Annotated in this window: 93 protein-coding genes, 5 tRNA genes and 1 pseudogene (1 of these 99 cut by a window edge); 53 read left to right on the top strand and 46 right to left on the bottom strand. The window is 32.0% G+C overall.

All coding sequences use genetic code 11. The features are described 5' to 3' along the window. Positions 1 to 16, top strand: the end of a protein-coding gene (gene accD, locus IUY40_RS12015) for an acetyl-CoA carboxylase, carboxyltransferase subunit beta (RefSeq protein ID WP_195737111.1). It extends 839 nt beyond the left edge of the window; 16 of the gene's 855 nt are visible here — the last part of the coding sequence; its start codon lies off the left edge, out of view; it ends in the stop codon at positions 14 to 16. A gap of 286 nt (positions 17 to 302) precedes the next feature. Here accD and IUY40_RS12020 read toward each other — a convergent pair whose 3' ends face one another. Continuing rightward, positions 303 to 1,553: an ABC transporter permease gene (locus IUY40_RS12020; RefSeq protein ID WP_195737112.1), complete on the bottom strand. Its 1,251-nt coding sequence runs from the start codon at positions 1,551 to 1,553 to the stop codon at positions 303 to 305. A gap of 164 nt (positions 1,554 to 1,717) precedes the next feature. Between IUY40_RS12020 and purH the strand changes: the two genes are divergently transcribed. From purH to rodA, 6 genes are all read left to right on the top strand, one after another. Continuing rightward, a complete protein-coding gene (gene purH, locus IUY40_RS12025) occupies positions 1,718 to 3,244 on the top strand; it encodes a bifunctional phosphoribosylaminoimidazolecarboxamide formyltransferase/IMP cyclohydrolase (protein ID WP_195737113.1) in 1,527 nt (508 codons plus the stop codon). Between the two features lie 54 nt (positions 3,245 to 3,298). After that, positions 3,299 to 4,327, top strand: coding sequence for a rod shape-determining protein (locus IUY40_RS12030; RefSeq protein WP_026983887.1), 1,029 nt, complete (start codon positions 3,299 to 3,301; stop codon positions 4,325 to 4,327). 107 nt (positions 4,328 to 4,434) lie between these two features. Then, a complete protein-coding gene (gene mreC, locus IUY40_RS12035; protein ID WP_195737114.1) occupies positions 4,435 to 5,259 on the top strand; it encodes a rod shape-determining protein MreC in 825 nt (274 codons plus the stop codon). Then, positions 5,252 to 5,758 (top strand): rod shape-determining protein MreD, encoded by a 507-nt coding sequence (locus tag IUY40_RS12040; RefSeq protein WP_195737115.1) that lies wholly within the window; start codon positions 5,252 to 5,254, stop codon positions 5,756 to 5,758. The genes mreC and IUY40_RS12040 overlap by 8 nt, the downstream gene beginning before the upstream one ends. Further along, positions 5,755 to 7,707 (top strand): penicillin-binding protein 2, encoded by a 1,953-nt coding sequence (mrdA, locus tag IUY40_RS12045; RefSeq protein ID WP_195737116.1) that lies wholly within the window; start codon positions 5,755 to 5,757, stop codon positions 7,705 to 7,707. Before IUY40_RS12040 ends, mrdA begins: the two co-directional genes overlap by 4 nt. An 18-nt stretch (positions 7,708 to 7,725) precedes the next feature. Then, positions 7,726 to 8,961, top strand: coding sequence for a rod shape-determining protein RodA (gene rodA / locus IUY40_RS12050; RefSeq protein WP_195737117.1), 1,236 nt, complete (start codon positions 7,726 to 7,728; stop codon positions 8,959 to 8,961). Between the two features lie 16 nt (positions 8,962 to 8,977). Here rodA and IUY40_RS12055 read toward each other — a convergent pair whose 3' ends face one another. Together IUY40_RS12055 and IUY40_RS12060 are read right to left on the bottom strand one after the other, a co-directional pair. Beyond that, the gene (locus IUY40_RS12055) at positions 8,978 to 9,793 is read right to left on the bottom strand and encodes a DNA/RNA non-specific endonuclease (protein WP_195737204.1); all 816 of its coding nucleotides are present in this window, start codon (positions 9,791 to 9,793) and stop codon (positions 8,978 to 8,980) included. Positions 9,794 to 9,964: 171 nt separating this feature from the next. Continuing rightward, the gene (locus IUY40_RS12060; protein ID WP_195737118.1) at positions 9,965 to 12,154 is read right to left on the bottom strand and encodes a carboxy terminal-processing peptidase; all 2,190 of its coding nucleotides are present in this window, start codon (positions 12,152 to 12,154) and stop codon (positions 9,965 to 9,967) included. 212 nt (positions 12,155 to 12,366) lie between these two features. On the opposite strand from IUY40_RS12060, the gene surE reads away from it, so the two are divergent. From surE to IUY40_RS12085, 5 genes are all read left to right on the top strand, one after another. Next, positions 12,367 to 13,146, top strand: coding sequence for a 5'/3'-nucleotidase SurE (surE, locus tag IUY40_RS12065; protein WP_195737119.1), 780 nt, complete (start codon positions 12,367 to 12,369; stop codon positions 13,144 to 13,146). Then, positions 13,139 to 13,432 (top strand): hypothetical protein, encoded by a 294-nt coding sequence (locus IUY40_RS12070; RefSeq protein WP_195737120.1) that lies wholly within the window; start codon positions 13,139 to 13,141, stop codon positions 13,430 to 13,432. Before surE ends, IUY40_RS12070 begins: the two co-directional genes overlap by 8 nt. Before the next feature lie 80 nt (positions 13,433 to 13,512). Further along, positions 13,513 to 14,628, top strand: a complete 1,116-nt coding sequence (gene lpxB, locus IUY40_RS12075) for a lipid-A-disaccharide synthase (protein ID WP_195737121.1) — start codon at positions 13,513 to 13,515, stop codon at positions 14,626 to 14,628. A 25-nt stretch (positions 14,629 to 14,653) separates the two neighbouring features. Then, on the top strand, positions 14,654 to 15,136 hold the full coding sequence (locus IUY40_RS12080) for a C40 family peptidase (RefSeq protein WP_195737122.1): 483 nt from the start codon (positions 14,654 to 14,656) through the stop codon (positions 15,134 to 15,136). Positions 15,137 to 15,523: 387 nt separating this feature from the next. Further along, on the top strand, positions 15,524 to 17,551 hold the full coding sequence (locus IUY40_RS12085) for a ComEC/Rec2 family competence protein (RefSeq protein WP_195737123.1): 2,028 nt from the start codon (positions 15,524 to 15,526) through the stop codon (positions 17,549 to 17,551). Between the two features lie 164 nt (positions 17,552 to 17,715). Here IUY40_RS12085 and IUY40_RS12090 read toward each other — a convergent pair whose 3' ends face one another. The 6 genes from IUY40_RS12090 to IUY40_RS12115 all read right to left on the bottom strand — a co-directional run bounded on the left by IUY40_RS12090 (position 17,716) and on the right by IUY40_RS12115 (position 26,078). Beyond that, positions 17,716 to 18,171 (bottom strand): thioredoxin family protein, encoded by a 456-nt coding sequence (locus tag IUY40_RS12090; protein ID WP_195737124.1) that lies wholly within the window; start codon positions 18,169 to 18,171, stop codon positions 17,716 to 17,718. A gap of 250 nt (positions 18,172 to 18,421) precedes the next feature. Beyond that, on the bottom strand, positions 18,422 to 18,889 hold the full coding sequence (locus IUY40_RS12095; RefSeq protein ID WP_195737125.1) for a thioredoxin family protein: 468 nt from the start codon (positions 18,887 to 18,889) through the stop codon (positions 18,422 to 18,424). Between the two features lie 57 nt (positions 18,890 to 18,946). After that, positions 18,947 to 20,431, bottom strand: a complete 1,485-nt coding sequence (locus tag IUY40_RS12100) for a peptide MFS transporter (RefSeq protein ID WP_195737126.1) — start codon at positions 20,429 to 20,431, stop codon at positions 18,947 to 18,949. A 13-nt stretch (positions 20,432 to 20,444) separates the two neighbouring features. After that, entirely contained in the window at positions 20,445 to 22,103 is a 1,659-nt protein-coding gene (locus tag IUY40_RS12105; protein ID WP_195737127.1) for a peptide MFS transporter, read from the bottom strand. Positions 22,104 to 22,180: 77 nt separating this feature from the next. Further along, positions 22,181 to 23,872 carry a peptide MFS transporter gene (locus tag IUY40_RS12110; protein ID WP_195737128.1) on the bottom strand — a complete coding sequence of 564 codons (1,692 nt, stop codon included), beginning with the start codon at positions 23,870 to 23,872 and terminating at the stop codon, positions 22,181 to 22,183. A gap of 37 nt (positions 23,873 to 23,909) precedes the next feature. Further along, positions 23,910 to 26,078: a S9 family peptidase gene (locus IUY40_RS12115; protein ID WP_195737129.1), complete on the bottom strand. Its 2,169-nt coding sequence runs from the start codon at positions 26,076 to 26,078 to the stop codon at positions 23,910 to 23,912. A gap of 181 nt (positions 26,079 to 26,259) precedes the next feature. Here IUY40_RS12115 and IUY40_RS12120 point away from each other — a divergent pair, with 181 nt between their 5' ends. Together IUY40_RS12120 and IUY40_RS12125 are read left to right on the top strand one after the other, a co-directional pair. Further along, a complete protein-coding gene (locus tag IUY40_RS12120; RefSeq protein WP_195737130.1) occupies positions 26,260 to 27,576 on the top strand; it encodes a hydroxymethylglutaryl-CoA reductase, degradative in 1,317 nt (438 codons plus the stop codon). 91 nt (positions 27,577 to 27,667) lie between these two features. Beyond that, positions 27,668 to 28,585: a GYDIA family GHMP kinase gene (locus IUY40_RS12125; protein WP_195737131.1), complete on the top strand. Its 918-nt coding sequence runs from the start codon at positions 27,668 to 27,670 to the stop codon at positions 28,583 to 28,585. A gap of 220 nt (positions 28,586 to 28,805) precedes the next feature. On the opposite strand, the gene IUY40_RS12130 is transcribed toward IUY40_RS12125, so the two are convergent. The 6 genes from IUY40_RS12130 to IUY40_RS12155 form a co-directional block, all read right to left on the bottom strand. Then, positions 28,806 to 30,905: a peptidylprolyl isomerase gene (locus tag IUY40_RS12130; protein WP_195737132.1), complete on the bottom strand. Its 2,100-nt coding sequence runs from the start codon at positions 30,903 to 30,905 to the stop codon at positions 28,806 to 28,808. 108 nt (positions 30,906 to 31,013) lie between these two features. After that, positions 31,014 to 32,273 (bottom strand): hemolysin family protein, encoded by a 1,260-nt coding sequence (locus IUY40_RS12135; protein WP_195737133.1) that lies wholly within the window; start codon positions 32,271 to 32,273, stop codon positions 31,014 to 31,016. Positions 32,274 to 32,275: 2 nt separating this feature from the next. After that, a complete protein-coding gene (locus IUY40_RS12140) occupies positions 32,276 to 32,470 on the bottom strand; it encodes a hypothetical protein (protein WP_195737134.1) in 195 nt (64 codons plus the stop codon). Positions 32,471 to 32,481: 11 nt separating this feature from the next. After that, the gene (lptC, locus tag IUY40_RS12145; protein ID WP_195737135.1) at positions 32,482 to 33,036 is read right to left on the bottom strand and encodes an LPS export ABC transporter periplasmic protein LptC; all 555 of its coding nucleotides are present in this window, start codon (positions 33,034 to 33,036) and stop codon (positions 32,482 to 32,484) included. 44 nt (positions 33,037 to 33,080) lie between these two features. Then, positions 33,081 to 34,334 (bottom strand): hypothetical protein, encoded by a 1,254-nt coding sequence (locus IUY40_RS12150; RefSeq protein ID WP_195737136.1) that lies wholly within the window; start codon positions 34,332 to 34,334, stop codon positions 33,081 to 33,083. Further along, a complete protein-coding gene (locus IUY40_RS12155) occupies positions 34,327 to 35,061 on the bottom strand; it encodes a type III pantothenate kinase (RefSeq protein WP_195737137.1) in 735 nt (244 codons plus the stop codon). The genes IUY40_RS12150 and IUY40_RS12155 overlap by 8 nt, the downstream gene beginning before the upstream one ends. A 99-nt stretch (positions 35,062 to 35,160) precedes the next feature. Between IUY40_RS12155 and IUY40_RS12160 the strand changes: the two genes are divergently transcribed. The 8 genes from IUY40_RS12160 (at position 35,161) to IUY40_RS12195 (ending at position 42,696) form a co-directional block, all read left to right on the top strand. Next, a tRNA-Phe gene (locus IUY40_RS12160) sits at positions 35,161 to 35,233 on the top strand. 114 nt (positions 35,234 to 35,347) lie between these two features. Continuing rightward, positions 35,348 to 35,420, top strand: a tRNA-Phe gene (locus tag IUY40_RS12165). 380 nt (positions 35,421 to 35,800) lie between these two features. Beyond that, complete coding sequence (locus IUY40_RS12170; protein ID WP_195737138.1) at positions 35,801 to 36,112, top strand: helix-turn-helix domain-containing protein; 312 nt, start codon at positions 35,801 to 35,803, stop codon at positions 36,110 to 36,112. A gap of 86 nt (positions 36,113 to 36,198) precedes the next feature. After that, positions 36,199 to 37,578 (top strand): porin, encoded by a 1,380-nt coding sequence (locus tag IUY40_RS12175; protein ID WP_195737139.1) that lies wholly within the window; start codon positions 36,199 to 36,201, stop codon positions 37,576 to 37,578. Between the two features lie 18 nt (positions 37,579 to 37,596). Next, positions 37,597 to 39,132: an MFS transporter gene (locus tag IUY40_RS12180; protein WP_195737140.1), complete on the top strand. Its 1,536-nt coding sequence runs from the start codon at positions 37,597 to 37,599 to the stop codon at positions 39,130 to 39,132. A gap of 14 nt (positions 39,133 to 39,146) precedes the next feature. Further along, on the top strand, positions 39,147 to 39,371 hold the full coding sequence (locus tag IUY40_RS12185; protein WP_195737141.1) for a DUF6814 family protein: 225 nt from the start codon (positions 39,147 to 39,149) through the stop codon (positions 39,369 to 39,371). A gap of 254 nt (positions 39,372 to 39,625) precedes the next feature. After that, positions 39,626 to 42,331 carry a sensor histidine kinase gene (locus IUY40_RS12190; RefSeq protein ID WP_195737142.1) on the top strand — a complete coding sequence of 902 codons (2,706 nt, stop codon included), beginning with the start codon at positions 39,626 to 39,628 and terminating at the stop codon, positions 42,329 to 42,331. Between the two features lie 2 nt (positions 42,332 to 42,333). Further along, a complete protein-coding gene (locus IUY40_RS12195; protein ID WP_195737143.1) occupies positions 42,334 to 42,696 on the top strand; it encodes a response regulator in 363 nt (120 codons plus the stop codon). A 126-nt stretch (positions 42,697 to 42,822) separates the two neighbouring features. On the opposite strand, the pseudogene IUY40_RS12200 reads toward IUY40_RS12195, so the two are convergent. The 4 genes and pseudogenes from IUY40_RS12200 to IUY40_RS12215 form a co-directional block, all read right to left on the bottom strand. Next, positions 42,823 to 42,933 (bottom strand): annotated as a pseudogene (locus IUY40_RS12200) (XRE family transcriptional regulator); the annotation flags it as partial. Between the two features lie 418 nt (positions 42,934 to 43,351). Further along, positions 43,352 to 44,449, bottom strand: a complete 1,098-nt coding sequence (locus IUY40_RS12205; protein ID WP_195737144.1) for a SusE domain-containing protein — start codon at positions 44,447 to 44,449, stop codon at positions 43,352 to 43,354. A 20-nt stretch (positions 44,450 to 44,469) separates the two neighbouring features. Further along, the gene (locus IUY40_RS19475) at positions 44,470 to 46,311 is read right to left on the bottom strand and encodes a RagB/SusD family nutrient uptake outer membrane protein (RefSeq protein ID WP_229335537.1); all 1,842 of its coding nucleotides are present in this window, start codon (positions 46,309 to 46,311) and stop codon (positions 44,470 to 44,472) included. 36 nt (positions 46,312 to 46,347) lie between these two features. After that, positions 46,348 to 49,323 carry a TonB-dependent receptor gene (locus IUY40_RS12215; protein ID WP_195737145.1) on the bottom strand — a complete coding sequence of 992 codons (2,976 nt, stop codon included), beginning with the start codon at positions 49,321 to 49,323 and terminating at the stop codon, positions 46,348 to 46,350. 237 nt (positions 49,324 to 49,560) lie between these two features. Between IUY40_RS12215 and IUY40_RS12220 the strand changes: the two genes are divergently transcribed. The 6 genes from IUY40_RS12220 (at position 49,561) to IUY40_RS12245 (ending at position 59,496) form a co-directional block, all read left to right on the top strand. Beyond that, positions 49,561 to 50,592: a LacI family DNA-binding transcriptional regulator gene (locus tag IUY40_RS12220; protein ID WP_195737146.1), complete on the top strand. Its 1,032-nt coding sequence runs from the start codon at positions 49,561 to 49,563 to the stop codon at positions 50,590 to 50,592. 176 nt (positions 50,593 to 50,768) lie between these two features. Further along, positions 50,769 to 52,118: an MFS transporter gene (locus tag IUY40_RS12225; protein ID WP_195737147.1), complete on the top strand. Its 1,350-nt coding sequence runs from the start codon at positions 50,769 to 50,771 to the stop codon at positions 52,116 to 52,118. A gap of 107 nt (positions 52,119 to 52,225) precedes the next feature. Next, complete coding sequence (gene pgmB, locus IUY40_RS12230; protein ID WP_195737148.1) at positions 52,226 to 52,879, top strand: beta-phosphoglucomutase; 654 nt, start codon at positions 52,226 to 52,228, stop codon at positions 52,877 to 52,879. Positions 52,880 to 53,074: 195 nt separating this feature from the next. Beyond that, the gene (locus tag IUY40_RS12235) at positions 53,075 to 55,375 is read left to right on the top strand and encodes a glycoside hydrolase family 65 protein (RefSeq protein WP_195737149.1); all 2,301 of its coding nucleotides are present in this window, start codon (positions 53,075 to 53,077) and stop codon (positions 55,373 to 55,375) included. 48 nt (positions 55,376 to 55,423) lie between these two features. Then, positions 55,424 to 57,538: a glycoside hydrolase family 97 protein gene (locus IUY40_RS12240; protein WP_195737150.1), complete on the top strand. Its 2,115-nt coding sequence runs from the start codon at positions 55,424 to 55,426 to the stop codon at positions 57,536 to 57,538. Between the two features lie 92 nt (positions 57,539 to 57,630). Then, positions 57,631 to 59,496 (top strand): glycoside hydrolase family 13 protein, encoded by a 1,866-nt coding sequence (locus IUY40_RS12245; RefSeq protein ID WP_195737151.1) that lies wholly within the window; start codon positions 57,631 to 57,633, stop codon positions 59,494 to 59,496. Between the two features lie 347 nt (positions 59,497 to 59,843). Here IUY40_RS12245 and IUY40_RS12250 read toward each other — a convergent pair whose 3' ends face one another. Beyond that, on the bottom strand, positions 59,844 to 59,981 hold the full coding sequence (locus IUY40_RS12250) for a hypothetical protein (RefSeq protein ID WP_195737152.1): 138 nt from the start codon (positions 59,979 to 59,981) through the stop codon (positions 59,844 to 59,846). A 3-nt stretch (positions 59,982 to 59,984) separates the two neighbouring features. Then, the gene (locus IUY40_RS12255; RefSeq protein ID WP_195737153.1) at positions 59,985 to 60,254 is read right to left on the bottom strand and encodes a type II toxin-antitoxin system Phd/YefM family antitoxin; all 270 of its coding nucleotides are present in this window, start codon (positions 60,252 to 60,254) and stop codon (positions 59,985 to 59,987) included. Between the two features lie 127 nt (positions 60,255 to 60,381). Between IUY40_RS12255 and IUY40_RS12260 the strand changes: the two genes are divergently transcribed. The 5 genes from IUY40_RS12260 to IUY40_RS12280 all read left to right on the top strand — a co-directional run bounded on the left by IUY40_RS12260 (position 60,382) and on the right by IUY40_RS12280 (position 66,137). Beyond that, on the top strand, positions 60,382 to 61,068 hold the full coding sequence (locus tag IUY40_RS12260; RefSeq protein WP_195737154.1) for a glycerophosphodiester phosphodiesterase family protein: 687 nt from the start codon (positions 60,382 to 60,384) through the stop codon (positions 61,066 to 61,068). 69 nt (positions 61,069 to 61,137) lie between these two features. Continuing rightward, a complete protein-coding gene (locus IUY40_RS12265; RefSeq protein WP_195737155.1) occupies positions 61,138 to 62,346 on the top strand; it encodes an NAD(P)/FAD-dependent oxidoreductase in 1,209 nt (402 codons plus the stop codon). A gap of 77 nt (positions 62,347 to 62,423) precedes the next feature. Continuing rightward, positions 62,424 to 63,530: a hypothetical protein gene (locus tag IUY40_RS12270; protein ID WP_195737156.1), complete on the top strand. Its 1,107-nt coding sequence runs from the start codon at positions 62,424 to 62,426 to the stop codon at positions 63,528 to 63,530. 202 nt (positions 63,531 to 63,732) lie between these two features. Then, on the top strand, positions 63,733 to 65,103 hold the full coding sequence (locus tag IUY40_RS12275) for a hypothetical protein (RefSeq protein WP_195737157.1): 1,371 nt from the start codon (positions 63,733 to 63,735) through the stop codon (positions 65,101 to 65,103). Between the two features lie 287 nt (positions 65,104 to 65,390). Then, positions 65,391 to 66,137, top strand: coding sequence for a hypothetical protein (locus tag IUY40_RS12280; RefSeq protein WP_195737158.1), 747 nt, complete (start codon positions 65,391 to 65,393; stop codon positions 66,135 to 66,137). 52 nt (positions 66,138 to 66,189) lie between these two features. Here the strand turns inward: IUY40_RS12280 and IUY40_RS12285 are convergent, their stop codons facing one another. Then, complete coding sequence (locus tag IUY40_RS12285; RefSeq protein WP_195737159.1) at positions 66,190 to 66,666, bottom strand: TspO/MBR family protein; 477 nt, start codon at positions 66,664 to 66,666, stop codon at positions 66,190 to 66,192. A 105-nt stretch (positions 66,667 to 66,771) separates the two neighbouring features. Here IUY40_RS12285 and IUY40_RS12290 point away from each other — a divergent pair, with 105 nt between their 5' ends. The 6 genes from IUY40_RS12290 (at position 66,772) to IUY40_RS12315 (ending at position 71,706) form a co-directional block, all read left to right on the top strand. Next, on the top strand, positions 66,772 to 67,875 hold the full coding sequence (locus tag IUY40_RS12290; RefSeq protein ID WP_195737160.1) for a diphosphomevalonate decarboxylase: 1,104 nt from the start codon (positions 66,772 to 66,774) through the stop codon (positions 67,873 to 67,875). 30 nt (positions 67,876 to 67,905) lie between these two features. Beyond that, on the top strand, positions 67,906 to 68,124 hold the full coding sequence (locus IUY40_RS12295; protein ID WP_195737161.1) for a hypothetical protein: 219 nt from the start codon (positions 67,906 to 67,908) through the stop codon (positions 68,122 to 68,124). Then, a complete protein-coding gene (locus IUY40_RS12300; protein ID WP_195737162.1) occupies positions 68,124 to 68,429 on the top strand; it encodes a type II toxin-antitoxin system RelE/ParE family toxin in 306 nt (101 codons plus the stop codon). Before IUY40_RS12295 ends, IUY40_RS12300 begins: the two co-directional genes overlap by 1 nt. A 4-nt stretch (positions 68,430 to 68,433) precedes the next feature. Further along, the gene (locus tag IUY40_RS12305) at positions 68,434 to 69,372 is read left to right on the top strand and encodes a mevalonate kinase (RefSeq protein WP_195737163.1); all 939 of its coding nucleotides are present in this window, start codon (positions 68,434 to 68,436) and stop codon (positions 69,370 to 69,372) included. A 330-nt stretch (positions 69,373 to 69,702) separates the two neighbouring features. After that, positions 69,703 to 70,659 carry a geranylgeranylglycerol-phosphate geranylgeranyltransferase gene (locus IUY40_RS12310; RefSeq protein ID WP_195737164.1) on the top strand — a complete coding sequence of 319 codons (957 nt, stop codon included), beginning with the start codon at positions 69,703 to 69,705 and terminating at the stop codon, positions 70,657 to 70,659. A 138-nt stretch (positions 70,660 to 70,797) separates the two neighbouring features. Further along, positions 70,798 to 71,706, top strand: coding sequence for a pseudouridine synthase (locus IUY40_RS12315; protein WP_195737165.1), 909 nt, complete (start codon positions 70,798 to 70,800; stop codon positions 71,704 to 71,706). Positions 71,707 to 71,796: 90 nt separating this feature from the next. Here the strand turns inward: IUY40_RS12315 and IUY40_RS12320 are convergent, their stop codons facing one another. Beyond that, positions 71,797 to 72,396, bottom strand: a complete 600-nt coding sequence (locus tag IUY40_RS12320; protein ID WP_195737166.1) for a DUF937 domain-containing protein — start codon at positions 72,394 to 72,396, stop codon at positions 71,797 to 71,799. 650 nt (positions 72,397 to 73,046) lie between these two features. On the opposite strand from IUY40_RS12320, the gene IUY40_RS12325 reads away from it, so the two are divergent. Beyond that, entirely contained in the window at positions 73,047 to 74,045 is a 999-nt protein-coding gene (locus tag IUY40_RS12325; RefSeq protein WP_195737167.1) for a TerC/Alx family metal homeostasis membrane protein, read from the top strand. 109 nt (positions 74,046 to 74,154) lie between these two features. Here IUY40_RS12325 and IUY40_RS12330 read toward each other — a convergent pair whose 3' ends face one another. Beyond that, positions 74,155 to 74,385, bottom strand: a complete 231-nt coding sequence (locus IUY40_RS12330; protein ID WP_195737168.1) for a helix-turn-helix transcriptional regulator — start codon at positions 74,383 to 74,385, stop codon at positions 74,155 to 74,157. Between the two features lie 133 nt (positions 74,386 to 74,518). On the opposite strand from IUY40_RS12330, the gene IUY40_RS12335 reads away from it, so the two are divergent. The 3 genes from IUY40_RS12335 (at position 74,519) to IUY40_RS12345 (ending at position 76,374) form a co-directional block, all read left to right on the top strand. Continuing rightward, positions 74,519 to 74,752 carry a hypothetical protein gene (locus tag IUY40_RS12335; protein WP_195737169.1) on the top strand — a complete coding sequence of 78 codons (234 nt, stop codon included), beginning with the start codon at positions 74,519 to 74,521 and terminating at the stop codon, positions 74,750 to 74,752. Positions 74,753 to 75,449: 697 nt separating this feature from the next. Next, on the top strand, positions 75,450 to 76,175 hold the full coding sequence (locus IUY40_RS12340; RefSeq protein WP_195737170.1) for a hypothetical protein: 726 nt from the start codon (positions 75,450 to 75,452) through the stop codon (positions 76,173 to 76,175). Positions 76,176 to 76,191: 16 nt separating this feature from the next. After that, a complete protein-coding gene (locus tag IUY40_RS12345; protein WP_195737171.1) occupies positions 76,192 to 76,374 on the top strand; it encodes a hypothetical protein in 183 nt (60 codons plus the stop codon). A 74-nt stretch (positions 76,375 to 76,448) separates the two neighbouring features. Here IUY40_RS12345 and IUY40_RS12350 read toward each other — a convergent pair. Continuing rightward, a tRNA-Leu gene (locus IUY40_RS12350) sits at positions 76,449 to 76,530 on the bottom strand. Positions 76,531 to 76,639: 109 nt separating this feature from the next. Here IUY40_RS12350 and IUY40_RS12355 point away from each other — a divergent pair. From IUY40_RS12355 to IUY40_RS12370, 4 genes are all read left to right on the top strand, one after another. Further along, positions 76,640 to 78,028: a dipeptidase gene (locus IUY40_RS12355; protein WP_195737172.1), complete on the top strand. Its 1,389-nt coding sequence runs from the start codon at positions 76,640 to 76,642 to the stop codon at positions 78,026 to 78,028. Between the two features lie 275 nt (positions 78,029 to 78,303). Further along, positions 78,304 to 78,726, top strand: coding sequence for a hypothetical protein (locus IUY40_RS12360; RefSeq protein ID WP_195737173.1), 423 nt, complete (start codon positions 78,304 to 78,306; stop codon positions 78,724 to 78,726). Between the two features lie 25 nt (positions 78,727 to 78,751). Beyond that, positions 78,752 to 79,123, top strand: coding sequence for a BlaI/MecI/CopY family transcriptional regulator (locus IUY40_RS12365; RefSeq protein WP_195737174.1), 372 nt, complete (start codon positions 78,752 to 78,754; stop codon positions 79,121 to 79,123). Then, positions 79,120 to 80,340 (top strand): M56 family metallopeptidase, encoded by a 1,221-nt coding sequence (locus IUY40_RS12370; RefSeq protein WP_195737175.1) that lies wholly within the window; start codon positions 79,120 to 79,122, stop codon positions 80,338 to 80,340. Before IUY40_RS12365 ends, IUY40_RS12370 begins: the two co-directional genes overlap by 4 nt. Before the next feature lie 62 nt (positions 80,341 to 80,402). Here the strand turns inward: IUY40_RS12370 and IUY40_RS12375 are convergent, their stop codons facing one another. Continuing rightward, a complete protein-coding gene (locus tag IUY40_RS12375) occupies positions 80,403 to 81,773 on the bottom strand; it encodes a saccharopine dehydrogenase C-terminal domain-containing protein (protein ID WP_195737176.1) in 1,371 nt (456 codons plus the stop codon). 207 nt (positions 81,774 to 81,980) lie between these two features. Between IUY40_RS12375 and IUY40_RS12380 the strand changes: the two genes are divergently transcribed. The 3 genes from IUY40_RS12380 to IUY40_RS12390 all read left to right on the top strand — a co-directional run bounded on the left by IUY40_RS12380 (position 81,981) and on the right by IUY40_RS12390 (position 85,580). After that, positions 81,981 to 82,367 (top strand): DUF423 domain-containing protein, encoded by a 387-nt coding sequence (locus tag IUY40_RS12380; RefSeq protein WP_195737177.1) that lies wholly within the window; start codon positions 81,981 to 81,983, stop codon positions 82,365 to 82,367. 80 nt (positions 82,368 to 82,447) lie between these two features. Then, positions 82,448 to 84,049 carry a phosphoenolpyruvate carboxykinase (ATP) gene (gene pckA / locus IUY40_RS12385; protein WP_195737178.1) on the top strand — a complete coding sequence of 534 codons (1,602 nt, stop codon included), beginning with the start codon at positions 82,448 to 82,450 and terminating at the stop codon, positions 84,047 to 84,049. 430 nt (positions 84,050 to 84,479) lie between these two features. Next, a complete protein-coding gene (locus IUY40_RS12390) occupies positions 84,480 to 85,580 on the top strand; it encodes a DUF4407 domain-containing protein (protein ID WP_195737179.1) in 1,101 nt (366 codons plus the stop codon). Between the two features lie 127 nt (positions 85,581 to 85,707). Here the strand turns inward: IUY40_RS12390 and IUY40_RS12395 are convergent, their stop codons facing one another. The 8 genes from IUY40_RS12395 to ruvC form a co-directional block, all read right to left on the bottom strand. After that, positions 85,708 to 86,412 (bottom strand): PH domain-containing protein, encoded by a 705-nt coding sequence (locus IUY40_RS12395; RefSeq protein WP_195737180.1) that lies wholly within the window; start codon positions 86,410 to 86,412, stop codon positions 85,708 to 85,710. A gap of 70 nt (positions 86,413 to 86,482) precedes the next feature. After that, on the bottom strand, positions 86,483 to 86,854 hold the full coding sequence (locus tag IUY40_RS12400; protein WP_195737181.1) for an MmcQ/YjbR family DNA-binding protein: 372 nt from the start codon (positions 86,852 to 86,854) through the stop codon (positions 86,483 to 86,485). 8 nt (positions 86,855 to 86,862) lie between these two features. Next, positions 86,863 to 87,297 carry a DUF4260 domain-containing protein gene (locus IUY40_RS12405; RefSeq protein WP_195737182.1) on the bottom strand — a complete coding sequence of 145 codons (435 nt, stop codon included), beginning with the start codon at positions 87,295 to 87,297 and terminating at the stop codon, positions 86,863 to 86,865. Beyond that, positions 87,294 to 87,695: a GNAT family N-acetyltransferase gene (locus tag IUY40_RS12410; RefSeq protein WP_195737183.1), complete on the bottom strand. Its 402-nt coding sequence runs from the start codon at positions 87,693 to 87,695 to the stop codon at positions 87,294 to 87,296. Before IUY40_RS12410 ends, IUY40_RS12405 begins: the two co-directional genes overlap by 4 nt. Continuing rightward, positions 87,692 to 88,447, bottom strand: a complete 756-nt coding sequence (locus IUY40_RS12415; RefSeq protein ID WP_195737184.1) for a cyclase family protein — start codon at positions 88,445 to 88,447, stop codon at positions 87,692 to 87,694. Before IUY40_RS12415 ends, IUY40_RS12410 begins: the two co-directional genes overlap by 4 nt. 108 nt (positions 88,448 to 88,555) lie before the next feature. Further along, a complete protein-coding gene (gene hemW, locus IUY40_RS12420; protein WP_195737185.1) occupies positions 88,556 to 89,710 on the bottom strand; it encodes a radical SAM family heme chaperone HemW in 1,155 nt (384 codons plus the stop codon). 24 nt (positions 89,711 to 89,734) lie between these two features. Then, entirely contained in the window at positions 89,735 to 91,909 is a 2,175-nt protein-coding gene (locus IUY40_RS12425; RefSeq protein ID WP_195737186.1) for a P-loop NTPase fold protein, read from the bottom strand. Between the two features lie 38 nt (positions 91,910 to 91,947). Next, positions 91,948 to 92,502 (bottom strand): crossover junction endodeoxyribonuclease RuvC, encoded by a 555-nt coding sequence (ruvC, locus tag IUY40_RS12430; protein WP_195737187.1) that lies wholly within the window; start codon positions 92,500 to 92,502, stop codon positions 91,948 to 91,950. Between the two features lie 151 nt (positions 92,503 to 92,653). Between ruvC and IUY40_RS12435 the strand changes: the two genes are divergently transcribed. Together IUY40_RS12435 and IUY40_RS12440 are read left to right on the top strand one after the other, a co-directional pair. Beyond that, positions 92,654 to 93,598, top strand: a complete 945-nt coding sequence (locus IUY40_RS12435; protein ID WP_195737188.1) for a lysylphosphatidylglycerol synthase domain-containing protein — start codon at positions 92,654 to 92,656, stop codon at positions 93,596 to 93,598. Then, positions 93,598 to 94,698, top strand: coding sequence for a glycosyltransferase (locus IUY40_RS12440; protein ID WP_229335539.1), 1,101 nt, complete (start codon positions 93,598 to 93,600; stop codon positions 94,696 to 94,698). The genes IUY40_RS12435 and IUY40_RS12440 overlap by 1 nt, the downstream gene beginning before the upstream one ends. Before the next feature lie 146 nt (positions 94,699 to 94,844). Here the strand turns inward: IUY40_RS12440 and IUY40_RS12445 are convergent, their stop codons facing one another. The 3 genes from IUY40_RS12445 to IUY40_RS12455 are packed head-to-tail and all read right to left on the bottom strand — an operon-like array spanning position 94,845 to position 96,462. Then, complete coding sequence (locus IUY40_RS12445; RefSeq protein ID WP_195737189.1) at positions 94,845 to 95,558, bottom strand: DUF4184 family protein; 714 nt, start codon at positions 95,556 to 95,558, stop codon at positions 94,845 to 94,847. 2 nt (positions 95,559 to 95,560) lie between these two features. Then, positions 95,561 to 96,037 carry a hypothetical protein gene (locus tag IUY40_RS12450; protein WP_195737190.1) on the bottom strand — a complete coding sequence of 159 codons (477 nt, stop codon included), beginning with the start codon at positions 96,035 to 96,037 and terminating at the stop codon, positions 95,561 to 95,563. A gap of 41 nt (positions 96,038 to 96,078) precedes the next feature. Continuing rightward, a complete protein-coding gene (locus IUY40_RS12455) occupies positions 96,079 to 96,462 on the bottom strand; it encodes a hypothetical protein (RefSeq protein ID WP_195737191.1) in 384 nt (127 codons plus the stop codon). A gap of 48 nt (positions 96,463 to 96,510) precedes the next feature. Here IUY40_RS12455 and IUY40_RS12460 point away from each other — a divergent pair, with 48 nt between their 5' ends. Then, positions 96,511 to 97,011, top strand: a complete 501-nt coding sequence (locus IUY40_RS12460) for a DUF456 domain-containing protein (protein WP_195737192.1) — start codon at positions 96,511 to 96,513, stop codon at positions 97,009 to 97,011. A 2-nt stretch (positions 97,012 to 97,013) separates the two neighbouring features. Here the strand turns inward: IUY40_RS12460 and IUY40_RS12465 are convergent, their stop codons facing one another. The 9 genes from IUY40_RS12465 to trxA all read right to left on the bottom strand — a co-directional run bounded on the left by IUY40_RS12465 (position 97,014) and on the right by trxA (position 107,001). After that, positions 97,014 to 98,603 carry an MFS transporter gene (locus tag IUY40_RS12465; RefSeq protein ID WP_195737193.1) on the bottom strand — a complete coding sequence of 530 codons (1,590 nt, stop codon included), beginning with the start codon at positions 98,601 to 98,603 and terminating at the stop codon, positions 97,014 to 97,016. 4 nt (positions 98,604 to 98,607) lie between these two features. Further along, positions 98,608 to 99,660 (bottom strand): HlyD family secretion protein, encoded by a 1,053-nt coding sequence (locus tag IUY40_RS12470; protein WP_195737194.1) that lies wholly within the window; start codon positions 99,658 to 99,660, stop codon positions 98,608 to 98,610. Positions 99,661 to 99,684: 24 nt separating this feature from the next. Then, complete coding sequence (locus IUY40_RS12475) at positions 99,685 to 100,974, bottom strand: TolC family protein (protein ID WP_229335541.1); 1,290 nt, start codon at positions 100,972 to 100,974, stop codon at positions 99,685 to 99,687. A gap of 452 nt (positions 100,975 to 101,426) precedes the next feature. Beyond that, the gene (locus IUY40_RS12480; protein WP_195737196.1) at positions 101,427 to 102,254 is read right to left on the bottom strand and encodes an AraC family transcriptional regulator; all 828 of its coding nucleotides are present in this window, start codon (positions 102,252 to 102,254) and stop codon (positions 101,427 to 101,429) included. Positions 102,255 to 102,374: 120 nt separating this feature from the next. Then, positions 102,375 to 102,448, bottom strand: a tRNA-Asp gene (locus IUY40_RS12485). A gap of 487 nt (positions 102,449 to 102,935) precedes the next feature. After that, positions 102,936 to 103,009: transfer RNA gene (locus tag IUY40_RS12490), tRNA-Asp, on the bottom strand. An 86-nt stretch (positions 103,010 to 103,095) separates the two neighbouring features. Further along, positions 103,096 to 104,022, bottom strand: a complete 927-nt coding sequence (locus IUY40_RS12495) for a DUF58 domain-containing protein (protein ID WP_195737197.1) — start codon at positions 104,020 to 104,022, stop codon at positions 103,096 to 103,098. Positions 104,023 to 104,027: 5 nt separating this feature from the next. Beyond that, positions 104,028 to 106,598: a M1 family aminopeptidase gene (locus IUY40_RS12500; protein WP_195737198.1), complete on the bottom strand. Its 2,571-nt coding sequence runs from the start codon at positions 106,596 to 106,598 to the stop codon at positions 104,028 to 104,030. 85 nt (positions 106,599 to 106,683) lie between these two features. Next, positions 106,684 to 107,001 carry a thioredoxin gene (trxA, locus tag IUY40_RS12505; protein WP_195737199.1) on the bottom strand — a complete coding sequence of 106 codons (318 nt, stop codon included), beginning with the start codon at positions 106,999 to 107,001 and terminating at the stop codon, positions 106,684 to 106,686. Positions 107,002 to 107,178: the final 177 nt, after the last annotated feature.

Below are 107,178 nucleotides of genomic sequence, written 5' to 3' on the forward strand. Positions count from 1 at the left end.
CAATACAATTAGATAGTTTTTCAAACTTCTAAAAAAACCAAAAATCCCAAGAAATTTTCTTGGGATTTTTGATATAATAGAGTTTTGCAAATTGATAAAATATGAATTAAAATCATTTGGCTAAAGCCTTTTCTTAATCAACATTTATATCTCCAGCTAAAGCTGGAGGCTATTAAATATAAAAAACATTTCAACGGAATTCTATAAAAGTAAAACTACTTTTCGAAATTTAGAAATAAGACAACCAATCTAAATAAAAAACATTGAACCTTTGTTCGTTTAAGTCTTTGAACCACAAAAAACTACATTCCAGTTCTAATTGCTTCAACAGGATCTAATTTGGAAGCAGAGATTGCAGGAAGAATTCCAGCTATTAATCCGATTAATGCTGCAAGTCCTGTTCCGAGAAGAATATTCCCCATTCCGAGAACAAACTCAAAATCGAGTGCTTTGGTAAGAATTACAGAAATTATCCAAACCAGAATTAATCCAATTGCTCCGCCAATTACTGAAAGAATTATTGCTTCGAACAAAAACTGAAACAAGATAAATTTATTTTTAGCTCCTAAAGATTTTTGAATTCCTATAAGACTGGTTCTTTCTTTTACAGAAACAAACATAATATTAGCGATTCCAAATCCGCCCACAAGAAGAGAAAATCCGCTTATTATCCAGCCCATCAAATTCATCTGTCCGATAATCCCATCTATAAAATCCGTAAATCCAGAAAACACATTAACAAAGAAATTATCAATTTGGCCTACTTTTAATCCACGAAAGGCTCTTAATTTTTGAGATACTTCAGCTTTATAGGCATCCATATCAATTCCTTTTTCGGGTTTTAAAACAATTACAGGAGTTATTCCATCATTATTATCTCCATACATACGGCGTAAAAAATTTGCTGGAAAAAATACCGATGTATCGTTACTATTTCCAAACAAACCTGCGCCTTGTTTTTTTATGACACCAATAACTACAAAACGCTGTCCATACAAACGAATATTTTTTCCGACAGGTTCTGAATCTCCAAATAGTCCTTCGGCAATATCATATCCCAAAACAATAACTGGCGTCCCAGAATTTGATTCTGGTTCATTATAAAAACGGCCTTTCTCAAAATCCAATCCTTCAATTTCAATAAATTCATACGAAACAGGAACTACATTTACATCACTCACAGTTTTTGAATCGTATTTTAAACTCTCTTTTTTTACAAAAAGTTGGTATGCGACTTGATTTGTATTTGTAAGTGAGTTTTTTAAATAGGTATATTCATCATATTTTACATTGGGAAATTGCTCTCTTTTCCATTGTGGAATATCCGACGGTCCGAATGGAAATTTCATCAAATAAATAGTGTTTTTATCTAAGCTACTTAAATCCTTAGTGATTTTTCTGTTCAAAGAATCTACTGCTGCAAGTACGGCAATAATCGAAAAAATACCAATTGTAACACCCAACAAGGACAACAGTGTTCTTAGTTTGTTACTTCGCAAAGCATTCATCGCAAAACCAAAACTTTCTTTTAATAATCGAAAATAAAGCAACATAGATTTTAAATTTACATTAAAGTAAAATTCAATAAATTTTAGTCAAAAACCTAATAAAAATTCACTTACTAATAGGTAGTTATTTTTAAGATAATGTTACATAAAATGTTGATTTTTATAATCAAAAAAAACTATTTTTGCACTTTTATAATCATAACTACACAATGAGCACAACAAAAACTATTCAATCAGCATTAATTTCAGTCTTTTCGAAAGAAGGTCTTGAACCTATTGTAAGAAAACTGCACGAGCAAAAAGTAACCCTTTACTCAACTGGAGGAACAGAAGATTTTATTAAAAACTTGGGAATTCCTGTAGTTCCTGTTGAAGACATAACTTCATTTCCTGAAATTCTTGGTGGAAGAGTTAAAACCTTACACCCGAAAATTTTTGGTGGGATTTTAAATCGCCAAGACAACGAAAGCGATGTGCAACAAATGAAGGAGTTTGACATTCCTCAAATTGATTTAGTAATTGTTGACTTATATCCGTTCGAAAAAACGGTTGCATCTGGCGCTAGCGAAACTGACATCATCGAGAAAATCGATATTGGTGGAATTTCATTAATTCGTGCTGCTGCAAAAAACTTTAAAGACACTGTTATTATTGCTTCGGTAAATGAATACAGTTTATTGTTAGATTTAATTACGGAGCAAAACGGAGCAACTACTCTTGAAAACAGAAGATTGCTTGCTACAAAGGCTTTTCACGTTTCATCTCATTACGATACTGCAATTTTTAATTATTTCAATACTGACGATACTATCTACAAAGAAAGTATTGCTGAAGGGCAAGTATTACGATATGGAGAAAACCCACATCAAAAAGGATTTTTCTTTGGAGAATTTGACGCAATGTTCAAAAAATTACACGGAAAAGAGCTATCTTACAATAACTTACTTGATGTTGATGCTGCTGTTAACTTAATTGCAGAATTTAAAACTGATGGCCCTACGTTTGCAATCTTAAAACACAATAATGCATGTGGCTTGGCTACAAGAAAAACAATCAGCGAGGCTTACTTAGCTGCTTTGGCTTGTGATCCGACTTCGGCATTTGGTGGAGTTTTAATTTCGAACACAAATATTGATTTAGCAACTGCTCAAGAAATAAATAAATTGTTTTGCGAAGTTGTAATCGCTCCAAGTTATGACAATGAAGCTATTGCAGTTCTAGAAGAAAAGAAAAACAGAATTATATTGGTTCAAAATGAAGTGGAATTACCTACAAGACAAGTTAGAACTTGCTTGAACGGACTTTTAGTTCAAGATAAAAATAGTATCACCGACAATAAAGCGCATTTAAAAACCGTTACAATTACAACTCCTACAGAACAAGAAGTAGAGGATTTACTATTTGCTTCAAAAATTTGTAAGAACACAAAATCGAATACAATCGTATTTGCAAAAAACGGAACTTTAATTTCATCTGGAACGGGACAAACCTCTCGAGTAGATGCTTTAGTTCAAGCAATTGACAAAGCAAAAGCATTTGGATTTGATTTAAATGGAGCTTCGATGGCAAGTGATGCATTTTTCCCTTTTCCGGATTGTGTTGAATTAGCCAAAAAAGCAGGAATTACCGCTGTAATTCAGCCAGGTGGATCAATAAAAGACGAATTAAGCATAAATTATTGCAATGAAAATAAAGTTGCAATGGTATTTACAGGAACACGTCATTTTAAACATTAATTTGTTTAACTTTGTACGTTACTAATTTATAACTTTTAAACCCCTAAAAAACTTATGGGATTTTTTGATTTCATGACCGAGGATATTGCGATAGACCTTGGTACCGCAAACACTTTAATCATACATAATGATAAAGTAGTTATTGACAGTCCTTCAATCGTGGCACGTGATAGAATATCAGGCAAAATTATTGCTGTTGGTAAGGAAGCCAATATGATGCAAGGTAAAACCCATGAAAACATAAAGACCATAAGGCCACTTAAAGACGGGGTTATTGCCGACTTTGATGCTTCCGAAAAAATGATCAATATGTTCATCAAGAGTATTCCTGCATTAAAAAAGAGAATGTTTACTCCTGCTTTGCGTATGGTAGTATGTATTCCTTCTGGAATTACCGAAGTTGAGATGCGTGCTGTAAAAGAATCGTGTGAAAGAGTAAACGGTAAAGAAGTTTATTTGATTCACGAACCTATGGCCGCTGCTATTGGTATTGGTATTGATATTATGCAACCTAAAGGTAACATGATTGTAGATATTGGTGGTGGAACAACTGAAATTGCAGTAATTGCATTAGGCGGAATTGTATGCGACAAATCAGTAAAAATTGCTGGTGACGTATTTACAAATGATATTGTTTATTATATGCGCACACAACACAACTTATTTGTTGGAGAAAGTACCGCAGAAAAAATAAAAATTCAAATTGGAGCAGCTATCGAAGATTTAGATGGACCTCCAGAAGACATGTCAGTTCAAGGTAGAGATTTACTTACTGGTAAACCAAAACAAGTAGATGTATCTTACCGAGAAATTGCCAAAGCATTAGACAAATCGATTCAACGAATTGAAGATGCTGTAATGGAAACATTATCTCAAACACCTCCTGAGTTAGCAGCTGATATATACAATACAGGTATTTATCTTGCAGGTGGAGGATCTATGTTAAGAGGTCTTGACAAAAGAATTTCACTAAAAACAGATTTACCTGTTTACATTGCTGAAGATCCATTAAGAGCAGTAGTTCGCGGTACTGGAATGGCACTAAAAAACATTGCAAAATTTAAGAGTATCTTAATCAAATAAGATACTTAATTACTATACATTTCTTCAGAGCTAAAACTTATAAAACTTAGTTCTGAAGAAATTTTGAAACTTAAAGCATATCCTGAAACAAAATAACCAAGCAAGAAATGCAGCAAATATTTAATTTTATAATAAAGAACAGTAATCGGTTGCTGTTTTTGCTGCTTTTAGGTATTTCGTTGGGTCTCTCTATTCAATCTCACTCTTTTCACAAAAGCAGAGTAATTAGTTCCGCTAATTTCTTGAGCGGTGGTGTTTATGAAAAAATAAACAACATAAATGAGTATTTGAATCTAAGAGAACAAAACGACGAATTGGTACTTGAAAACGCAAGACTAAAAAGTCTTTTATTCAATGCCGAAGACACCATAAAATTACCTCTTCCTGACAGCATCAAAGGTGTTAAACCTGCCGACATTATTGTTTCGAAAGTGATACATAACTCATATAATGTACATGAAAACTACATTACAATAAACTCAGGCTCTAATGATGGGGTTAAACCTGATATGGGAGTAATTAACAGCTTAGGAATTATTGGTATTGTAGATAAAACATCACCAAGATATGCAACTGTGGTTAGTATTCTTAATATAAAATCTCAAATTAATGCCAAAATAAAGAAATCCAATCACTTTGGTTCATTAATTTGGAATGGAAAAAGCACTGGCTTTGTTCAATTAATAGATGTTCCTAGATTGGCTTCTGTTCGTAAAGGAGATACAATTGTAACTGGTGGTCAGTCTGTAATTTTCCCAGAAAATATTGGAATTGGCACTGTTGAGAATATATACACCTCAAAAGAAACAAATTATTACACTATCAACGTCAAGTTATTTAATGATATGACGAATTTAGGACATGTATATATTATTAAAAGTAGAGATAGAGAAGAGCTTATTAAACTAGAAAAAAGAGAAAAAGATGAATAGCGCATTGTTAATCAATATTTCTCGATTTATCCTGCTATTGGCAATTCAAATTATCATTTTTAATAATATGAATTTCTTAGGCTATATAAGTCCGTTTCCTTATATATTATATATAATTCTATATCCCGTAAACGGAAACAAATCTGGGCTTTTAGCATCTAGTTTTTTACTTGGCCTTGTTATGGACATGTTTTGTAATTCGGGAGGAATACATGCCACGGCTTGTTTAATTCTTGCCTATTACAGGCCATATATATTCAAATTCTCATTTGGTTTAAGCTATGAATACCAAACTATAAAACTAAATGACTCTTTAACTCCTGAACGATTTTCATTTATATTAGTATCAGTATTAATACATCATATAATACTCTTTACACTTGAAGCTTTTCAATTTAGCTTCATTATAGACATTTTACTACGAACCTTATTCAGTACAATATTTACCATTATAACTTGTATCATAATAATATATCTTATTAAGCCAAACAGAAGATGAGAAAAGTTCTGCTGCCCTCTTTAATAATCATTGCAGCATCTTTGCTAGTAATTCGCTTATTCTATTTACAAATTATAGACGATTCTTTTAAACTAAAATCAGAGAATAACGCTATAAAAATAAAATACGACTATCCCGAAAGAGGCTACATATATGATAGATATGGTAAATTATTGGTTGCCAATCAAGCTTCCTACGATATCATGGTTATCCCTAGAGAGATAAAAAACATAGACACTTTAGAGTTTTGTCAGCTCCTAAATGTCACCAAAGAAGATTTTATTAAAAAAATTGAGAAGGCTAAAGTATATAGCCCTAGATTACCATCTGTATTTTTAGCACAGCTAAACAAAAGTGAATTTGCTGCTTTTCAAGAAAAGATTAGAAAATTTGAAGGCTTTTATTTCCAAAAAAGATCATTACGTGACTACGAAGTAGATTATGGTGCTAATATTTTTGGTTTCATTACTCAGGTAGACGAGAAATTAGTAGCCAAAAACCCGTATTACAATAGCGGAGATTTGATTGGAAAACAAGGTGTTGAACAAAGCTATGAAGATGTTTTACGCGGAATTAAAGGTGTGAAATATATTCAAAAAGACAAATACAACAGAGAAATAGGCTCGTATAAAGACGGAAAATATGATACAATTGCCGTACAAGGAGAAGACATCAACATAACAATTGATGCTGAGCTTCAAAAATACGGTGAAGAGTTAATGATTAACAAAAGAGGTGGAATTGTTGCATTGGAACCAAAAACTGGTGAAATTTTAGCACTAGTGACTGCTCCTTCTTACGACCCTGGAATATTAGTTGGAAGACAGCGTTCTAAAAACTATACTTTATTATATCATGACTCGATTGCAAAACCATTATATGACCGTGGATTACTTGCAGAATATCCCCCAGGTTCACCTTTCAAAATTTTAACAGGATTAATTGGTTTACAAGAACAAGTAATAGACGAGAACACAACGTTTTTTTGTCATCATGGGTTCAGTTATGGAAGAGGTCGTTTTATGAAATGTCATAACCACGCACCAAACCAACAGTTGCATAATGGTATTTACAATTCATGTAATACGTATTTCGCCCAAACTTACATGCTTACCATAAACAAATACAACAATCCTGCTTATGCAGTTGATGTTTGGAGCAATCACGTAAAAAGCTTTGGCTTAGGTCAGTTTATGGGATATGATCTACCAACAGGTAAAAGAGGAAACATACCAACCTCTAAAACATATAAGAAGATCTATCCTAACGGAGGTTGGAGAAGCACAACAATTGTATCCAACTCTATAGGACAAGGTGAAGTTTTAATGACACCAATTCAGTTAGCAAATATGATGGCTACAATAGCCAATCAAGGATATTATTTCACACCTCATATCATTAAAAAAATTGAAGGAGAAAAAATCGATCCTAAATTCACAACTAAACACGAAACAACCATAGATAAAAAGTATTTCCCTCCTATAATTAGCGGATTATTTGATGTTTACAACAAAGGAACTGCTAGTAGGCTACGTGTTGAAGGTATCGATATTTGTGGAAAAACAGGTACTGCAGAGAATTTTGCTAAAATTAATGGCAAAAGAACACAACTTAAAGACCACTCCATATTTGTGGCATTTGCACCTAAAGATAATCCGAAAATTGCTATAGCAGTAATGATTGAAAATGGTGGATTTGGAGCTACAATTGCTGGTCCTATTGCTAGTTTGATGATTGAGAAATACCTTCGTAAAAAAATCACCCGAAATGATTTAGAAATTCGTATTTTAAACACCAGCTTGAAAGATCAATATGCAAAATTAGGTGGAATGGCAGCAGCTAGTTTAATCGAAACCACTCCTAAAGATTCTGTTATGAAGGCTAAAATGAATAAACCTATACCTAAGGAGGTTAAAATAACAAAAGCAGACACAACTCAAGAAAATTAATAAAGAGATTCATTTCAAATGAAAAATCAAAGTGTAAAAAGTAATATTGACTGGATAAGTGTAATCATCTATATCGCATTAGTGGTAATGGGATGGTTAAACATATACTCTTCTTCCCTATCCTCTACAGATGGTACTTATGAGAAACAGTTAATTTTTATTTTACTAACGATTCCTTTAATTTTCATCGTTCTATTTGTCGATGGTAAATTCTATGAAAAATATGCCAGTATCATTTTTGGCGTTGCTTTATTATCACTCGTTGGATTATTCTTTTTCGGAAAAACTATCGCAGGACAACGTTGTTGGTATGCAATTGGAAGTTTTACATTACAACCTTCAGAGTTTACAAAATCGGCTACCGCATTAGCTTTAGCAAAATACCTAAGTGATACACAAGTAAGTCTTAAAGATGTAAATAGACAAGTACAGGCGCTTGCAATTGTATTTTTGCCTGTATTGTTAATTCTTCCACAACCAGACCCTGGAAGTGCCCTAATATACTGTATCTTTTTACTTGTTTTGTATCGTGAAGGACTCCCTTCTTGGTATATATGGACTGGCTTTATTGCAATAACACTATTTGTATTAACACTCGTTCTGGAACCAGAATACGTAATACTCATATCGCTATTGATACTAATAATTATGCATTTTAAAGGTAGAACTGTTGATAGAAATCTAATTCTAAGTACTATTTTATTAGCCATTATATCTGGATTCGTACTATCTGTAGATTATGTTTTTGACAACGTTTTTAAACAACATCACCGAGATCGCTTTAATATTTTACTAGGAAAAACAGTCGATATGAAAGGGATTGGATATAACACCAATCAATCTGAAATTGCTATTGGATCTGGTGGTTGGATAGGAAAAGGTTTTCTGGAAGGCACTCAAACTAAAGGAGGCTTTGTACCTGAGCAACATACCGATTATATCTTTACCACTGTAGGCGAAGAATGGGGATTTGCAGGTTCTGTTGTCGTTATTGGATTATTTGTTGGGCTATTCTTAAGGGTTATTTATTTAGCCGAAAGGCAAAAAACAAAGTTTAGCCGCGTATATGGATATTGTGTTGCTAGTATTTTGTTTATCCACTTTTTTGTGAATATTGCTATGGTAATTGGTATTTTCCCTACTATTGGAGTCCCTCTTCCTTTCTTCTCCTATGGAGGTTCTGGCTTATGGGGATTCACTATTTTGCTCTTTATTTTCCTGAAAATGGATGCTAATAAAGTAAATGAGTGGTAGTTTTAATCTCGCTAAACTAAAAAAACCAAGATTTATAATTTGTATTTTTCTCTAACTCCTCTTCGATTTTATCATCTAAATGAGGAAAGAAATCTATGCCTGTAAGTTTTTCGATACTATCTACTGAAACTACAAAGTCATACAAAGGTCTTTCACTTTTTTCATTCGGAATCAAAAAAGCAATCATTTTAAATTCTCCATTAGTCTCATCTAAGACTACTTTATAAAAATATTTAGGCACTAGCACTTTTTCTTTTCCAATAGTAACACTAGCATCCGTAAGTACTCCACCAGTTACAACATAAATCCCATCATACTCTACAGCCCAATAGCGTACTTTCTGCTCTAATCTATTCCAGATTCCATCATTAAATTCATGCACTTGGGGTGAAATATTCGAAGTCAAAAAAGTATCTTCATATGCTTTTTTATCAAACTCCATATCTCCAGCCGGGCAAAGATGTCCTTTATCATAGCCAGATTGTTTGTAATTTCGCCAATCTGCAGAACCAGTAGTTACTTTTGGGTCCTCATTAAAGTAAGGTCTCTTAAAATCATTATTCTTGATATAATTCTTCTTTAACTCATATGCTACCCATTCTGCCTGTTCAAACTTTTCATTATAAGAAAGTGTATAATAATCGTGTTTTACGATTTGATTAGTTGTAGAGGTAGGCAAGTAATCAAACTCAATATTATCATCTTCATACAAGGCTACTTGCCCCTTTAAACTATCTTTTGTATTAGAATCAGAACTATTACTAAAATCTCTTTTACAAGAAAAGAGAAACATAACAATAAAAATTACCAATAATCCTCTCTTTACAATCATCATAAAATTATTATTTTAAATCTAAATACTTTTACATTAAAATTAATTTCCTTGAAAACACATATTCAAAGTTAACTAAAAAGATACCAATAAAAAATGCTCCAAGAATCATCATGATTTTTGGAGCATTTAAATTATTGTTTAAAAAGTTTTACCTTTTTTTCTGACCTCTTATAATTTAGAAGCTAATTTATCTTTTTTTGATCTGGCAGGTACCGAATTTTGCCTAGCTGTACTTTGTGACTGCAAATCATCTAATACATTTAAAGCCTCTTCAACATATATGTCTTTAGATAATGCCTGATGCCAGCTTTCTCTTTTTTCTTTTAAAGAAGGATCTTTTACCATTTCTGCTATTTCATGCGGCAAAGATGTAAATTCTAGGTTATTTTTATAATCCGTAATTGGCTTATATTTTTTTACCTCAACTTCAACCTCAGTTTGAGCTTTTTTAAAATCAACAATATTTAAACTATAGCTATTCTCTTTACTCTTAGTATCAATCCATTTTGCATTATCCTCTATCAATTTAAACTGAGGGTTTTGAGCAATTCGAGCTTTACTATTTGCAATAGCTTGATTAAAATTTGAATTATTATTCCAAGTACTATACTCAGCTGGATCTATTTTATCCCATGGCATTGCATTATCAATGTCACGTTCACCCATCTTTAAATATGCATAACGATCTGGCGTAACAATATCGCTACGTACACCTTCTAATTGAGTAGATCCTCCATTGATTCTATAAAACTTTTGAGTTGTAATTTTTAAAGCCCCAAAGTCTCCTAAATCACTACTACGAACAAATTGATTTAGATCGATAACGTTTTGAACGGTACCTTTTCCATAAGTTTGCTTGCTACCAATTATGACACCTCTTTTATAATCTTGAATCGCAGCGGCAAGAATTTCTGAAGCCGAAGCTGAGAAACCATTTACCATGATTACTAAAGGACCATCCCATTCTATTTTTTTATCACGATCATAAAGAACTTCTTTTTTTCTTCCTGCAGATTTAATCTGTACAATTGGCCCTTGTTCTATAAATAATCCTGCAATATCAACCACTGTCGATAGAGAACCTCCCCCATCATCACGAACATCCAGGATAATACCGTTTACATTCTCTTTCTTAAGTCTTTCAACTTCTAGAGCAATATCTTTCCCCGCATCTCTACCGTCTTTGTTTTCAAAATCAATATAAAATTTAGGCAAATATATTACCCCATATTTCAATCCATTTTTATCTACAATACTAGACTTTGCATACGTTTCTTCTATCTCTACAATATCTCTAATAATAGAAATCACTTTAATTGTTCCATCAACTTTTTTAACTGTAAGACGAACTTCTGTTCCTTTACGCCCTTTGATTTTCTTAACAACATCATCAAGACGCATACCAACAACATCTACAGGCTCATCGCTTCCTTGTCCTACTTTAATAATTAAATCCCCTGCTTCTAATTCTTTACCTCTCCAAGCTGGCCCTCCTGAAATGAGTTCTGAAATTTCTGTAAAGTCATTTTTCTTTTGTAGTTTGGCTCCAATACCTTCAAGTTTACCACTGATATTAACATCAAAACGTTCTTTTTCTTCTGGTGCGAAATAACTTGTATGTGGATCAAAACGAGCCATGATAGAGTTTACATAAACCGAAAACCAATCGCGTCTTTGCAAATCTTTAATAAAGCCAAAGTGTTCATCTAACGATTTTAATGAATTATCTCTCGTCTCTTTCTCTAAAACTTCAAAAGTTTTTTCTTTATAAGCAGGATCTTTTTCTTTCTTTTCAGTTTCAATATTCTCTTTGGTAACTAGAGAAGATAATGTAGACAGCTTAATTTGCTTTCTCCATTTCTCATCCATTTCCTCAGAAGTTTTTGCATAAGGCGAATTTTCATAATCTGTACTAAAAGTCTCGTCTATTTTATAATTGAATGGATGAGCCAAAATGATTTTATATCTCTTTTTACCTTCTTCCATTCTTTTCATTAAACGAGCATAAGTAAGATTGAAAAACGTCAAATCTTTATTTACAAATTGATCATCTAATTGCAGTTCGTACTTTGAAAATTCATCAATATCCGATTGCAAGAAAAATCTTTTAGATGGATCTAATGCTCCAATATAATCTTTATAAACCCCTTTTGAGAATTCATCATTCAATGCTGGTGGTCCATAATGTCCTTTCTCAATTACAAAAGCAAGCAATTCCAAAAGCAACTTATCTTTATTCGGATCTGGGTCAATTCCTTTATCGCTATTAATTTTAAATGCAAACAGTGTAGCAGATAAACAAATAACGGCTAGGATAATTTTATAATTTCGTTTCATAAATTTAATAATAGCATTCATCAATTTTTTAATCTAATTTACGGTAAAAACTATGCCAACAAAATATGGCCCGCACAATTTTTTGTTAAAGATATAAATATAGTTTTTCTTTCAATTGAATAAAAGGTTCAAGTTCGTAAATTTAAGACATTTTGTTACTAATTTAAGAAATTCAGTCACTACATTTGCTAATAAAAACCTTACATCCGTATTTTCCATTATATTTTAAAAAAATGAATTCAAAAAAACCTTTGATCTTAGTAACTAATGACGATGGTGTTTCGGCACCTGGAATTAGAGCTTTAATTAGTGTAATGTCACAAATTGGTGAAGTAGTCGTTGTCGCACCAGACAAACCTCAGAGTGCAATGGGCCATGCCATTACCATAAACAGTACTTTATACCTTAACAAATTATCCAAAGATGGCGATTCGATAACAGAATATAGTTGTTCTGGAACTCCAGTTGACTGTGTAAAACTAGCTGTAAATGAGATTTTAAAACGCAAACCCGACTTATGTGTTTCGGGAGTAAACCATGGGTCAAATTCTTCTATAAATGTAATTTACTCAGGAACTATGAGTGCTGCTGTCGAGGCTGGCATTGAAGGGATTCCTGCAATAGGTTTCTCTTTATTAGATTATGATTGGAATGCTGATTTTGAGAGTATAAAATCTTTCATCAAAAAAATAACTCTTGAAACACTAGAAAATAAACTCCCTGAAGGTGTTGTTCTAAATGTGAACTTTCCGAAATTAAAAGAAAAAGAAATCAAGGGAATTAAAATCTGTCGACAGGCGAAAGCACAATGGATTGAGAAATTTGACAAAAGAAAAACACCATCTGGAAAAGATTACTATTGGCTTTCTGGAGAATTTGTGAACCAAGACAAAGGAGAAGACACTGATGAATGGGCTCTTGAAAACGGATATGTGTCTGTAGTACCCGTGCAATTTGACTTAACAGCACACCATACCATGCAACAACTTAATAACTGGAAGTGGAATGAATAATGTAAAAAACAGAAAAGATTTACTCATAGGTTTTGTTATTGGGTTGATGGCTTCAGCATTAGGTAGTTTTCTATTTCTTGCTTTATTTACTGATATTGATGTTTTAAACGGAATGGAAAGTATCCGAATTATAAAAAACTACGGATATCTTAGTAAAGTTATTACTCTTGGCTCAATTTTATCCTTAGTAGCATTTGGTGTATTTTTAAAGCAAAACAAAGAATTTAGGGCAAGAGGTGTTGTTTTGGCTGTTATTACATTAGCTCTTCTCACTTTATTAATTTAATTTATCTTTGCAATTGTAACGAAGTTCTCGTTCTTTATTTAGCAACAACTTAAATAACCTCCATTCTCAAAAACAAAAACATGAAATACTACATTATTGCTGGAGAAGCCTCAGGCGATTTACATGGTTCAAATTTGATGAAAGCCTTATATAAAGAAGATCCTAATGCAGAAATTCGTTTTTGGGGAGGAGATTTAATGCAAAAAACTGGCGGAACATTAGTAAAACATTACCGTGAACTTGCTTTTATGGGTTTTATTGAAGTTATCTTTAATTTAAAAACGATACTTAGTAATATTTCTTTTTGCAAAAAAGACATCTCACAATTTAAACCTGATGTTCTTATTTTTATAGATTATCCTGGTTTTAATATGCGCATTGCTAAATGGGCTAAAGCACTGAATTATAAAACTCATTATTATATTTCGCCACAAATCTGGGCTTGGAAAGAAAACCGTATTACAAGTATAAAACACGATATCGATAAGATGTTTGTAATCTTACCTTTCGAAAAAAGTTTTTACGAAGACAAGCACAATTTCCCTGTAGAATTTGTTGGTCATCCACTAATTGATGCCATTCACAACCAACCACCATTTGATGAAGTAACTTTCAGAAAAGAAAACAACTTAAGCGAAAAGCCTATTATTGCGATTTTGCCTGGAAGTCGTAAACAAGAAATTACAAAAATGCTTTCGGTAATGCTTAGTATTGTAAATGATTTTAAAGAGTATCAATTTGTTATTGCTGGTGCCCCTAGCCAGGATTATTCTTTTTATCAACATTTCGTAACCAATGATAATATAAAATTTGTTTCAAACAAAACATATGCTTTACTGCAATCCTCAACTGCTGCTTTAGTTACTTCCGGAACAGCAACACTAGAAACTGCACTTTTTAAAGTACCTGAAGTAGTTTGCTATAAAGGGAGTTGGGCCTCTTACCAAATAGCAAAACGCATTATTACTCTTAAATATATTTCGTTAGTAAATTTAATTATGGATAAAGAAGTAGTTACTGAACTTATCCAAGATGATTGCTCTCCTAAACGAATTAAAGAAGAATTGGCAAAATTATTAGAACCTAATTATCGTAAAGCTCTCTTACATAACTATGATATATTGGAAGAAAAGCTTGGTGGAATTGGTGCCAGTGAAAAAACAGCAAAACTAATCGTAGCCGATTTAGAAAAATAATTCATCAGCTTAAAAAAACATTGTCTTGAAAAACATATTATCAATACTAGCCTTATTACTATTATTAGCATCTTGTAAGTCAACATCTTCGGTAACAAACCATAAAAAAGAAGACAATTCAAAAACAATCGTAAAAGATTTGATTTATACTGCTTCTGAAAATATTGGTGTGCGTTATAAGGCTGGCGGAACTACTAATAAAGGCTATGACTGTTCTGGATTGGTATTTACTACATTCAACTCTGAAAATATTAAATTACCAAGAACCTCATTGGAACAATCAAAAATTGGAGAAGTCATCAACCGGAATAAAGCCAAGAAAGGCGATTTGATATTTTTTAAAACGAACAGAAGTTCTCAGATAAACCATGTTGGATTAATTGTAGAAATAAGTGATGAAGAGATTAAATTCATACATTCCTCCACATCAAAAGGAGTAATAATCTCTTCAACTAAAGAACCTTACTATCGTGACTCCTATGCACAGGTTAATCGCATTATTGAATAATTTCTAATTCCTTTTTTATTTATAAAACTTTATCAAAGTTCAAACTTTGACAAAAGTAGCCACTCATTAAATTTATATATTTTTCCTAAATACAAACCAACCAGTTTTTTTAACCTGTTGGATTTTCTTTACGCGACACCTTGTCAAAGTTTTAAAAAAATTAATTCTTATATTTTTTTTTAAATTCTATCTTATTTAATTCATAAGTCACCATTTAGACCATGTGAAATCAATCGTGATAATGCATTGCTCTCCAACTGCTGAAACTATTGGCAATGTTTAAATATTACCCATTAATTTGATTTACATTATTTTGAATTTCTTCAAATCAGAAGGGAAATCAAAAAAAAAGGTTATTTTCTTACAAAAAAATCGTACTTTAGTTATATGAAAGTACTGGAATTCCCTTTGACAAGAATAACAATTGGTTTTATGATAGGCATCTTACTTGCTTATTATCTAAACCTCTCAATAACTTACACCTTTACATCTCTTGTTGCTTCCATACTACTATTCTGTAGTTGCTATTATTATGCGATAAATAAAACGAAGAGAATTACTTACTTTGGGATGGCCACTTACTTATTGTCATGTTGTATAGGCATCACAACTCAATCTCTACATACCGAATCGTTTCAAAAAAGCAATTATACTAACTTCGAAAACATCTATGACAAACCCCACTTAATAGATTTTATAATTAGTGAAAAATTAAAAAGCAACAACTACAGCGACAGATACATTGCTACTATAAATCAGATTGATCAAAAACATGCTTCAGGCAAAGTGGCCCTAAGCATAAAAAAAGACAGTACTGAATTAAATCTCAAAATAGGAAATTGTATTCGTGTTAAGGGAGAATTATCAAAAAATAGCTCTCCAAAAAATCCTGATCAATTTGACTACGGTAAATATTTGAACAACAAAAATATTTATGCTCAATTATATATTAAAAAAAATGAAATAACAATTAGCTCCACAATTGAGAAAAGCATTTGGCATTATGCCGCACGAATACGAACAAAAATTATTCAGAATCTTGAAAAAAATGGCTTTAATAAAACTGAAATGAATGTAGCTCTTGCTCTAATTCTGGGTCAGCAACAAGATATATCGCCTGAAATAATCAAAGATTATCAATATGCAGGAGTAACTCATATTTTGTCTGTTTCAGGGCTCCATGTGGGCTATATATTGATTTTTATTACTTATACCCTAAAGCCTATTCCTAATACTAAAAGAGGCTCTTTAATAAAGCTCATTACAATAATAGTATCTTTATTTGCTTTTGCAGTAATTTCAGGGTTTTCTCCCTCAGTATTACGATCTGTAGTAATGTTTTCGTTTGTAGCAATAGGAATTCATTTAAGAAGAAGTACAAATATCTATCATACCCTATTAGTTTCAATATTGTTTTTACTTCTATTTGAACCTGCTTTTATATTCGATGTAGGATTTCAGTTAAGTTATTTAGCTTTATATTTTATCATTTGGTTTCAGCCAATATTAAAAAAATTATGGCACCCAAAACATAAATTTACAATTGCAATATGGAATGCATTAACAGTATCCTTTGCAGCACAAATTGGTACTTTACCAATATGCCTATATTACTTTCATCAATTTCCAGGACTGTTTTTTGTTGCCAATATAGTAATCATACCATTTTTAAGCGTTATTATGATTTTAGGTATTATAGTAATGATTTTGGCAGCATTTGATAGTACACCTCTACTTCTTGTTCAACTTCTAGAAAAAAGCATTTTCTATTTGAATAAAATAATAAACATTATTGCTTCATTCGAAAGTTTCATCATAAGAGACATCTCCTTTAACACTTTCTTGCTAATCTCCTCCTATCTATTAATAATATCAGGAATTATTTGGCTTAAAAAGCCAACTTTTACCAAGCTATCAATAACTCTTGGTTCAATAATACTACTACAAATTACATTTATTCTGAATAGAAAAGATACTGAAACCCAAAATGAATGGATCGTATACAATGTAACAAAGCATTCTCAAATTACTGAAAGAACAGGTAACTCTGTTACATTATTCACAACGGATACCACTTCTAACAACAATTACTCATTAACTTCTTATTTGGTTGGAAATTTTGGAAATTTAAAAAGGAAAGAAAGACTACAAAATATCGCTTATTTTAATGGTTATAAAATCTTAATTATAGATAGCACCGGAATATATCCTGAAAAAATAAATCCCGATATTGTAATGATTACGCAATCACCTAAAATAAATTTCGAAAGACTACTAAAAACTACACATCCAAAAATGGTTATTGCTGATGGCACTAACTACAAATCAGTACAACAATATTGGAAAGAGACCTGTATAAACGAAAAAATCCCTTTTCATTTTACTAATGAAAAAGGATTCTATAAATTGAATTAATAAAGCTAAATCATAATTTCTAATTAAAAAAAAGAATTCACAAACTTTATATATAAACTACTAAGTACTTAGTTTACACACATAAAAACATGAACTTACACAACTTAAATCGTTAATTTTTTTTAATGTATTTACAAAACAATCATTGCTTTTCTAAACAAAACTTAAAAGTCACTTGGATGCAAAAGTGCATTTGACTCAATAATCCAAGCCTTTACTCCTCCTGATTTGTAAGTCATTTTACCCAATGCCTGAAAAGTAGTTTTACTTTTTCTAACTATAGCATTTGCATAGCATATTTCTGGTAAATCTTGAACTCCAAAAGCATTTTTAAGCTTAATGTTCTGCTCTTTATCAGCATCCGAAGCTTGACTATCAGACAAGTCTAGTTTTACCAAAATAACGTTATCTCTTGACCAAAGCGCAAACTCTAAAGTTTTGATTATTTCACTTTGCAGGTTATCCGCTAAATTATTTGCTGTAAACAAAATTAACATTGGTTTTTTTAATTTATTACTTGCTTCAATACCATCAGTAATATTAGTTTTCCAAACTAAATTTTGCGATTGAACAGTAAAAATTCCTAAAAAAAATAGGGAGAGAAGTAGTTTTTTCATCATAATAAATTGGGGGTTGGTTAATTAAAACAAACGAAATTAACATTTAATTCCAATTATTCAAATTATTTTATAACTAAAAATATATTTTACGCTTCATTACAAACAATACCCTATTAATATTATAATAAAAACAACTTTTAAAGTCAAAACAGGAAATAGAATTACCGTGATAAACAACAAAAAGCTCTTTCCGTATCAAACGAAAAGAGCTTCTTTTATTCTTTAAGAGCTACTTAAGCTAGTACATTACTTACTTTTTGACTGGATTAACAATCCCGTCTGCTACTGCAAGCCAAGCTGATGCCCCACCTGCTACATAACCTGTAGTACCAAGTCCCTGAAAATTAACTTTCCCATCCTTGCTCTCAGCTTTAGTAAAATAAACTGTTGGAAATCCCTGAATTCCAAAAACTTGCTGCAACTCATTGTTTTGAGCTTTAACTTCAGGAGTTTGTGCAGTTCTTCTTGGAAAATCTAACTCCACCAAAATAACATTATCTTTTGCCCATTTGTTAAACTCTGCAGTTTTTAGAACTTCGCTTTGCAAACGAATACACCAACCACACCAATCGCTTCCTGTAAAAAACAATAACATCGGTTTTTTCTCCTTATTACTAACCGCTATAGCCTCTTTTACATCTGTATACCATTTTAGTTCTTGCGCCTGAACAGCAAACGAACCTAATACTAAAAACAATGCAATAAATATATTTTTCATTTTGATTCTTATTTTTATTTTCCAAATTTAAGGAAAAAATAAACTAGAAAATATTTTCTATTTTACTTCTTGCATTAATTTCTTAATCAATGGTGTACTTACTATTAAAATAATACCTGCTATAAGCGAATAAATTGCCAAATGGTAGTATCCGTCTGTATAAGCGATCAACTTAGACATAAGTGTAGTTCCTGTATTCGAATTCGACATTTCTGAACCCAATTTCCCTGCTGCAAATTGTCCAAAAGCACTCGATAAAAACCATAATCCCATCATCATTCCAAAAAGTCTTTTAGGAGACAATTTAGTAATAACAGACATTCCGATTGGTCCAATACATAATTCTCCAAGGGTATATACTAAATACCCTAAAGCAAATACATTAAGCGAACTCAATCCATTTACATCAACAAAGAAACGAGCGCTATAAAAGATAAAGAATCCTGCTGCGAGAAGAATAAATGAGAATCCGAATTTCACAACCGTATTTGGCTCAATTTTCCTTTTATAAAGGAATATCCATAATAATCCGATTAGAGGACTAAAAATAATTACGTATAAAGAGTTTATACTATTGTTTACCACATTAGGATCTATATTAAAGAACAATAACTGACTAGATAAGTTATCTTTTGCAAACAATGACAACGACCCACCAGATTGCTCAGAAATAGCCATAAACATAAAATACCCGAAGATGAAGACAAATGCCGCCAATAACTTATATTGTTGCTTACGATCTTTAATTCGCAACAATTCATACAAGAAATACAAAAGCGCAACGGCACCAATAGTGTACATGAAATATTCTGTAAAATCAGAATTTATCACCATGATATAAATAAGCGGAATTGCCAATAAAGATCCAACATAAACTCCAATCTCATACATATTTCGTTTTTTTGGAGTATGCTTTTCTAACGGTGAGTTACCAATAGGCGCTAAATGTTTCTTTGTTAAAAGAAACGTAATCACACCAATAATCATAACTATCGCAGCAGAAAGAAAACACAAGCTCCAAGAGTAATTCTTCCCTAAATAAATAGGAATAGCACCACCTAACATTCCACCGATGTTAATACCTGCATAAAACATCCCGTATCCTGCATCTCTACGTCCATCATTTTCATGATATAATTCTCCAACCATAGAAGAAACGTTTGGCTTAAAAAAACCAGTTCCAATAATAGACAGCGTAATACCGTAATAGAAAAAATCATGAGGAGAAGCTGCTATAATTAGGTTTCCTATAATCATAACGATTCCACCAAAAAGCAAAGATTTTTTAAATCCTAAAATTTTATCGGCAAAAATACCTCCAATAAAAGTAAAAGCATACACAAATGCCTGTATGGCTCCATATTGCAAATTTGCTTTTCCTTCTAATAATCCTAATTGGTCAACCATGAAGAATGCCAAAACACCTCTCATTCCGTAAAAGCAAAAACGCTCCCACATTTCGACTAAAAACAAATACCATAATTGCTTTGGGTACTTGCCTTTAAAATTTTGTATTTCGTCTAAAGTAATACTCTGTTCCATTTATTTATAATAATTAATTGATCCCGTGATCTTTCATCACTTTGTTTAAGTTTTTTACCAAAGCAAACATTAATACTGTTGCAAACATCAATAAACCAAAGTTCACCCAAAAAAAGTTTATTTTATCATCATATTGATCCCACATACTAGCCAAAACACCACTTAATTTGTTTCCGATTGACGTTGACAAAAACCAACCTCCCATCATTAATGCTGTAATATTTTTTGGAGATAATTTAGATACAATTGACAATCCCATGGGACTCAAAAACAACTCTCCAATAGTTATAATTCCATAATTAGCAACCAACCACCAAACAGAAACTTTTTCGGCTCCATTACCTCCTATATGAACTGCTGCAATCATTACTAAAACAGATAATGCTGAAATCAGTAATCCAAATGCAATTTTGGTTGGTGTACTTGGTTCTCTTTTTCTATTACGCAAAAAAGTAAAAAATGCCACAATCAAAGGTGTCAAAATAATTACCCAGCCAGGATTTATCGATTGACTTAAATTAGTCGCCCAGATAGAAACTGTTGCTCCTTCTGTTGGTTTTTTGTCCTCTGCAACATTTCTAAAATAAACTGGATAATCTACTGTTTTGACTACTTTTCCATTTTCTTTCTGAAGTCTAAAACTAGCATCATATAATTCTGTTGAGTCTTTCGTGAACTTAACCTCTTTAGCTAATTTTAAATTATTAAAAACAGTTTGTGTTGTTCCAGTAATTTCTCTGTCTGTATAACGATCTGCCCATGTAGTTAGTGCTGATCCGTTCAACTTAAAAACTGCCCAAAATAAAATAACCACGGCAAAAATAGAAAGCAATGCTCCTATTTGTCGTTTATCTTCTACTTTAGCTTTAAAATATAAACTTCCGTAAAAATAAATTACAGGAATGCATGCAAAAATAAATGCATCTGTACTGTCTGAACCAAAAATTGAACTATCTAAATTCATATCAGATTGTACTCCTTTTAGCAACCAACCTATAACTCCAAATACAATAGATGGAACAAGAATGTACAATACAATTTTTGAAAATGGCATGTCGCCTTCTTGAATTCCTTTTTTATCTGTTTTATTACCATAATGTTTTGTACCTAAAATAAAAACAATTACACCAATAAACATTCCTAATCCTGCGGCCATAAAAGCAAAATGCCATCCTAAAAGGATTTGTAAAGCTGCTCCAAAGAAATTACAAATGAAAGCTCCCACATTTATTCCCATATAGAAAATATTGTATCCTTCATCTTTCTTATCCTTATATTTATCTTCATCATAGAAATTTCCTAGAAGTGTAGAAATATTAGGTTTAAAAAAACCATTCCCTATAATAACCAGTGTCATCGCTACATATAGCATTGTTAAACTATGAATTCCCATCATAAAATAACCTACTCCCATCATTAATCCTCCAAGAATGATCGAATTTTTATATCCTAAATACCTATCTGCAACCAAACCACCAATAAAAGGAGTCAGAAACACAAGTGCTATAAAAGTTCCATACAAATCAGAAGCTTCTTTCTCGGTCATAGCAAACCCAGCCTCTACATCTTTTAGATATAGAGTAAAAATTCCAATCATTAAATAATAACCAAAACGTTCCCACATTTCAGATAAAAATAAAAAAGGCAATGCTTTTGGGTGATTTTTCCACATAATAAAATTGGTTCAAAATTAAAAAAATTACCTACCCAAATAAATCGGATAGGTAATAAGTATTAAGGTTTTAATTATTAACGAATGCCATGCATCATTTTCTTTAATAAAGGAGTTAACGCAAATAAAACAACTGCTGCAATCCCTGTTAAAATAACAAAGACCATGAAGAACTCAAAAAGATTATGAATTTCAAAACCAGCAAAAACCGGGTTTGTTGCACTTATTTGGTTTGCTTCTAGAATCTTTAATTGTTCTGGAGTAGCAACTACTGCTTTGTCTAAAATAGGTTGCAAGTCTATTCCTAAACCTTTTGCTTTTATAAATTTCTCACCTGTAGCAGGCATGATAGATCCTAATGTTCCTGATAAAGCATATCCTGCAGCATTAGACAAGAAAAACACTCCGAAAAGTAATGATGAAAAACGTTTTGGTGATAATTTCCCTACCAAAGACAATCCTATTGGTGACAAACATAACTCCGCAAAAGTTTGAATTAAATATAAAAGAATTAACCATTTTATAGCTAGAAGCCCACTGTTACCAAGGTCTTTTACATTGTAAGCTATTATAAAATAACTTAATGCAATCAATCCTAAACCTATCGCTTGTTTTACTGGAGATATTGGTTCTTTTCCTTTTTCTCTTAATTTATCCCATAATATACTAAAAGGTAAAGCGAAAGCAAAAACGAAGATACCATTAAAGACCTGAACCATTGAAGCAGGCATCTGCCATCCAAACATAAAAGTTCTATCTGTTTGGTTTGCAGCAATAAATGTCAATGATGATCCTGCTTGCTCAAAAGCTGCCCAGAAAAATATAATAAAAAATGCTACAATATAGATTACAAAAATTCTATCTCTCTCTATTTTTGTTAATGAGCTATCTGAAATAATCAATCCAGCCAATGTTAATCCACTAGCGTAAATGATTGGATAAATTAATGTTTTTATAAAGTTATCTCCATCTAAAAGGTAACGGAAAGCAAAAAACAAAATCACAAATGCTATAACTGCACCAACTAAAGCTTGTGTAGAGAAAACCGCTTTTTGAGCTTCTCCTTCTTCATAATCTGTCACATCATTCTTAGAAGGCAAACCTCCTAATGGCTTTCCTTCTGGAGTAACCACATATTTGTTTTTCAATACAAAGAAAACACCAGTTCCAATTAGCATAGCAATAGATGCTGCTAAAAACCCCCATTTAAAAGCATGTATATTCTGAACACCGTTTACTACTTCGTCACCTAAATAAGGACATATTGTTTGTCCTAAAAAAGCACCTAAATTGATTCCCATGTAGAAAATCGTAAAAGCTGTATCTAATTTTGTTTTTTCTTGTTTTGGATACAAGCTTCCCACCATGCTTGAAATATTTGGCTTAAAAAATCCATTTCCAAAAATAATAATTCCTAATGCAGACCACATTAAGATATTTGCTAAACTCATATTTGAACCAAAAACGCTCGCACTAACAAACAAGAAAAGCTGACCTATAGCCATCATCAATCCGCCTAGTAAAATACAATTTCTGTTCCCAAAAAAACGATCGGCAACAAATCCACCCAACATCGGTGTCAAATAACAAAGTCCCAAGAAGCCTCCATAAATCAATGCTGCATCTGATTCTTTCATCAATAACGAGTTTACCAAAAATAAGGTAAGAATTGCTCGCATTCCGTAAAAATTAAACCGCTCCCACATCTCTGTTCCAAACAATACCCAAAGTCCTTTTGGATGCGCGGTTTTCACTTTTGTTTCTTTCATATTATTTAATATTATATTTAGGTTAATTAGATTTTAATTAAAGATTTTCCTTGATAAAGTTAGTCATTTTAGTATAAAGCTGAACTCTTGTCTTTCCGCCATAAATACCGTGATCTTTATCTGGATAAATTTGTGAATCAAATTGTTTATTAGCTTGTATTAACGCCTCCATCATTTGCATAGTGTTTTGTACATGCACATTGTCATCTGCTGATCCATGAATTAAAAGAAACTTGCCTTTTAATTTATCAACATGATTAATAGGAGAGTTATTATCATAACCACTTGCGTTCTCCTGAGGAGTCTGCATATACCTTTCTGTATAAACTGAATCATAAAATCTCCAATTAGTAACTGGAGCAACAGCTATAGCCATTTTAAAAACGTCGTTTCCTTGGAAGATACAGTTCGAAGCCATAAATCCACCATAACTCCATCCGAAAATTCCAATTCTAGAAGCATCAACATAAGAATAATTACCGATAACTTTAGCTGCATCAATTTGATCTTCAACTTCGTATTTCCCTAATTGCAATTGTGTTACTTTTTTGAATTCAGCACCTTTAAATCCAGTTCCTCTACCGTCTACACAGGCAACTATATAACCTTGTTGCGTTAGCATTTCGAACCAGTAATCATTAGAGTTATTCCATTGATTTGCGACTTGTTGAGAACCTGGACCTGAATATTGAAACATAAAAACAGGATATTTTTTAGCAGGATCAAAATCTTTTGGCTTTAAGATCCATGCATTCAACTCATTTCCCTTAGCTGTTTTTAGGACTAAAAATTCTTTTGTAGCAAGATTATAGGCTTTTAAGCTAGAAGCAAGTGCTTCGTTATTCTCTATAACTTGTAATTCTTTTCCAGCTTTTGCCTCGTTAAGAGTAAAAGTTGTAGGCTGAGATGCACTTGAGAATGTATTAATGTAGTATTGAAAATTTGGGCTGAAGGTTGCCTTACTAGTACCTACGTTTTTAGATAAACGCACTTTGTTTTTTCCGTCAAGAGCAATTCGGTAAATATCACGATTGATTGACCCATTTTCTGTAGATTGATAGAAAACAGTTTTTGTTTTCTCATCAAATCCGTAATATGAAGTTACTTCCCAATTTCCTTTAGTAACTTGATTTTTAAGCTTTCCTGTTTTATCATATAAATAGATATGATTAAAACCATCTTTTTCACTAGTCCAGATAAAACTATTGTCTTTTAAGAAAGTTAAGTTATCTGTAACATCAATATAAGCTTTATCTTTTTCATTAAGAACCACTTTTGAAGCTCCTGAAGCACCATCAACAAACAATAAATCTAAATTATTCTGATGACGGTTTAACACCTGAGCCGACAATGTATTAGTATCATTTGTCCACTTGATCCTTGCAATATAAAAGTCGTTATAATTTCCTAACTTAACTTCTTTAGTATCATTTGCGGCTGCATCATATATATGTAACGAAACTACTGCATTTTTTTCTCCTGCTTTAGGATATTTAAAAGTCTCAATTGTAGGATACAAATCGGTTTTAAAAATCGACATTGAGAACTCAGGAACCATACTCTCATCAAAACGGATATAAGCTAGTTTCTTACTGTCTTTGCTCCAATCGAAAGCCCGGACAAAAGCAAACTCTTCTTCATAAACCCAATCCGTAATACCATTGATTATCGAATTTTTCTTCCCATCAGCTGTAATCTGAGTCGATTTTTTAGAAGCTAAATCATATACATATAAATTATTCTCTTTTGCGTAGGCTATTTTCTGTCCATCAGGTGAAAAAGTCGGCTCTTGAACCTGAAAATCAAAAAGCTTTGTTAACTCTTTTGTATCTATATTATATAAATAATAATCTGCTGTAAACGAATGGCGGAAGATTTTGGTAGAATTACAAGCCAGTAAAATCTTTTTTTCTGATACATCAAAAGTATAACTATTAATCATCGGTAACTCTCTATGATTTTTTGTATCAATTAGAGTTGTCACTTTTTTTAATGTAGCATAATCATATAAATCTATTTGCATGCTCCTACTCGGCCTATCAAAATTAAGTACAGTATACTGATTGGTATTTTGTAGTGATTGTAGTTTAAACATTTCTTTAGTTCGAAATATTCCACTAAAAACGTCATCTACAGTAATTTTTTGTTGACCAAAAACAGTAAAACAAATAAATAAAAATAATGCGGTAAATTTTCTGGTATTCATACAAATGAGTTAAATATAAAAAAGAGCCCAATTTTAGTGAAAAAAATACACATAATATACATTTCAAGTGTTAAATGTTAAGAAATTGGTTTTTTGTTTTATTCAATGTCCTCAATTACATTACAAACAAAACCGTTAAAATGGTATCTTTGCAGCAATACTACCTTTTAATCAATTGAGAATGAACAACGCCGTTGCTGGATTTTCTAAATTATCCAAAGAAGAAAAAATTAACTGGATTTCAAAAAAGTACTTTTCAACACCAGAAAAAGCAATTTTTTTACTTAAAAGTTACTGGAACACGGATCAAAAATTACAGAAACTACATGATGAATTCATCGAAAACACCATAACTAATTTTTATATTCCGCTTGGCATAGCTCCAAACTTCCTAATTAACGATAAATTTACCACAATACCAATGGCAATCGAAGAGAGTTCGGTTGTTGCAGCAGCTTCAAAAGCAGCCAAGTTTTGGTCAACTCGTGGTGGGTTTAAAGCTACAGTCATCAATACTGAAAAAATAGGTCAGGTACATTTTACCTTTAATGGTGATGTTTCAAAACTGAACTTGTTTTTTGCACAAACAAAAAGCAAATTCTTTAGCGATACCGAAAATATAACCAAAAACATGCAACAACGTGGTGGCGGAATTCTTGATATTGTTCTAAAAGACAAAACCAATTTATTACCAAATTACTTTCAGCTTCATGCAACCTTTGAAACTAAAGATAGCATGGGAGCCAATTTTATAAATTCATGTTTAGAACAATTTGCTAAAACGTTAAAAGATGCCTCGCAGGAATATGAGTTGTTTACAGAAGCTAATGAAGAAGTAAAAGTCATCATGAGCATCCTCTCCAACTATGTTCCAAACTGCATTGTAAGAGCTGAAGTTTCATGTACTGTAGATGAATTGGCCGAAAAACACATTCCAAATCCTCTGGAATTTGCCGAACGTTTTGTTCAAGCTGTACAAATTGCAGAAGTGGAACCATTCCGCGCCGTGACCCACAATAAAGGAATCATGAATGGTGCCGATGCCGTAATACTTGCCACAGGAAATGATTTCCGTGCTGTCGAAGCAGGAGTTCATGCCTATGCATCTAGAAACGGACAATATTCAAGCTTATCACATGCTAAAATCGAAGATGGAATTTTCACATTCTGGCTAGACATGCCTCTAGCTTTGGGAACTGTTGGCGGACTAACATCTTTACATCCTCTAGTAAAATTTTCATTACAAATGCTAGAAAATCCATCAGCTCCACAGTTAATGCAGATCGTTGCTGTTGCAGGATTAGCACAAAACTTTGCTGCATTACGCTCTCTAACCACTACTGGAATTCAAGAGGGACATATGAAGATGCACATCAATAACATCATCAATCAATTTGCTGCTGATGACAACGAACGTATTTTGATCAAAAATCATTTTAAAAACCACACCATATCACATAGTTCAGTAGTTGATTTTATTGAAAACTTAAGAAAATAATAAGGAGCCATTCCCGCTGTACGTTATATCTTTATGTTTTTAAAGACAAAACACAAAGGACACTACTGCCATCGGGGCTAAAAATAAATGCATGAAAACAACTTTTTACAGTAACGGAAAACTTTTAATAACCGGAGAATACTTAGTATTAGATGGCGCAAAAGCATTTGCTTTACCAACAAAATTTGGACAAAGTTTAATTGTTGCCAAAGGAGAGAACCAAGAAATACAGTGGAGAAGTTACGATGCAGATAATAGTATCTGGTTTGAAGACACTATAACTTTTAACGAGATAATAGACAATCCCGAACCAAAAACTGAAACGGTAAAAACTACATTAACAAACATTTTACACGAAGCTTATTTATTGAATCCAGAGTTTTTAACCCAATCACAAGGATATCAAATAAACACACAACTTACTTTTCCTAAAAACTGGGGCTTAGGCACATCATCGACATTATTAAACAATATTGCCCAATGGACCGAAATTGATGCTTTTACGCTTCTTAAAAACAGTTTTGGAGGCAGTGGATACGACATTGCCTGTGCACAAAACAACACTCCTATATTATATCATCTACAACAAGATTTACCAATTGTAGAAACGATAGACTTCAATCCTAAATTTAGTCAGAATTTGTATTTTGTGTATTTGAACAAAAAACAAAGTAGTAAAGCAGCAATAACAGCTTATTACAACAACAAAAACAGCCACCTCTCAAAGATAATTGCCAATAACGACAAAATAACACAAGCTGTTATACATGCCAAAACTGGAAAAGAATTTGCTAAAACATTAGCAGTTCATGAAGCTGAAATGAGCAATATTCTAAAAATGAAAACCATCAAAGAAAAACTCTTTCCCGATTTTGAAGGCGTAATAAAAAGTCTTGGTGCTTGGGGAGGCGATTTTGTAATGGCAATATCCAAAGACAATCCAACAGAATATTTTACCACCAAAGGATATAAAACAATAATTCCTTATAACGAAATGATACTGACTTAAGCCTTAACTAAAAATAATTTCATCAAAAAACACAAACCTTGCTAGAGTATAGCAAGGTTTGTGTTTTTTGATATTGTAGTTATCATAATCAACATGAAAGGCTTAACTAGTTTAAAAGCCATTAAGAATACTATTTGAAAAATGTCTAATCAAAAAAAATCTCGAAACACAAAGTATTTCGAGATTTTTAGATTTAATCTTTTATGTAAATTTTGATAAATTAGTAGCTAAAGTGAGCTCTGTTATCAACGATTTTAGCGTTATCTTTTAATGCAGGAAGAATTCTGTTTACATCCTGTGCACTTTGTGCTTTAACTTGAGCAACATAAGCCGCGTGGTCTTTTAAAGCAGGTGCTTTTATAGTGCTATTGTTTTTAACAACATAAACACCTGTATTACCTTCAATTGGAGCAGATAATTTACCCGCAGCCAAAGCAAATGCATTACCAACAACTTTTGGTTCTTGTCCAACTCCACCAGGTAAAATTGGGTTACTCATAGTTACATCTGTTGCTTGCTGTACAGCCACTCCGGCGCTTTTAGCAATTGCCTCGATAGTAGTACCATTCATTTTAGCTTTAAGGATTTCAGCTTTTTTCTTGTTTTTAAGAATTGGCTCAACATAAGGTCTTGCAACATCTACAGATACTAAACCTGTTTTATTAATATTCTTAAGTTGTGCAATAACGTGACCGATATTAGCTAACTCAAAACGTTTAACATCACCTTTACTTGTTCCTTTTTCAAAAGCCCATCTTACAATAGTTCTTTGATTTCCTAATTGTCCGAAATTTTCGTCCATACCTTTTACAGTAACTGCAGGAGAAACCGTTAATTTCATGTCTTTTGCAACTTTACTAAAGTCTTTACCAGCAGCGTCCATTTCAAATTTAGTTGCTTGAGTAAATACTCTATCAGAAGTTACTTCTGATGCTTCTATTTTTTGAGCTACTGTAGCTAAACGAATACCATCTTGTTTGTCAGTAATTTTGATAATATGAAAACCAAAAGGAGTTTCTACCAATCCTATTTTTCCAATCGGATTATTGAAAACAAAATCATTAAATGGTTTAACCATTTGGTTTTGCCCAAAATATCCTAAATCACCACCTTGTTGTGCAGATGAATCATCTGAAGCCGTAAAAGCTAACATTAAGAAACTATCTGGATTTGCATTTACTTGAGCCAAAACTTCTTCTGCTTTAGCTTTAGCTTGCTCTTTAGTTCTTCTTTCTTTTTGATTTGGAACCTGTGTTCCTTCATAACTAATTAAAATATGACTAGCTTTTGCATTAACTCCTGCTTTAAACCCTAAAGATTTAGAAATACAGTAGTAGTTACCAAAAATATAAGGACCATAAACTTCACCTGGAGCAAGAGTAAATAATTTATCTGCATCTACAGCTGGCAAATCTTTCTTAGCTACATAAGTTGAATCGTAAGGTACATCTGAATTTGAATTAACAAAGTCAGCAACATTCTTAGCTGATTTAAATCCTGGCAAAGTATCATTTTTACCTGTTTTTTGGTTGTAAACAATACTTCCAGATAATAATGCTGTTACTTTTGCTTTAATTTCTGCTTCATCTTCTTTAGATGCTTTATCTTCAATTAAAACATACTGAATCTCACGAGTTTCATCTGCTTTAAATTTCTTTTCGTCTTTTTTCATGAAATCAACGATTTCAGAATCAGATACTTTTACATCGCTATCTTTGATAGAAGAATACAATCCAGCTGCAAAAGCAAAGTTAACTTTGTTTGCTTCCATTTCATATTTCAACTTACCTTCTGCTACAGTTGTATAAAGTCCAGCTTTAATCAACGTATTGTATATTTGGTATTTTGCATTCAAATCCGCATCTTTCTCTCTATCTTTTAAATATTGAGCTTGCTCTGGATTTGCTCTAAAATATTCTTTAAATTTTGCTACGTCAAAAACCCCTGCTGCATTTAAGAACATTGGATTTTTTCCGATATTTTGGTCAGCTTTTAAAACTTCAAATAAATGCTTCTCACCTACTCTTAATCCTAATTTATCAAACTCTGATGATAATAGGGCAATAGAAACCTCTTGATCCCAAACTCTGTTTGCAGCTTCAGTGGAAGTTATTCCTTGCCCACTTTTTTCAACACTACTAACTTTGATTCTAAAATCTTCAAATGAAATATCTTTCCCATTGATGCTTCCTACGTCTTTTGAACTCTCACCAAAATTTCCACTACTGAAAAGGTCTTGAATGATAAATGCTAATAATGCAAGTGCAATAACGCCTATCAATAAAGCGGAACGTTGTCTAATTTTTGCTAAAACTGCCATTTTTATTGTTGTTAATTTTATATTCAGTTTGCGAAAATACAATTATCTAGCTAATAATAATACTAGTAGCAATTTATTTTCCAAGATTTTTTATTTTTCTAAAAAAAATCACTCTTTTATAGTCATTTTGACTAATTCTATTTTCTTATTTGTTGCCTCTTCTATCACAAAATGATAGTTTCCTATGGTGATTTCTTCTCCGATTTGTGGAATTTCTTTTGTATAATCTACAATAAACCCACCCAAGGTTCCATATGAATCACTTTCTGGAATATCCAATTTATATGTTTCATTTAAATACTCAACATCAAATCGGGTTGAGAAAATATATTTCCCTTCTCCCAATTCTTTTTCTATTAACTCCTCATTTGAATCATGTTCGTCTTCAATCTCTCCAAACAATTCCTCTACAATATCTTCAACGGTTATTATTCCAGAAGTCCCACCATATTCATCTAGCACTACGGCTACGCTTTTTCGTTTCTTGGTAAGCAAATTCAAGACATCTTTTATATAAACTGTTTCTGGAACAAACTCAACAGGAATCAATACCGACTTTATAGTTTCTGGCTTTTTAAACAAATCAAAAGAATGCACATATCCTAAAATATCATCTAATGAATTCTGATAAACAAGTATTTTTGAATACCCCGTTTCTACAAACAAATTTTTAAGTACATCTATAGTATCAAACAACTCAACCGCATCTAATTCAGTACGTGGCGTCATTATATCTCTTGCTTTTACCCCCGAAAACTCTAAAGCATTCTGAAATATTTGTATCTCTGAATCAACTTCTTCATCATCTTCTACAGTGCTCATTTGCTCTGAAATATAATTTCCAAGTTCAACTTTACTAAAGAAAAACTGAACCTGATCTCCCTCTGTCTTAAAAAATTTACGCAAGATAAAATCTGAAATCCATATAAAAAAAGTAGAGAGATAATAAAACAGCCAGTAGAAAAAATATGCTGGAATTGCAAAAAATTTAATTAAAGAATTCGCATAAATTTGAAAAAACACCTTTGGAAAAAACTCTGCAGTAATTAAAATAAAGAAAGTAGAAACCACAGTTTGAATTAGCAAACTAGCTGCATTCGAAAAATGATACCCAAACTCTAAAAGTGCTTTTAAAAGCAAATCTCCCATAAAAAAACTATAAACAACTATTGCAATATTGTTTCCAATTAACATAGCTGCTATAAATTTCGAAGGTTTTTCGGTAAGCTTAGTAAGAATCTTAGACAAGAAGTTTTCTTGTTTCTTCTCAATCTCCAGATAAATCTTATTCGAAGATATGAATGCAATTTCCATACCCGAAAAAAAGGCTGATAGTATTAAACATAGTATTATAATACTAATCTCCATTTTTACTGTTTTTTATTACGATTGTCAAGTTTATTGGCGAATTTTCTCCTAAAAAAGAACATAAAAACTCCCATTCCTGCAATCAAAAAACTTAACCACGGAGTAGCTTCACCTGCACTTATTTTCATTATTGCCTCATAAGTAAAAAGAATTGCAACTATTAGATAAGCATATTGCGTGTATTTTAAGTAACCCATAATTATTATTTTTATTCTTCGGTTTCTATCTCCCCGTTCATTCGTTGAGAGTTTATTATTTTAAAATCTTTACTAAAATCAATTCCCTGTCCATACGAAACTCCTTTAGCATCTGTAAATTTAAACTTTCTTTCGGTATAAAACCATTCGTTTTTCTGATCAAAATACAATTGCTCTGTCTCTAACATCTGACCATCCTCTGTAGTGATTTTTACTTTTCCTTGTAAATCGATAACAGAAGTTTGCTTATAAGAAATAGCATAATTTGCTTTTACATAAGTACGTTTGCGTTTTTTATCATACAAAGTAACATCTATCCCTTTTGGAAAATCAGTAAATGGAAAACTTACATTAGAGTAATCCAACATCTTGGGACTTATTAAAATTCCTGAAATAAGCCCAGAATCGGTATATTTTATATTGACATTATCAGCATCACTAGCAGGAACAAACTCTACAAAATTACTTCTTTGTACGTCTTTAAAATTACCTTCGCATCCTAGAAAAAACATCGCAATAAAAATTACGAACCCAGAAATAACACTATGTTTTTTAAGTAAATTCATTCACTAAATAAGGTATTAAACTCCTACAGAGTTTACAATCTGGATTAATTAAACTTGCTTCTTTCGAACCATTTATCGTTTAATGAGAAACCTAGGCTAAAATTAGCATAATTCTCTTGAATTAAACCTGCCGATGTAGTCCCTCTTTTTCCAAACTCCATTCCAAAATTGATATTAGAAAATGTCCCTGAAATTGGAAATCCTGCTCCAAGTGTAAGTCCGATATCATTTACTCTTTGTGAGTTAATTATCAAAGCTGTTCTTTCATATTTAAGACCTGCTCTATAAGTAACTCTATTAAAGTATCCTGAAAAAGAGCTATAATTAGGAACATAGTAACCTCCTAAACTTGCACTTGCAGCTTTTCCATATCCTACATTTGGCGCAGCATTGTATACACTTGATTGATCAACTGAGTTTTGATATGAAATTTTCCCTCCAATTAACCATTTTCTTGCCTCTCCCACACCTGCACTCAAGGCTAGTTTAAACGGCATATTTACATCAACCTTATTTTTTAAATCTTCTCCAGGATCTAAAACAGTGAAATTAAGTCCCGAACCAAGCATTCCTGTTGAAATGTTTCTTGTGTTTTCAGAATTCAATTTACTTTGTATAGTATATGTTGCACTACTAAAGAAAGATAATTTTTTATTTATCTTATACTGATACATAGCTCCTAAGTTAAAATTAAATCCTGACAAATAAGTTGTATTTAATTCTCTAGTTCCAACTGGAACATCAGGAATAAACTCTAAACTAGTAGTTTCAACCTTACCAAAATCATATTGAATGTCTGCTCCAATACTTAAATTCGGTTTAACTTTATATGCAAGTCCAAAATAAACTTTATTCAAACCACCCGAACCATCAAATCTTTTATTATTACCTCCATTATTTACTGCAAGCGATTCTATTTGATATCCTACAGATGAATATGGAATCAATCCAAAACCTACTCCAAACTTTTTCCCTAAAGGCAAACCTACTGCTATATAATCTAAGGTTGTTCTTTGCGCTTTTGCCGATTCTTTATCAGTTTTTAAAGTACTTGAATTAAATGTTCCCCCTACTGTAAAACTTGTTAGTTTTAAATTTGCATAACTCGCAGGGTTTTCCATATTAATATGAATACTATCTTGCTCTACTGCAATACCCGACATAGAACGACTTTCGACAGTTCCTTTAAACCTTACATCTCCAATTCCATAAAAAGAATAAGGAGAAGATGTTCCTTGTTGAGCAAAAGATACGAATGACAAAAGTAAGCAAGCGCTTATTATAATTTTTTTAATCATTGTTGATTTTATATTGAAATGTTTGGTTCAAACTTTCTAATAAGAAATTTGAATTGGCAAATATGGTATTTTTTAATCGTTTAGCCAAAAAAAGTGCATCACCACCCGTTAAAATTATTATAAAATTTAAGTAGTCTGCTTTGTATTGATCGATAAAACCGTCTATTTCGTAGACGAATCCATTGACAACGCCTGAATGTATTGATTCGGGAGTCGAATTTCCTATATATGATTTAGGTTCTTCAAATGTTAATAACGGAAGTTTTGCTGTATAATTATGGAGCGCTTCATATCTTAATCGCAACCCTGGAGATATAGCTCCTCCTAAATAATTATCATTTTCATCGACAAAATCATATGTAATACAAGTTCCAGCATCAATAACCAGTCTATTTTGCTTAGGATATTGTAATGTTGCTCCACTAGCAAGTACAACTCGATCTATTCCTAAAGTTTTTGGCGTAGCATATTTATTTGTAAAAGGAAAACAATCTTCATTAGTCAAAAAACAAACATTTACATCATTATTAAAAACTAAAAACGACTCTTTTCCGATATTTCCAACCGAAGCAACAACCAAATCTGTTATTTTTTCAAATTTATTTAAAATATCTTTAATTCTTTTTTCGAGTTGATTTTTATCAAAAACAAAAAACTCTAAAGCAGTATTATTCTCAAAAACAGCACCTTTAATACGTGTATTCCCAACATCAATTGTTAAAACCATAGCTTCTTATTTACTGCTGCGAAGATACAAATTGATTTTTTTTTAAAATTGTTTTGGAGAAACTAAAAAACATTCTATATTTGCACCCGCAACAAGCACGGTACCTTAGCTCAGATGGTAGAGCAATGGACTGAAAATCCATGTGTCCCTGGTTCGATCCCTGGAGGTACCACAAAACCCACTCAAACGAGTGGGTTTTTTGTTTTTTTATAATAAATCCATTCTTTCTTTAAATTTACCTTGGATAAACTAAAAAACATTCTATATTTGCACCCGCAATAAGTACGGTACCTTAGCTCAGATGGTAGAGCAATGGACTGAAAATCCATGTGTCCCTGGTTCGATCCCTGGAGGTACCACATTAAGCCCTTGAATCTTTAAAGATTTCAAGGGCTTTTTTATGCGTAGTACTAAAAAGAGATCAACACGAAATCCTAAAAAAACTTCCTTGTTCTCTCCTACAGACATTCGGCAATGACTTACCATATTTTATTAAAAGCAGGACTGTATCTATTAAATACGCATTAATTTGTGTATAAAAAAATGCGTTCCATAAATTTAAACAACTTTTATTATACAATTCTCCATATAATAATTGCTAAATTGATATATTTATGCAAAATAGATATACATGGAACTTTTATCTTGCCCAAAATGCCAAAGTGATCACATTATTAAAAGTGGTATTATCAATACTAAACAAAGGTATCTATGCAAAAAATGCAATTACTTTTTTACTGTGAACAAGATTGGCAAAAAAATTGACGAATACTATGTAACCAAAGCACTACAACTGTACCTCGAAGGATTGAGCTTTCGCGAGATTGAACGAATCATCGGAGTTTCGCATGTAACAATAAGCAATTGGATAAAGGCTTATAACATAAAAAAACCTTTACAAACCAACTACCATCCTACATATAAGATCTTTAACCACTCAGAACTTATTGAATACTTAAATAAAAAACAATTATTATCTGGTGCTGGCATGATTATAACAGAACTGGGAGACAAGTTTATGCTTATAAAATGGGAGCGTTTTAAGGATTAACTATACTAGTTTACACAAAAATATATCATAATTTTTTTCTACAATAAAATAACTCAATTTGGCACTTTATTAACCAAATAGTATTTATGAAAAAAATATTTTTTTTACTAACAATACTCTTATTGTCAGTAAAAGCCTTTTCACAAGGTTCTACCGACTATGGCAGCGGAATGAAGTTCAATTTGAACGAAGATGGTTCAAAATACATGCGTTTTATTCTCTGGAACCAAATATGGTTTCGCTCAAGCGAAATGAATCCAGGAACACAGATTGGCGAAGAACCAGCTTCAACAGGAACTGACATTGGCAACAGGCGTTTGCGTCTTTTAGCTTATTTTCAAATATCAAAAAGATACATGATTGTAACACACTTTGGCGTTAACAATCAGACATTTATTAACGGTGGTGCATCTGGAAGTTCTGGAACTGGCTCTTATGGATCTGGTAAAAAACCTGGAATGTTTTTTCATGATGCCTGGAATGAATACAGTTTAATCTTACCTGAAAAAGACAAAAAATTTAGCTTGACTCTTGGTGGCGGATTACATTACTACTTAGGTTTGTCTAGAGCAACAATGGCTTCTACACTAAATTTTCTAACAATTGATGCTCCAATTTTTAATTGGCCTTTAATCGAAAATTCCGATCAGTTTGCCAGACAAATGGGCTTATTTGCTAAGGGTAAATATGGCAAATTAGAATACCGTTTGAGTTACAACAAACCGTATGCAACCAACCTAGTTCCTGTTAATAAAACTATAGCTAGTGAGGCTGTAGCAGTTGATAATAGTGGAAATACACAATGGTCCAAAGCTGGTTATTTTGAATATCAATTTTTAGACGAAGAGTCCAACTTATTGCCCTATAAAACAGGAAGTTATTTAGGAACTAAAAAAGTATTTAATATTGGTGCTGGTTTTTATACTGCTCCTGATGCGACAAAATCATCTATTAATGGTACTATTAGCAAACATGACATCAAACTTTTTGCAACGGATGTTTTTCTTGATCTACCAATTGGAAAAAAGGAAAACAAAATGTCTCTTACTGGATATAGTGTTTTTTACAAATATGACTTTGGTCCAAACTACCTTCGCAACATTGGCATTATGAACATTGGTTCTGTCGATCCAAATTTCACAGGAAATAAAGCATTGGCTGGCCCTGGAAATGCACAAGCTACCATTGGATCAGGAAACATTTGGTACACTCAAGTGGGCGTTTTGTTGCCTAGCAAAACCGATAAACCAAAAGTTAGATTTCAGCCATTTGGTGCTTTTACATATAAAAACTTCGAAGCCCTAGACAGGTCAAGTAGCCAATTTGATCTTGGGACAAACTTTTTATTAGATGGGCAAAATGCAAAAATTACGGCTCAATACTCAACCAGACCCATTTACACCTCCCTCTCTAACATCTCGGAATTAAAATCAGAATTTATAATACAACTACAAATTTATCTATAACTAAAAAACCAATAATTTATGAGTGAAAAATCAACAAAAGGAATCTGGAAAGTTATCTCCGCATCCTCAATGGGTACAATGATTGAATGGTACGATTTTTATATCTTTGGAAGCTTGGCTGTTGTCATTTCAACCAAATTTTTCCCATCAGACAATCCTACCGCCGCCTTCTTATCTACACTCGCTACATTTGCAGCGGGGTTTGTTGTTCGTCCGTTTGGAGCCCTTTTCTTTGGAAGATTAGGAGATATAATTGGTCGTAAATATACCTTTATGGTTACTTTATTATTAATGGGAGGAGCCACATTCTTGATTGGATGTATTCCAAGTTATGAAACAATTGGTTTTATGGCACCTTTATTAGTACTAATTCTACGTTTACTTCAAGGGCTTGCTCTTGGCGGTGAATATGGAGGAGCCGCAACTTATGTGGCCGAACATGCTCCAGTAGGACAAAGAGGATATTGGACTTCTTGGATCCAGACCACCGCAACTGTCGGACTATTTATATCATTGATGGTTATTTTGGCTACACGAAACCTTCTTAGCCCTGAACAATTTGACGAATGGGGATGGAGAGTTCCATTTTGGGTTTCGATTATCATGGTATTTGTTTCCTATTTAATTAGAAAAAATATGGACGAGTCTCCTGTTTTTGCTAAAGCCAAATCAGAAGGAAAAACAAGCACTAATCCGTTAAAAGAAAGTTTTGGAAATCGTTACAATTTAAAATTTGTCTTATTGGCTTTATTTGGAGCAACAATGGGTCAAGGAGTTGTTTGGTACACGGGGCAATTTTATGCGATGAATTTCATGAAGACAGTAATGTCTATTGATTCTTCGCAAGTCGATACTTTATTAGGAATATCGCTAATTTTTGGAACACCATTTTTTATCCTTTTTGGTTGGTTAAGTGACAAAATAGGACGAAAATACATTATGATGGGCGGAATGTTACTAGCCATTTTATTATACAGACCTATTTACAAAAGCATGTACGAGACCACAGCTGTAAAAAACAAAACGGAGATGGTTGAAAAAACTAAAATTTTGGCTGAGCTAAAAGAAAGCAATGATAAAACCATGGATTCTATCTACACTACCAACAAAGTGTTTGCAGATGGAACCACTTTTACAGAAGTAAAAACAGTATCTCTAGAAAATGGTAAAGCTATGCTTGTAGATGGTAAAGCAAAAATAGAAACCAAAACAACGATAAGAATTAACACTTCCGATGAATGGTCTCTAATCTTTTTAGTTTTTGTACAAGTCTTATTCGTAACCATGGTTTATGGCCCAATTGCTGCCTTTTTAGTCGAAATGTTCCCAGTTAAAATTAGATATACCTCTATGTCATTACCTTATCATGTAGGAAATGGAATTTTCGGGGGCTTACTTCCTGCCATTTCTACTTATTTTGTAATAAATGCAAAAGAAACTGGCGATCCTGAATTTTACCTCGAAGGCCTTTGGTATCCAATAATAATCGCGGCAGTCTGTTTTCTCATTGGTATGATTTACATTAAAAATAAAGACAAAAAAGCTCACATCTAAAAAAATACATCATTATGAATCAAATAAAAAGAGTTTTAGGCTTATTTTGGATAGCATTAGCAATTGCTGCAGGCTATTTTTGTATCTTCATCTTTGGGATACCAAAATTAACATCAGGAAAACAAGAAGATTTAGTCTTCGGAATTATAATCCTTTGTATAATTACACCACTAATTGTTTTAGGATTAGGTACCTTTGGGTACTACGCTTTAATGGGAGATTACGATCAAAAAGAATAAATAATAAAATTAATTTCACAATAAGTAATCTCTATATTTATTCATAGAGATTACTTATTTTTTTTCAATGAAAAAAAGACACGAACAAAAATTGATTATCCTTTCAATGTTAATCCTATTAGCATTGAACATTCCGCTTTTACTATTATTTGACAGTTCAAAATCGGTTTTTGGTTTTCCCATAATATACATATACATTTTTTCAGTATGGCTATTCTCAATTGCTATTACATACATAATCACAAAAAAATATTATGAATAGTATTTGGCTATTATTAATCTTAGCACTATATGTGTCAATACTATTTTATATAGCCTATTGGTCTGAGAAAAAAAGAAATTCTAAATGGGCAAACAATCCTTATACCTATTCACTATCATTAGCCGTTTATTGTACTGCTTGGACTTACTATGGTAGCATTGGTTTAGCTGCAGAAACTGGATTAGACTATTTGACTATCTATTTGGGTCCCATAATTATTATCCCAACATGGATGATAATTCTAAAAAAAATCATTAGAATCTCAAGAATAAATAAAATTTCAAGCATCGCAGATTTTATTTCTTTACGATATGGGAATAGTAGATTTCTTGGAGCATTAGTAACTATGATTTGTATTTTTGGAATAGTCCCTTATATTTCTTTACAATTAAAATCAATTTCAGAAACGTTTCATATTGTTAGCAAAACGCAATCAAGTGATAATATTTTTACAGACACGACTACTTATGTTTGCATTGCCTTAGCGCTATTTGCTTCCTATTATGGTACACGTTATGTAGATGCTTCTGAAAAAAGACCAGGAATCATAACAGCTGTAGCAATGGAATCTATCTTAAAGTTAATTTTCTTTTCGATGATTGGCATTTACGTAACCTTTTTTGTTTTTGATGGTTTTGATGATATTTACCAAAAAGCCGTTTTACTTGAAAATTTCGACAAGAAAAATACAATCGGCAGCGTCACTAACGCAATTAACTGGTTTTTCCTTTGTATGTTGTCTATGTTTGCCATTTTTCTGTTACCTAGACAATTTCACACTGCCATTATAGAAAACAATAAAGAAAGCCACATTCGAACAGCAATTTGGCTTTTTCCGTTATATTTACTGCTTTTTAATATTTTTGTTTTTCCAATTGCTTGGGGTGGAAATATCCTTTTTGACGGGCTAGGCTACAATTCAGACACTTATTCTTTATTGATACCACAATATTTCAATAATAATGCAATAACTGTATTGGTATTTCTAGGTGGATTTTCAGCAACTATATCTATGATTATAGTTTCTTCTATTTCATTAGCAACTATGTTAAGTAACAACTTATTAATCCCCTATGGTTTTATAGGTTCACTACAGGATTCTTCACAAATAAGAAACAACAAACGAATCCTAATCAGCAGAAAGGTAGGTATTTTTTTACTAATCATTTTGTCGTATGCTATTTATAGAATTTTTACTTTGGATTACTCTTTAGTGTCTATCGGACTAATTTCTTTTGTCATAATTTCCCAACTGGCTCCCTCCTTTTTTGGAGCACTCTTTTGGAAAAGAGGTTCTAAAAACGGGGCTATAACTGGAATTATTCTGGGCTTTATGACTTGTCTTTACACGCTTTTAATTCCCTATGGCATTGGAATTACCGAATCGTCAAGTCTCTTTATTCAAGATGGTCCTTGGGGAATTAAACTCCTCAAACCTTTTCAGCTTTTTGGATTGGATTATTTAGAACCTACGCCACATGCTGCCTTTTGGAGTTTATTAGTTAATACCATGGCTTATATGGCTATCTCCTTAAGTTTTAATGGAAATTACAGGGAGCGTAATTATGCTGAAATGTTTGTTGATATTGACAAATATATCACCAACCACGAAAATGCTTTTATATGGAAAGGAACGGCTTATATTTCTGATATTCAAAAAGTATTACATCGCTTTTTAGGTGAAGATAGAACAAAACGTGCATTGACTATTTTTAATTTAAAATACAGCATTGATAAAAACATCACTACTGCCGATTCGCGTTTTATAAAGTTTGCAGAAAATCTATTAACAGGACATATCGGTACGGCTTCCGCCAAAATATTAATATCTAGTGTAATCAAAGAGGATAAAATAAGTCTGCCCGAAGTATTACAAATTCTAGAAGAATCAAAAGAGAATATCATTATCAATAAAAAGCTAATAGATACCTCTAATGAATTAAAAAAAATATCTGAACAATTAAAAAATGCTAATCTTAAATTAGTCGAAAAAGACATTCAAAAAGATAAATTTTTAGACACTGTTACTCATGAATTAAGAACACCAATTACTGCAATCCGTGCTGCGAGCGAGATTCTACATGACGATGATGATATTCCGGAAGAATTACGAAAAAAATTTTTACAAAATATTATTTCTGAATCAGATCGCTTAAATCGTCTGATTGATAAAATCCTAGATTTAGAGAAATTTGAAACAGGGAAACAAAAAATTTATCTCTCTAGAAATGATATTTCAAAAACGATAAAAAACACATTAGATTCTCTACAACAATTAATAAAAAACAAAGGAATTAAGGTTGAATTTAAGGATGCCGATAAAGAAATAAAAGCATTTTATGATGAAGAACGAATCATACAGGTTATTCATAACTTATTATCGAATGCCATAAAATTTTGTTCTGAAACGAATGGAGAAATAACGATTTCTGTTGATGTAAATCAAACAAATACTAAAGTTAAAATACACAATAATGGAAAAAAAGTTAAAACTGAAGATTTTGAAGCCATTTTTGATAAGTTCTATCAATCTAGAAATCAGAATGTAAAAAAACCTATAGGAAGCGGATTAGGTTTAGCTATTTGTAAACAGATTATTGAACATCACAAAGGCAGAATATGGGCTGAAGATAATATATCTGAAGGAGCTGCTTTTGTTTTTACCTTACCAAATTATAATACAATCAAAAATAGTTAGAAATGAAAAAAATCTTAATCGTAGATGATGAACCAAACATTGTAATGTCTTTAGAATATACTTTCAAAAAAAATAATTTTGAGGTTTTTATAGCCCGAGATGGTCAAGAAGCTTTAGATATTTTAAAAAACCATTTTCCAGATGTAATTATTTTGGATGTAATGATGCCTAGAGTAGATGGTTATGCAACTTTAGAACAAATAAAAAAAGACGAACGATTACAACACTGCAAAATTATATTTCTCTCAGCAAAAAATAAGGAACAAGATATTGAAAAAGGACTATCATTAGGCGCAGATTTATATATGATTAAACCCTTTTCATTAAAAAAATTAGTAGAACAGGTAAAAATTTTAATTGAATAATTTAAAACCGTCGGATTACGAAACAAATTAAAACAAAAAAGAGGCATATAAAAAAGAGGCTGCCTATTTTGAGATAACTTCATTCTGTTTTATATCCTAGACTATTAATGATTCTTTTTATTTCCGTTAGAGTAATTTTTCTAGCTTCGACATCATTTCTTCTTTATCTTTCAGCATACGCTCATAAAGAGCAATTTTTTCTTCGTAAAGAGCCACAATTTTATCAATCGGATTAAAAATCATGTAAGATGTAATTATTTTTAACATGTTTATTGTTTAAAATCACGTACTACACCAAAGGGTTCTTGCGGTTAATATCATAAAGTTAAGCTTTCTTGAGCCTATGACATATAATTTTTTTTGCGAAAAGTCGCGAAAACGCAAAAAAAAGCAACTGTAAACTTGTTAGCTTAGCTACTTTCTGAGAGATTTATTCGGCATAGTATTAATTATATTGCTCTTACGGTAGCTAGGGTCTGTATTTAGAGCATCTATTCTTATATATAAAGGATAAAATCAATTAATAAAAGTTTTTTCATAATCTAGATGGATGGTTCTATTATAAAAAAAGCTACCCATAGATTAGTCATGGTCGGAAGATTTTTCTTCCGACCAATCTTAAACTGTAGATAGCCTTTTTTTATTTCAAGAAAAATTACTCTTGATTTGGAATCATTAAGTAGCTTCCGTCTAAATCATTGAAGTAAACAACATATTTAGATTTTTCAACTGGTATATTATCCCCAGTACCCCCTCCAGAAAAAGGAGTTTTTCCTCCCCAAGAGACATCCCAACTATCATTTGCTCTAAATTTAAGTCCACCGTCATTCAATGCAGTTACACCTAAACTCCAAATGTGTTCGTTAAAAGTAGATTTCACCATTGGTGTAGAAGAATCCCAACTACCTGGTGTACTATCTCCAATAATACCAACTGTATCATAAATCTTAGCAGCAGAAGCATTATAAGCAACTAACTCATATGTTAACTTTTGCACATCCATTTTAAAGGTATAATAACCTGAAACAGGAATCACAAAACTAGCTGGATCTGGATCTGAATCTTTACCTCTGTAAGCTAAAGACCCATCTGATCCACCATACATTGGGGTCCAACTACCTAAACTACTAATAGTTTTAAATGCACCTGCTTTAAAAAATCCTGTAAAAGTATATTCATTAGAGTTTGTTCCACTTCTGAATAGAATTTGATTTCCTTTGTTATTATCCCAACCTGAAACAGTTGCATCACCCACTAAATACCAATCTGTAAAATCATAAACCACTCTTCCTGCATAAGGAGTCACACTTATTGTTATTAGTGTTTTTGATAGTTGAGGAACCCCTCCTGAAACACTTGATGCAATCTTTACATCAAACTCTGAAGCAACACCCGTAGGTCCTCCAAGATCAATCGCCGCCTGATTTAAATTTTTAACAAGCACTGAAGCTTCAGTAACCTGAGTAGTCGTTGCAAGAGTTAATGCTTTTGCAAAATCGCCTCCTTTTTTATCAATTAACAACGTATAATTTACAACTACAGCATTAGAATATTCCGCAGCTGACCAAGTAAATTTAGCAGCTACATCTGAGCCTTGCTCTTCTTCAAAAACAAACACCTTACCTGTTGCAGGAGCTGTTATTTCTGGTGCAGAAACAGCATCAATAATCAATCTATTATCCACTGCATCAGCATTACATGATATCGCCAATACACCAATAAATGCGATTAAAATTTTATATATATTTTTCATTTTACTATTTTATAAAGGTGTTAGTATCCTGGATTTTGCTTCAATGTTGGATTTGCCTGAATATTTGTTGACGGAATAGGCATTAAGTCTCTAAATGATTCCGTTCCAGCACCATTTTGCGTTCCACCTTTCCATTGCCAAGTTTTAGAACTACCTGTGAATTTTCCAAAACGGATCAAATCAGTTCTTCTATGACATTCCCAATACAATTCTCTTCCTCTTTCATCCAAAAGGAAATCAAGAGTTAATCCTGCAGTTGTAATAGGTGCCGCATTTGCTCTAGCTCTAATTTGGTTTACATAACCTAAAGCAGTTGCTATATTCCCTGTAGATGCACCCCTTACAGTTGCTTCAGCATACATTAAATAAGCGTCTGATAATCTAAACATAGGAAAATCAGTATCTGGGATATCGCTTCTTTGTGCTGCAGACCCATCAGAATTAACATTAACAAATTTTGTTATAGCATACCCTTCTTTAAAAACTCCTATATTATTAATATCCAAAGATTGACCTGGTGTGTAAGAAGAAATTCTTTTATCAGTCCATGTAACTTGTTTTCCTAATGAAACTGGTTTATTATTTCCAGTTGGAGCTGCAACTTGCACACCATTTAAAGTTATTGTACCGTCTGTTAAACTAAATAAATAAGTACTATTAGGGTTAAATCCGGCTTCTTTCTCATTTTTATCATTAGAATCAAAAATTAAACCGTCTTTGTTAACCAAAATTCCTGTTTTAGTAACATTGCTTTTGCTTTTACTTTGATAAAATTCAAATTGACCTGAAGGTGTACCAAAACTAGCGACAAACTCTTTTCGGGTTCTAGTACCTTCCCATCCACCTGTTAACCCTAGATAAGGAGCATCCATACTACCACCAATAGCAGCGTGAATAATAAAACTCATTCCTCCACCTGTAGCTCTAATAGCATTACCATCGCTTATAATTGGAAAAATAAATTCGCTTTGAGCACCATTTCTATCATTATCTGCAGAGAATAAATAACTGTAAGGAACATTACCTGCAAATGTATAATTAGAATTGATAACCTCACTACACAATGTTGCAGCTTCATTATTTCTTTCTACTCCTGTATATACTTTAGAATTCAAATAAATTTTTGCTAATAAAAACTTAGCAGCCGTTTTATCAACTCTACCATATTCATTTGCTTTCGAAGCAACCATGCTCTTGTCCAAATCTTTTAACTCCGATTCGATAAAAGCAAAAACCTCTGCTCTTGTTCTTTGTACTGGATAAAAAAGTCCAACTGGGTCTGCTTCGGTAGTAATTGGCACATTACCGAACAAATCCATTAAATTATAATATGAAAATGCTCTTAAGAAACGAGCTTCTGCTCTAAAAGCTGCAATCTCAGTTTTCAAGTTAGCATCAACACCTCTGGCAGTTAACTTTTCATCGGTAGTTTGTCTCAAGAACTCATTAGCAATACTAATTTCATAAAATGCTCTTGAAAATATTCCTGATAAAAATGCATTATTAGAAGACCAAGCCTGTGTGTTCAACGTTGGTAAAGCGCCATCAGCCCAACCGATGATTGCTTCATCTGTAGGAAGCTCTTGTGTAACAAAAAGCAATCGTAAGTAACTACTAAAATCTCCTCCTAGTCCACTAATATCCGGTTTACCATCTCCGTCATTTCCTCCTACATATAAGCCTGCGTATAATTTTGCTAATACTTGTTTGTACGATGTTGGATCTTTAAAAAAGTCCTCCGATAAAAATTCATTTTTATCACGCGGAGTCACATCAAGATCGCTCGTACATGAAGTAAGCGTCATATTTAATCCCAAAATGAATAGGAAGAAATAAGATATATGTTTAAATGATATTTTCATTTTGTTTATTTTAAAATTGTGTTTTTCAGTGTACTATTAGAAATTTGCATTTACTCCAAACAAGAAAGTTCTGGCTCTTGGATAAACATTATTATCGATTCCATTGAATTTCTCAGGATCTAAACCATCGTATTTCGTAAGAACAAAAACATTTTGAACTCCTAGTGTAAATCTTAAAGAAGCTGCTTTTAATAATGATTTATCGAAAGTATAACCAAGAGTAACATTATCTAATTTTATAAAAGAAGCATCTTTTATGTAATAATCAGACAAATAACGTTGTGTACCATTATCTTCATAAGTGAAACCAGTGTTAAGATAATCTGAACTTACATTAGACAAATCTGTTTGTCTTCTTAGACCAGCTTCTGAGTATCCTAAATTTGAATTTACATTATCAAAAATATAATTTCCTAAACTTGCTCTCCAGTTCATTGTAAAGTCAAACTTTTTATAGTTTAAAGTAGAGAAGAAACCAAAAGTGTAATCTGGTGCTGGTTTATGAGCTCTGTAACGATCTCCATCATCTATTTTCCCATCACCATTTCTATCTACGTAAGCTCCTGCAATTGGTCTCTTATTAGCATCATATAATTGCTCATACACTAAAAATGAATTTGGTGCATATCCTACCGAATTAATTTGGATTTTATTTTGTCCACCTCCAGCAATATTATCTCCTGCTAAATATCCTTCAAAACCATCAACAGTCATTCCTAGATTAGTGATTTTTTGATCTATATAAGTCGCATTAAAGGCAACATTCCAAGTTAGGTTATCATTTTTAATAATGTCTGATTGAATACTAAATTCAACCCCTTTAGTTCTAACACTACCAACATTATATATCCCTGAGTTTCTTATATTCGCCCCATCTGGAACCACAACTTCTGCCAATAAATCGCTTGATTTTTTATCAAAGTAGTTAATTGTTCCTGTAATTTTATCATTAAAGAAACCATAATCAATACCTAAATTCATCTCTGTCAATTCTTCCCACTTAATATTTTCATTATACCCTTCTGGTCTAGCTGTTTTATAAACAGTATTTCCAAAAAGATATTGAGAATTAATAGTACCAAGTGTTACTCTTCTTAAATAATCATATTGAGCTTGAATATCTTGCTGCCCAGTTGTACCATATCCGAATCTTAATTTTAAACCCGATAGTGTTTCATTCCCTTTCAAGAAAGATTCTTCGGCTACATTCCAAGCAAGTGCAGCTCCTCCAAAGTTACCCCATCTGTTTTCTTTAGAAAAACGTGAAGTACCATCTCTTCTATAATTCAATGTTACTAAATAGCGACTATCATAATTTAAGATCAAACGACCAAAATAAGATTGTAAGTTAACATCTGGATCAATAGTAGTTAATTCTACAGGATTTGGCTGTCTAGTCTCTCCCGATACATATTTTTCTTTTTGAAACATCTGATAGTTATAACCTGCAGTTGCATCAAGTTTAAATTTTCCTAAATCCTTGGTATAATTAAAATACGCATTTAAGTTTTTATTCTGTAGTGTATTGGTATAGCTATTATAGTTTCCAAAATTCGCATAACCTTGCTCAGTAAAAGCTTTAGGCTGGTATCCTAAAGCACTTTCTATACTTTGCTCATTATATCCGCTACTATCAAATCTATCAATACCCGCTTCTACAACAGCTCTCAAATCTTCAAGGAAATGAAATTTATAGTCTATTCTTACATTACCCCATTTTCTGGTAGAAGTCGCTCTTTTTTCTTCTTGATTTAATCTCGCCATAGGATTTCTTGCTGGCAATAATGGTAAATTCCCTGTAGGATCTAACCATTCGAAATATCCTCCATAACGAGAACCAGCCTGATAAACAGATTGTGTAGGGTCAAAACTAAGTGCTCCACCAATAACTGCTCCTTCATCTTGAAATCTATTTTTACCAAAGGATAAGTTTCCATTGATATCAATTTTTAAATGATTATCAAATAAAACTGGATTTAACGATATCGATGTCGTAGTTCTTTCAAAAGAAGTGTTTCTTAAGATTCCTGGATTATTAACGTTACCAACAGATAATCTTACTGGTAATTTATTAAATAATGAACCACTTGCAGATATATTATTATTAGCTGTTAAAGCTGTATGGAAGATTTCATCTTGCCAATTTGTATTCGCAGTTCCCAACAATGCTTTTTGCGCAGGAGTCCCTTTTGCATTTACCAAAGTTCTAAATTGATCTGCGCTCATTACATCAACTGTATTTGCTACTGTATTAACACCAACTTGAGAACTAAAATTAACTTTTACTCCACCTTTAGTTCCCTTTTTAGTAGTAATAACAATTACTCCATTTGCTGCTCTAGAACCGTAAATCGCAGCTGCAGAAGCATCTTTCAAGACTGTAAAAGACTCAATATCATTAGGATCTATTGTAGATAAAATACTAGTTGCTCCATCAGGAACGGCATTACTTAAAGGAAGTCCATCTAAAACGATTAATGGCTCATTAGAAGCTGTTAACGAAGACCCTCCACGAATTCTAATATCCGCTTTAGCTCCTGGCGCTCCCCCTCCTGTTACATTAACACCCGAAATACGACCGCTAATTAAACTCTCTGGAGTTACGTTAATTCCTTTATTAAATTCTTTCGCAGAAATTTGCGATACAGATCCAGTAGCATCTTTTTTCTTAACAGTACCGTAACCTACTTGTACTACAACTTCCCTAAGCTGATTTGCATCTTCGTCTAGCGAAATACTTATTGTTTTTTGACCACTAAAGCTTACAGTAGCACTAACATAACCAATGAAGGATGCGATAATTTTATCACCACTCTTCAAATTAGATAGCTTAAATTTCCCATCAAAATCTGTCGAAGTACCATTGGTACCACCTTGTACATTTACATTTACTCCTGGAATTGGTTGCCCTGTTGCTTTGTCTAAAACAACACCATCTAATGTGTTCTGAGCAAACACACTGAAAGGAAGGAGTAAGAATAAAAATAACAACTTTTTATAAATTGTTTTCATACTTTTTGTTTAAATTAAAATTGAGTTTCGGTTGATTAATTAACTTTTATTTTTACTTCGAATTTCAAAATTAAGGATTTATTAACGTGCCCGACACATACCGTTTTTTATTGGTTTACGAAAACGTGATAGTGTTGAAAACTTTCTATATTATATAAGTTTTTAGGCATAATACTATCATATTTAAAAATAAACCATATCTTTATTAACAAAACAATTATTTCCATATCGACAGCTATGAAACGCAAAATAACTCTTAAACAAATTGCAAAGGAGCTTGATGTATCTATTTCTACCGTCTCAAAATCACTACGTAACAGTCTAGAAATCGGAGAAGATACCCGATTAAAAGTTCAGGCTTTCGCTAAATTCTACAATTACAAACCCAACAATATAGCACTCAGTTTAAAGAATCGTAAAACCAAAACAATTGGTATTATTATTCCCGAAATTGTACATCATTTCTTCTCAACCGTTATTAATGGTGTAGAACAAGTAGCTAACGAAAACGGATATAGCGTTATCATATGTCTCTCTGACGATTCATTTGATAAAGAAGTACTTAACATGGAAATGCTTGCCAATGGAAGTATCGATGGTTTTATAATGTCTTTATCTAAAGAAACACAATTTAAAGGCGATTTTCATCATATAACCGAAGTCATAAATCAAGGAATGCCGGTTGTAATGTTTGATCGCGTTACAAATGATATTTTATGCGACAAAGTAATCATCGATGATAAAGCTGCAGCTTATGAAGCAGTTCAAAGTTTAATCGATAAAGGACGCAAAAAAATAGCCTTAGTTACTACTGTTGATTACGTTAGCGTTGGAAAACTTAGAACAGATGGATATACAAAAGCATTATTAGATAATGATATCCCTTTTAACGAAGACCTTATTATTAAGATTGAAGATGTAGATACTTGCGAAATAATCATTAGCCAATTATTAGAAGACCGAGCAATCGATGCTGTTTTTGCGGTTAATGAACTTTTTGCAGTTACTATAATAAAAACGGCCAATAAAATGGGACTTCGAGTTCCCCAAGATTTAGCTGTAATAGCCTTTACAGATGGAATTATATCTAAATATTCGACTCCAACCATTACAACAGTAAGCCAAAGTGGTAATAAAATGGGGAATAAAGCTGCTAAAATGCTAATAGACCGTTTAGAATTAGAAACTGAAGAAGGAGAAGAGGAAGAAGAGAACTATATAACAGAAGTCATTGAAACCCACCTAATAGAAAGAGAATCTACAGATTAATATTCTTACAATACAAAATAAAAAAAACCATTATTAATTTTAATGGGGTTTTTATTTGCTTGTTTAGAAAAATAATTTATAAATTTACGCCAGCTCAAAACTTTTACTTTTACTTCGAAAAATAAGTTAAGTTTTGATAAGCAAAGCGCTTATCGTACATTCATTAAATTACGATAATGGAAAAGCGTAAATTAAGTTTCTGGGAAATTTGGAACATGAGTTTTGGTTTCTTAGGAATACAAATGGGGTTTGCCTTACAAAATGCAAATGCCAGCAGAATTCTTCAAATTTTTGGTGCCGACGTACACGAACTCTCTTGGTTTTGGATAATTGCTCCTTTAATGGGTTTAATTGTTCAACCTATCATTGGGTATTATAGTGATAAAACCTGGGGGAAATTTGGACGAAGAAAACCGTTTTTCCTTGTAGGTGCCATCCTAGCTTCAGTTGGATTAATATTAATGCCACAAGCAAACATTTTCATTTCTGTATTACCCGCATTATGGGTTGGTGCCGGAATGCTTATGATTATGGATGCTTCTTTTAATATTGCCATGGAGCCATTTCGCGCTTTAGTTGGCGACAATTTAAGAACAGACCAACGTACAGCAGGATTTAGCATTCAAACAGCACTTATTGGTTTTGGAGCCGTGATTGGTTCAGCATTGCCATATGTATTAACGAAGTGGTTTGGAGTTTCTAATAGCAGCGTTCCAGGAAGCGTACCTTTAAATTTAACACTTTCTTTTATATTAGGAGCTGTTGTCTTAATTGGATCTATCCTAGTAACTTTATTTACAACCAAAGAATATTCTCCTGAAGAATTAGCCAATTTTGAAGATCCTCAAAGTGAAATTGACGTTCCTTCTGAAGAAAAATCAAGACTTACAGACATTTTTACGGATTTTGCAAAAATGCCAACTACTATGCGCCAACTTAGTTGGGTACAGTTTTTCTCTTGGTTTGGTCTTTTTGGCATGTGGGTATTTAGTACTCCTGCAATTGCACATCATATTTACGGATTACCATTAGACGACAATTCAAGTCAAACCTATCAAGATGCAGGAGATTGGGTCGGAATACTTTTTGGAGTTTACAATCTTGTCTCGGCAATAATAGCCTTATTTTTTCTCCCAATGATTGCAAAGAAAATTGGAAGAAAATCAACTCATGCTCTTTCTTTAGTTATTGGTGGAATAGGTTTAATCTCTATCTACTTTATGCCTGACGAAAATTGGGTTATTCTTTCGATGGTATTAATTGGTGTCGCTTGGGCTAGTATTTTAGCAATGCCGTATGCTATTCTAGCAGGGTCAATTGCTCCAAAAAAGATGGGAGTTTACATGGGAATTTTCAACTTCTTTATAGTGATTCCTCAAATAATAAACGCAATAATAGGAGGACCAATCGTAAAATACCTTTATAATGGTGATGCAATGTATGCCTTAATTACAAGTGGAGTTAGTTTTTTGATAGCCGCAGTTTTAGTTTACAAAGTGAAAGATGTAGATGATATTATAACCTAAAAACCACATCTAAAAAATTTCTCTTTCTGATGAGTTGAGAAGTAATTTTCTGACAATCAAAATTTAAATACTTTTTCAAAAGAAATAAAAAATAAGCATATTATTAGATGAATACAAAAGCGTTTATATTCGACCTAGACGGTGTAATTGTTGACACGGCTAAATATCATTATTTAGCTTGGAAAAAAATCGCAAAAGCATTAAACATTGACTTTACAAACGAACACAACGAACTTTTAAAAGGAGTAAGTCGTGTACGTTCCTTAGATATTATCTTAGAATTAGGAAACATTCAAGCTTCACAAGAAGATAAAGATAAATGGCTCATCCAAAAAAACGAAGATTATCTGACTTATTTAGTAGATATGGATGAAAGCGAAATCCTTCCAGGGGTTTTTCCAGTTTTACAATTTTTAAAAGAAAAAAAACAAGCCATTGCATTGGGTTCAGCAAGTAAAAATGCACGCCCGATTCTCGAAAAAACGGGAATCATATCCTATTTTGATGTTATCGTTGATGGCAATGACGTTACGAATGCGAAACCAGATCCAGAAGTTTTCTTAAAAGCCGCTCGATTATTAAATATAAATCCAGCAGATTCTATCGTTTTTGAAGATTCTGTTGCTGGAGTTCAAGCTGCCAATATCGGAAAAATGATAAGTATAGGGATTGGTTCCAAAGCAGTTTTGCATGAAGCAAAATACATCTTTGAAGACTTCTCCTTAGTAGATAAAACATTCATCGAAAAACTAATTGGTTAATATTCAAATTAGGAAATGAGATAATGACTAATGATCCAACTAAGATGAATACAATTATATAATTATAACAAAAAAGTAATACACCAAAAAGCAATTGCCTTTAAGTAGATTAAAATCATCCATTTTGAAAAACAATTTTCCAAATGACAAATTATCTTAATTATCCAATTGCCTAATTATCTAATTAAAGAAAAAATGAATCAAGATTATATAAAACCAGACAATTGGTCAATAATAGAAGAAGGCTTTGATATCGAGAGAGTCAAATCGTCTGAGAGTCTTTTTAGTATCGGAAACGGTGCAATGGGACAACGCGCCAACTTTGAAGAAAAATATTCAGGAAAAACTTTTCAGGGAAGTTATATAGCTGGGATTTATTATCCAGACAAAACCAAAGTAGGTTGGTGGAAAAATGGATATCCAAAATATTTTGCCAAAGTATTAAATGCTCCAAATTGGATTGGTATCGACATTGAAATTAATGAAGAGGCTTTTGATTTAAATTCTTGTACTGAAGTAAAAAACTTCCGCAGAGAATTAAACATGAAGGAGGGTTGGTATAATCGTTCATTTGAGGCAACATTAAAAAATGGAACAGAAATCGCCGTTAATGTACGTCGTTTTCTTTCTTTGAATCTGGATGAAGTTGGTATTATCAAATACGAAATTACCCCATTAAACAAAGACGCAAAAATTCTTTACAAACCGTATTTGGATGCTGGTGTTACCAATGAAGATGCCAACTGGGAAGAAAAATTCTGGGAGCCTCTTGAAGTAAAAAAAGCTACAAATGAAGCTTTCGTTACTGCTCAAACCTACAAAACACATTTTAAGGTTACAACTTTTATGCACAATAGTATTTTTGCTAATAACGAAAATATAAACATATCACCTTCTACAATAGATTCTTCATCAGATAAAGTAGAATATACTTATGGTGTAATCATTGCAAAAGGTCAAACCTCATCTATACAAAAAATTGGAGGATACACCGTTTCATTAAATCATACCAACACACTTACTGCTGCCGAAAAAGCAATTAAAGATGCATTAAGCAAAGGATATGATCAATTGTTGCAAGAACAAATTGATGCTTGGGCAAAAGTTTGGGAGATGTCAGATATTACTATTGAAGGTGATGTAAAAGCACAACAAGGAATTCGCTTCAATATTTTTCAGCTAAACCAAACCTATTCAGGAAAGGACAACCGATTAAATATTGGGCCAAAAGGATTTACTGGAGAAAAATACGGAGGATCAACCTATTGGGATACCGAAGCATATTGCATTCCGTTTTATATGGCTACCAAAGACCAGCAAGTAGCTAGAAATTTATTGACTTATCGTTACAATCAGCTTGACAAAGCAATTGAAAATGCTAAAAACAATTTAGGTTTTAAAGATGGGGCTGCTTTATACCCAATGGTAACTATGAATGGTGAAGAATGTCATAACGAATGGGAAATTACGCATGAAGAAATCCACAGAAATGGTGCGATCGCTTTTGCTATTTTTAATTACAACCGTTACACAGGAGATTACTCTTATATTCCAGAAAAAGGATTAGAAGTATTAATCGGAATTGCTCGATTCTGGCATCAAAGAGCCTCATTCTCTAAAGACAAAAATCAATATGTGATTTTAGGAGTTACAGGTCCTAACGAATATGAAAACAACATCAATAATAATTTCTACACCAACTATATTGCTAAATGGTGTATCAATTATGCCGTAGAACAAATTACAAAGGTTGCTGCCGAATATCCAGCTGACTACAGCAGAATTATTAAAAAAGTACAACTTACTGAAAACGAAATTCAAGAATGGAAAAAAGTAGCTGGCAATATGTACTTCCCTTTCTCTAAAGAACTTAATGTTTATTTACAACAAGACGGATTCTTAGATAAAGATTTAGTTCCCGTAAAAGATTTGGATCGCTCACAGCGCCCTATAAACCAAAAATGGTCTTGGGATCGTGTATTGCGTTCACCATACATCAAACAAGCCGATGTTCTACAATGCTTTTACTTCTTCGAAGAACATTTTTCGAAAGAAGAACTATTGCGTAATTTTGAGTTTTATGAGTCGTTTACTGTACATGAAAGCTCACTTTCTCCATGTGTACACTCCATTCAGGCAGCTGCTCTAGACAAAATGGATATGGCCTATACATTTTACCTAAGAACTTCTCGTTTAGACTTAGACGATTATAATAAAGAAGTTGAAGAAGGTTGCCATATTACGTCAATGGCAGGAACTTGGATGAGTATTGTAGAGGGTTTTGGAGGAATGCGTGTGAAAAATGACACCTTACATTTCTCTCCAAAAATTCCAAAAGAATGGACAGGATATTCATTTAAAATCAACTTTAGAAATCAAATTCTAACTGTATCAATAAACCATAACGAAACAACGTTTTCTGTAGATGGAGACCATGAATTAGCCATTGTCGTTAATGGCCAAACCGTAGTAGCTAATAAATATGTAACAGCATAAATACTAGTATCTATATCTATTTTTATAACATTTTTTTAATTTAACAACATGAAAAATTTCATTTTCACAGCCTTCATTCTGGTTGCATTTTGTAACATTACAAAAGCGCAACAACTAAAATCACCAGAAGGAAAATTTGTCATGGAGTTTTCGCTACAAAGCGATGGAACTCCAACTTACAATCTTAAATACAAAAACAAAGAGGTTGTAAAATCCAGTAAGTTGGGTCTTGAGCTTAAAGATGATAAAAAATCATTATTGAATGACTTTACAATTATTGATACCAAAACGGCAACTTTTGACGAAAACTGGAAACCAGTTTGGGGAGAAGTAGCTACGATTCGTAATCACTATAATGAATTAGCTGTTACATTAAGTCAAAAAGGAACAGATAGACAATTATTAATTCGTTTCCGTTTATTCGATGATGGACTAGGATTTCGTTATGAATTCCCAACACAAAAAAACCTAACGTATTTTGTAATCAAAGAAGAGAAAACACAGTTTGCAATGACAGGAGATCATACTGCATTTTGGATTCCTGGTGATTACGACACACAAGAATATGATTACACAAAATCAAAATTATCAGAAATTCGTGGATTAGCTGAAAAAGCATATACAGCAAACGTTTCACAAAAATCTTTTTCGCCAACAGGAGTACAAACTTCACTTATGCTAAAAACTGCTGAAGGATTATATATCAATCTTCACGAAGCAGCATTAATTGATTATTCATGTATGCATTTAAATTTGGATGATAAAAACATGATATTCGAATCATGGTTAACTCCAGATGCAAAAGGGGATAAAGGACATATGCAAGCGCCGAATCATTCTCCATGGAGAACAATTATTGTTAGCGATAATGCAACAGAAATTCTTGATTCAAAAATGACATTAAACTTAAACGACCCATGTAAAATTGAAGATACATCTTGGATAAAACCAGTTAAATACGTAGGTGTTTGGTGGGAAATGATTACAGGAAAAAGCTCTTGGTCATACACAAATGATTTTCCTACAGTACAACTTGGTGTTACAGATTTCTCAAAAGCAAAACCAAATGGTACACACGGAGCAACTAATGCTAACGTAAAAAAATACATTGACTTTGCAGCCTTAAATGGTTTTGATGCAGTTTTAGTTGAAGGTTGGAATGAAGGTTGGGAAGACTGGTTCGGACATTCAAAAGATTATGTTTTTGATTTCGTAACTCCTTACCCAGATTTTGATGTAAAAGGATTACACGCTTATGCAAAATCAAAAGGTGTAAAAATAATGATGCACCACGAAACTTCAGGTTCAGTTCGTAACTACGAGCGCCATATGGACAAAGCATACAAATTCATGAACGACAATGGATACGATGCGGTAAAAAGTGGTTACGTAGGAGACATTTTACCTAGAGGTGAAAATCATTATAGCCAATGGATTGTAAACCATTACCAATATGCATTAGAAAAAGCTGCTGAATATAAAATCATGGTTAATGCGCACGAAGCAGTTCGTCCAACAGGCATTAGTAGAACATATCCTAACTTAATCGGTAACGAATCTGCAAGAGGAACAGAATACCAAGCATTTGGTGGATCTAAAGCAAATCACGTAACGATTTTACCATTTACAAGATTAATTGGTGGGCCAATGGATTATACTCCTGGTATTTTTGAAATGGATATTAGCAAACTTAATCCAGACAACAAATCACACGTAAACAGCACAATTGCAAATCAATTAGCATTATACGTTACTATGTACAGCCCATTACAAATGGCTGCTGATCTTCCTGAACATTACAACAAATTTGCTGATGCTTTTCAATTCATCAAAGATGTTGCTATAGATTGGGATGAAAGTAAATACCTAGAAGCAGAACCAGGTGATTATATCACAGTAGCTCGTAAAGCAAAAGGTACCAACAACTGGTTTGTAGGTAACGTAAACGGAGATGTAAGCCGTACATCAAACATCAATTTCAACTTCCTTGAAAAAGGAAAGAAATACACAGCAACAATTTATGCTGATGCAAAAGATGCACATTACAAAACAAATCCACAAGCTTACACTATCAAGAAAATAGCTATAACGAATAAATCAAAACTATCACAGTTATCAGTTCCAGGTGGTGGTTATGCAATTAGCATAATCGAAACTAAATAAAACTTAAAAAGACAAGTGATTTTCTCCAAGATTACTTGTCTTTTTTTCATAACTCTCTTTTTGTCATATCGAGAATAATTACATTTAAAATTATGAATATCCAAAAAACACTCAACCATTCAATCTATAAAATAATCTTATTTGTTTTATTGTTTTCTGCTTCCGCGAAAGCGCAAATCCAAAAAACAGAACCCCCTTTTTGGTACGCTGGCATGAATAATCCAGAACTTCAGATTATGTTCTACGGAAAAAACATTGCACAATATGAACCTTCTGTTTCTAACAATGTAGTCATTAAAGACATTAAAAAAACCGAAAATCCTAACTACATTTTCGTAACAATCGACACTAAAAACATACCTGCATCAGAGTTCGTTTTTTCATTTAAAAACAAAAACAAAGTTGCATACACACAAAAATACTCCTTAAAGAAAAGAAGAGAAAATTCTGCTCAACGCAAAAGTTTCGACGCATCAGATATGATGTACTTAATCATGCCTGATCGTTTTGCCAATGGAAACCCTAAAAACGATAGCGATGCTTCATTAGTAGAGAAAGCAAATCGCTCAATTCCTGGCGGACGTCATGGTGGTGATATCGAAGGAATCATCCAGAACTTAGATTACATTTCTTCTCTAGGAGCAACAACAATCTGGAACACACCATTAAACGAAGACAACGACAAAGAACATTCGTATCATACGTATGCACAATCTGATGTTTACAAAATCGATCCTCGTTATGGAACAAATGAGGATTATGTTCGTTTATCTAATGAAATGCATAAAAGAGACATGAAATTAGTTATGGATTACGTCACCAATCACTGGGGAATTACACATTGGATGATGAAAGATTTACCAACAAAATCATGGATTAATCAATTTGAAAACTACACACAAACGCATCACCGTCGTGAAGTAATTACTGATATTCATGCTTCAAAATTAGATCAGGAAGTTTGTATTGATGGTTGGTTTGTACCATCAATGCCAGATTTAAATTTAAGAAATCCTTTGGTCGCAAAATACCTAACTCAAAACGCAATTTGGTGGATTGAATACGCAGATCTTGATGGATTTAGAGTAGATACTTACAACTATTCAGATCCAGCAGCAATGGCAAATTGGGCAAAATCGGTTACAGATGAATATCCAAACTTTAATATTGTTGGAGAAATCTGGATGCACAATCAAGCAAATTTAGCCTATTGGCAAAAAGACAGTAAAATTGGTGCAATCCAAAATTACAATTCAAATTTACCGAGTGTAATGGATTTTACATTACACAATCAAATCGGATCCGCTTTTAATGAAGACGAAGCAACTTGGGACAACGGAATGATAAAATTTTACAACAATTTCGCCTTAGATTATCTGTATCCAAATACAAATAACATTCTCATTTTTGCAGAAAATCACGATACAAGTAGAATTAATGATCTATACAAATATGACATTGCTAAATACAAATTGGTAATGACATTAATGGCAACTGTTCGTGGAATTCCTCAATTGTATTATGGTTCAGAAATTGGAATGGGCGGAGACAAAAGCCAAGGTGATGGAGGAATACGTCTAGATTTTCCTGGTGGATGGAAAGGTGATACAAACAATGCTTTTACTGCAGCAGGCAGAACAGCCAAACAATCAGAATATTTCGATTTTACATCAAAACTATTCAATTGGAGAAAATCAAATGAAGCGGTTCATTTTGGAAAAATGACACATTATATTCCAGAGAACAACACTTATGTTTACTTCAGATATACAGATGCTAAAACTGTAATGGTTGTTTTCAATAACAATGCAAAAGAGCAAACCATTCAAACAAATCGTTTTAAAGAAAACATCAAGAATTTTAAATCAGGAAAAGACATCCTTACAGGAAAAACATTCGATTTAACATCAGAAATTACTTTAGAACCAAAATCTGCAATAGTATTAGAACTGGAATAAAAGTTACGATTTAAACACATAATTTTAGCCACAGATTAAACCGATTACAATGATTTTTAAATCTTGTGAATTCGTTTAATCTCTGGCTATTTTTTTTAACTAAAACTTTGAGAACTTCACAGTAAAACTTAAATAAAAAGCTTTGCGTCCTTTCCGGTTATACCTCACACAAAAAACCTTTTGCTATTTATTATAACATAAGATTTTTAGGATTCTGATATGTATTCCAAAATCTTAAAAGTTCAATATCATTATTTTCTAGAACTTTATAAAACAGAATTATCTGTTTTGTTACTGGAACTTCAAATACATTTTTATATTTTGTTGGCTTAAAAACTAGATTTTGTTTAATTAATAACCTCAATTAAATCATTTGTTTTATCCATAAAACTATACACATTTGTCAAAGTCCAATCTCTTTCCAAATATTCAATATTTCCCCAATAATCAAGCTTGGCTCTTTCAGTCCAAATTATTTGTATCATGGATTATCTATTGAATAAGTGAGGGAAGCGCTTTTTAGTTTCTTCCATAACGTCTTGATGAGAATGTACTTTGTCATTAGCAACATCTTCTAAAGCTTCATCTATCGCTATTTTTTGTTTATCACTTAGCAAACACTCATCGTCTTCCTCTTCTAAAGGAATAACCACAAAAGAGCGACCTTTACTTCTATGTATAACTAACTTTTCAGATTCAGCAATATCAAGATACTTTTTAATGTTTCCTCTAAATTCGGTAACGCTAACTGTTTTCATAATTTGTATTTTAACAAATGTACGCAAAAACGTACGGATAGATAATTAATAAAGCCCACTAATAGATTAACGCGTCTTTATGGTTCACTTTTAAAATCGACATCATTTTGTTTACTTTTGTAAAACTATGAGTGAAATTCTTAAAATAGCACATCGTGGCGCAAGAGGTTACGAACCCGAAAACACCTTAAAAGCATTCCAGAAAGCATTAGACTTACATACTGATGGTATTGAACTAGATGTACACCTCAGTTCTGATGGTCATATTATCGTAATTCATGATGAAACAATTGACAGAACTACTAACGGAAAAGGTTTTGTAAATACATTATCTTTGCAGGAATTAAAAGAGTTCCGAATAGAAAACAAACTACAGATTCCAACATTACCAGAAGTCTTTGATTTAATAAATCAACAATGTTTTATTAATATAGAATTAAAAGGTATTGGAACTGCCGATGCCGTAGCTACTTTAATCGAATTATATGTTTCGGAGAAAAACTGGAATTACGATTCTTTTATTGTATCAAGTTTCGAATGGGATTTTTTACAACGAATTAATAATCTGAACCCGAAAATACCCATTAGTATTTTAACCGAAACTGATATTGACTTGGCTATTACTTTTGCAGAAAGCATAAAAGCAAAAGCAATTCATCCCGATTTTAATTTGCTAAACAAAGAGAACGCAATACAAATAAAAGAAAAAGGCTTTCAGATTTTCCCTTGGACAATCAATGAAAAGGAGGATATTGCAAGAATAAAAGCATACAACATAAACGGGATTATTAGTGATTTTCCTGACAGAATATAAAACCAATTCTTATAATCTTTGTCAAAATCTAGAACTTTGACAAAGATACTTAGAGGTTAAAATAAAAATATGACTCAAAATTTTGATATAATAATAGTAGGTGGCGGAGCAGCAGGATTTTTTACAGCAATTAATATTGTAGAGAGAAACTCAAAATTAAAAGTTGCTATTTTAGAACGAGGATCCGAAGTACTTACAAAAGTTCGTATTTCTGGTGGAGGTCGTTGTAATGTAACCCATGCTTGTTTTGAACCTAATGAATTAGTTAAATTTTATCCGCGTGGCGAGAAAGAACTACGAGGCCCTTTTCATCAATTTTGTTCAGGAGATACAATCGAATGGTTCGAAAAACACGGAGTAGAACTAAAAATCGAAGATGATGGGAGAATGTTCCCTGTATCTAATTCGTCTCAAACTATTATTGATTGCTTTTTAAAAGCTACTGCTAAATTAGGTATTGCCGTTCTTACAGGACAAAGCGTACAATCCATTTACAAGAAAGAAAACTTCTGGAAAATCGAAACACAAAACCAGAATTACATAGCCGATAAATTAGTTCTTGCAACTGGAAGTAATCCTAAAATATGGGAAATGCTACAAACATTTGGTCATGCCATTGTTAGCCCCGTCCCTTCCCTATTTACTTTTAATATAAAAGACCCAAGAATAAAAGAATTGCCAGGTGTTGCTGCACAAGTAACCGTGAAGGTAAAAGATACCAAACTAGAATCTACTGGCCCCTTATTAATTACCCATTGGGGAATGAGTGGTCCGGCAATATTAAAACTTTCGGCCTGGGGAGCACGCATTTTGCATGACAAAAACTATCAATTTACCATTTTTGTAAATTGGTTAAATGATGTTGATACCAAAGATGCCGAAAAAACACTAAAAGATTTAAAACAAGAGCACGCTAAGAAAGCAGTTTCAAAAAAATCACCTTTTGATTTCCCAAACCGATTATGGGAAAGTTTAGTTTTAGCATCTACTATCGAAGCCGAAACCAAATGGGCGGATTTATCTAAAATTCAACTTCAAAATTTAGCAAATCAATTAACAAATGGCACTTTTCAAGTAAATGGTAAAAGCACCTTCAAAGAAGAATTTGTAACCGCTGGCGGAATAGATTTAAAAGAAATCAATTTTAAAACCATGGAAAGTAAATTACATGAAAAATTATATTTTGCTGGAGAAATTGTAAATGTAGATGCAATTACAGGCGGATTTAACTTTCAGAATGCATGGACAAGCGGTTTTATTGTAGCGAATAGGATCTAATTAATATTTTTATATATTTGCGTTTTTAAAGTCAGATTATACTTTCAAACAATGCAAAAATCATTTATACAAACAAAATGAATAAAATTCTATACTTGGGAATCCTAATATTTACTCTTTTTGGCTGTACAAACGATTCAGATATTACAAATAATGAATTTAAGGAGCAAAAAAACATTTTGAAGACAAATGTTATTGATGCAGAATACTCAAAAAAAAGAGATCAATTAGTTTACATTTCATCAAATCCATCTCAAATTAATATTTTTAATTCTAATTCAGAAACAATAGAAAGCATTTTATTAACACATGAGCCAACTTGTATTTCCATTTCTCAAGATGGAGAAACCGCAGTAGTTGGTCATGATGGGTACATAACATATGTGAATCTTGAAACTAAATCAATAATTAATACTTATAATGTTTCCTGCTCAGTACTTGATATAGTATTAGGCAACAATAAATGGGCATATGCTTTTCCAAAAGAAGGTCAATGGACATATATCAGAAGTATTAACATGAATTTGCTATCTAATAATGAATCACCTATAAGTATTTACAATCAGATTCATGATGGAACAAAAGGAAGACTCCATCCTTCTGGAAAATATATTTATACACAAGCCCCTACATCGCATGCTATGATTAAAAAATTTAACATTCAGAATGGAGACATCAATGATAGTTATGAATCAAGGTATAACGAAGATGATTATGCTTTTAATCCAAACGTATGGTTTTCTGAGGATGGTATTAGAATTTTTTCTAATACCAGAACGGTATTAAAAACGTCTGGAATTCAGAATTTAGATATGGTGTACAACGGCAAAATTAACCCAGAAAAGGGCTCATATATTGAGTGGTTAGATTACTCATCTATAAAAAACAATTTATTTTTAATCTTTTCGAATGATGATTTTTGGTCACAAGTTAAGTCCCCTTATATCTATACATACAACGCTTCAAATCTTACCTTTATAAATAAATTAGAATTGGAAAAATATTACATAACTGATAATAAAGGTGGTGGAGCATTTCATGATGCAGAACCCTTTTTTGTATTTAGTAATTCTAATGGAAATAGTTTATTTGTTATTACAAAAGCTATTGAATCTAATTTAGCTAATGAATGGGGTATTCAAAAAATTAATAAATGGGGTATCCAAAAAATAGCTATTAATTGATATTGTATCTTGAAGAGTTTGAGAATAAAACAAAACTATGATTTCAGTTGTACTCAAACTAATCGATACATTTTTAAAAACACTGCAACTCAATTAAAAAAACATCACACTTGTTAATTGATAGATAAAAATTAACATCAAAAAAGTTGACTAATTAAATCTTCAAAAATTATTTATTAAAATCCGATTATACATTTTAGATATGAAAAAAATTATATGTTTCGTAATATTAATTATTACTTCTTTTGGTTGCGAAAAAGACTCCATAAATGAACCTCAAATAGATCAAGACACCCAATACTCTATCCCAGACTCTTTGAACTTTTCCATCTTAGATAACAACTTAAAGATTACTATTAAAAATGAAGGCAAAATAGCAATTCATTATAATGTAGAAAATTTAAATAAGCACATAAAACTTTCTTCTAGCGCAGGAGAGGTTGCAGTTGGTAATCAAAATGATATGATTGTCAGTGTTAATAGAGATGACTTGTCAAAGGGAAAGTTTTACTCAAAAATATATTTTAGTTTTAACAATAAAAAAGATTCAATAGTAATAGGTATTGATAATTTTATCGAACAAAAAGTTATTTTAAATTCTGATGTAATCGATGCTGAATATTCAAAAATTAAAGACCAACTTATATTTGTCTCAGAACATCCTATGCAAGTTAACATATTAAAATCAGGATCCAAAACTATTCAGACCATACCTCTATTATATACACCCACCTGTATTTCGATTTCTCAAGATGGAGAAACTGCAGTTGTTGGACATGATGGACATATTACTTATGTAAATTTAAACACTAAATCAATAATTAATACATACAATGTTTCTTGTTTTGCTCTTGATATAGTTCTTGGAAACAACAAATGGGCATATATTTTTCCTAAAGAAAATCAGTCAACATATATCAGATGTGTTAATATGAACTTGTCTACTGAAAATGAATTTCATGATAATAAAAATCAAATATATGCAGGAACAAAAGGCAAAATGGACTTATCAGGAAAATTCATTTATGGGGCAGTAAATGGTGTGACACCTGCTGATATAGAAAAATTTGATATTCAAAATGGAATAGCTGTTAAAATCTACGACTCTCCTTATCATGGAGACTACCCATTTAATGGGGACTTATGGTTTTCCGAAGAAGGGAATAGAATTTTCACTAGAGGTAGAACAGTATTAAGAATTTCAGAAACCAAAAATCAAGATATGATTTATAATGGTACAATTGCCGCAACTGTCCCAGAAGGGCATGGAAATATTGAGTGGCTGGACCATTCCTCTAAGAAAAATAATTTGTATTTAATACTTTCTAGTGGTTATTATTGGCCTCCAACAAGAATTTCAGGTATCTTTATTTATAATTCTACTAACCTTAATTTTAAAAGTAAACTTGAATTAGAAAAGTTTTTTGTGCCTAATAATGGAAATGGAGTTTTTTACGACGCCGAACCATATTTTGTTTTTAGTAATACTGAAGGAACTAGTTTGTTTGTTATTACAAAAGCAAAAGGTGCAGGCTTAGCTAAAGAATGGGCTATTCAAAAAATTGCAATTTAACAAAACCTATCTGTACCAGTCACTATGAGGAAGTGTGATACCAACTTCTAATTAGAAAAAGAAACCAAATAGTCAGATTTAATTTCCAAAATGCATGGACAAGCGATTATATTGTAGCTAATACTATTTGAAATTTAGTACTCAGTACCCGTCACAGTTTTCAGCACTGTGCCTGGTACTGGCTACTGCTAACTACGACTAAAATCCGAATTAACAAGAGTTTACGAATTCTATAAGTTTTACTTAAGATAATTATAATAATTTTACTTTCAACTAATTAACCCTATATGAAAGTAAAACTACTTACAACCATTTCATTACTAACCTATCAGATTGGTTTTTCTCAGACGGAGAAATTATTAAACGGAAAAGTTACTTCACAAAACTACACACTCAAAGATGTAGAAGTAATTAACAAAACTGCCAAAACAACTACCAAAACAAATGCCTTAGGAGAATTCTCAATTCTAGTACGTGCAGAAGACAGCTTAATTTTTTTTAAGCAAGACTATTATTTTACCAGACTAAAAGTATCTCAGGAAAACATCAACAAAAATAGCATTACAGTTAACATGGCTCCAAAACCAGAAGAACTAAACGAAGTAGTAATTACAACTATAAAACTCCCACATATAGGATCTACAGCAAAATCATCTAATGAAATAGCATTGGCAAAAAATACTAGCTCTTTACAAAAACACACAGGCGTTTATGACGGAACTATTCCAAATGGCATGGATTTTATTGCAATGGGAAATGGTCTTTTAAGTTTATTTAAAGGCAAAGAAGATAAAAAGATAAAAAATAAAACTCCTGAATTAGATTTTAAAAAATTAGTAAACACAACTTGTCCCTCTGTTTTTTTTACAAAAGACCTAAAACTAAGTCCAGAAGAAAAAGAACTTTTTCTTGAATTTTGTGATGCTGACCCAAGATCCAAAGCACTTATAGAAAACAAAAACATTCTTTCTACAATGGATTTTCTACATGCTAAAAACGAAGAGTTTAAAAAAGTAAAAATCAACGAAAAATAAAAACAATTTCAGTATTCAGAATGACATTATTCTGAATACTGAAGCTGTAAACTTATTTGTTAAGCCACCAAATACTAGCATTTAAGATTGTTGCAAAACTTACCCAAAGCAAATAAGGAACAAGAAGGTATCCGGCAACCTTATTGATTTTAATAAACTTCAAAAGTGTTTCATAGATCATGAGCCAAAGCACAAAAATCTCTATAAGGGCCAATAATGGATTCATTAATCCAAAAAACAAATACGACCACAAAGCGTTTAGCGCTAATTGTATTGCGAAGAAAACCAATGCATTCTTAACTGCTTCTTTTTCATACTCAATTCGATCCCAAACTAATCCCGCCGCAACCCCCATCAAAAGATAAAGCAAACTCCAAGCAGGTGCAAAAACCCAATTAGGCGGATTAAAACTTGGCTTAACCAAAGTAGGATACCAAGTATCAATACTAGATCTTGTCACTATTCCAGAAAAATACCCAATAGCAAGACACGTAACAACAACCGCTAAAATTCGAGTGATTTTATTCATTTTATACTGTTTTTTTGAGTTAATAAAGGTAAACATTTTTATAGGTTATCAAAAAGTGTAAAAGGTCTAATTCAAAAAAGTATCTTTGCATAAATTTTTTATTTTATGTTTACAGCAAACGATTTTATTCCAAAAAAATATACTTCAGATATAACAAAAGGCAACTTTGAGTGGAGCACACCAAGTAACATTGCTTTAGTAAAATATTGGGGAAAAAAAGACAATCAAATTCCGGCTAATCCATCAGTTAGTTTTACATTAAACAACTGCAAAACAGTTACTAAATTGAGTTTTTCAAAGAAAAACACTTTGACTCCGATCAGTAAGACAAATGATGGCTTTTCATTCGATTTGCTTTTTGAAGGAAAACCAAAGGAAGATTTTAAACCGAAAATCCTGAAATTCCTGGAACGTGTTTTCGTTTATCTGCCTTTCCTGAAAGATTACCATTTTACAATTGACACTCAAAATACATTTCCACATAGTTCAGGAATAGCCTCTTCAGCATCTGGAATGGCAGCTTTGGCAATGAATTTCATGAGCCTGGAAAAAGTACTAAATCCAGAAATGACGGAGGAGTACTTTTATCAAAAGGCTTCTTTCCTAGCCCGTTTAGGATCCGGAAGCGCTTGCAGAAGTGTCAAAGGAAGCGTTGTTGTTTGGGGAAATCAAGCCAATATAAAAAGAAGCTCTGATTTATTTGGAGTAGAATTTCCAAATACAATTCATAAAAACTTCAACAATTACCAAGATACTATTTTACTAGTTGATAAAGGCGAAAAACAAGTTTCGAGTACCGTTGGACATGATTTAATGCACAATCATCCTTATGCCGAAAGACGTTTTGCACAAGCCCATGAAAACCTAGATAAACTAATTGCAGTTTTTGAAAATGGAAATCTAGACGAATTCATCAAAGTCGTCGAAAGTGAAGCATTGACACTACATGCTATGATGATGACCTCTATGCCCTATTTTATACTAATGAAACCAAACACATTGCAGATTATTAATGCAATTTGGAAATTTAGAAATGAAACTCAAATTCCGGTTTGTTTTACTCTGGATGCAGGAGCAAATGTTCATGTTTTATATCCCGAAAATGTTACAGAAAAAGTACTGCAATTTATTCAAGACGAATTAGTTGTATTTTGCCAGAATGGTCAGTACATTTGCGACGAAATTGGAGATGGTGCAATTGCATTATAATTTTACGTATCTTTAATTAAAATTTAGATTATGGACATTCAATTAGAAAAACTTGAGTTAATAAAAATATTAACCGAGATTGACAATCCTAAAATCATTAAGTCGATCAAGAAAATTCTAACGAAAGAAAAAAAAGATTGGTGGGATGATTTAACTGATGCACAAAAAGAAGATATTGCTCAAAGTGAATTAGAATTTGAAAAAGGAGAATTTACAAGCTTTGAAGATGTGATGAAAAAATACAGGTAGTGAATCTTAAAGTAAATATTTCAAAAACAGCTGAGAAAAATTTAGATTCTGTTTTAAATTTTATTGAAGCCAGATGGTCTAAAAAATCAAAAGAAATATTTTTATTGAAATTTCAAAAAGCAATTTCGATAATAAGTATGAATCCTGGAATTTTTCCAAAATCATCAATAAATAAAAAATATCGAAAATGCGTCATAACAAAACAATCAAGTTTTTTGTACAGTTTTGGTTCAAATGAAATAAAGATTTACACCATTTTTGACACTCGACAAGACCCAAATAAAATTAAGAAAGACATTAAATAAATATATGAAAGGACCATTATTTTACTCAAAAATATTACTTTTTGGAGAGTACGGAATAATCCGTGATTCAAAAGGACTTTCTATTCCTTATAATTTTTACAATGGCGCATTGAAGAGAACTGAAAATCCTTCAGCAGAAGCCATTGCCTCTAATGCAAGTTTACGCAAGTTTACATCATACCTTGAAACATTACAAGCAGAACAACCAGAATTGGTAACTTTTGACATGACTACTTTAAAGAATGATGTAGAAACTGGAATGTATTTTGATTCTAGCATCCCTCAAGGATATGGAGTTGGAAGTAGCGGTGCACTTGTTGCTGCTATTTATGATAAATATGCTCAAAACAAAATCACAGTACTAGAAAACTTAACTCGTGAAAAATTATTACAGCTAAAAACTATTTTCTCTCAAATGGAAAGTTTTTTTCACGGAAAAAGTTCTGGTTTAGACCCATTAAATAGTTACTTAAGCATTCCAATTTTAATAAATTCAAAAGATAATATCGAGGCAACTGGAATTCCGAATCAAAGTTTTGACGGAAAAGGCGCTGTTTTTTTATTAGACTCAGGGATTGTTGGAGAAACTGCTCCAATGGTAAACATTTTTATGGAAAATCTTAAAGACAAAGGTTTTCGTACGATGTTAAAAAACCAATTTGTAAAATATACTGATGCCTGTGTAGAGAACTTTTTACATGGCGACATGAAGTCATTATTTAGTAATACTAAAAAATTATCAAAAGTAGTTTTGAATAATTTTAAACCAATGATTCCGGAGCAATTTCATGGTATTTGGCAAAATGGCATCGACACTAATGACTATTATTTAAAACTATGTGGTTCAGGAGGTGGCGGTTATATTCTTGGTTTCACACAAGATTTAGAGCGAGCTAAGCAGTCATTAAAAGACTACAAACTAGAAGTAGTTTACCAATTTTAAAACAAAATCCAAATTCTAAAAATTTTTAGAGTCGCTAAATTTCGGCTCTAAAAATTTATCATCCAAGTCAACTCTTGTTTTTAAAATAGAAATTAGTATCATAAATGATATTTTATTATAAAGCTTCATATTATAAAAACAGTATAGAAATTTTATTGTTTTCATACCTAAAGAACTAAATCGTTGGCAAAAAAAGTGCAAAATAGATTACAACATCACAAAAAAAGTTTTACTACACCTATAAGAAAATTGAGATATCGTTCTTAAAGACTATTAAAAGATGTACTTTAGTCATTTTAAATACCAATGTATAATCTATAATAATAAGAAATGTTAAGCCGTCAGAATAAAATTTTAGCGATGAAAGTTATAAGTTTGTTCTCCGTAGTAAGAGGCTACAACATTCCTATTATAATACTAGCTCAATACTTATCAGCAATATTTATACTTGCTCCCGAAAAAAGAGCGCTCGATATTTTATTAGACTTCCATTTATTTCTAATTGTGTTTGCATCTGCAATTACCATCGCATCTGGTTATATCATAAATAATTTTTACGATAGTCAGAAAGACCTAATTAATCGCCCAAACAAATCAATGTTGGATCGGCTGGTAAGCCAAAAAACTAAACTTAGCGTTTATTTCTGCCTCAACTTCATTGCTGCATTAATGGCATTAATCGTTTCATGGAGAGCTTTTTTATTCTTTTCGGCATATATATTTTTAATTTGGTTTTACTCCCATAAAATTAAAAAATACCCATTAGTAGGAAATCTAATGGCTGCATTATTAGCCGTTTTACCATTCTTCGCAATTTTATTATATTTCTATAATCAGATATCATTTAATGATTTAGAAAACCAAAGAGGTCATTTTGCAGTTATATTCGCTCATGCCATTTTTTTGTTCCTACTACTGCTAATACGTGAGATGATAAAAGATTTAGAGAATTTAAAGGGAGATTTGGTTAACAACTACAAAACCATTCCAATACTTTATGGAGAAAAGGCTTCAAAAAAAATCATCACCTTTTTAACTTTTTTAACCATAATTCCAGTGTATATCTTAATTGAAATATACGATATTGGCTACATGGACATTTATTTTTATTCTTGTTTCATAATTTTGATATTTTTCTTACTTTATCTTTGGAAGTCCAATTCTAAAACACAATTTTTGTTACTACACAATGTCTTGAAATTTCTTATCGTATCTGGTGTATTTTGCATTGTACTTATTAATCCGAGTGTTTTGTGGCATGGGAAAACTTTACTTTTAAAAATCTAATTATTTTAAAAATTTCATATTTTTTTAATAATTTTCAATTTAAAAGCTGGCAATAGCGTTAAAAGCTAGCAATCTAACAACAATCAAGTTACTGCTATTAACCAATAATAAACTATCTTTGCACAAATTACAGGATTTATGAATAATAAGGAAGGCAATAATAAAGGAAAAGGGCCAAGAGCAAATAGCTCAAGACCTAACTCAAATAAGCCAAAACCTGCCATGCAAAAGCGTGCACAAGGGCCAAAAAAAGCAAAACCAATTACTAAAGTAGAGGAAGAAGTTGCTGCAAAAGCTGCCAAAAAACCGAATCAAGCACCTAAAAGACAAAAAGCTGCCGATGAGATTCGTTTAAACAAATATATTGCTAATTCTGGCGCATGTTCTCGTCGTGATGCAGATATTTACATCCAATCTGGAAATGTAAAAGTAAACGGAGTACCTGTTATAGAAATGGGATACATGGTAAAACCAGGCGATACCGTTAATTTTGACGGAGCAGTTTTAACTCCAGAAAAGAAAGAATACATCTTATTAAACAAGCCTAAAAACTTTACAACAGCTTTTGACGAAGGACAAGAATATCGTAATGTTTTAGAATTAGTTCGCGGTTCTACTAATGCTAAAATTGCAGCAGTTGGTAGAATGGATAAAAACACTACAGGTTTATTATTGTTTACTAATGATACTGACATGCTTCGTAAGTTTACTTTACCAAGCCAGAAATCATCTAAAATATATCAGGTTTCATTAGATAAAAACCTAAAATTTGAGGATTTAGAAAAAATAAACAAAGGACTTGTTCTTGATGGGCACCGTGTTTTTGTTGAAGACATTAGCTATATCGACAATGAACCAAAAAGTGAAATTGGTTTAAAATTACGTTCATCGAATGTAAAAGTAGTTCGTGCTATCTTCGAAAATTTTGATTATGATGTTCTACGTATTGACCGTGTAGCATTTGCTGGTTTAACCAAAAAGAATTTACCAAGAGGTAACTGGCGTTTTTTAACAGAACAAGAAATCATCAATTTGAAGAACGTATAAAAACTTCAAATTAACATAAAAGAGAAAATCCTGTTTTACACATTAGTAAAATGGGATTTTTTTTTAGATTAAAACAAAAGCTAATCCAGACTAAGAACCACTATTTGAAAAAATGTGGTTAAAAATTGAATTAGAAAATTTGGTTTTACTCTTTTCTTCAACAACTTCATGTGATGAAAACCCTAGGATAATTTTGATTCCAAAAGGAATACTATTTAAAACCCCTCTTTTTTGCTCTTCAAGAGTTGATTGAAGATCATCTTGTACTTGTTTTTTGTAGTTGAAATAAGAAAAAACTAACAAAGCAGAAAAATTCAATACTTCGCGAGCAGTTTCACTTTTTATACCTATTTCATTTGAAACCATTTCGGTAATTCTTGACTTTTTATTATCAAAAATTCGTTTTAACAACTTATTCCCTTCTTCTTTATAACAATCATCAACAGATAATAATCTTCCCGATTCAAAATCTATTTCTTTATAAAATTCAGTAGCTCCTACAATCTCTACTAACTCATTATACAAACTGACTTCATGTATTTTATTGTATACTCCTATTAAAATGGTTCCGATAGATGCATCAATTGCTTTAATTAACAAAGCATCATTCTCAAAGTAAAATTTATTCAGTTTTGAAACAACATTTGAAGAAATAAAACGCCTAAGTTCAATTTGTAAATTTGGAATCATAAATACTGGATTTCTTTAATTAAAAGTAATTTATATAGATTATAAATAATCGACAAAGCGTAGTATTTTATCGTTTATGTGATAAATGTATATAAAATAATAAAATATGCAAAAAAAACGTAAAAAAAATTTAAACACTATGTTCCAAAAATTCTCATTTCTAATAAAACCCTTAACTCCCTAAATATCAACAAAAAAACGTAAAAATAATAAAAGAAGAAAAATCGTGTAATTTTTTTCACTTACTTAGTCCTTTAATTACATATAAAGAAATTATTTCTTGTTAATGAGGTAACTATCAAAATTATAACATAAAAAAAAATTCCTAGTACAAAGCCTTAAAAAACAGAAAGCTCCACAAAAAAAATTTAATGTATGAAAAAAATTATAATATAATATTAAAGAAAACCTGTTTTTAGCATATTTAAAATAGTTTTATGCAAAATTATATTTTAATTTTAACCCCTTTAAAAGAGATTACACTTTACAAATCACTAGGGCCAGTAATTAAATCCAAAAGTCACCAAATTAATGCATACATATTTCATTTTTACATGATACTGGAAACAATGATTTAAAAAACCCATATATCTAAACAAAAAAAAATAACCTAGAAATACAAACAATAAATTTCAACTTAATAAATAATAATGAACCAACATCCCATTTACACAGAACACCCTGGATTAATAGCAATTTTTGCAATCGCAGTAGTTATCATGCTATTATTAGATTTAGGTATTTTTAACAAAAAAAGTCATGTCGTAACCAATAAAGAAGCTATATCCTGGTCATTAGTATGGATCAGTTTAGCAATGGGTTTTAGTGGTTTAGTATACTATTATGCAGGTTCAGCCAAGTTTTACGAATTTCAATCAGCCTATTGGATCGAGAAAGCACTTTCTGTAGATAACCTTTTTGTATTTATACTAGTATTTAAATTTTTTGATGTTCCTAATAGCAACAAACACAAAGTTTTATTTTGGGGTATTATAGGAGCATTAGTCCTAAGAGCTATATTTATATTCTCTGGAGCTTTTTTAATCGAATTAACCTATCTAAACAAACTTTTAAGCCTAGTTGGAATAGAAGGATTCAAATACGACATTAACCTAATCATGACAGCCTTTGGATTATTCTTAGTTTATGCAGGAATAAAATCATGGTCTGCAGGAAATGAAGACGAAGACGAAGATTACAACAATACAAGAGGAGCACGATTAATTAGAAAATTCTTTAGCGTAAGCGATAAATATGATGGAGATAAATTCTTTACATACGAAAACGGAAAAAAACTTGCAACACCACTTTTAGTAGTTGTAGCAGTAATAGAATTTACAGATTTACTTTTTGCAGTAGATTCTATACCAGCAATTTTTGCAATCTCTAATGATCCATTTATTCTTTATACATCAAACATTTTTGCAATATTAGGTCTAAGAGCATTATTCTTCCTACTTGATAATTTCATTCATTTGTTTAGCAAATTACAATACGGTTTGGCAATAATCCTTGCTTTTATCGGGGTTAAAATGATTATTTCTCCGTTCTATCATATAGAATCTCTTTATTCATTAATCGTTATTGCAGGTGTTTTAATAATATCAGTTGTTCTGTCAGTAATGTTCCCAGAACCAAAAGAAGAATAAAACCAATATATTCAAATACAAAAAAGACCTCAACTGAGGTCTTTTTTTATGTCTTATAGTTTCGATTAAACCGTAATTTCTTTGTTTTTATACGAACTCCTACCCTTCTCTATTTTATGTAAAAATCAAGTAAATCTTTGGGTTTAAGATCTAGAGCATTAGCAATTTTCACTAGAGTTTTTACAGTAGTATTTATTTCTGCTCTTTCTATTCTGCCTACTTGATTTTGGGTTATACCACAATCGTCAGCTAAATCTTGTTGGGACATACCTTTCTTTTCTCGTAATTGCCTTATGTGAATGCCGAGATTTGCAATAAAAGTTTCTTCTGAAATATTCATATTTCAAAAGTGATAAGATTTATTTTTCAATTACACCCATATATGGGTGTAATTTAGTATATTTGACTGATCAAAAAAACAAGACAATAACTACGAAAGACTTAACAAAGGATATTTACCTAAACCTTCGATCATGAGCGAAAACAAACTTCCGAAAGAAACAGAAATAAGACTAAAAAAATTTTTTACTGATATTATGGATCCCAAAGACATGGCAAAAACAATACGTCAAGTAAATTATACACTTTCTTTATCTTTAATGAGAGGATGCGAAACCGTAGAATCTGAAATAAAAAATGTTGAAGATAATTTTTATTGGCTCAATAAATTAGCCGAAGTTTTAGATCCTTATTTCGATGTGGAGTAAAATTCTCCGTTTATACATAACTCAACAACAACCACAAACTTGTCAGGCTGAGCGGAGTCGAAGCCCAGTTAGCAACTCGACAATCAGGAAACCTTTGTGTTAGTTTATTGTGGAGCCCCCTCCTACCTCGGAGTGACAAGATTGTGAGAAACAAAATTATCTACATACAAGTTTGCCCACAAAACAACCACAAACTTGTCATTTCGAAGAATGAGAAATCTCCGCTAGTAACTCTACAATTATAAAATAATTTATTGCCTAAATATTTTTTCAGGAATTATCCCGATAGCTATCGAGACTACGTTTTGTTTACCAAATATCACCTTAAACTACTCCAATTTTTTTGATTAAAAAAACCTACGAACTTGTAATCAAAGATTAAAAGGGTTCAATTTATTTTTTAAAAAAAATTTATTGTAAAAAACACTGAGATAATCGTTTAAAGAAAAAAAAAAATGCATAGTTTTACTTTTTAGAAAGAAAATACTGTAATAAAATACACTCCTATTTATAGGTAAAAAAAACAAACAGTCACATCATAATAAATGATTTACTATTTTTTTTAGTGAATTATGAAAATTTAATTAATACCCCAAAAATGAAGAAGCTATTTGAGTGGGGGCACCAAACAACTGTAATTGTTTGGTGAACCTTAGTAAATCCCAGTAAAAAACTATTATTAAATTAAAATATAAAAATGACAAAAATTAAAATTTCGATTTTAGGATTGATAACAATTTTATTTGTAGCAATCTCATGTTCAAAGGAAGAAAACATCGATCAAAATACAAATACAGCTACAAACAAAGAAAACTTGCTTTTGCAAAAAAAATATGACTTTGAAAAAATCAGTTTAAATGTAGATAAATCAAACATATCAACATTTAAAGATTTTAAAAATTTAAATAAACTTACAAATAAATCTAGTAAATTAGAAGAGCTTGATTTAAGAAAAGTAACTCAAATAGATTGGAAAGATAATGTAACATCCTATTTCATTCCCTTTGAGAATAATCCAAATAAATCAATTGTGATTCTAGTAACTAATGATGACACAAACAATATTGATTTTAGCAAAGGAACGATTGTAGAAAATAATGTAAATCAAAATACGGGCACAGGTCATATTATAATAACTACACAAGAAGATACGATACATAGATCATTTGTTAATGGTGTTCTCTTACAAGAAATAACTTTATCAGGAAGAAAAACTTTTAGAGCATGCTTCGATGATGCTTATAATAGCATTTGTGATGGATTTATTGGCTGTGCATCTTGGTATTCAAGTCCATTACCTGCTTTAACAGCTGTTGCGTATTGTGGTGCAACCACATTCAAACAAGCACCCGTTGAACAACCTACAGAGGAATTACCAATTATTTTAGAGCCTCTAGAGCCTAAACCAAAATTGAATCTATAAAACCAATAATGCATCAATGGAAAATAAAAACAAAAAAATATTATTTATAGCAGTCGTTGGATTGATTGTAGGAACATTAATTAAATTACTAGGATACAAAACCTTAGGAGATACATTTCTAGGTCTTTCAACACTAGTTTGGCTTTTCGTTATTATTCCTCTTATTTATAAATTCATGAATAGAAATCAAAAGACATAACTAATAAATCTCCTAAATTATAGAGATAAAAAAAACCCTTAAAACTATGTTTTAAGGGTTTTTAAAGTAAGTAGTGCGGATAATAGGACTCGAACCTACACGCCTTGCGGCACCAGATCCTAAGTCTGGCATGTCTACCAATTTCACCATATCCGCTCAATTGTGGGTGCAAAGATAATCATAACTTCTAATTATCAAAGGATTTTTGAAAAAAAATATTAATTCAATTTTTCGTATTTTTGAAATTCTATAAAAATCAATTTAAATGGACACTATAAAAGCATACGTTCAAGAACACAAAGAGCGCTTTATCAATGAGTTAATCGAATTATTAAAAATTCCGTCTGTAAGTGCAGATACTGCATACTCTCAAGATGTAATTGACACTTCTGAGGTTGTAAAGGCAAGTTTAGAGAAAGCGGGATGCGATTTTGTCGAAATTTGCGACACTCCGGGATACCCAATTGTGTATGGAGAGAAAATAATCGACCCAAATTTACCTACCGTATTAGTTTACGGACATTATGATGTTCAACCACCAGATCCGATAGAGTTATGGACATCACCACCATTTGAACCAGTTATCAAAAAAACCGAAATTCACCCAGAAGGAGCCATATTTGCTCGTGGTGCTTGCGATGACAAAGGACAAATGTACATGCACGTAAAAGCATTAGAATATATGGTACAAAGCAACACTTTGCCTTGTAACGTAAAATTTATGATCGAAGGTGAAGAAGAAGTAGGTTCTAAAAGTTTAGGTTGGTTTGTAGAACGCAATCAGGAAAAACTAAAAAATGATGTGATTTTAATTTCTGATACAGGAATGATTTCTAATCAGCAACCATCAATAACAACAGGATTACGTGGTTTAAGTTATGTAGAAGTTGAAGTTACAGGACCAAACCGCGATTTACATTCAGGTTTATACGGAGGAGCTGTGGCAAACCCAATTAACGTACTTGCCAAAATGATTGCTTCTTTACACGACGAAAACAATCACATTACTATTCCAGGATTCTATGATAATGTCGAAGAATTATCACTAGAAGAAAGAGCCGAAATGGCAAAAGCACCTTTTAGCTTAGATAAATATAAGAAAGCATTAGACCTAAACGATGTTTATGGCGAAAAAGGCTATGTAACCAACGAACGCAACTCTATCCGACCAACGCTTGACGTAAACGGAATTTGGGGCGGATATACAGGCGAAGGAGCTAAAACAGTTATTGCAAGCAAAGCTTTCGCAAAAATATCAATGCGTTTGGTTCCAAACCAAGATTGGGAGCACATTACCGAATTATTCTCGAAACATTTTACAAGCATTGCACCAGCAGGTGTAACTGTAAAAGTTACCCCACATCATGGTGGTCAAGGCTACGTAACACCTATTGATAGCATTGGTTACAAGGCAGCAAATATGGCGTATACCGAAACTTTTGGAGTTCCAGCAATTCCGGTTCGTTCAGGCGGAAGTATTCCGATTGTAGCCTTATTCGAAAAAGAATTAAAAAGCAAAACAATCCTAATGGGATTCGGACTTGATAGCGATGCAATTCACTCGCCAAACGAACATTTTGGAATCTTCAATTACCTAAAAGGGATTGAAACCATTCCGTTATTTTACAAATATTTTGTAGAGCTTTCTAAATAGTTCATACATCAACACACACAAAAATCCGTTCAGTAATGAGCGGATTTTTTTTTATGCCGTTTCCTTCGGTCGGGCTATCCGCTATATCTTTTATGGCATTTTATAAAACAAAAGGATGCCGCTCCTATCCCTAACGCATCCATGTACATAAAAAAATAGAATCCAAAACAACAGAACGTCAACCACTTAATTAATCAGAAACTATTTTAAAAAAAGTTGCACATTGAAAAATTAACTCTACATTTGTAGAACATAATCTATAAACGTAGAGCAAAATGAATCACAAAATAGTTCTCTTAATACTACTTTTATTCTGTTTAGGTTGTAAAACCGAACAAATCAATCAAAAAATCAACAAGAAAAAAGAAGGTAAATGGGTTGACACCTACGTACAAGACAATATTCAATACAAATCAATTGAATACTACAAGCACAATGAACCCGTTAAAAAATGGAAATCATACATAAACGGAAAATTACATAAAACCGAGAAATATAAAAACGGAATCTGTTACACGAAGAACTATTATGAAAACGGCAAAATCGAATCGAAAGGAAAAACAAAATTAGAATACGATTCAAAATTAGCACATTGGTATTATTTCGGAGATTGGAAGTATTATTCAAACAAAGGAAAATATGTAGCTACAAAAGAATACTTTGAAGGAAAATTGATGTCAGAACGATTCAATCCTTAAGAACAATACAATAAACAAAAATAAAATGCAACTAACCAACTCAGAAGAACAATTAATGCAACACCTTTGGCAACTAAAAAAGGCATTCATGAAGGATTTACTCGAAGCATATCCCGACCCAAAGCCAGCAACAACAACAGTTGCTACTTTACTAAAGAGAATGATTGATAAAAAATTTGTTGCTTACATCGAATTTGGAAACTCAAGAGAATATTATCCATTGGTAAAAAAAACAGATTACTTTTCTAAACACGTAAACGGATTAATTAGTAATTTCTTTAACAATTCGGCATCACAATTTGCTTCATTCTTTACAACGGAAACCAACTTATCAACTTCGGAATTAGAAGAACTCAAAAAAATAATTGACTCACAAATTCAAAAAAAGAAAAAATGATAACGTACATCCTAAAATCGTCAGTAGTGCTTCTTATCTTGTTTGTAGTATATAAATTATGGTTAGAAAACGAAAAAATGTTCCGTTTTAATCGCGCTTATTTACTGGGTAGTTTAGTATTTGGTCTAATTATTCCACTGCAACTATTCTCATTTGATACAAAAATAGCAAAGGCAATAAACTCATTTCAATTGTCTGAAATAGTGTTGAATAATTCACAAAATTCAAGCATAATAGCCAACAATCAAATAATAACAAATAGCCTATTAGCTCTTTATCTAATTATTACCACATTGCTAATCATCCGATTTATAATGAATTTGTATTCATTCCATAAAAAAATTAAACACAACGAATCCTTAATTATTAATAATCAAAAAGCAGTTTTAATTCAGGAACCTATATTGCCGCATTCTTTTTTAAATACAATTTTCATAAACGAAAATGATTTAAAAAATAATTTAATCGATCCACAACTTATCACACACGAAACGGCTCATATCGAGCAAAAACATTCATTAGATATTATATTCCTCGAGTTAATACAAATTCTATTTTGGTTCAATCCAATCATTTTACTTTACAAAAAGGCAATCAAATTAAACCATGAATTTCTAGCAGACGAAGCTGTAATAACACAATCAAATTCAGTTTCATATTACCAAAACTTACTGTTAAAAATGGCTTCTAACCAAAGTCAGATTGCACTTGCTAGCTCTATTAATTTTCAAATAACCAAAAAACGTTTACTCATGATGACAAAACAAGAATCCCGACTAAGAGCAATAGTAAAAACCTCGGTAGTAGGTTTTGTATTTGCTACACTATTTTTTGCTTTTAACACTACAACAATTGCTCAAGGAAGCAATCGAAAAGCACTGAACGAACCACCAACCTTCCTTACAGACACAACCGAAAACATTCAGCAACCAGAATTTCCAGGCGGAATGACAGAATTTTACAAGTTCGTTGGTAAAAACTTCAAAATTCCTAAAGACGCTTCTAAGAATAAAGTTTCAGGAAAAGTAATCATCGATTTCTATGTCGAAAAAAACGGTTCTTTAGCTGATTACAAAATAGCCAATGACTTAGGATACGGATTAGGAGATGAAGTTATACGTGTATTAAAACTATCTCCAAAATGGAAACCGGGCACAATAAATAACGAACCTGCAAGGGTAATGTACAGTTTACCTATAACTGTAAAGGCAAAATAAAAAATCCGCTTCTTTTTTGAGAAGCGAATCAAATAAAAAACTAAAAAAAATTTAAAAAACTGCTAATTAAGAAGTTTATCGGGGTTATATCCAAAATAAGGCATGACTTGTTCCTTAAATACTACACCATATTCTTCTAATTCTTTTAAGATTGGCAAATACACCTCTTTATTTATTGGCAACTGAACTCCTGGAGTTTCAATCTTTCCATTTAATATCAATAAAGTAGCCATAGCAACAGGCAATCCCACCGTTTTGGCCATCGCCGTATAGGTTTGATCATCGCCAATACAAACCATTTTAGAATCTATTTGCGTATCTACACCATTTAACTTATATCCAAATTTATGATACATTACTATCATATCTTTATCATGCGGCTCCAAAGTCCAACTATCCGAAAGTATTTTTTCAAGTATTTGAGCTGGAGTAGCATCTTTTAATCCAACAATTTTATTAGGATTAAACAAGTCAAGTTCAACAAGTTTATCCCACATAATATCATCTTGATCTATTTTAAGAATCAAACGCATTTTTATTTCAACTGAATCTGTAGGATGATAAGGCAAGAAAGAATTCACAAACTGGCGGTAACTCATTTTTTCAGAATTCTCCATAACATAGCTGTCATCAGTCATTCCTAATTGCACAAACATATTCCATGCTTTCGAGAACCCAACTCTCCTTATCGTTCCACGATACAAAGTAAGGATATCTTCAAGGCCATATATAGATCTATATTTTAAAGAATCACGATTAGAATAGGCTTCAAATTTACCATAACCTTCTACTTCTAGAAATTCAGTTCTACGAAATAAATTACAATACGGGATGTATTTATAAGTACCCTCTTGTATAAATTTGGCTGCACCTCCCTGCCCTGCCAAAACAACATTTCTAGGAGCCCAAGTAAATTTATAATTCCACAAGTTATTATCTGATTCAGGAGCTACAAGTCCGCCACAAAAAGATTCAAACAATAGCATATTACCGCCTTTCTCCCTAATTTCATCGATTACTTTCATGGCACTCATATGGTCAATTCCAGGATCAAGCCCAATTTCATTCATAAAAATTAAATTATTAGCTTTTGCTTCCTCGTCCAATGCCTGCATCGCATCACTTATGTAAGACGCAGTAACCATATGCTTTTTGTAAAGCAAACAATCTTTGGCAACTTCTATATGCAAATGAGCTGGCAACATCGATATTACAATGTTTGCTTGTTGTATTACCAGACTTCGTTGTTCTTTATCAAAAATATCCAATGCAATAGGAGTAGCGTTAGGATGGTTATTGGTTTTCTTTTCAGCAAGAGCCAAAGACAAATCTCCTATAATAAGATGCAAGTTTTCTTTTTCGGACTTATCCAATAAATACCGTATTAATGACGATGCCGATCTACCTGCTCCAATAACCAAAACTGCTCTCATATTTTACATATATAACACAAACATACAATATTGTTATATTCATAACAACAAAATAATGTTAAAACATTGCACTAAATATTATTTTAAAGCAAAAATAAGCAGAATTCATCTATTTAAAATAGGATGAAAAATTCTAAAAGATATCTTAATTTTTGTCTAGATTGAAAGTATTAAACCTATTTTTGTAAAGACTAATCTATTTTTGTGATGAATAAAAAAATAATTGCAACAGCTGCTTTTTTAGGAATGATAGCTATCATTTTAGGAGCATTTGGAGCACATGCTCTAAAAAAAGTTTTATCTGTAGAAGAGCTAGTTACCTTTGAGACTGGGGTGCGCTACCAAATGTATCATGCTTTCTTTTTATTTTTTGTAGCTACACGAAAAGAACTTTCTCAAAAAACACATAAAGTTATTTATAATCTAACTGTAGCTGGTGTTATATTATTTTCGGGTTCTATTTACTTACTTGCAACGAATAGCCTTACATCATTTGATTTTAAAATTATTGGATTCGTAACCCCAATAGGCGGACTCCTATTAATTCTTGCCTGGAGTGTGCTTTTTGTTAAAATTCTCAAACAAAAGTCATAAAATTCGTTATATAAAACTATATCTAAAATATAATATCTAATTTTACAGTCTATAAAATAAAACACAACAACTTAAAATTTATGGACAATCAAACGTTATCTACGCAATCGATTTCGCTAAATGAGTTAGGGATTAAAAATGCAACAATACATTATCAGTTATCAGCTGACGAATTACACAACATCACGATACAGTCTGGTCAAGGTGTAGAGGACTCAACAGGTGCATTAGCAATTAACACTGGTACATTTACAGGACGTTCGCCTCAAGATCGTTTTATTGTAAAAGATAGTATTACAGAAGACCAAGTTTGGTGGGGAAAAGTAAATATTCCTTTTGAACCAGCTGCCTTCGAAAAATTATACAACAAAGTCACTCAATATCTTTCTAACAAAGAAATATTCGTTAGAGATTCATACGTTTGTGCAGATCCAAATTACAGATTAAATGTACGTGTTGTAACTGAAACTGCATGGTCAAATTTATTCTGCTACAATATGTTTTTGAGACCAGAAGCAACTGAATTAGCAAACTTTACACCAGAATGGACACTAATCTGTGTTCCAAGCTTCATGGCAGATCCTGCTGTAGACGGAACAAGACAAAGCAATTTTGCAATCTTAGATTTTACAAAAAAAATAGCTCTTATTGGTGGAACAGGATATACTGGAGAAATGAAAAAAGGAATTTTTTCAGCTTTAAATTTTATTTTACCAGTATTTAAAAATACTTTACCAATGCACTGTAGTGCTAATGTTGGTAAAGATGGAGATACAGCAATTTTCTTTGGTTTATCTGGAACAGGAAAAACAACTTTATCTGCTGATCCAGACCGAAAATTAATTGGTGATGATGAACATGGCTGGACAAATGAAAATACTGTATTCAACTTTGAAGGCGGTTGCTATGCTAAAGTAATTAACCTTACTGAAGAAAATGAACCAGACATTTTTAGAGCAATTAAAAGAGGTGCCTTATTAGAAAACATTGTTTTTAAGCCAGGTACAAATGAAGTAGATTTTGATGATATATCAATTACTCCGAATACAAGAGTTAGTTATCCTATAACCCACATTGATAATATTCAACCGGATTCAATAGGTAAAAACCCTAAAAATATTTTCTTCTTGACAGCCGATTCTTTTGGTATTTTGCCTCCAATATCGAGACTTACACCAGGACAAGCTGCTTACCACTTCATTTCTGGTTACACAGCTAAAGTAGCAGGAACAGAAGCTGGTATAGACGAACCTCAACCTAATTTTTCAGCTTGTTTTGGAGCACCATTTATGCCGTTGCATCCAACTCGTTATGCAGAAATGTTGAGCAAAAAAATGAAAGATGCCAATGTAAAAGTTTGGCTTATAAATACAGGATGGACTGGTGGCGCATACGGAACAGGAACTCGTATGAAATTAAAATATACTCGTGCTATGATTACTGCCGCTTTAAACGGAGAATTAGACAACGTAGCATACGAAAATCATATTGTTTTTGGAATTGCAAAACCACAAACTTGTCCTAATGTACCTAGCGAGATTCTAAATCCTAGAAACACTTGGGCTGATCCAAAGTTATACGATAGTAAAGCAGTAGAGTTAGCAGAGAAATTCAAAGCTAATTTTGCGAAATTTGAAGAATTTGCCAATGCCGAAATTATGGCTGGAGCACCATTAATATAATAAAAGGTCTTACTTACTAATTCAAAAAAAAAGAGTTGTTCTAAATTGAACAACTCTTTTTTTGTTTGACATATGTCAGTTTTCAGTTTACAAACTTCTGCGGTTATCTACAAACTCCTGAATAGTATCCCAGCTGTAATAATGAAAAATCTTATCGTTATACATAGCAACAAAAAAGCCCTTTTTCATAAGGATCTTCTAAGTTTACATAAGGCACAATCGCACTCTATTGTCGAAATAGGAATTTCAACAAGCAAAGGATAATTATTTAAATTCTCTTTAAAAGAGCTTTTTTTAAAACTCAAAATAACAGGCTAACCAAAAACATATCAACTATTTACCCCGATATTAATTTTTTGGCGTTAAATTTGCTTTATCAATCATCTGAGCTAGTATAGCGAACTGGCGAAGCAAACAAAAATCATCAATCATGTTAAAACAATTTTTTATCCTTTGCTCTGGGTCCGACAAAGACCTCCTCGAAGACTGTTCTGGAAGCGAACAAACCAAATACGTAGGTATTGGTGCTACTGTTTTTTTCACAGCAGTTATGGCATTTATTGCAAGTGCTTATGCCTTATTTACTGTTTTTGACTCCATATATCCAGCCATATTTTTTGGATTTGTGTGGAGTTTACTTATTTTTAATCTTGACCGTTTTATTGTATCTACAATTAAAAAAAGAGACCGTGTTTGGGACGAATTTCTACAGGCAACACCACGAATTATTCTGGCAGTTATTATTGCAATCGTAATTTCAAAACCTTTAGAAATTAAAATTTTCGAAAAAGAAATCAACACCGTTTTATTAAAAGAGAAAAATGCGATGGCTCTTGCCAATAAAAAAGAAGTTGGCAACTACTACAAATCTGATTTAGATAAAAACAAAACCGAAATTGCTGGTTTAAAATCAGACATCCTTAATAAAGAGAAAGAAGTAAACGAATTATACTCAATTTACATCACTGAAGCCGAAGGAACGGCAGGCTCTAAACGTTTAGGAAAAGGACCTGTATACAAAGAAAAACGAGACAAACACGATGTAGCCTTAAAAGAATATACTGCTTTAAAAACTGAAAATGAAGCAAAAATAGCCGTAAAAGAAAAAACAGCACTAGTACTCCAAGCCGATGTAGACAAAAAAGTATCCGAAACACAACCTATAATTGATGGTTTTGATGGTTTAATGGCCCGAATAAATGCACTAAACAAGCTACCATGGCTTCCTTCATTCTTTATTATGCTTTTGTTTCTTGCCATAGAAACATCACCGATTATAGCTAAATTATTAGCTCCAAGAGGGGAATATGATTTTAAACAAGAAGAGCTGGAAACGGCATTAAAAGCTACCTTGGAGCAAAATAAATACCAACGTAGTTTATTGGTTAAAACCAGCGCAGCAATGCATGACAAAGTGTATGAGGATATAGCACAAGACAAACAGTTATACGACCTACAGCGAAAGAAAGCAACTGAGCTGTTAGAACTACAAGCACATAGTTTTGTCAAAAAGCAGAAAGCGACCCTATAAGACTTAAAGCTTGAAAGTCAAAACTCTTAAAAAATAAAAAAGTCGAAGATAGAAATTCTATCTTCGACTTTTTTATTTATAATCTAAATGTCTTTAAGACTTTCGACTTTAAGACATTCTGACCTATTTACATATAACTCAAAATCTCTTTTTTGAATGCATCGTACTCTCCTTGCAAAATCAATCCGTTGTCTAATAACTTCTTGTAATTCTGCAACTTTTCAAAAAGTTCATCTTGTGACATATCACTTAACCTTCTTTCGCCTGTAGCAAATGAATTTTCCTGAACTGGTTCTGCATAAATTGTTGTAGCGGGCATAATTTCAGCATAACTAGTCACTTCTTCAGTATCAATTTCTTCAATATCTTCTTCCTCTACTGGTTCAACAACCTCTGGTTCTAAAATCTCAGCAACTGGAGCAGTCGCAAGAATTGGGTTTTTAAGTATATCTAGCTGTTCTTTTGCATAAGTGAAAATTTTTCTTGCCTGAATTTTAGGAATATAATCTATAGAAAATTGAATATCGGTTTTGGTAGAAAAAGAAAACTCTGAACCTAGAATGTTTTCTTTTACAAATGTACCAACAATATCATCCCATGTATAATCAGTAAAATCCATCGAAAGACCTAAGTTCTTAGGCTTACATATTATAATTCTTTTGTTTGTTACAACAATACTATCAGGAAAAACAGTAATTGCGGGTTTTTTCTGAACTGCAATATATCCAATCTCTTCACCTCTCATCAATAAATCATTGAGTTTAGAAGTAATTTTTTCAATCGCTTTTGGATCTTGTTCCTCGTTTAAAAACTTTTTAAATTGTTCTTTCATATTTTATAAGTTGCTAAGTTACAAAGTAACTGAATTGCTAGTTTTTTGTCTTACGTTGCAAATGTAATGCCTAATTTTTGAATTCAATAATTTCATTCTGAATTTTCTTTGTCAAACTTTTGAAAACTAAATCATACGAATGATCAATAAGTTCTTTTATAAAAGCTGTAGGCAAATCTCCATTCATAGTAATGGTATTCCAGTGCACTTTACTCATATGGTAACCTGGTTTTATATCATCATATTCGGCGCGTAATTCCTGAGCACGTTCTGGATCACATTTTAAATTTACTGATGGAGTATTTTTTTCCCATTGTGACAAAGATGATAATGCAAACATTTTTCCACCTACTTTAAACACCAATGTTTCTTCATCAAAAGGAAAATGCTCTGTAGCTCCCTTTTTAGAAAGACAATATTCATAATACGTTTCTAAATTCATATCATTTCTTATTTACCAATTTCTTCCGAAAAAATATTTAAATTTTGGTTGTCAGGAACACACTTTTTCACCTCATCAGAAGAAAGCTCTTTTTTGATGTGGGTTTCACCTAAATGCGTGTACTTAAAACCTGTTTCATACTTTAATCCATAACCAAAAATGCGGTCCATCGAAGCATGAGAAAACAAAATAACTCCAATAAGCTGTACTGCTTCTAACTTTAAATAAAATCCTAAAATATAAATCAAAACAGCAATTCCTCTATGATGAAATACATTATATAAAAAAGCACCAACTTTAGCATTAAATAAATACCCAAGCATCGAGAAATCAGGAACTAATATCCATACTAGAAACCACCACCACAGATAATCTAACTGGCTGAACAAATATATTCCGAAAACAAATAAGCCTAACTCTTCTAGTTTTATAACTGTTTTCATACAATTACTTTTTCCATCATTTTCTCAGGATTATTTAATGCTGTAAAGCCAAATTTACGATATAAGAAATGGGCATCACTTGTTGCTAATCTCCATATTTTAACGTCTTTTAATGCTGGTTCATTTATCATTCTTTCAATTAGAATCGACGAATAGCCTTTCCCTCGATATTCTTCAGTAATAAAAACATCCATTACATAAGCAAAAACTACATAATCTGTAATTACACGCGCAAAGCCAATTTGTTTGTCATCCAGAAAAATGCCAAAGCAAAACGAATTATCAATTGTAGTCTGTACTTCTTCTATGGTACGACCCGCAGCCCAATAAATATCTTTTAAGAAATGCTGGATAAACGGAACATCTAATTTATTTTTATCAGTGCTAACTGTAATCATATTTTATATAATATTGGTTTGCTCGGACTTGCATCATTTTCAAACGAAGCAATCTGCAAATTCAGAATATACTTTCCGTCTTTTATTTCGTCATCTACATAAATCATTTCGGTAATTGTAGCATTTAATCTTGCATCTGCATTGAGATTATTTACATCTTTTACATTCCAGAACCCTTTATGTGCCAAAAGTTTACCTTCATCATGCTCTTTATCTACACTTGGTAAATCAATTAATAAATGTTCTATTCCGCTTTCGCGAATAAAAATCGCTGCGTCTTCCGACAAATAAGGTGGATTCGTATTTGAGTATTTTGCTGATTTTTTTGACTTTAAATTGGGTTTCGTTCTTATAATTATAGCTTCAGGAATTGTCCCGTTGAGCGAAGTCAAAATATGCTCTTTAGTAATTACAAGATCTTCCCCTTTAGCTTCTGGTTCAACCGAAACCAATTCCGCCAAAAAGAAAAATGTTTTTAGAGAATCATTAATACTATAAAATTCTCGTGTAATATGCCCCAAGCATTCGGTGTGTGTACCATGCCCATGCGGATTAAAGAAAATATTATTAAAGTTGGTAGATGATTTTCCTTCTGAAACTCTCCCAATCCAATCACCAAAAACCACTGGTTCGATTACTGGCTTTTCGATATACCAAGCAATCGGGTTTTCATCTGTATTTGTAAGCGGAATCGAAATATCGATAGGTTTTGATAAATCGATTTGGTATTTATTGTCAATGAGTGCTTTCATATTCTTAAGCATGTTTTTTTAACCGCAAGGTTCGCAATCCCAATAGCTCTCGAGATACGCTATGAACAAAAAGAAAATAAAACCTTAGCGACCTTGCTGTTAATCTCTTTAATCCAAATTTAAATAAAATAAATCACTCGCAATCCCATCAGTCAAAAATTTCCCTTTCGCTGTTGGTTTTAAAATAGTATCCTCAATAAAAATCAATTCATCGTTTAGAAACTTTTCAGCTTGTTTTTTTAAATAAACTAGGTAATCAGTTCCAAATTCTTTTTCGATTCTATCTAATGAAACTCCCCAGATTGTTCGCAATCCAGTCATAATATATTCGTTATAACGGTCAGATATAGAAAGTATTTCTATTTCATTTGGCAATAGATTTTCTTCAATAGATTTTAGATAAATTGAATTATTCGCTATGTTCCAACTTCTAGAAATTCCATCATAACTATGTGCCGAAGGCCCAACACCTATATATTTTTTACCCAGCCAATATGCTGAATTGTTTTTAGAAAAGTAATTTTCTTTCCCGAAATTTGATAATTCATAATGAATAAAACCGTTTGCTTCAAGGGTTTCTACCAAAATCATAAAATGAGCCGAAGCCACCTCGTCGTTTGGTTTAGCAACTTTTCCTGTTTGTATTAATTTACTCAAAGCAGTTTTGGGTTCAACAGTCAAAGCATAACTCGAAATATGCGGGATTCCGAAACTCAATGCTGTTTCGATATTATGCTTCCATTTTTCGTTACTCATTCCCGGAACGCCGTATATTAAATCCAAAGAAATATTATCAAAGTATTTAGTTACCTCTTCTAAACATTTTTTGGCTTCTACCGAATTATGGGCGCGATTCATCATCTTCAAATCATCTTCAAAAAAAGACTGAATCCCAATACTCAAACGGTTTATCGGACTTTTTGACAACTCGAAAATTCGTTCTGCAGATAAATCATCTGGATTTGCTTCAAGCGTAATTTCAGGATTATCTACAACATTATAATTTTTATAAACTTCTGAAATTAAAAAGTTTATTTCGTCATTACTCAGAACAGAAGGAGTTCCGCCACCAAAATAAATGGTTTCAATTTGGCTGTCACTTCCTGCAGAGTCGAGAAGTTTAAACTCATTTTTGCGCATGGCAATTTCTTTAGCAATAGCCAATACCATGTCTTCCTTCTTCTTCATCGAAGTCGAGAAATGAAAGTCGCAATAATTACACGCTTGCTTGCAAAAAGGGATATGGATATATATTCCGCTCATTTTTTTAGTTTTCAATTTTTCATCTTACAATAATAAAAGTAGATTTTCATTCTCTTTTTCCTTTTTGTACCAATAAATAAATTGCTCTAAATTTTGCTCTTCTGTATTAGCTTCGTCATCAGGAAATTCATAATCGTTATGATTAATCCGTTTTACTAAATCAGGGTTAAACTCACGTATCTTTTGAAATATAAAATCAATATCAATTATTGTCTTCAAATATTCAAAATTATCTTGTTCTAAAGGTCCAAAATAAGAGTTATCCCAAAAACTTGGAAAATTCCTAATTAAGAGTTTAATATTTTCTTCATTTATGATTGTTGAATTTATATGATTGTTGAATTCTTCTTTATTGCCCAATTTCCAATAAAACATAATCATTTTGTTAGAAACATTATACGGGTTTTTATATATAGGATTATCAACATTAAAAGTTGTTTTAGCTTTTATATAAATAAATTGCTTCAAAGAATCTTTAAAGGATTTATCCTCATTAAATTTTCTAGTAAAGTGCGACAATTGATAAACATCTAAATTTTCAGCTAGCGATAACGAAATTTTTGAATTGTCATTAATTTGGTCTTTATCTAATGTTGAAGCCATCAATTCAATTAATTTTATTCGATAGTCAAGACCATTCATATCATTTTTAGAATCAGGAATAATATCAAAATTATTTAACAAAAATGAGTAGAAAAAATTACGCTCGTCTTTGCTTGCCAACTCTTTAATTATTAATTCAATTCTATAAAGTATTTTATAATGTTGTCTTTCATCTAGAAATAAATTTTTTAATAATAAAATTAGGCTATCAGAATTTCTTTGCTCAATAAGTTTTTCAACGGCATTAAGCTTAAGCACGGATGTTTTTCTGACATTATGAAATGAAAAATATTTCTCATAGTGTCCTATATGATTAATTCTCGATTGTTTATCTAATAAATCTAAATTAGGCTTCCCTCCCAAAATCGTTATCCCATTACTATAATAAGTAGGAAATAAGGAATTAACCACAAAAGCGACATTTGTAAATTTTTCTATTAAATATTTTCTATTACCATTTGGTTTTTCTTCTGAATCATAGTTGTCATTGAAATCAAGAGTTTTATCAAATTCTTGAAATACTCTTTTATGTTGGTAATCTTTTATAAAATTATAACAGTCTCCATTTTTAATTTTGAGATATTCAACCCAAAATAAATCTCTCAAATGCACTTCATCTCCTATAGCAAATGCACCGAGAAAAAAACTATTTAAAACTCTTATTATTTCTCTTGGTGAACTAAAAAAATTAGATGAAAATTCCATGATTATTTCATTAAATACTTCATCATTCTCACTTTTATTCAAACCTAAATTAGTCCTAACTTGACTGAGTTTTTTTATAAAGAATTCTTTTAAATCAGCATCTTCTATTTTCGGTAAATGAATAGGTATATTAATAATTTTTTCTAAAAACATCTTCCCATCTTCCTCGTTATCCCCATATCTATCTTTAATAGCTTTTGACACATGATCAATATCAAGATTTACAATAAATATAAAATTATTAAAATTTGCATTTAATTTTATAAGCTTTAAAATAGTATAAATTTCATCTTTATCAAGTCTATCTAAATCATCAATAAAGATTATGACTTTAAAATTTACTTTTTTTATTGCATCATTTACCCTATCTTTTAAAACTTCAAGGGTAATTGCTTCTCCCTGTAAATCTTCTCCTAAAGCTTTAAAAATTTCATCCACATTAAAAACAACTTTAGAATTAAAGACCTTAGGAATTCCTACAGTTGTAGATATTTTTATAGCCTTTAAATATTTACTATATTTAGAAATCCACTTTCCTACCTCTTGAAGATTTGTTTTCTCATTTGCATAAAATTTTTTAGAAAGACTATCAAAAAAGTCAAACATCATCTCTTCTTCATTCGAATATCTCCAAGGATTAAAATGCCATTTTAAGTATTCCTTATCACCATCTTTTTTATCAAAATGCTCAATTTTGTTGTCAATTAAATTCAAAAATGAAGTTTTACCTTCTCCCCATTTGCCATAAATTCCAATCGTAATTGCTTCTGAATTACTTGAATTTAATTGTATTAGCTTTTTAACTTTATCGGCATAATGTTTGAAATTAAATAAATCTTCTTCCGAGTTGTTTATTGCACTATCTGATAAAAAATGAATATTGTCTGACATAATTTATTTTACTGATTACTGAAAACTGTGACTGAACACTACTTTTTAACACGTTCCTCATTCTGTTTCACAAATGAATCCCAACCTGAATAACTTTTCTCTCCGATTACTTTTCCTGAGTTAAAAAAGTGACAAACGGCAGCTGCCAAACCATCTGTTGAATCTAAGTTTTTAGGTAATTCTTTTAATCCTAAAAGTTGTTGAAGCATTTTGGCAACTTGTTCTTTACTGGCATTTCCGTTACCGGTAATTGCCATTTTTATTTTTTTAGGTTCGTATTCCGTTATCGGAATACCTCTCGAAAGTCCTGCTGCCATTGCAACTCCCTGTGCTCGTCCTAACTTAAGCATCGATTGAACGTTTTTACCAAAGAAAGGTGCTTCAATTGCAATTTCATCTGGATTATGTGTTTCGATTAATTCGATGGTACGTTCAAAAATGATTTTTAGTTTCTGATAATGATTATCATATTTGGACAATTGCAATTCGTTGAGTTGCAAAAATTCCATTTTTTTATTGACGATTTTTATCAATCCAAAACCCATAATTGTTGTTCCTGGGTCGATTCCTAATATGATGCGTTCTTTTGTCATTATTTTTTGTTGCGCTAAGTTTCACAAAGTAGACTCAGAGAGCCACGAAGAATTATTTATCCTCATTTAAATCTTTGCATTTCTTTGTGATTTTCTTTGTGAGTCTTTGCGAAATAGCTTTTTTACAATAGTTTTTCCTTTACTTTGCAGCATGATTTCAATTCCTCACAAAGCTAAACAATTCCTTGTTCTTGTAGTCAAACTTTTGATTGTAGGTGGCGCATTTTACTTTATTTATAATCAACTGGCGCAAAATGACAAACTCGACTGGCAAAAGTTTATCGTTTTGTTCAAAAAGAACCAATCGGTTTCAGGGATTGCATTCATTTTATTGTTCAGCGTTTTAAATCGGTATTTCGAAATCTTAAAATGGCAAAATCTTGCTCAGGTTATCCATAAAATATCAGTTTCTGAAGCTACAAAACAAGTTCTTGGCGCTCTAACGGCTGGACTTTTTACACCAAACGGTATTGGAGAATATGCTGGAAAAGCATTGTTTTTTGATAAAAAAGATACTAAAAAAGTGGTTTTCTTAAACCTGATTTGCAACGGAATACAAATGGTTCTTACGGTAATATTTGGTGTTTTTGGTTTGATGTATTTTAACTCAAAATACAATGTGATTACACCAACAACGGTTGCATTACTTTTTGGTCTTCTACTGGTTTTATTTCTCGTAGTTTTTCTATTAAAAAAGATAACAATCAAAGGATATTCTATCGAGAAACTAATTCATAAGATTAACGAAATTCCAAAATCAATTCATCAAAGAAACATTCTTTTAGGGATTTGTCGTTACCTTGTTTTCTCGCATCAATACTATTTTTTATTTCTAGCTTTTGATGTTGACTTACCCTATTTCACATTAATCGCAACAATTTCAGCAGTTTATTTCTTAGCTTCTTCCTTACCAACTTTTCAGTTTTTGGATTTTGCTGTAAAAGGAAGTGTTGCTGTTTATTTCTTCGGGATTCTTGGTGTAAACGAATGGATTGTGATTTTTATATCTACATTAATGTGGTTTTTAAATGTGGTTTTACCTGTTCTTATTGGAAGTTATTACGTTTTAAATTTCAAAACTAAAACTGCTAAATAATGGTAATTTTGTATGCCATAATACTAATCTATTGTCTTGTCATAGCTTGGCTTAGTTATGGCTTTACTAAAATTAAAAAATACCAACCTACCGAATTAACTCCTAAAACCCATTTTACGATTGTAGTTCCTTTTAGAGATGAAACAGAAAATTTACCCATTCTATTAAATAGTATTTCAAGATTAAATTACCCAATAGAATTCTTTGAAGTGATTTTGGTTGATGATGATTCTGAAGAAGCATTCTGTATTCTGTCTCAGAAATTCAGTATTCAAATAATTGAAAACATTCGCGTTACTAATTCTCCAAAAAAAGATGCTATCACAACAGCAATGCAACATGCCACCAATGAATGGATTATTACAACCGATGCCGATTGTATAGTTCCTGAAAATTGGTTGCAAACACTAGATAATTATATCCAGCTTCATGATGTTTCGATGATTGCTGGCGCAGTTACTTACGAATGCAACACTTCTTTTTTACATCATTTTCAGCAATTGGATTTAACAAGTTTGCAAGGCGCAACAATTGGAAGCTTTGGTCTAAATAAAGGTTTTATGTGCAATGGTGCTAATTTTGCCTATACCAAATCATTATTTAAAAAACTAAATGGATTTGATGGTAATAATAAAATTGCCAGCGGTGATGATGTGTTTTTATTGCAAAAAGCAATTACAACATTCCCCGAACAGGTACATTATTTAAAAGCAGATGAGAATATTATCATTACAAAACCGACTCCCGATTGGGAAAGTTTGTTTTATCAACGGGTTCGTTGGGCTGCCAAAACAGGTTCATATCAAAGCACTTTCGGAAAATTATTAGGCATTCTTGTTTTCCTTGCAAATTTAAGTGTGGTAGCAAGTTGGATTCTATTTTTTACACTGCAAATAAATTATATTAATCTGTTAAGTATATTAATTCTTAAGTTTATGCTAGATACCATTTTGCTCTACCAAACCAATTCTTTTTTGACCAATAAGCAAATGCGGTATTTTATTCTATCAAACTTATGGTATCCTTTTTTTAGTACTAGTGTCGCTATATACAGCCTATTAGGAAGTTATGAATGGAAAGGAAGACAATTCTCAAAATAATATTCTAGCAAAAATGATAACTCTAGCCCTGATGGAAGCGGCATCCTTTTTATGGCTTTTTTTGCCATAAAAAGATATAGCGGACAGCAGGAATAGCTTCATAAATTAATTCCTAAGACTCTTACAAAGGTTGTGATAGGAGTTTTCTAAATAGTTTTTCTATCTCTGAAAATTAATCCCGTAAGAGTTAGCGCCAAAAACAGTGAAGAAATTGTACTTACAACTACGCTTCCTATTTGTTTAAATGTCATTCCAAATGCAAATCGTACACTCAAGATTATTATAGAAAAGCCTATTACTGAGAACCAATATTTCAGGCTGATTTTATTAGATTCTTCAGTTTTTATGGGCAATTTATAGACGTAAAAAAGGATTAATCCCATCCCAACTAAAGAACTTAAATGCTGTGCAATTTTATAAACAGGAATTGAATCTAACTCTCCTACCAAAAAAGATATTCTCTGTACAAAATATCCATTTATATGTGTGAACGAATCCCAAAATATATGAGAAAGAATACCTAGTATAAATGAGATAATAACAATCCCAATATTAGATTTAAAGTAATTTATCCAGTTGCTTTCTTTAAGAACAAATAGTCTTTCTTTAAAAAAATCAGGTAGATTATCTATTAATGGTCTTTTTATTATTTGATGAAATAGGAATGCTACTAAAACACCCAAAGGAATATCTACGAGAAACACGCCTAAAAGAGTATGTCCGATATCGCCTTGCATTTTCATTCTGAAAAAATATTCTAAATCGGGAGACATTGACCCAATTACCAAAGCTGTTGCTGAGAGTTTTTTATTCTTTAAAAATGGTAAAACAATAGCTGGGTGTGAAAATGTAAACGGCATCGCTACTCTACCTTAAGAATTACGGGTAATATAAACTGAGTTTTAACTGGAATTCCACGTTTAATAGCGGGGTTAACTTTAGGGAAATCAACTAAACGTACACGCAAAATGCTATCGATTTTTACGGTATCATAAGCTACTGAATCTTTTGGGAATTGTGGCTCGAATTTCATTGTGGCATTTGAAAATATTGTCACTTTTACTTCAATAGTATCCAGTTCTGGATAAAGAATTGCAAGTGTATCACTGCTTAGTTTTTGTTGAATGAGCTGTGTCATTATCTCGAAAAAACACAGCTGACGTTGTTTTTTATTCTCGATTTTTTCACACTCAACTACCGATGGAAACTCATCGACTTCTTTCCAATTAATTGATTTTAATTCTTTCTGCAATAATTCTTTTTCAGAAGGTACCTGCTTCTCAAAATATTGACAAGAGTTAAACAAAAAAATTACTAATAAAAGAGAAAATTGCTTCAAGGGTTTTGTTTTGAATTGGACTATAATTTATAAAAATACAATTATTTTTTTTGAGAAGCTTTGAATAACAAATAATCCTCATAACTTTCTGAAAGCCATTGCTCTTTATTTTTTGCTGCTACTTCTTTTTGAGCAGGATACAGATTTGATAATCGGTCTGAAAAAGTGGCAATCTGAACTGTATAATTATAAAACTGCGTTTTAGTTAAAACAACATCAGGATTATTTTTATCTTTAAAGAAATCAAAAAAAAGTGCATCAAAATCTTTCATTGAAAAATTTAATACTTTTTTCTTATTACTTTTATAAATGCTATCCTGAAGTAATCGATCGTCTATTGAAAGTTTTTTAGTTTGCGCATATGTAGTCGTATTGATTAAAAAAATCAAGAAACAAAACAACATTAATTGCAAAATTCTAAACATAGACGAGTTAACTAAAAGCTTATATGTGCAAAATTACAAAAAAATTATATGGATTCACTATTATTGTTACTTGGTTTTATATGTATGATTATTGGCATTTTAGGTAGTTTTCTACCTGTTTTACCTGGAATAAGTTTGAGTTGGCTAGGCTTATTGCTACTTTATTTAACAAAAGCTGTCACAATGAATTATTGGGTTTTAGGAATTACACTAGCAATTACAATTATCATTTCAATTTTAAACTACATCATACCAGCCAAAGGCACCAAGAGATTTGGAGGAAGCTCTTACGGTATTTGGGGAACTAATATTGGTTTAGTTCTAGGGATCTTTGTACCAATCCCTTTTGGATTCATTATTGGCCCCTTTGTAGGTGCCTTTATTGGGGAACTACTATACGATTACAAAGACCATAATCGCGCCTTAAAAGCAGCTACGGGTTCGTTTATTGGCTTCTTAGCTTCGAGTTTTATAAACTTTATGCTTTGCATTATATTCTTCGGTTTGTTTCTTACAGTTGTATGGCAAAATCGTGCTGGATTATTCTAAATTTAAAAACTATTCCAAACCCTATTTTTAAAGACATCAAATGTTTGTTTTAAATGCTGATTAATTCCTAAAAGAAACACTAGAATTAATAATCCGTATCCAACAGCAGTAAAAATCTCCATATTAGATAACAAAATAGATTGCTTGGTTACAGACCCTAGAATTTGTTTCATCGCCAGAAGATTAGCTTCGTCGGGATTGAAACCTTTGCCAATAAAACCTTGAGCTGTTTGCGCAATTCGGCTTTGTGTTTCGGGATTTTCGGGTGCTATAAACTGTGTTAGCTTTGTAAAATGTGATTTCTGAAAAAACTTCTCCGCATTTTGCATTATGCAAAATCCTATCGTACTTCCCCAAAAACGCCCAGAAACTCCTATTGCTCCAGAATATGGCGCTAATTCTCCAGGAACGGATGACATCGTAAATAAAACCAATGGTACAAACAAAACTCCTACTGCAACCCCTTGTAAAACATATGGAATTGCCATTACTGACAATGAGATGTCTGGTACAAAAAGAAAGGTAAACCATAAATGGAATACTGCTAAGATAAAAAACCCAAGCATAAAAATATATCTGGATGCTACCGTTTTTGCTAAAAAAAACGCAGCCAAAACCATTCCAATTATATTTCCTATCACATTAATAAACTGAATATTAGCTACACGCGATGGTTCCCAATTCCAGACACTAAACATCGTACTATGACAAATAGCAAGTGTTGCTCTACCAATATAAAAAAGAAAAAACAACAAAAAACCTATTCGTAAATTGGCATATCGAAAGACATTCAAATCAAAACAAGGTCGTTTTACATGTAACTGTCTAAAGATAAATAAGCCCGTCGAAATTAGTGATGTAATTAGTGCAAATTGAATTTCGGAAGATTCAAACCAATATTTTTTCTCAGCATACACAAAGAAATAAGCTCCACATAATATGGCTACCAGCAATAAAACAAAACTTGTCCAGTCTATTTGATACAATGGGATTTTTCGATGAAGACGGCTGTCATTAAAGGTTATCATTATCAGTAAAACACAGATAATCTGGAACAATGCCGAACCATATGCCATATATTTCCAATCGTAATTCTCTAAAAGCCAAATAGCAATATTCATTATAAAAGGAGATGACAACAATAATGCACCATAATTAAACGTAAACCCAATTATTATGGCATTTTTAGATTTAAATCGGGTAATTAATAACTGTCTTAATGGAACCCCAGGCAATGCCATCAGAAAACCTTCGGCCATTCTTATCATAATAAACAGCGAAAAGTTCTTTACATAAGCCGATAACATTATAGTAATCGCAACCAAGCAAAATACAGCAATCAAATATTTTTTGGTTGGGAAAAATTTAGAAAATCGACTCTCTATTAATATCGTAGCAAGCAAAGTTCCATAAGTAACACACATCGAAAATTGTAAGTCCTCTGGTTCTATATCTAAAAAACTTGATGCATAGGTAACATTCGAAGAATAAACTCCCAACAAAATCATAGAATGCAACATGCAAAAAAATAATATTACAATGATTGCCCAATTTGGAACCCATGACTTAAAAACGCTTGTATTTTCTAACATTATGTTATTTGTGTTCGGCTACAACAGTTATATTCATTCCGGCACGAAGGAAATCAACATGTTCGCTTGTCTCTTTTAATTTTATTCTCACTGGAATTCTTTGTTCTATTTTAATGAAGTTACCAGTGGCATTATCTGGTGGCAATAATGAAAATCGCGCACCACTTGCAGGCGAAAGTGAAACTATTATACCTACGAATTCCTTATCATTAAGCGCATCAGCATGTATTTCGACTTCCTGACCGATAGTTAAAAACTGCACCTGAGTTTCTTTAAAGTTTGCTGTAATCCATTTTTCTTTACTAACCATCGAAAGTAAAGTTTGCCCCTCTTTTATCATTTGCCCTGGTTGAATTGTTTTTTTAGCAACCCATCCATCATAAGGCGCAGTAATTACAGTATAAGAAAGAAACAAAGCAGCGTTATCAGCCAAAGCTTGTTTAGACTGAATTACTGTTTGCGCAGTAGGAACACTCGCAGCTGCCTGAGATGTATTTAGCGTTGATGTTTCGATTCGGTTATTCATTTCTTGATAATGAGCCTGAGCCGATTCATAATCTGCTTTTACTTTCTCTAATTGTTGCTCTGTAGCAGCCTCTTCTTTTACTAAAGCTTTGTATCGTTGGTACTCCAATTGTGTTTTCCACAGATTTGTTTTGGCTGCAGCCAATTGAGACTTTCCAATTGTAGTTGCACTTGCAGTTGTTGCCACATTCTTTTCGATAACAACACTGTTTTTTTTAGCACTTTCTACATCTGCCAAAGCCACATCTAGTCTTGATTTATATTCACGATTATCTATAACCAACAACGTATCACCTTTATGAACAAATTGATTTTCTTCATAACGAACTTCCTGAACATATCCAGTAATTCTTGACATAATAGGTGTAACATATTGCTCAACCTGAGCATCATTTGTTTCTTCGTGATTTTTATTAAAAATATAAAACCAAATTCCCAAAACGATTCCGCTTAAAACAAGCACAGAAGCGATAACTGTTATCAATGTATGAAACGACTTATTAGCTCTTGTTTCATTTTTAATCTTTACCATAAAATTTTATTATCTTTTTAAAATTCAATTATTTAACAATCCTGCAATGTGAAGCAATTCATAATATTTCATTTCAGCATCAATTCTAGTTGCTATTTTATTATATTTTGCTTGCAACAGCGCATTATCAGCATCGACCATTTCTGTTATAAGAACTAATTGGTTTAGGTATTTTAACTTTACAATGCGATAATTTTCTGTTGCTAATTCTAGTGCTTTATCAACAACTATAATCTTCTCGACTATTTCCTGATATTGAGTATGATTTCTAAATAATTCATCCTGAACTTTATTTTTTACAATTTCAGATTGAGTTTTCTGCCATTCAATCTTTGAATTTGCAATATGTACTTTGGTTTTGTTTTTATATAACCCCGACAAGCTAAATGTTGCTTCGATTCCTACCTGCCCTAAACTATACAAATAAGGGTTTGGCGGAAAAAACATATAATTGGGATATTTAAAATTATAATCCCCAAAGAAATTTATAGTCGGATAAAAATTCCCTTTTATTAATTTTAATTCTGTTTTCTTAACTTCGATTTCCTGATTTGCAATTCTCATCTCTTCATTTTGAAGCGTATTGTTTAAATAGTAATTATAGTTATCCAGACTTACATTCTCATTTAAACTTGCTGTTGTATCAATAGCAATTTCTTGCTCTTCGGGTAATTGAAGGATTGTTTTTAATTCATGAAGGGCAATTTTAATATTTCTCGAATTTGTCAAAGAATTTAACTCCCGATCCGAAAGCTGAAGTTCGGCTCTCAAAACTTCATTTTTGGTAATCGTTCCGTGGTTCTTTAAGGACTGAACTTCTTTGAGTCGGCTTTTCTCCTCTTTGATATTCTCTTCAATAATTTTTTGAAGTTCCATCATTTTTTGAATCCCCAAATAAGTACCAATTACTTCTAACTGAATATCATTTTCTACTTTTTCGCTTCTTACCTGAGCAATTTTGCTTTCCTGATTAGCAATCTCAATAGCATTATTTATTTTATTCCCGGCATACAAGGGTACTTTAATAGCTGTACCTATATTATACATTTCAGGAATGGAATTTGTGACAGCTTTGTCTTTTAAAAATCCGCCTTTAAACTCTGTTAAGTTTGTAATACGAGAATAACCTCCGTTAAAATCTATTTCAGGCAAACGAAGTTCTTTGGTTTCTTTGATATTTTCTTTAGAAATATCTGCCTCAATACGAGACCTGAGAATTTTTTTGTTGTTTTCTTTTGCAATTTTTATTGCTTCTTGCAATGAAATCGGATTACTCTGTTGAGCTTGTAGTGCAGTTACTCCTTGGAAAACCAAGATAAAAACCAAATTTTTAGAAAAATATCGTATTGTCGAAAACCTTTTTTTAAGGAACATGAAAGTAGTGTAATTTATTCACTGCAAAGTTCTTTCATTTTATAATCGCCTGATAATTCTAAAAAGTCAATAACATATTCATTTCGGACAAATTTTAACAATTGAAATTTTCAACTGATTTAGCCGAAAAAGATAGCAACAAGTACATAAAAAGCAAATACTTATTACTTTTTTAGAGCCAAGCGTAATCTGCCTAAAATTATTTTACTCACGCAGATTCAGCAGATCTTGCAGGTAAAAAATTGATAAATCATTCATAAACATAGATTAACACTAAAAACTACACAAAAAAACTATTGACTTATTTAAAAGATCTGCAAAATCTGCGTGAAACCATTTTACGCATACAGATTTCACAGAAGAAAATTAATATCCAATAAGTAGATTAGTCTTTACAGCTTCCCTTTTTTCAGAATATTTTCTCCATTCAGATAATCCGATGGGCGTTGTCCTAAAATCTTAAAAAACGTATTGCTAAATGTTGGCACACTACTATATCCAACTTCCTGCGCTACTTCTTTTACAGATAATTTTCGATCAAGCAGTAATTCAATCGCTCTTAATATTCTTCTAATAGTATAATATTGAATAAAAGACATCCCTAAATCTTTCTGAAACAAACGATACAAAGATTTCTCGCTATACCCAAATTGATGTGCAATTTCTCCAAACAGAATCGTTTCTCCTAAATTATTTTCGACATACCGCAAGATTTTACTCAGCCGAGCATCTTTTGGCAAAGGCAATTCCAGAGGTAAATTGGTTAAACAAATTTGAGGTAATATTGCCTTAATCGCTTTAGCAATTACAAAATTAGGGCTGCCTTTTTTAAGATCTCCATTCCATTGATTGGTAAAAAGCATCATTTGAAGCAATAAATTATTAACTGGATAAATGCCCTCATTTTGATAAAAAGAGTCTTCCTCTTTTTCAACAGGAAAGTATAAGTTTCGCATCATCACATTCTCAGACTTTGGATGAATACTGTGTTCAATTCCTGCCGGAATCCATATAAAATGTCGTGCTGGTAAGAAATAGGTTTTAGTTTCTGTCGTTACAAATACAACATCACCTTCAGTATAAAGAAATTGTGCTTTATTGTGTTTATGCGTAGGAACATATAATTCTCCCATCAAATCATGGTAACAATAAATGCTCTTTTTATCAGCATCTACTGTTTTAATATAATACTTGTGCTCTTTATGAATTGAATGTTCCATTGAAGTAATTAAATGCAAAACAGCTTTTGTGATATATAAACATAAGGAAGAAAATTACACAAAGTGAAGTTACCTAAAATAAAAAAGCCTTTCCGTTAAGAAAGGCTTTTTTCAATATTGCGGTCTGGACGGGACTCGAACCCGCGACCCCATGCGTGACAGGCATGTATTCTAACCAACTGAACTACCAAACCCACTTGCTTTATTGTGGGGCAAAAGTACAATAGAAGTTGTGATTCTACAAGCTTTTTTGCGTTTTTTAAATAAAAAAAAATATAGTTTTTTTAATACCTTGATTTCTATCAAAGTAAGAAAATAAAAAAGTTGTAATTCTAAACAATTCAAACTAGAATGAGTAACATAAGAACAGCTAAACTCTTTTATTCCTATAATTGGAATAAACTTACAGTATTAGAAAATTGGAATTCGAAATTTTATAAAATTCAACTGCAAAGATTGCAAAGCTTAATTTATTTTGCATGACCCTGTACTTTGTGATTAATTTTCGTAAACCAAAAAGGTCTTAAATCAAAAAAGCCATCCACAAAAGTGGAAAGCTTTTCATTGGTCTAACTACTAAACCCGGTCAGCTTACAAGGCCGACCAAACAACACAACTAATTTTAGATACCGTATTTGGGCAAAAAAGCCTTTCCATAAAGAAAGGCTTTCCCCAATATTGCGGTCTGGACGGGACTCGAACCCGCGACCCCATGCGTGACAGGCATGTATTCTAACCAACTGAACTACCAAACCTCTGCGTTATTGCGGTTGCAAAGATACTATAGAATTTCATTTTTGCAAGACTTTTTGTGAAAAATATTTAATTTTTTTCGCACTTATCATCCAAAGGTTTGTTTTTCAACTAAGTAAGTCGTTACTATTTTTTCAAAATTCTCACCTACTGCAACCAGAACATACTTAATTCGGTTTTGAGCACAGGTTAAAACCAACCTCTTAAAATAACTTTCTACCTCTTTTTCATATTCTGCTTTCACATTATCTGCAAAAACAGCTACTTCTTCACCAGTTTCCAGGTCAATAAATTTACGTGGCGCATTATCAAAATCAAACTTTACCTCTGTTTCCTTATCTATTACATGAAACAAAACTACTTTATGCTTATTGTGTTTAAGATGCTGTAGTGCATTAAACAATAACTCTTCATTTTCCGACTGAAACATATCTGTAAACAGGATAATCATCGAGCGTCGGTGGATTTTCTCTGCAATCTGATGCAGGTAGGTAATCGTATCCGTTTTTTTAGCTTCCTTAGGCTTCTCTAAAAGCTCTTCTAATTTATTAAGCAACATTCTATGATGGCGATCACTACCTTTTTCGGGTGCATAATACTCATAACTATCCGAAAACACACTCAACCCTACCGCATCACGTTGTTTCTTTAGTATATTCATTAAAACTGCCGATGCTAAAACAGAAAAACCAATTTTATTCTCATAAAAAAATTGACCTGGTTTTAAATCAGGGTAATGCATCGATGCCGAATTATCTATAATTAAATGACAACGTAAATTAGTTTCCTCTTCAAATCGTTTTGCATACAACCGATCTGTCTTAGCAAACAACTTCCAATCTATATGTCTTGTACTTTCGCCAACATTATACACTTTATGTTCCGCAAATTCTGCCGAAAAACCATGAAATGGACTTTTATGCATTCCGGAAATAAAACCTTCTACAACTTGGTTAGCCAACATCTCCAGATGCTGAAAACTAGAAATCTTCTCTATTTGCGATTCAATCTTCATTCGCTTTACTTTTTTATTTTTTGCGCACGGTATAAATCATCTGTGGCTTGTAATAATTTTCTCTTTAGTATCGGACTAAAGTTAGGATTCTCTTTCAAGAACGTTTCCACTACATTATAAGCATAGCTTGATGAATATTTTCCAACCGTACTATTAAGCCAATCTTTTGGAAAAAATATATCTCCCGTACGCTGAATTTCTGTTACTAAATCCAAACAAAAACGAAGATGCTTTTTAGCACTTTCCTGACGCAATGGATGATGAATATTTGCTAAAGCCGACGAAACCCAAGTTTCTTTTTCTCTATTTTTATCCTCTTTTAAAGACAACATAAATGCATCTCTAACCGAATCATCTTTTGACAATGAAGGAAGCAAAAACTCGAATCTCTTTTGTTTATCCGGATTACTAATAGCTAACATTGCCTTACTTAGAACCTCATCTGATTTTTGATGCTTAAATATAGCCAAATTCATAGCTATACCCGTATAATCATCTTCATTTAATTTTAAATTAGCAATAACATCTTCTTTATTCCATATTCGGTATAATTTTTCTTTTCCAGAATCTGAATAAGCAATAGAACTAAACAAGCTAAATAGCGTTTTTTTAATATTTTTTGGCAAATCTAACTGCAGACGTGCATAAACAACCCCTTCAAGCTGTTGTTGGCTGATATTTTGTTCTTTCTCTGTTAGAAATTTCCAAAAAATGGTATTTAATTGATTAGACAAAATTTTAATAACCAATTCATTTTGTTCTACTTTAATTCCTTCCAGACAAGAATCAAACACTTTTGCAGGTACAACAACACCAGCTAACATATTCTCATAAAGATTGATATAACTATAAGCTCTTGCCACCTCATCCTTTATTGTTGGAATATTATTCAGACTATTTACATCTACAGGAAAAACACCATATCCAAAACCATCATAATTATATATAATTGTAGTTGGCTTAGGTAGTCCAAAAACATCTTCTACTTTGGTTACTTTATCCTTTAAAGTAACTTTAATTACCTTGACACCATCAGGGTACACTAATCCAATATCAAATATTTGTGGCCAAAGATTCTTAGATTTATCTTCTGCCTGTTGTTCTATTTCAAAACTTTTTATATTGTTTTTAGAATCATATTCTATACGACTCGTAAGAATCGGTCTTCCTGATTTATTAACCCAAACATCGCTCCATTTCTTTATATCTAATGGGGTTTCTGCATCCAGAATTTCAACTAAATTTTCCCAATTTGCATTATCATTTGCATATTTGTGTATATATTTCTGAATCCCCTTTCTAAACGCTTCCTCTCCCATTGAAGCTTCTAGTTGGCGCATCATGATTGGCGCTTTATTATAAATGATGCTTCCATATAGCGATCCTGCATTTTTAAGATTAGCCAATTTTTGTTTAATAGGATGTGTTCCCGCAGATCGATCTTCAGCATAAGCACTAGGATAATGAGCTGTTAAAAACTGCAAACCATGATTTACCTTTGGGAAAATTGGATTCATAATTTTATCTGCCATGAAATTTGCAAAAACCTCTTTCATCCAAACATCATCAAACCATTTCATAGTTACCAAATCGCCAAACCACATATGAGCCGTTTCATGAGCAATTAATTTAGCACGATTTAACTTTTCACTATCTGTAGCACTATTATCCAAAAACAAAGATGATTCTCTATACTGAATAGCCCCCACATGTTCCATTCCTCCATATTGAAACACAGGGATTGAAGCAAAATCTAATTTTTGAAACGGAAACAAATATTGCGTATAATTCTCCAAAAAAATCAAAGATTGCTGATGCAAATTAAAGATTGTATCTGTACTTGCTTTTATTTTATCTGGATTATTCTCCCTATACAGCATTGTCATTTGTCTATTACCACTAGAGTTTTGTGTAACACGTTTAAACTCTCCTGCTACAAACGAAAACAAATAAGTACTCATTTTATCCGACTTCCCAAACTTATAAGTAACTGCATCACCACTTTCGATCTTTTCTTTTACTGAGGCACTTGCCAAAACAGCCCAATCTTTTGGTACAGTAAGAGCAAGTATATAAGTTGCCTTAATATCTGGCTGATCAAAACATGGAAACAATGTACTAGCCCTATCTGGAACTAACAATGTATAAAGAAAATCATCATTTCTATTCAATGACAAATCTCCTGCAATAAACGAAATTTCAACTTTATTATCACCCAAAACCAAGTTCTTGTCAGAAATAACGATATGCTCTTTCTCATGTACAACAGCTACATTTTTACCGTTTACAAGAATTGTTTTTAAATTTTGAGATTTCTCATTAAAATCAAGATACAACGGCCTACTTAAATCAGATAATTTAAACTCCACTATAAGATTCGAAATAATTTCTTTAGCTTTTTTATCAGGAATTACAAATAACAAATTATAAGATACGTTAGAAATTTGTTGTTTTCTAAAAATTGCCAATTCCTCCGAAACACCACTTTCTAATAAAAAATCATTCTTTTTTACAGACTGAGACCAACAAGAACCTGATAAAATAAAGAAACTAAGGAAGTAATAAATAATTTTCATTTTTAAAATAGGTATAGATATTCGTTAAAAATAAAAAAAGGTTTGACTTGCGCCAAACCTTTTTTATATAAATAATCAGAATAGATTACAACAATGCGTCTAAACTATCTGCGTAAGTTTGTTTCGGAGCAACTCCTACTTGTTTACCTACTACTTCTCCGTTATGAAAAACCAAAACAGTTGGAATATTACGTACACCGTATTTTGCAGCAAATTCTTGGTTTGCATCTACATCTACTTTTCCTATTACTACTTTTCCAGCATATTCAGTGCTTAATTCGTCGATGATTGGACCAACCATTCTACAAGGCCCACACCATGCTGCCCAAAAGTCAACCATAACTGGTTTATCTGATTTCAAAACTACTTCTTCAAAAGTAGCATCTGTTATTGCTAAAGCCATTTTCTTTTTTGTTTAAAGTTTAACCCTCAGACATCTCTTTGGGGGACAATTTTTAATGAGTTTCGAACTCGAGTACAAATTTAGAAATTTAAAATCAATTCACCTCTATTTCCAAATTAGTTTTCATTATAAAAGCATCGTAAATCTTTATACTTGCCCTATTTTTTAATTACTTAT

It is taken from the genome of Flavobacterium sp. ALJ2 (genome assembly GCF_015594725.1).
Taxonomy (GTDB): Bacteria; Bacteroidota; Bacteroidia; order Flavobacteriales; family Flavobacteriaceae; genus Flavobacterium.

What these genes read in the sequence shown, in the direction of transcription:
- IUY40_RS12320 (WP_195737166.1), bottom strand. Translation starts at nt 72,396, where the DNA reads ATGATTCCAAATTTACAAATTGAACTTAGGCGTTTTATTTCTTCAAAT.
- IUY40_RS12090 (WP_195737124.1), bottom strand. Translation starts at nt 18,171, where the DNA reads ATGATGAAAAAACTACTTCTCTCCCTATTTTTTTTAGGAATTTTTACT.
- IUY40_RS12190 (WP_195737142.1), top strand. Translation starts at nt 39,626, where the DNA reads ATGAATAGTATTTGGCTATTATTAATCTTAGCACTATATGTGTCAATA.
- pckA (WP_195737178.1), top strand. Translation starts at nt 82,448, where the DNA reads ATGGACAATCAAACGTTATCTACGCAATCGATTTCGCTAAATGAGTTA.
- IUY40_RS19475 (WP_229335537.1), bottom strand. Translation starts at nt 46,311, where the DNA reads ATGAAAATATCATTTAAACATATATCTTATTTCTTCCTATTCATTTTG.
- IUY40_RS12290 (WP_195737160.1), top strand. Translation starts at nt 66,772, where the DNA reads ATGTTTACAGCAAACGATTTTATTCCAAAAAAATATACTTCAGATATA.
- IUY40_RS12280 (WP_195737158.1), top strand. Translation starts at nt 65,391, where the DNA reads ATGAAAGTAAAACTACTTACAACCATTTCATTACTAACCTATCAGATT.
- surE (WP_195737119.1), top strand. Translation starts at nt 12,367, where the DNA reads ATGAATTCAAAAAAACCTTTGATCTTAGTAACTAATGACGATGGTGTT.
- mrdA (WP_195737116.1), top strand. Translation starts at nt 5,755, where the DNA reads ATGAGAAAAGTTCTGCTGCCCTCTTTAATAATCATTGCAGCATCTTTG.
- IUY40_RS12185 (WP_195737141.1), top strand. Translation starts at nt 39,147, where the DNA reads ATGAATCAAATAAAAAGAGTTTTAGGCTTATTTTGGATAGCATTAGCA.
- IUY40_RS12335 (WP_195737169.1), top strand. Translation starts at nt 74,519, where the DNA reads ATGAGCGAAAACAAACTTCCGAAAGAAACAGAAATAAGACTAAAAAAA.
- IUY40_RS12310 (WP_195737164.1), top strand. Translation starts at nt 69,703, where the DNA reads ATGTTAAGCCGTCAGAATAAAATTTTAGCGATGAAAGTTATAAGTTTG.
- IUY40_RS12415 (WP_195737184.1), bottom strand. Translation starts at nt 88,447, where the DNA reads ATGAAAGCACTCATTGACAATAAATACCAAATCGATTTATCAAAACCT.
- IUY40_RS12270 (WP_195737156.1), top strand. Translation starts at nt 62,424, where the DNA reads ATGAATAAAATTCTATACTTGGGAATCCTAATATTTACTCTTTTTGGC.
- IUY40_RS12360 (WP_195737173.1), top strand. Translation starts at nt 78,304, where the DNA reads ATGAATCACAAAATAGTTCTCTTAATACTACTTTTATTCTGTTTAGGT.
- IUY40_RS12060 (WP_195737118.1), bottom strand. Translation starts at nt 12,154, where the DNA reads ATGAATGCTATTATTAAATTTATGAAACGAAATTATAAAATTATCCTA.
- IUY40_RS12340 (WP_195737170.1), top strand. Translation starts at nt 75,450, where the DNA reads ATGACAAAAATTAAAATTTCGATTTTAGGATTGATAACAATTTTATTT.
- IUY40_RS12225 (WP_195737147.1), top strand. Translation starts at nt 50,769, where the DNA reads ATGGAAAAGCGTAAATTAAGTTTCTGGGAAATTTGGAACATGAGTTTT.
- IUY40_RS12030 (WP_026983887.1), top strand. Translation starts at nt 3,299, where the DNA reads ATGGGATTTTTTGATTTCATGACCGAGGATATTGCGATAGACCTTGGT.
- IUY40_RS12245 (WP_195737151.1), top strand. Translation starts at nt 57,631, where the DNA reads ATGAATATCCAAAAAACACTCAACCATTCAATCTATAAAATAATCTTA.
- IUY40_RS12410 (WP_195737183.1), bottom strand. Translation starts at nt 87,695, where the DNA reads ATGATTACAGTTAGCACTGATAAAAATAAATTAGATGTTCCGTTTATC.
- IUY40_RS12285 (WP_195737159.1), bottom strand. Translation starts at nt 66,666, where the DNA reads ATGAATAAAATCACTCGAATTTTAGCGGTTGTTGTTACGTGTCTTGCT.
- IUY40_RS12130 (WP_195737132.1), bottom strand. Translation starts at nt 30,905, where the DNA reads ATGGCAGTTTTAGCAAAAATTAGACAACGTTCCGCTTTATTGATAGGC.
- IUY40_RS12390 (WP_195737179.1), top strand. Translation starts at nt 84,480, where the DNA reads ATGTTAAAACAATTTTTTATCCTTTGCTCTGGGTCCGACAAAGACCTC.
- IUY40_RS12125 (WP_195737131.1), top strand. Translation starts at nt 27,668, where the DNA reads ATGAAAACAACTTTTTACAGTAACGGAAAACTTTTAATAACCGGAGAA.
- IUY40_RS12315 (WP_195737165.1), top strand. Translation starts at nt 70,798, where the DNA reads ATGAATAATAAGGAAGGCAATAATAAAGGAAAAGGGCCAAGAGCAAAT.
- IUY40_RS12440 (WP_229335539.1), top strand. Translation starts at nt 93,598, where the DNA reads ATGGTAATTTTGTATGCCATAATACTAATCTATTGTCTTGTCATAGCT.
- IUY40_RS12370 (WP_195737175.1), top strand. Translation starts at nt 79,120, where the DNA reads ATGATAACGTACATCCTAAAATCGTCAGTAGTGCTTCTTATCTTGTTT.
- IUY40_RS12020 (WP_195737112.1), bottom strand. Translation starts at nt 1,553, where the DNA reads ATGTTGCTTTATTTTCGATTATTAAAAGAAAGTTTTGGTTTTGCGATG.
- IUY40_RS12495 (WP_195737197.1), bottom strand. Translation starts at nt 104,022, where the DNA reads ATGAAGATTGAATCGCAAATAGAGAAGATTTCTAGTTTTCAGCATCTG.
- IUY40_RS12235 (WP_195737149.1), top strand. Translation starts at nt 53,075, where the DNA reads ATGAATCAAGATTATATAAAACCAGACAATTGGTCAATAATAGAAGAA.
- purH (WP_195737113.1), top strand. Translation starts at nt 1,718, where the DNA reads ATGAGCACAACAAAAACTATTCAATCAGCATTAATTTCAGTCTTTTCG.
- IUY40_RS12375 (WP_195737176.1), bottom strand. Translation starts at nt 81,773, where the DNA reads ATGAGAGCAGTTTTGGTTATTGGAGCAGGTAGATCGGCATCGTCATTA.
- IUY40_RS12330 (WP_195737168.1), bottom strand. Translation starts at nt 74,385, where the DNA reads ATGAATATTTCAGAAGAAACTTTTATTGCAAATCTCGGCATTCACATA.
- IUY40_RS12105 (WP_195737127.1), bottom strand. Translation starts at nt 22,103, where the DNA reads ATGTGGAAAAATCACCCAAAAGCATTGCCTTTTTTATTTTTATCTGAA.
- IUY40_RS12460 (WP_195737192.1), top strand. Translation starts at nt 96,511, where the DNA reads ATGGATTCACTATTATTGTTACTTGGTTTTATATGTATGATTATTGGC.
- IUY40_RS12085 (WP_195737123.1), top strand. Translation starts at nt 15,524, where the DNA reads ATGAAAGTACTGGAATTCCCTTTGACAAGAATAACAATTGGTTTTATG.
- IUY40_RS12345 (WP_195737171.1), top strand. Translation starts at nt 76,192, where the DNA reads ATGGAAAATAAAAACAAAAAAATATTATTTATAGCAGTCGTTGGATTG.
- IUY40_RS12250 (WP_195737152.1), bottom strand. Translation starts at nt 59,981, where the DNA reads ATGATACAAATAATTTGGACTGAAAGAGCCAAGCTTGATTATTGGGGA.
- IUY40_RS12155 (WP_195737137.1), bottom strand. Translation starts at nt 35,061, where the DNA reads ATGGTTTTAACAATTGATGTTGGGAATACACGTATTAAAGGTGCTGTT.
- IUY40_RS12255 (WP_195737153.1), bottom strand. Translation starts at nt 60,254, where the DNA reads ATGAAAACAGTTAGCGTTACCGAATTTAGAGGAAACATTAAAAAGTAT.
- IUY40_RS12435 (WP_195737188.1), top strand. Translation starts at nt 92,654, where the DNA reads ATGATTTCAATTCCTCACAAAGCTAAACAATTCCTTGTTCTTGTAGTC.
- IUY40_RS12135 (WP_195737133.1), bottom strand. Translation starts at nt 32,273, where the DNA reads ATGGAGATTAGTATTATAATACTATGTTTAATACTATCAGCCTTTTTT.
- IUY40_RS12365 (WP_195737174.1), top strand. Translation starts at nt 78,752, where the DNA reads ATGCAACTAACCAACTCAGAAGAACAATTAATGCAACACCTTTGGCAA.
- IUY40_RS12195 (WP_195737143.1), top strand. Translation starts at nt 42,334, where the DNA reads ATGAAAAAAATCTTAATCGTAGATGATGAACCAAACATTGTAATGTCT.
- IUY40_RS12120 (WP_195737130.1), top strand. Translation starts at nt 26,260, where the DNA reads ATGAACAACGCCGTTGCTGGATTTTCTAAATTATCCAAAGAAGAAAAA.
- IUY40_RS12425 (WP_195737186.1), bottom strand. Translation starts at nt 91,909, where the DNA reads ATGTCAGACAATATTCATTTTTTATCAGATAGTGCAATAAACAACTCG.
- IUY40_RS12260 (WP_195737154.1), top strand. Translation starts at nt 60,382, where the DNA reads ATGAGTGAAATTCTTAAAATAGCACATCGTGGCGCAAGAGGTTACGAA.
- IUY40_RS12175 (WP_195737139.1), top strand. Translation starts at nt 36,199, where the DNA reads ATGAAAAAAATATTTTTTTTACTAACAATACTCTTATTGTCAGTAAAA.
- rodA (WP_195737117.1), top strand. Translation starts at nt 7,726, where the DNA reads ATGAAAAATCAAAGTGTAAAAAGTAATATTGACTGGATAAGTGTAATC.
- IUY40_RS12295 (WP_195737161.1), top strand. Translation starts at nt 67,906, where the DNA reads ATGGACATTCAATTAGAAAAACTTGAGTTAATAAAAATATTAACCGAG.
- IUY40_RS12265 (WP_195737155.1), top strand. Translation starts at nt 61,138, where the DNA reads ATGACTCAAAATTTTGATATAATAATAGTAGGTGGCGGAGCAGCAGGA.
- hemW (WP_195737185.1), bottom strand. Translation starts at nt 89,710, where the DNA reads ATGAGCGGAATATATATCCATATCCCTTTTTGCAAGCAAGCGTGTAAT.
- IUY40_RS12115 (WP_195737129.1), bottom strand. Translation starts at nt 26,078, where the DNA reads ATGAATACCAGAAAATTTACCGCATTATTTTTATTTATTTGTTTTACT.
- IUY40_RS12095 (WP_195737125.1), bottom strand. Translation starts at nt 18,889, where the DNA reads ATGAAAAATATATTTATTGCATTGTTTTTAGTATTAGGTTCGTTTGCT.
- IUY40_RS12355 (WP_195737172.1), top strand. Translation starts at nt 76,640, where the DNA reads ATGGACACTATAAAAGCATACGTTCAAGAACACAAAGAGCGCTTTATC.
- IUY40_RS12180 (WP_195737140.1), top strand. Translation starts at nt 37,597, where the DNA reads ATGAGTGAAAAATCAACAAAAGGAATCTGGAAAGTTATCTCCGCATCC.
- IUY40_RS12220 (WP_195737146.1), top strand. Translation starts at nt 49,561, where the DNA reads ATGAAACGCAAAATAACTCTTAAACAAATTGCAAAGGAGCTTGATGTA.
- IUY40_RS12325 (WP_195737167.1), top strand. Translation starts at nt 73,047, where the DNA reads ATGAACCAACATCCCATTTACACAGAACACCCTGGATTAATAGCAATT.
- trxA (WP_195737199.1), bottom strand. Translation starts at nt 107,001, where the DNA reads ATGGCTTTAGCAATAACAGATGCTACTTTTGAAGAAGTAGTTTTGAAA.
- IUY40_RS12395 (WP_195737180.1), bottom strand. Translation starts at nt 86,412, where the DNA reads ATGAAAGAACAATTTAAAAAGTTTTTAAACGAGGAACAAGATCCAAAA.
- IUY40_RS12455 (WP_195737191.1), bottom strand. Translation starts at nt 96,462, where the DNA reads ATGTTTAGAATTTTGCAATTAATGTTGTTTTGTTTCTTGATTTTTTTA.
- mreC (WP_195737114.1), top strand. Translation starts at nt 4,435, where the DNA reads ATGCAGCAAATATTTAATTTTATAATAAAGAACAGTAATCGGTTGCTG.
- IUY40_RS12275 (WP_195737157.1), top strand. Translation starts at nt 63,733, where the DNA reads ATGAAAAAAATTATATGTTTCGTAATATTAATTATTACTTCTTTTGGT.
- IUY40_RS12100 (WP_195737126.1), bottom strand. Translation starts at nt 20,431, where the DNA reads ATGGAACAGAGTATTACTTTAGACGAAATACAAAATTTTAAAGGCAAG.
- IUY40_RS12140 (WP_195737134.1), bottom strand. Translation starts at nt 32,470, where the DNA reads ATGGGTTACTTAAAATACACGCAATATGCTTATCTAATAGTTGCAATT.
- IUY40_RS12215 (WP_195737145.1), bottom strand. Translation starts at nt 49,323, where the DNA reads ATGAAAACAATTTATAAAAAGTTGTTATTTTTATTCTTACTCCTTCCT.
- lpxB (WP_195737121.1), top strand. Translation starts at nt 13,513, where the DNA reads ATGAAATACTACATTATTGCTGGAGAAGCCTCAGGCGATTTACATGGT.
- IUY40_RS12305 (WP_195737163.1), top strand. Translation starts at nt 68,434, where the DNA reads ATGAAAGGACCATTATTTTACTCAAAAATATTACTTTTTGGAGAGTAC.
- pgmB (WP_195737148.1), top strand. Translation starts at nt 52,226, where the DNA reads ATGAATACAAAAGCGTTTATATTCGACCTAGACGGTGTAATTGTTGAC.
- ruvC (WP_195737187.1), bottom strand. Translation starts at nt 92,502, where the DNA reads ATGACAAAAGAACGCATCATATTAGGAATCGACCCAGGAACAACAATT.
- IUY40_RS12500 (WP_195737198.1), bottom strand. Translation starts at nt 106,598, where the DNA reads ATGAAAATTATTTATTACTTCCTTAGTTTCTTTATTTTATCAGGTTCT.
- IUY40_RS12150 (WP_195737136.1), bottom strand. Translation starts at nt 34,334, where the DNA reads ATGATTAAAAAAATTATAATAAGCGCTTGCTTACTTTTGTCATTCGTA.
- IUY40_RS12205 (WP_195737144.1), bottom strand. Translation starts at nt 44,449, where the DNA reads ATGAAAAATATATATAAAATTTTAATCGCATTTATTGGTGTATTGGCG.
- lptC (WP_195737135.1), bottom strand. Translation starts at nt 33,036, where the DNA reads ATGAATTTACTTAAAAAACATAGTGTTATTTCTGGGTTCGTAATTTTT.
- IUY40_RS12480 (WP_195737196.1), bottom strand. Translation starts at nt 102,254, where the DNA reads ATGGAACATTCAATTCATAAAGAGCACAAGTATTATATTAAAACAGTA.
- IUY40_RS12110 (WP_195737128.1), bottom strand. Translation starts at nt 23,872, where the DNA reads ATGAAAGAAACAAAAGTGAAAACCGCGCATCCAAAAGGACTTTGGGTA.
- IUY40_RS12380 (WP_195737177.1), top strand. Translation starts at nt 81,981, where the DNA reads ATGAATAAAAAAATAATTGCAACAGCTGCTTTTTTAGGAATGATAGCT.
- IUY40_RS12240 (WP_195737150.1), top strand. Translation starts at nt 55,424, where the DNA reads ATGAAAAATTTCATTTTCACAGCCTTCATTCTGGTTGCATTTTGTAAC.
- IUY40_RS12470 (WP_195737194.1), bottom strand. Translation starts at nt 99,660, where the DNA reads ATGGTAAAGATTAAAAATGAAACAAGAGCTAATAAGTCGTTTCATACA.
- IUY40_RS12445 (WP_195737189.1), bottom strand. Translation starts at nt 95,558, where the DNA reads ATGCCGTTTACATTTTCACACCCAGCTATTGTTTTACCATTTTTAAAG.
- IUY40_RS12400 (WP_195737181.1), bottom strand. Translation starts at nt 86,854, where the DNA reads ATGAATTTAGAAACGTATTATGAATATTGTCTTTCTAAAAAGGGAGCT.
- IUY40_RS12465 (WP_195737193.1), bottom strand. Translation starts at nt 98,603, where the DNA reads ATGTTAGAAAATACAAGCGTTTTTAAGTCATGGGTTCCAAATTGGGCA.
- IUY40_RS12040 (WP_195737115.1), top strand. Translation starts at nt 5,252, where the DNA reads ATGAATAGCGCATTGTTAATCAATATTTCTCGATTTATCCTGCTATTG.
- IUY40_RS12405 (WP_195737182.1), bottom strand. Translation starts at nt 87,297, where the DNA reads ATGAAAACAGTTATAAAACTAGAAGAGTTAGGCTTATTTGTTTTCGGA.
- IUY40_RS12070 (WP_195737120.1), top strand. Translation starts at nt 13,139, where the DNA reads ATGAATAATGTAAAAAACAGAAAAGATTTACTCATAGGTTTTGTTATT.
- IUY40_RS12055 (WP_195737204.1), bottom strand. Translation starts at nt 9,793, where the DNA reads ATGATTGTAAAGAGAGGATTATTGGTAATTTTTATTGTTATGTTTCTC.